75 protein-coding genes (1 of these 75 running past the window's edge) are annotated in these 115343 nt (G+C 70.5%); 48 read left to right on the forward strand and 27 right to left on the reverse strand.

Translation table 11 applies throughout. The annotated features are described in order from the left end of the window. Positions 1-121: 121 nt before the first annotated feature. Positions 122-1273, forward strand: coding sequence for a polysaccharide deacetylase family protein (locus tag G6O54_RS10920; protein ID WP_165224653.1), 1152 nt, complete (start codon positions 122-124; stop codon positions 1271-1273). A 274-nt stretch (positions 1274-1547) separates the two neighbouring features. Here G6O54_RS10920 and G6O54_RS10925 read toward each other — a convergent pair whose 3' ends face one another. Then, complete coding sequence (locus G6O54_RS10925) at positions 1548-2375, reverse strand: metallophosphoesterase (protein ID WP_165224656.1); 828 nt, start codon at positions 2373-2375, stop codon at positions 1548-1550. A gap of 890 nt (positions 2376-3265) precedes the next feature. Here G6O54_RS10925 and G6O54_RS10930 point away from each other — a divergent pair. From G6O54_RS10930 to G6O54_RS10975, 10 genes are all read left to right on the forward strand, one after another. After that, a complete protein-coding gene (locus tag G6O54_RS10930) occupies positions 3266-11917 on the forward strand; it encodes a transglutaminase domain-containing protein (RefSeq protein WP_165224659.1) in 8652 nt (2883 codons plus the stop codon). A 162-nt stretch (positions 11918-12079) separates the two neighbouring features. Then, positions 12080-13513 carry a radical SAM protein gene (locus G6O54_RS10935; protein ID WP_165224662.1) on the forward strand — a complete coding sequence of 478 codons (1434 nt, stop codon included), beginning with the start codon at positions 12080-12082 and terminating at the stop codon, positions 13511-13513. Beyond that, on the forward strand, positions 13510-14010 hold the full coding sequence (locus tag G6O54_RS10940) for a hypothetical protein (RefSeq protein ID WP_165224665.1): 501 nt from the start codon (positions 13510-13512) through the stop codon (positions 14008-14010). The genes G6O54_RS10935 and G6O54_RS10940 overlap by 4 nt, the downstream gene beginning before the upstream one ends. A gap of 12 nt (positions 14011-14022) precedes the next feature. Continuing rightward, complete coding sequence (locus G6O54_RS10945) at positions 14023-14751, forward strand: prolipoprotein diacylglyceryl transferase (protein WP_165224668.1); 729 nt, start codon at positions 14023-14025, stop codon at positions 14749-14751. 60 nt (positions 14752-14811) lie between these two features. Next, the gene (gene dinD, locus G6O54_RS10950) at positions 14812-15666 is read left to right on the forward strand and encodes a DNA damage-inducible protein D (protein WP_165224671.1); all 855 of its coding nucleotides are present in this window, start codon (positions 14812-14814) and stop codon (positions 15664-15666) included. A 115-nt stretch (positions 15667-15781) separates the two neighbouring features. Beyond that, a complete protein-coding gene (locus G6O54_RS10955) occupies positions 15782-19177 on the forward strand; it encodes a helicase-related protein (protein WP_165224673.1) in 3396 nt (1131 codons plus the stop codon). Further along, positions 19168-22653, forward strand: a complete 3486-nt coding sequence (locus tag G6O54_RS10960; protein ID WP_165224676.1) for an Eco57I restriction-modification methylase domain-containing protein — start codon at positions 19168-19170, stop codon at positions 22651-22653. The genes G6O54_RS10955 and G6O54_RS10960 overlap by 10 nt, the downstream gene beginning before the upstream one ends. Continuing rightward, positions 22650-23792 carry an AAA family ATPase gene (locus tag G6O54_RS10965; protein WP_165224678.1) on the forward strand — a complete coding sequence of 381 codons (1143 nt, stop codon included), beginning with the start codon at positions 22650-22652 and terminating at the stop codon, positions 23790-23792. The genes G6O54_RS10960 and G6O54_RS10965 overlap by 4 nt, the downstream gene beginning before the upstream one ends. Continuing rightward, the gene (locus tag G6O54_RS10970; RefSeq protein ID WP_165224681.1) at positions 23789-24475 is read left to right on the forward strand and encodes a DUF4276 family protein; all 687 of its coding nucleotides are present in this window, start codon (positions 23789-23791) and stop codon (positions 24473-24475) included. The genes G6O54_RS10965 and G6O54_RS10970 overlap by 4 nt, the downstream gene beginning before the upstream one ends. After that, complete coding sequence (locus G6O54_RS10975) at positions 24472-25164, forward strand: hypothetical protein (RefSeq protein ID WP_165224684.1); 693 nt, start codon at positions 24472-24474, stop codon at positions 25162-25164. Before G6O54_RS10970 ends, G6O54_RS10975 begins: the two co-directional genes overlap by 4 nt. A gap of 66 nt (positions 25165-25230) precedes the next feature. Here G6O54_RS10975 and G6O54_RS10980 read toward each other — a convergent pair whose 3' ends face one another. Next, complete coding sequence (locus G6O54_RS10980; RefSeq protein ID WP_165224687.1) at positions 25231-26226, reverse strand: helix-turn-helix transcriptional regulator; 996 nt, start codon at positions 26224-26226, stop codon at positions 25231-25233. Between the two features lie 242 nt (positions 26227-26468). Between G6O54_RS10980 and G6O54_RS10985 the strand changes: the two genes are divergently transcribed. From G6O54_RS10985 to G6O54_RS10995, 3 genes are all read left to right on the forward strand, one after another. After that, positions 26469-28055, forward strand: a complete 1587-nt coding sequence (locus G6O54_RS10985) for an arylsulfatase (protein ID WP_165224690.1) — start codon at positions 26469-26471, stop codon at positions 28053-28055. Between the two features lie 23 nt (positions 28056-28078). Continuing rightward, positions 28079-29119: an HAD family hydrolase gene (locus G6O54_RS10990; protein ID WP_165224693.1), complete on the forward strand. Its 1041-nt coding sequence runs from the start codon at positions 28079-28081 to the stop codon at positions 29117-29119. Between the two features lie 383 nt (positions 29120-29502). After that, positions 29503-30369, forward strand: coding sequence for a leucine-rich repeat domain-containing protein (locus tag G6O54_RS10995; RefSeq protein WP_165224696.1), 867 nt, complete (start codon positions 29503-29505; stop codon positions 30367-30369). Between the two features lie 516 nt (positions 30370-30885). On the opposite strand, the gene G6O54_RS11000 is transcribed toward G6O54_RS10995, so the two are convergent. Next, positions 30886-33282: a carboxypeptidase-like regulatory domain-containing protein gene (locus G6O54_RS11000; RefSeq protein WP_165224699.1), complete on the reverse strand. Its 2397-nt coding sequence runs from the start codon at positions 33280-33282 to the stop codon at positions 30886-30888. Between the two features lie 151 nt (positions 33283-33433). Between G6O54_RS11000 and G6O54_RS11005 the strand changes: the two genes are divergently transcribed. After that, positions 33434-35308: a M2 family metallopeptidase gene (locus G6O54_RS11005; RefSeq protein WP_165224702.1), complete on the forward strand. Its 1875-nt coding sequence runs from the start codon at positions 33434-33436 to the stop codon at positions 35306-35308. Between the two features lie 48 nt (positions 35309-35356). Beyond that, positions 35357-36235, forward strand: a complete 879-nt coding sequence (gene budA / locus G6O54_RS11010; protein WP_165224705.1) for an acetolactate decarboxylase — start codon at positions 35357-35359, stop codon at positions 36233-36235. Positions 36236-36501: 266 nt separating this feature from the next. Here budA and G6O54_RS11015 read toward each other — a convergent pair whose 3' ends face one another. Then, on the reverse strand, positions 36502-36906 hold the full coding sequence (locus G6O54_RS11015; RefSeq protein WP_165224708.1) for a hypothetical protein: 405 nt from the start codon (positions 36904-36906) through the stop codon (positions 36502-36504). Positions 36907-37119: 213 nt separating this feature from the next. Here G6O54_RS11015 and G6O54_RS11020 point away from each other — a divergent pair, with 213 nt between their 5' ends. Together G6O54_RS11020 and alsS are read left to right on the forward strand one after the other, a co-directional pair. Continuing rightward, on the forward strand, positions 37120-37746 hold the full coding sequence (locus G6O54_RS11020; RefSeq protein WP_165224711.1) for a Uma2 family endonuclease: 627 nt from the start codon (positions 37120-37122) through the stop codon (positions 37744-37746). Next, a complete protein-coding gene (gene alsS, locus G6O54_RS11025) occupies positions 37743-39422 on the forward strand; it encodes an acetolactate synthase AlsS (RefSeq protein ID WP_165224714.1) in 1680 nt (559 codons plus the stop codon). Before G6O54_RS11020 ends, alsS begins: the two co-directional genes overlap by 4 nt. 76 nt (positions 39423-39498) lie before the next feature. On the opposite strand, the gene G6O54_RS38785 is transcribed toward alsS, so the two are convergent. After that, the gene (locus tag G6O54_RS38785; RefSeq protein WP_369432135.1) at positions 39499-39666 is read right to left on the reverse strand and encodes an HTH domain-containing protein; all 168 of its coding nucleotides are present in this window, start codon (positions 39664-39666) and stop codon (positions 39499-39501) included. A gap of 524 nt (positions 39667-40190) precedes the next feature. Between G6O54_RS38785 and G6O54_RS11035 the strand changes: the two genes are divergently transcribed. Beyond that, positions 40191-41654: a TolC family protein gene (locus tag G6O54_RS11035; RefSeq protein ID WP_165224720.1), complete on the forward strand. Its 1464-nt coding sequence runs from the start codon at positions 40191-40193 to the stop codon at positions 41652-41654. A gap of 291 nt (positions 41655-41945) precedes the next feature. Then, the gene (locus G6O54_RS11040) at positions 41946-43448 is read left to right on the forward strand and encodes a glycoside hydrolase family 32 protein (protein ID WP_165224723.1); all 1503 of its coding nucleotides are present in this window, start codon (positions 41946-41948) and stop codon (positions 43446-43448) included. 245 nt (positions 43449-43693) lie between these two features. Here G6O54_RS11040 and G6O54_RS11045 read toward each other — a convergent pair whose 3' ends face one another. Together G6O54_RS11045 and G6O54_RS11050 are read right to left on the reverse strand one after the other, a co-directional pair. After that, positions 43694-45277: a DHA2 family efflux MFS transporter permease subunit gene (locus G6O54_RS11045; RefSeq protein WP_165224726.1), complete on the reverse strand. Its 1584-nt coding sequence runs from the start codon at positions 45275-45277 to the stop codon at positions 43694-43696. Continuing rightward, positions 45274-46818, reverse strand: a complete 1545-nt coding sequence (locus tag G6O54_RS11050; RefSeq protein WP_165224729.1) for an HlyD family secretion protein — start codon at positions 46816-46818, stop codon at positions 45274-45276. Before G6O54_RS11050 ends, G6O54_RS11045 begins: the two co-directional genes overlap by 4 nt. Before the next feature lie 293 nt (positions 46819-47111). Here G6O54_RS11050 and G6O54_RS11055 point away from each other — a divergent pair, with 293 nt between their 5' ends. Further along, a complete protein-coding gene (locus G6O54_RS11055; RefSeq protein ID WP_165224732.1) occupies positions 47112-47762 on the forward strand; it encodes an HdeD family acid-resistance protein in 651 nt (216 codons plus the stop codon). A 194-nt stretch (positions 47763-47956) separates the two neighbouring features. Here G6O54_RS11055 and G6O54_RS11060 read toward each other — a convergent pair whose 3' ends face one another. Together G6O54_RS11060 and G6O54_RS11065 are read right to left on the reverse strand one after the other, a co-directional pair. Next, a complete protein-coding gene (locus G6O54_RS11060; RefSeq protein WP_165224735.1) occupies positions 47957-48793 on the reverse strand; it encodes a hypothetical protein in 837 nt (278 codons plus the stop codon). Between the two features lie 132 nt (positions 48794-48925). Further along, the gene (locus tag G6O54_RS11065) at positions 48926-50068 is read right to left on the reverse strand and encodes an alpha/beta hydrolase (RefSeq protein WP_165224738.1); all 1143 of its coding nucleotides are present in this window, start codon (positions 50066-50068) and stop codon (positions 48926-48928) included. A gap of 166 nt (positions 50069-50234) precedes the next feature. On the opposite strand from G6O54_RS11065, the gene G6O54_RS11070 reads away from it, so the two are divergent. The 7 genes from G6O54_RS11070 to G6O54_RS11100 all read left to right on the forward strand — a co-directional run bounded on the left by G6O54_RS11070 (position 50235) and on the right by G6O54_RS11100 (position 55237). Beyond that, positions 50235-51011, forward strand: coding sequence for an ADP-ribosylglycohydrolase family protein (locus tag G6O54_RS11070; protein WP_165224741.1), 777 nt, complete (start codon positions 50235-50237; stop codon positions 51009-51011). Between the two features lie 63 nt (positions 51012-51074). After that, positions 51075-52235 (forward strand): AAA family ATPase, encoded by a 1161-nt coding sequence (locus tag G6O54_RS11075; RefSeq protein ID WP_165224744.1) that lies wholly within the window; start codon positions 51075-51077, stop codon positions 52233-52235. Next, the gene (locus G6O54_RS11080) at positions 52232-52498 is read left to right on the forward strand and encodes a DUF3226 domain-containing protein (RefSeq protein WP_165224747.1); all 267 of its coding nucleotides are present in this window, start codon (positions 52232-52234) and stop codon (positions 52496-52498) included. The genes G6O54_RS11075 and G6O54_RS11080 overlap by 4 nt, the downstream gene beginning before the upstream one ends. Continuing rightward, complete coding sequence (locus G6O54_RS11085) at positions 52495-52929, forward strand: DUF3226 domain-containing protein (protein WP_165224750.1); 435 nt, start codon at positions 52495-52497, stop codon at positions 52927-52929. Before G6O54_RS11080 ends, G6O54_RS11085 begins: the two co-directional genes overlap by 4 nt. After that, a complete protein-coding gene (locus tag G6O54_RS11090; protein WP_165224753.1) occupies positions 52904-53377 on the forward strand; it encodes a hypothetical protein in 474 nt (157 codons plus the stop codon). Before G6O54_RS11085 ends, G6O54_RS11090 begins: the two co-directional genes overlap by 26 nt. Positions 53378-53486: 109 nt before the next feature. Then, positions 53487-54413, forward strand: coding sequence for an ABC transporter ATP-binding protein (locus G6O54_RS11095; RefSeq protein WP_165224756.1), 927 nt, complete (start codon positions 53487-53489; stop codon positions 54411-54413). After that, on the forward strand, positions 54410-55237 hold the full coding sequence (locus tag G6O54_RS11100; protein WP_165224759.1) for an ABC transporter permease subunit: 828 nt from the start codon (positions 54410-54412) through the stop codon (positions 55235-55237). Before G6O54_RS11095 ends, G6O54_RS11100 begins: the two co-directional genes overlap by 4 nt. Before the next feature lie 189 nt (positions 55238-55426). On the opposite strand, the gene G6O54_RS11105 is transcribed toward G6O54_RS11100, so the two are convergent. Then, positions 55427-56752 carry a hypothetical protein gene (locus G6O54_RS11105; protein ID WP_165224763.1) on the reverse strand — a complete coding sequence of 442 codons (1326 nt, stop codon included), beginning with the start codon at positions 56750-56752 and terminating at the stop codon, positions 55427-55429. Positions 56753-56847: 95 nt separating this feature from the next. Between G6O54_RS11105 and G6O54_RS38790 the strand changes: the two genes are divergently transcribed. Beyond that, on the forward strand, positions 56848-57297 hold the full coding sequence (locus G6O54_RS38790) for a transposase (RefSeq protein ID WP_205678737.1): 450 nt from the start codon (positions 56848-56850) through the stop codon (positions 57295-57297). A gap of 9 nt (positions 57298-57306) precedes the next feature. Then, a complete protein-coding gene (locus tag G6O54_RS11110; RefSeq protein ID WP_205678738.1) occupies positions 57307-58188 on the forward strand; it encodes a transposase in 882 nt (293 codons plus the stop codon). A gap of 273 nt (positions 58189-58461) precedes the next feature. On the opposite strand, the gene G6O54_RS38795 is transcribed toward G6O54_RS11110, so the two are convergent. Both G6O54_RS38795 and G6O54_RS11120 read right to left on the reverse strand, forming a co-directional pair. Beyond that, complete coding sequence (locus G6O54_RS38795; RefSeq protein ID WP_369432136.1) at positions 58462-58992, reverse strand: HNH endonuclease; 531 nt, start codon at positions 58990-58992, stop codon at positions 58462-58464. Further along, positions 58886-59260, reverse strand: coding sequence for a hypothetical protein (locus G6O54_RS11120; protein WP_165224772.1), 375 nt, complete (start codon positions 59258-59260; stop codon positions 58886-58888). Before G6O54_RS11120 ends, G6O54_RS38795 begins: the two co-directional genes overlap by 107 nt. A 183-nt stretch (positions 59261-59443) precedes the next feature. Between G6O54_RS11120 and G6O54_RS11125 the strand changes: the two genes are divergently transcribed. Next, positions 59444-60826: a dihydrolipoyl dehydrogenase family protein gene (locus G6O54_RS11125; protein WP_165224774.1), complete on the forward strand. Its 1383-nt coding sequence runs from the start codon at positions 59444-59446 to the stop codon at positions 60824-60826. Positions 60827-61421: 595 nt separating this feature from the next. On the opposite strand, the gene G6O54_RS11130 is transcribed toward G6O54_RS11125, so the two are convergent. From G6O54_RS11130 to surE, 4 genes are all read right to left on the reverse strand, one after another. Next, positions 61422-62900 carry an alpha-amylase family glycosyl hydrolase gene (locus G6O54_RS11130; protein ID WP_165224776.1) on the reverse strand — a complete coding sequence of 493 codons (1479 nt, stop codon included), beginning with the start codon at positions 62898-62900 and terminating at the stop codon, positions 61422-61424. Positions 62901-63107: 207 nt separating this feature from the next. Continuing rightward, complete coding sequence (locus G6O54_RS11135) at positions 63108-65657, reverse strand: alpha-L-arabinofuranosidase family protein (RefSeq protein ID WP_165224778.1); 2550 nt, start codon at positions 65655-65657, stop codon at positions 63108-63110. Positions 65658-66678: 1021 nt separating this feature from the next. Further along, the gene (locus G6O54_RS11140) at positions 66679-67212 is read right to left on the reverse strand and encodes a hypothetical protein (RefSeq protein WP_250846829.1); all 534 of its coding nucleotides are present in this window, start codon (positions 67210-67212) and stop codon (positions 66679-66681) included. Positions 67213-67424: 212 nt separating this feature from the next. Continuing rightward, on the reverse strand, positions 67425-68186 hold the full coding sequence (surE, locus tag G6O54_RS11145; RefSeq protein ID WP_165224780.1) for a 5'/3'-nucleotidase SurE: 762 nt from the start codon (positions 68184-68186) through the stop codon (positions 67425-67427). 288 nt (positions 68187-68474) lie between these two features. Between surE and G6O54_RS11150 the strand changes: the two genes are divergently transcribed. From G6O54_RS11150 to G6O54_RS11160, 3 genes are all read left to right on the forward strand, one after another. Further along, the gene (locus G6O54_RS11150; RefSeq protein WP_165224783.1) at positions 68475-68945 is read left to right on the forward strand and encodes a DUF4365 domain-containing protein; all 471 of its coding nucleotides are present in this window, start codon (positions 68475-68477) and stop codon (positions 68943-68945) included. 9 nt (positions 68946-68954) lie between these two features. Continuing rightward, positions 68955-69428: a DUF4365 domain-containing protein gene (locus G6O54_RS11155; protein ID WP_165224785.1), complete on the forward strand. Its 474-nt coding sequence runs from the start codon at positions 68955-68957 to the stop codon at positions 69426-69428. A gap of 167 nt (positions 69429-69595) precedes the next feature. Continuing rightward, positions 69596-73294 (forward strand): sigma-70 family RNA polymerase sigma factor, encoded by a 3699-nt coding sequence (locus G6O54_RS11160; RefSeq protein ID WP_165224788.1) that lies wholly within the window; start codon positions 69596-69598, stop codon positions 73292-73294. Between the two features lie 151 nt (positions 73295-73445). On the opposite strand, the gene G6O54_RS11165 is transcribed toward G6O54_RS11160, so the two are convergent. After that, positions 73446-74066 carry an RloB family protein gene (locus G6O54_RS11165; RefSeq protein ID WP_165224791.1) on the reverse strand — a complete coding sequence of 207 codons (621 nt, stop codon included), beginning with the start codon at positions 74064-74066 and terminating at the stop codon, positions 73446-73448. On the opposite strand from G6O54_RS11165, the gene G6O54_RS11170 reads away from it, so the two are divergent. Next, entirely contained in the window at positions 74065-75219 is a 1155-nt protein-coding gene (locus G6O54_RS11170; RefSeq protein ID WP_165224794.1) for an ISAs1 family transposase, read from the forward strand. The two genes, G6O54_RS11165 and G6O54_RS11170, sit on opposite strands and share 2 nt — an antisense overlap. Here the strand turns inward: G6O54_RS11170 and G6O54_RS11175 are convergent. Then, positions 75214-75456 (reverse strand): RloB domain-containing protein, encoded by a 243-nt coding sequence (locus tag G6O54_RS11175; RefSeq protein WP_165224797.1) that lies wholly within the window; start codon positions 75454-75456, stop codon positions 75214-75216. The genes G6O54_RS11170 and G6O54_RS11175 overlap by 6 nt on opposite strands. Then, on the reverse strand, positions 75453-76751 hold the full coding sequence (locus G6O54_RS11180) for an AAA family ATPase (protein ID WP_165224801.1): 1299 nt from the start codon (positions 76749-76751) through the stop codon (positions 75453-75455). Before G6O54_RS11180 ends, G6O54_RS11175 begins: the two co-directional genes overlap by 4 nt. Here G6O54_RS11180 and G6O54_RS11185 point away from each other — a divergent pair. Beyond that, the gene (locus G6O54_RS11185) at positions 76632-76922 is read left to right on the forward strand and encodes a hypothetical protein (protein WP_165224650.1); all 291 of its coding nucleotides are present in this window, start codon (positions 76632-76634) and stop codon (positions 76920-76922) included. The two genes, G6O54_RS11180 and G6O54_RS11185, sit on opposite strands and share 120 nt — an antisense overlap. A 68-nt stretch (positions 76923-76990) precedes the next feature. On the opposite strand, the gene G6O54_RS11190 is transcribed toward G6O54_RS11185, so the two are convergent. Together G6O54_RS11190 and G6O54_RS11195 are read right to left on the reverse strand one after the other, a co-directional pair. Next, positions 76991-79051 carry a glycoside hydrolase family protein gene (locus G6O54_RS11190; protein WP_165224805.1) on the reverse strand — a complete coding sequence of 687 codons (2061 nt, stop codon included), beginning with the start codon at positions 79049-79051 and terminating at the stop codon, positions 76991-76993. A gap of 168 nt (positions 79052-79219) precedes the next feature. Beyond that, positions 79220-80008, reverse strand: coding sequence for a GNAT family N-acetyltransferase (locus G6O54_RS11195; RefSeq protein WP_165224808.1), 789 nt, complete (start codon positions 80006-80008; stop codon positions 79220-79222). 180 nt (positions 80009-80188) lie between these two features. Between G6O54_RS11195 and G6O54_RS11200 the strand changes: the two genes are divergently transcribed. The 3 genes from G6O54_RS11200 to G6O54_RS11210 all read left to right on the forward strand — a co-directional run bounded on the left by G6O54_RS11200 (position 80189) and on the right by G6O54_RS11210 (position 87061). Beyond that, positions 80189-80833 (forward strand): sigma-70 family RNA polymerase sigma factor, encoded by a 645-nt coding sequence (locus tag G6O54_RS11200; protein WP_250846830.1) that lies wholly within the window; start codon positions 80189-80191, stop codon positions 80831-80833. A 3-nt stretch (positions 80834-80836) separates the two neighbouring features. Continuing rightward, positions 80837-85825: a serine/threonine-protein kinase gene (locus tag G6O54_RS11205; protein WP_165224811.1), complete on the forward strand. Its 4989-nt coding sequence runs from the start codon at positions 80837-80839 to the stop codon at positions 85823-85825. Positions 85826-86077: 252 nt separating this feature from the next. Then, positions 86078-87061, forward strand: coding sequence for a sialate O-acetylesterase (locus G6O54_RS11210; RefSeq protein ID WP_205678740.1), 984 nt, complete (start codon positions 86078-86080; stop codon positions 87059-87061). On the opposite strand, the gene G6O54_RS11215 is transcribed toward G6O54_RS11210, so the two are convergent. Continuing rightward, positions 87030-87740 (reverse strand): acetylxylan esterase, encoded by a 711-nt coding sequence (locus tag G6O54_RS11215; protein ID WP_165224814.1) that lies wholly within the window; start codon positions 87738-87740, stop codon positions 87030-87032. The two genes, G6O54_RS11210 and G6O54_RS11215, sit on opposite strands and share 32 nt — an antisense overlap. Positions 87741-87818: 78 nt before the next feature. After that, on the reverse strand, positions 87819-89324 hold the full coding sequence (locus G6O54_RS11220) for a family 43 glycosylhydrolase (RefSeq protein ID WP_165224817.1): 1506 nt from the start codon (positions 89322-89324) through the stop codon (positions 87819-87821). Positions 89325-89921: 597 nt separating this feature from the next. Here G6O54_RS11220 and G6O54_RS11225 point away from each other — a divergent pair. The 5 genes from G6O54_RS11225 to G6O54_RS11245 all read left to right on the forward strand — a co-directional run bounded on the left by G6O54_RS11225 (position 89922) and on the right by G6O54_RS11245 (position 93829). Next, positions 89922-90287 carry an ArsR/SmtB family transcription factor gene (locus G6O54_RS11225; RefSeq protein WP_165224820.1) on the forward strand — a complete coding sequence of 122 codons (366 nt, stop codon included), beginning with the start codon at positions 89922-89924 and terminating at the stop codon, positions 90285-90287. 2 nt (positions 90288-90289) lie between these two features. After that, complete coding sequence (locus G6O54_RS11230; RefSeq protein WP_165224823.1) at positions 90290-90760, forward strand: SRPBCC family protein; 471 nt, start codon at positions 90290-90292, stop codon at positions 90758-90760. Next, the gene (locus G6O54_RS11235) at positions 90757-91071 is read left to right on the forward strand and encodes a hypothetical protein (RefSeq protein WP_165224826.1); all 315 of its coding nucleotides are present in this window, start codon (positions 90757-90759) and stop codon (positions 91069-91071) included. The genes G6O54_RS11230 and G6O54_RS11235 overlap by 4 nt, the downstream gene beginning before the upstream one ends. Beyond that, complete coding sequence (locus tag G6O54_RS11240; RefSeq protein WP_205678741.1) at positions 91052-91858, forward strand: DUF899 domain-containing protein; 807 nt, start codon at positions 91052-91054, stop codon at positions 91856-91858. The genes G6O54_RS11235 and G6O54_RS11240 overlap by 20 nt, the downstream gene beginning before the upstream one ends. Positions 91859-92593: 735 nt before the next feature. Then, entirely contained in the window at positions 92594-93829 is a 1236-nt protein-coding gene (locus tag G6O54_RS11245; protein ID WP_250846831.1) for an acetyltransferase domain-containing protein, read from the forward strand. A 313-nt stretch (positions 93830-94142) separates the two neighbouring features. Here G6O54_RS11245 and G6O54_RS38340 read toward each other — a convergent pair whose 3' ends face one another. Together G6O54_RS38340 and G6O54_RS11255 are read right to left on the reverse strand one after the other, a co-directional pair. After that, positions 94143-98414: a protein kinase domain-containing protein gene (locus G6O54_RS38340; protein WP_165224829.1), complete on the reverse strand. Its 4272-nt coding sequence runs from the start codon at positions 98412-98414 to the stop codon at positions 94143-94145. Further along, on the reverse strand, positions 98411-99055 hold the full coding sequence (locus G6O54_RS11255; RefSeq protein ID WP_165224832.1) for a sigma-70 family RNA polymerase sigma factor: 645 nt from the start codon (positions 99053-99055) through the stop codon (positions 98411-98413). The genes G6O54_RS38340 and G6O54_RS11255 overlap by 4 nt, the downstream gene beginning before the upstream one ends. 327 nt (positions 99056-99382) lie before the next feature. Between G6O54_RS11255 and G6O54_RS11260 the strand changes: the two genes are divergently transcribed. The 4 genes from G6O54_RS11260 to G6O54_RS11275 all read left to right on the forward strand — a co-directional run bounded on the left by G6O54_RS11260 (position 99383) and on the right by G6O54_RS11275 (position 112240). Next, positions 99383-99655 (forward strand): hypothetical protein, encoded by a 273-nt coding sequence (locus G6O54_RS11260; RefSeq protein WP_165224835.1) that lies wholly within the window; start codon positions 99383-99385, stop codon positions 99653-99655. 1070 nt (positions 99656-100725) lie between these two features. After that, positions 100726-101874, forward strand: coding sequence for a TIGR03032 family protein (locus G6O54_RS11265; protein ID WP_165224838.1), 1149 nt, complete (start codon positions 100726-100728; stop codon positions 101872-101874). A gap of 63 nt (positions 101875-101937) precedes the next feature. Continuing rightward, positions 101938-110727: a choice-of-anchor Q domain-containing protein gene (locus tag G6O54_RS11270; RefSeq protein ID WP_165224841.1), complete on the forward strand. Its 8790-nt coding sequence runs from the start codon at positions 101938-101940 to the stop codon at positions 110725-110727. 394 nt (positions 110728-111121) lie between these two features. Beyond that, on the forward strand, positions 111122-112240 hold the full coding sequence (locus G6O54_RS11275) for a transporter (protein ID WP_165224844.1): 1119 nt from the start codon (positions 111122-111124) through the stop codon (positions 112238-112240). Positions 112241-112337: 97 nt separating this feature from the next. Here the strand turns inward: G6O54_RS11275 and G6O54_RS11280 are convergent, their stop codons facing one another. Further along, complete coding sequence (locus G6O54_RS11280) at positions 112338-114440, reverse strand: PPC domain-containing protein (RefSeq protein ID WP_165224847.1); 2103 nt, start codon at positions 114438-114440, stop codon at positions 112338-112340. A 259-nt stretch (positions 114441-114699) separates the two neighbouring features. Beyond that, positions 114700-115343, reverse strand: partial view of a DUF1549 and DUF1553 domain-containing protein gene (locus tag G6O54_RS11285; protein ID WP_165224849.1) — the 3' portion only. It continues 1537 nt past the right edge of the window; 644 of the gene's 2181 nt are visible here — the last part of the coding sequence; its start codon lies off the right edge, out of view — the gene reads right to left on this strand; it ends in the stop codon at positions 114700-114702.

Here is a 115343-nt window from a genome sequence, read left to right on the forward strand (position 1 = left end):
TTTCGCGAGGGGAGGAGACGGGCCGGGCACGGCGGCCGCGAGCTACGCCGGAGGCCCGGCTTCTGGCAGAATGGACGGAGATGGGCACGAGAACATGCCCGAACGTCGGAGGTCGCCCGCCTTGGCTCGCCGCCTGATCGATCGCATCCCCAACAAGCGCGCGGCGCTCGCCCGGGTCATGGGAGGGGCCGGACTGCTCGCGCTGCTCGAGCGGATCGGGATCGAGCGCGGGCGCGGGCGCGGGCGCGGGCGCGGCCGGCGAGGCGGCCGGACGCTGGCGGTCTTCACCTATCACCGGATCGCGGTGCCGGGGGTCGAGGCCGATCCCTATTACGACCCGGTGATCTCCGCCACGCCGGACGCCTTCCGCGACCAGGTGCAGGCCCTGGCGCGGCGGTTCCGGCTGGTCGGGCTCGACGAGGTCGAGCTCGACGAGCACGGGCATGCGGGCGCCCCATCCGGATCCGGATCGGCTCGCGACCGGAGGCCGCTCGGGCTGATCACGTTCGACGACGGCTATCGCGACAATGCGGAGGTGGCCTGGCCGATCCTGAGGGCGGCCGGCGTCCCCGCCGCGTTCTTCCTGCCGACCGGGATCCTCGACGCGCCCGTGCTCCCGTGGTGGGACCAGGTGGCGATGGCCCTGAAGCGGACGAGGCGGCCGGCGCTCTCGCTGGAGCGCTTCCCGGACGACCCGGAGCCGATCGCGATCGAGCTCGGCTCGAGGCCGGCACCCGCCGGCCGGACGGCGGCGATCATGCGGGTCATCGGCGCCTTCCTGGCGCACGAGGTCCCGGACGAGGCGTGGTTCCTGGGCCGGCTGATCCGGGCCGCGGAGGTTTCCCTCGACCCGGAGGCGCTCGGCCGGGGGCACTTCATGACGTGGGACGACGCGCGGCGGCTCGCCGATTCGGGGATGGCGATCGGCTCGCACGGGCGGAGCCACCGGGCGCTCGGGACGCTGGCGGCCGAGGACCAGCGTGCCGAGCTCGTGGAGTCGGGGCGGACGATCCTCGAGCGGATCGGCCGGCCCGCGGCGGCGATCGCCTATCCGTATGGCTGGCCCGGCAGCTTCACGGCGACGACCCTGGAGCTGGCCGGGGCCGCCGGCTACCGGCTCGGGTTCACGTCGCTCGAGGGGGTGAACCGGCCCGGCTCGCGAGGCTTCGCCCCGCTCGGCCTGCGGCGGCTGAACGTCGGCACGGGGGACACGCCCCAGTTGCTCCGCGCCCGGGCGGCGATGCACGCGGCGCTCGGGCGGTCGGTGCTCTGATCCGATCCGATCCGATCCGGTCCGTCCGGTCGGCGACGTCTTCGTAGGACCCATGGGCCGGCCGTGCCCGGGTTGTCGATCCGCAGAGGGCCGGGGCGACGGATCCGCCGCGCTCGGGATCGAGGGCGTCGAGATGAAGACCGCTCGGCAGCCACGCCGGGCCGGTTGGCAGGCGTGGTAGCCCCCTCTCCCCGACCCTCCCCCACTGGATAGGCCGGAGGGGCTCCCGTCGGGCGAGGGCCCGATCGGGAGTCGGGGGCGGTCGATCCCCGGCTCAGGCGAGCGTGAGGATCACGATCTCGGGCCGGCTGGCGAGGCGGAGGGGGGGGCCGGTGGTGCCGATGCCCCGGGAGACGTAGACGCGGCAGGCCGGGCCCTCGACGAGGCCGCCGAGGTACTTCTGGCCGAACTTCGAGGGGACCACGGGCGCGCCATAGCCGGGGAGGTAGACCTGGCCGCCGTGGGTGTGGCCGCTGAGCATCAGGCCGACGCGGCGGTCGGCCAGGATTTCCGCGTAGTCGGGATTATGCGAGAGCATGATCACGGCATCATCCGAAGTCGCGTCGGCGAGCGCCGGGCCGGGATGCTGGCGGTCGGTCCAGAGGTCGCCGACGCCGCAGATCCGCAGGCGATCGTCGCCGCGGAGGAGCCAGGCGCCGGAGTTGTCCACCCGGGCGATCCCCGCGCGGTCGAGCTCGCGGCGGGTGAGCCAGCCGTTCTCCCAGTGGTCGTGATTGCCGAGCACGGCGAACCGGCCGAGCGGGGCCCGGAGCGGAGCCAGGGCGGCCATCACCGGGGCGATGAAACACTCGCTCTCCGAGACGTAGTCCCCGGCCAGGAGGACCAGGTCCGGGCGCATCGCGTTGGTCGTCTCGACCACGCGCTGGACGAACGGCATCGGCGTGAACGGCCCGTGGTGGATGTCCGCCAGCAGCGCGACGGTGGTGCCGCGGAACGACGCCGGCAGGTTCGGCAGCGCGACCGTCCGCCGGACGACGTGGCAGCACTTCGCCTCCACGAGCGGATAGATGCCCCCCGCCGTGAACGCGCCCATCCCGATCGTGCCCGCCTGCTTCAGGAACCGCCGCCGGTCGATCGCCATGCGTTGAGCTCTCCCCGCCCCAGGGTCCGCGCGCAGCCCGATCGGCGCGGCTCCGCGCCATCCTGTTCGATCCCCGCGAAGGGCACAAGGTCAATCGCGGCCTGATGCGTGGAGGCGACATCCGCCCCGGCTCGCCGCCGGGCCGGGGAGTCGGGGGGTGCCGCGAAACCACGCCGGGGGGCGGGCGGGACGGGCCCTCCGCCCGGCCCGGTCCTCCCGGGAGAAATCCGGGCCGGGCCACCAAGATCTTCCTTCGGGCGTTGTGAATCCCCGAGCAGGAAGGCCGGATCGACGACTCGCCCCCGACGCGGTTCAGCCTCCTGGCCCGTCTCCGATCGCCTCGGGACGAGCGGGCCCGGGAGGAGTTCGCCGCGATCGACGGCCCGCTGATCGTCCGCCTGGCCCGGCGAGGCGGCCGACGCCGGCTGCCGTCCGGTCGAGCCGCCGCCGCCGCGCCTTTCCAGCGCGTGCCCGCCCCGCGCCGGCCGGCGACCGCGCCGAGGCCGTGTCCCCGACCCCATCGCCGCGAGCCGCCGCAGGCGCAACAGAAACGTCGGGGCCATGTCCCGGTTGCGCCCGGTCAAGGGCGAGCTCTCATCGCGCCATGTCACGCCGCGCCCGCCGCCCCCAGGTCCCCTTTTTTGCTTTTTTCGAGGAATTGCTGTCCGGTCGGATGCCTCTGGCGCATTCTTCATGAAACGAGCTGTATCCATGCGTGTCTCATGCTATGTATCATGGGACACATCGTGCTTGACTGGTTTCATCGCCTCCGCTTCATCTCGGTCGAAACTGTCCGACAATCCCGGCCAGGACGACTCGAGTCGGCCAGGTTTCGTGCAAAATCCAGCCGCAGATGCCCATGACGCATCGCGGGTCCAGAGGTCCTCGCCATGAAACGCCCCGCGTCGAGCCCGCGCCCACGCCGACGGACCCGGACCCTGGACCCGTTTTTCGAGGGCCTGGAGCAACGCCAGTTGCTCAATGGCGACACGATCACCGTCGGGCGGGTCCTGTCGTCGTGGACCGCGGCCGATCTCCAGGGCGGCCCCCTGCGGATCACCTACAGCGTGTACAACGAGCGGGACGTCGCGATGAGCGGCGTCCTGTTGACGACGTCGCTCCAGCCCGGCGTCTCGATCGTCGCCGCCTCGCAGGCGCCCGACCGGAACGGGCAGGAGCTGGCCTGGAGCCTGGGGACGCTGGCGCCGTTCGGGAGCGCGAGCGTCGAGGTGACGGTCTCGCTGCCGGTGGCGGGCCCGCAGCAGGTCGACGCCGGCGCGTCGGCCTACGGCACCGTTGACGCCCTCATGGCGTCGGACGCGGCCCCCGCGGCCGTGCTGGCCGCCGGCCCCGTTTCGGCCGCGCTGCTCGCGCCCACCGTGGACGCGGACGCCCGCGACCCCTTCATCGAGCGGAAGGCCGCGGAGCTGGACTACGCCCCCCAGCGCATCCTCGACGCGCTGCGGGCCGAGGTGGGGTACGAGGCGTACACCGGCTCGCTGCGGGGCGCCCGCGGCACGCTCTGGAGCGGGGCGGGCAACGCGCTCGACGAGGCGAGCCTGGGGGTCGCGCTGCTGCGAGCCTCCGGCATCCCTGCGCGCTATGCCCACGGGACGCTCACCGATGACCAGGCCAGGCCGCTGATCCTGTCGATGTTCCCGCGGAGCATCCAGCTCGCGGGGGCGGTCCCCGCCGGCGCCACCGTCGCCGCGCCGCAGGACGACCCGGCCCTGCTCGCCGAGGCCCGCGATCACTACTGGATCCAGCTCGACACGGGCACCGGCTTCCGCGACGCCGACACGGTCCTCGGCCCGGGCATCGGCCAGCCCGTCACCGCCACCCTCGGGACGTTCGCCGAGGTCCCCGACGCCCTCCGCCACAAGGTGACCATCTCGCTTGACGCCGAGATTACCAACACGGCGACCGCCCTCTTCGGGCTGCCCGGCCAGTCGGTCAAGACGGTCCTGGAGCAGGCGTTCAGCACGGCGGAGCTGGTCGGCCGCTCGCTCGTGGTCGGCCAGTTCGTGTCCTCGCAGGTGCTGCCGGGCCTGGTCTTCTCCGCGGTCACGCACACCTTCTCGCCCTACCTGGCGGTCCGCGACGTGGCCACGGGCCGCGACCGCGACGTCACCTACCGCGGGACCGACTTCCAGCAGTTCCTGACGAGCTTCCCGTTCGGCAGCACGATCCTCACCGGCCTGACCCTGAACATGACGCTGGGCGGGCCGGGCGCCGCCGCGGAGACAGAGAGCCGCACGCTCCTGGACCGGATCGGCCTGGACATCCGCCGCAACGGCGGCGTCCCCTCGATCTCGGCCGGGCTCAACGACCCTCCCCCGCTGGACGACTTCGACCTGACGGTGGTCCAGGTCAACTCGGGCCGGATCGCCCCGGCCGCCGACGCGCTGCTGGCCTCGCGGTTCACCCAGGTCCTGGAGGCGAATCAGGGCCTGGCCGGGCAGCTCGCCGGCGTCGACCTGACGAGCCAGGCCCCGGAGGTCCAGGCCCTCCTCCAGCGCGCCGTGACGGCCACCCGCGAGACGCTCACGGCCCTCCTGGAGCGGAAGGCGACCAGCTTCTCGCTCTGGTCCCAGTCCGAGACCGGCAACCAGGCCGCCTACTTCGGCGTCCGGGCCTACCGCAGCAGCCCGACCATCGTCCTGGCGACGAGCCACCTGGACGAGCCGACGGCGGGCTCGCAGCAGCTCCGCCTGGCGCTCGACCTGCGGCGCAACGCCATGCGGGTCCTGGCGGCGCCCGGCCAGCCGGACGACGCGGTGCTCGGCTTCCAGGTGGCCCGGGGCATCCTCGACACGATCATCGAGGGCCTCGTGATGACGCCGCCGGCGGGCACGCCGCCCGGCGCGGTGCTCACCCCCATCAACACGATGGAGATCTTCCGCATCGCGGCCGACCAGGGCATCGCCTCGACCCTCATCGGCCGGGAGAACCTCGCGCGGCTCGACGGGCTGGCGATCTCGGGCGAGGCCAGGGCGAGGATCGCCGACGCGGCCCAGGCCGGCAAGATCGTCCTCGTGCCGGTGAAAGCCGTCACGGTCGGCACGGTCAACACGATCGCGTGGTTCGAGTACGACCCCCGGACCGGCGAGACCATCGGCGTCTCCGAGGACGGCGGCCACGCGGGCGGCGTCATCGGCAACGTCTTCCTCACCTTGTTCTCGCTCCTGAACATCTCCAACGTGGCCTCCGCCGGCAGTTTCGTGGTGGGGTACATGTTCGGCGGCCTGCTCTTCAATCTCAACCTGCTCGCGTACCCGGACCCTTACGACCACATCACCATCACCGCGGGCCCGACCATCCGTGGCCAGGTCAACCTGATCAAACCGTACGTCAACCCGCAGGACTACAAGGATTACAAGGACCAGCTCGTCAAGGCCCTGAACGCCTTGGGCATCGAGTACGGGGTCGCGCTGGCGGCGGGAGGCATCACGGCGGCGATCGGCGGCGCGTTCATCGCCGGCTGGCTCCTGGGAGTCGGCGTGGCTCGATCGGAAGCGGCCGATCCCCCGGTCCTGCCGATCCAGGTCGCGCTCGACGCGCTGCCGCTGCGTCCCTATCAGCACGGCGCGGGGGTCGAGACGGTCGCGGCCTCGCTCGCGCCCGGGGCGGTGCAGGGGCAGGTCCAGCCCTCGTCGGTCCGCGTGTCCGGGCAGGTCGCCGCGTCCTGGCGGTCGCCGGGCGGGGACACCTTCCGGTCCCGCTCCCTGTCCGCCGGGCAGGCGGTCGTCCGGGACGCCAACGGCGTGATCGTGGGCTCGGGGGCGGTCGCGACGTCGGCCGGCACGCCCGTTGACCTCACGGTCGACGGCGACCACGCGGTGGGCCTGGCGGGCCTCGGCAGCCTGGCCGCGTACGCCGCGGCGACCGCCGGCCTCGGCATCGCCGGCGAGTGGACCCGCTACGACGCCCAGCTCACCGGCAACCTGACGCTCCGGCTCACGACCGGCGCCCTCACGCTCAACGGCGTCGCGCTCCCCGCCGGCACGTACACCGTGACGACCGCGCTCGCGGACCTCTCCGGCGACGGGACGATGGCCTCGCCGACGTTCTCCGGCTCGATGTCGATCCGGGCCGACGGGGCCGAGGTCGAGATCGGCGAGGGGGCCGGCCAGCTCGCCCTCCCCGGGGGCGTGATCGACGCCGCGAACGGGCTGACGCTCAAGGGATACGCCGGCACCCTGGAGCTGGCCGCCGCGGGGAGCCAGGCCGACTCCCTGACCGTCCGGGGCACCGCGGCCCAGGTGCTCGCGATCGGCGCCGGCCCGACCGGCCTGACCGCCGACCAGAACACGCCGGTGAGCTTCCCGTTCGGCCTGCGGACCAGCCTCGCCGGCTCGTACGACCTGCAGGCCGACGCACCCGCCGGCTGGCTGGTCGTGGTGAAGCCCGGCGGCGTCGTCACGGTCACCCCCGCGCCGGGGCTCCAGGGCGGCGCCTACACGATCCGCCTGAAGGCGACCTCCCAGGACGACCCGAGCCTGGTGGTGCAGGGCGAGGTGACGGTCACCGTCACCCCCACCCAGCCCGGGGTCAGCGTCGTCGTCAATCCCGACCCGGTGTTCACCGTCCCCTTCAACGGGGCGGAGCTCCCCACCTCGTTCCTCGCGACGATCCGCAACCTCGGGCCGGACGCCGAGACGTTCACCCTGAGCGTGCCCAACCCGCCGGCCGGGTTCACCGTCACCATGAGCGCCTCATCCCTGCTCATCCCGGCGGGGGAGACGGCCGTCGTCGGGATCTACCTGACACCGAGCGGGACGCTCCCCGCGCCGGGGACGCACGCCGACTTCACGGTCCGCGCGGCCGGCGGGGCGGGCCAGGCCATCGCGGCGGAGGAGACGGAGCCCTTCGTCGTGCCCGAGATCCACGGGGTGACCCTGACGGGCGCCCAGGCCGTCCTGGCCACGATCCCGGGGACGCCGACGACGGCGGTGCTGACGCTCAGGGCGGTCGGGAACGTGGGCGAGGTGGTGACGCTCTCGTCGGCCCTGGCCGCCGGCCTCACCCTCGACGGACTCGGCGGGCCGATCACCCTGGCGGCCGGCGAGTCGAGGACGATCACCGTCACCCTGACCCCGGGCGCGGCGGTCCCGCTGAACAGCACGCTCACGGCGACGATCACCGCCACCACCGCGAACCAGCAGGTGCAGACCCTGGTCGTCGGCCTCCGCGTGGCCGTCCCCGGCGCCGACGCGATCGCCGCCGCGTCGTCGGCCGTGCGCGGCCTCGGCAACGACGCGCTGGCGGACCGGCTGGACGACCTGAGCCTCGCCCTGACGGACCTCGTCCGCGACCCCGCGAGCGCCGTGTCCAAGGGCCAGGCCCTGGCGGCCCTGGACAGCGTGGCCCGGCAGCTCGGCGCCGACCCGGCCACCGCGGGCTACGCGTCGGCGCTGACGGCGTCGCGCCAGGCGCTCGCCGACGCCGCGACGCCCGCCGCGGTGGGCGCGGCGGTCTCCGCGCTGGGGGCCGCGCTCGACGGCCTGGGCGCCGCGCTCACGGACCTGGCGGCGCACCGCTTCGACCTGACCCTGGTCGACAACAGCCAGTCCGCCCAGCCGCAGACGCCCATCGACTTCCACGTCGCGATCCGCAACCGCGGGACCGCATCGTCCACGTACACCTTCCTCGTGACCGGGCTGCCGGCGGGCGTGTCGGCCTCGTTCAACGTCCCCTCGATCACGCTCGCCCCCGGCGCGGCCAGCGGCGGGCAGGACGTGGTGCTCACGCTCACCTCGACCTCGGCCAGCGAGCTGCGTGCCTTCAGCTTCCAGGTCGTGGCGACGGTGGAGGGGACGGCCGGGGTCAGCCAGGCGACGACCGGCGCCCTCACGGCCCGCCGGGAGGTCGTGTCGGTCGTCTCCGTGGCCACCGATCCGCCGTTCGTCGACCCGGGCGGCGTCGTCACCGTGTCGGCCCGGGTGCTCAACGCGGTCAATCGCGAGCAGCAGGCGACCGCGACGTTCGTCGTCACCAACGGCTCGGGGCAGGCCGTCTTCACCTCGACCCCCACCCCCGTGGCCCTCGGCGTCGTCACGTCGCTGGTCACGGCCACCCTCGGGACGTTCGACACAACCGGCCTGGCGCTCGGCGCGTACACGGTCCTCGTGCGGCTCGTCGACGCGGGCGGCCAGCCCATATCGGGCGGGACCGGCCAGGCGACGCTCCTGGTCGGCTCGCCGGTGGGCGCCAGCCTGACGGCCGCTCCGGCGGTCGTGCCCCCCGGCACGAGCACGGTCACCAGCACGCTCACCATCGACAGCCTTCAGCCGCCGGCGCCCGCGATCGGCCTGGCGGGCCAGGCCGCGGTCGCCGGCGCCTCGGGCGTGGCCCGCAACGGGGATTACGTCTACGTCGCGGGGACGTCGGGGATCAGCGTCTTCAACATCGCCGGCGCGAACCTCCAGGCCCCGCAGTTGGTGCGCGTGGTGGGCTCGGCGACGAACGTCCTGGAGATCCGCGGCAACCTGCTGATCGCGGTCCGCCAGGGGCTGCCCAATACCAAGCTCGACACCTACTCGCTGACCGACCCGTCCAACCCCCAGTTCCTGGGGACCACGGGCAACATCCCGTATTCCTCGGCGACCGACATCGTCGTGACCGACACCCACGTCTTCGTCGCGATCGTGAACCTCGTGTTCGACTCCTTCAGCAACGGGGTCCTCTCCCAGCCCGGCGGCCTGTTCGCGGTGAACATCAGCAACCCCGCGGCCCCCTTCTTCGACGGCGACGCCGTGGCGCTCAAGGGGACGCCGGCCGGCCGCGACGGCGTGGACGACGGCGTCCTGTTCAACGACAACGGCACCAGCGACGACGGCGTCGGCGTCTTCGCCCCCATCGACACCAGCGGCGGCAACCAGATGACCTGGGACCTGGCCCAGGTCTCGCCCACGATCCTCCTGCTCATGGGGAGCTCGGCGACCGGCGGCAACACGCAGGCCGGCGTGGGCCTGGTGCGCGTGGTGGACGTCAGCGACCCGCGGAACATGCGCCTCCTGCGGGACATCCAGGTCCCCGGCACCGTCCACGCGTTCGGCATCGCGGTCGACGGGGACAGGGCGTTCGTCACCGCGACCGAGGGGGGCGTCGCCAACTTCACCGCGGGCCACCCGTTCACGGGCAGCGTCGTCCTGGCCACGCTCGACCTGAGCGACCCCGCGGACCCGAAGGTCATCGACACGGAGAAGCAGCCCGACCTGGCGAGCGGCGTGACCTTCGACGCCAGGGTCGGGACCGACCTGTACGCGTACGGCACCAGGGGCGCGACCGGCACCCAGACGAGGCTCTACCTCGTGGACGCCGGCGACCCCACGAACCTGGTCTCCGCCGGGATCGACGTCCCGGCGGCGATCCAGGACATCGCCGGGGGCGACGGCCTGGTCCTCACCACCGACGGCGCCAGCCTGATCATCTATCAGATCCTGGCCCCGCCCGGCGTGCCCGCGACGGCCCAGGTCTTCGTGCCCAAGCAGGCCGGCGTGACGATCGACGTCGGCTCGTTCAGCATCCCCCCCTCCCAGGTCATCGCGGGGACCGATTTCGACACCTACGTCTTCGAGACCTCGCTCACCGCGGCGGCCCCCTCGCGGACGATCACCTGGCGGACGACCGTCACCGGGATGCAGCCGGGAGAGGCTCGCGACCTGAGCCTCGCCTCGACGGTCTCGTTCACGAGCCAGGGCACCGCCGGGCAGCTCGGGCTGCCGGCCGTCTCGGTCGCGGCCGCCCAGGTCCTGGGGCTCACGCCCGCGTCGCGGGCCGTGCGCCCGGGGGCGCCGGGGGCGTTCACCCTCGCCGTGTCCAACCCGACGGCCGCCCCCGCCACGTACGCCCTCGCGATCCGGGGCGTGCCGGCGGCCTGGTCGAGCCTGCCGCCCTCCGTGACCGTCGCCGCGGGGGCCACCGTCGCGGTCCCCTTCACGCTCACGTCCGAGGCCCTCGCCGCGCCGGGCGACCGCGAATTCGTCGTCGTTGCCACCGCGGGGGGCACGACCGGCGAGGTGGGCGGCACGCTCACGCTCGCCGGGGATCCCGTGCTGCCCGACGCGGCCGCCCACGGGGTGGTCGTCCTGCTGACCTCCACGCAGGCGACCGCCGGCCAGGGGACCCCGGCCTTCTACACGGTCCGGGTCGTCAACACGGGGAGCCAGGCCGAGACCTACACGCTCGCGCTGACGCCCCCGCCGGGCGTCGACGGCACCCTCGGGCAGGCGACCGTCGCGGTCCCCCCGGGCGCGGGGAATTACCGGGAAGTCCGCCTGACCCTGACACCTCGCCCCGGCACGGCCGCCGGGCCTCATGGCTTCACGATCACGGCCACCTCGGGGTCGGCCTCGGGCGCGGCCTCGGGGACCCTCGCGGTGACCGCCGCCGGGGTGAGCGTCGGCCTGGCCCCCTCGTCGGACCTGACCGGCCGGCCGTTCCAGGTCACCGTGACGAACACCGGCACCACGGCGGACACGTTCGACCTGGCCCTGGCGGGCCCGGCCGCGCTCGCGGCCGAGCTCGCCCTGACGCGGGTCACGCTCGGGCCGGGGCAGTCGCAGGTCGTCCCGGTGACGGCCCGCGCGATCGGCTTCGCCTTCCCCGACGACCTCGACCTGGTCGCGACCGCGACGTCGCACGTCGACCCGGCCGTCCGTGGCGCCGCCGCCGCGCAGGTGACGATCCCGGCGACCACCGGCCTGGCGGCCCGGTTCGACACCGCTTCGAAGAAGCTCGACGCGCCCGGCTCGACCTCGCTCCTCCTGCGGGTCACCAACACGGGCAACCTCGAGGGCCGCTTCCGCCTGGTGATCTCCGGCACGGACGGCCCGATCACCGCCCGCCTCATCGGCGGCGACGGCCTGCCCGCGCCGGAGCTCACGATCGCCCTCCCGGGCCTCTCGCAGGCGACCGTCCTCGTCCAGGTCGACGCGTCCGCCCTCGGCACGGGCACGATCCGGGTGGACGTGCAGTCGCTCGACTCCCCCGCGCTGATCGCGCAGGCCACGGCCCAGGTCCTGGTCGGCACCGATGTCCCGGACGAGCCCCCCGTGACGCCCGCGGACACGACGGGGCCGACCGTCACGTCGCTGGCCCGCCTCGGCTTCCACCATCAGCCCACCCTCCTGGTCCTCAGGTTCAGCGAGCCGCTGGACGCGGCCCGGGCCACGAATCCGGCCAACTACGTCCTGACCATCGCCGTCCCCGGCCGCCACGGCCGCCAGGCGACCCGCCAGATCCGGATCCGCAGCGTCGAGTACGACCCGACCACGAACTCGGTGACCCTCCGGCCCCGGCAACACCTGTCGCTCTACAAGACCTTCCGGCTGACCGTGTCGGGGATCACCGACGCCTCGGGGAACCCGCTCGACGGCGACCGCGACGGGACTCCCGGCGGCGCCTACCGGGCGCCCGTGAATCGCCACATCTACGCCGGCCGGTCGGTCAAGCGGGTCGTCAAGACCAAGGCCGCTCCGAAGCCCGCCGGCCATGCCCACCAGGTCGCAAGGCCGCACAAGGTCGGCGGGAAACGATGACGACGCGGCCCGATCGACCGGGCGGCACCCCGCCCCTGGACGATTGACCCCTCCGGGCCCGGCTCGTAGGATCAGGGCGATTTGCCCGTCCCGCGGCGAGCATCCCCGCTCGGCCCGCGGTCCGATCCTTGCGAGCGTGGCCCGGGAGAATGGGGCGAGACGATGGCCGACCGTCCGTACATCTTCTTCGAGCTCACCAACGCCCTCTGCTCGAGGTGCCTGCGCAAGGTCGAGGCCAAGGTCGTGATCCGGGACGGGCGCGTTTACATGCACAAGTTCTGCCCCGAGCACGGGGCGGAGCGGGTGCTCGTCTCGACGGATGCGGACTACTACCAGTTCAGCCGGCGGACGCTCAAGCCGGGGCAGATGCCCCTCAGGTTCCACACCGAGATCGCCCGCGGCTGCCCGTTCGACTGCGGGCTCTGCCCGGACCACGAGCAGCACAGTTGCGTCGCCCTGGTGGAGGTCACGGACCACTGCAACCTGACCTGCCCCGTCTGCTACGCCGACAGCTCGCCGCGGCGCGAGGCCCATCGGCCGCTGGAGCAGGTGGAGGCCATGCTCGACGCCGTTGTCAGGAGCGAGGGGAACCCGGACGTGGTCCAGATCTCCGGCGGCGAGCCGACGATCCACCCGGACTTCTTCGCGATCCTGGACGCGGCGAAGGCCCGGCCGATCAAGCACCTGATGCTCAACACCAACGGCATCCGGATCGCCCGCGAGCCGGGGTTCGCCCGCCGGCTGGCGGACTATCGCCGCGGCTTCGAGGTCTACCTCCAGTTCGACTCGCTCGACGCGGGCCCCCAGAAGGCCCTCCGCGGCGCGGACCTGACCGAGGTCCACGCCGGGGCGCTCGACGCGCTGGACGAGCACGGGATCTCCACCACCCTGGTCGTGACCCTGAAGAAGGGGCTCAACGACGACCAGGTCGGCGCGATCCTCGACTTCGCGCTGACGCGGCCGAGCGTCCGCGGGGTCACCTTCCAGCCGATCCAGGACGCGGGCCGCGTCGAGGATTACGACCCCGCCCGCGATCGCCTGACGCTCTCCGAGGTGCGGTCGAGGATCATCGAGCAGTCGCCGATCTTCGGGCCCGGGGACGTGGTCCCGGTGCCGTGCCACCCGGACTGCCTGGCCATGGCCTACGCGCTGAAGCTCGGCGGCGAGGTCGTCCCGCTGACGCGGCTCTTGGACCCGACGACGCTGCTGGAGCTGCAGGGCAACACCGTGCTCAACGAGCAGGATCCGCGGCTGAGGAAGCTCGCGATCGAGCTCTTCTCCACGTCGCACTCGCCGGACAGCTCGGCCTGGACGCTCCGCCAGCTCCTCTGCTGCCTGCCGGAGTTCGCGGCGCCGCCGGAATTGACGTATGATAGGGTATTCCGCATTCTGATCGTCCAGTTCATGGATGCCTATAGCATGGACATCCGCTCGGTGAAGAAGTCGTGCCTCCACATCGTCCACCCGGACGGCCGCCTGATCCCGTTCGACACCTACAACCTCTTCTACCGCGATCGCGCGGCGGGGGCGGGCTTCGCGGACACCCCGGCGGCCCCGCCGCTCGTCCAGATCGGGGCGGGGGGAGGCCGGCCATGAGCGAGCCCGAATCGGGCGCATCCGAGGGGCCCAAGCCGCAGCCGAAGCCGCAGCCGCCCCCGGGCGGCGAGCTGTTCTGCCTGCGATGCGGGGCACGCAACGACCCCGGCTCGGCCGAGTGCTGGCTCTGCGGCGAGCGCGCGCTGTCGACGGCCCGGCCGGTGGGCCCGTCGCCGGGGCGGCCGTCGGGGGGGAACCCGTTCGTCTTCACGATCGCGGGCGGGATGCTGGTGATCGCCGTCGTCGCCGTCTGCCTGGCCCTCTACGCCAACGCGCCGGGGCTGCTCGTCCTGCTGGCGGCGACGGTCGCCCCCGCGCTCGCGATCGTCCAGGTCCAGGCCCGTCGGCGACGGCGGCGGGGCGATCCCATGTCCGGGGCGGAGCGGTTCGGCTGCTTCATGGTCTATCTGATCCTCGCCCCCGTGCTCCTGATCGGGGCGGCCATCATCGCGCTCCTGATCTACTGCTCGGTGGTGGGCGGCCCGAACTTCCATTAGCGGGCATCTCGCATGACGAATCTCCCCCAAGCCCCGCGGCCCGGATTGGCCTACGCGGCGATCATGCTGGCGGCGATCTTGACGGCGATCTTGCTCCGCCGCGGGCCGGGGCGGCTGCTGCCGCTGCCCCTGGGCCAGCGGCTGGGGATCGCGCTGGGGGCCTTCTGCGGGATGATGATCGGGGCCAAGCTGCCGTTCGCGCTGGCGGACTGGGAGGGGCTGAAGTCGGGCGCCGCCTGGCTGGACAACGGCAAGACGATCCTCGCCGGGCTGGTCGGCGGGTATCTCGGCGTGGAGACGGCCAAGGCGCTGCTGGGCGTGACGATCAAGACGGGCGACAGCTTCGCCGTCCCGGTGGCCGCCGCGGTGGCCGTCGGCCGGCTCGCCTGCTTCGTCGGCGGCTGCTGCTACGGCAAGCCGACGGGCCTCCCCTGGGGCGTGACCTTCCACGACGGCATCCCCCGCCATCCGACGCAGCTCTATGAGTCCGCCTTCCACGCCGCCATGGCCGTCTTCCTGGCGTGGACGGAACGGCGGGGGCTGTTCGTCCATCAACGAATCAAGCTTTACCTGATTGCCTACCTGGCCTACCGGTTCGCCACCGAGTTCCTCCGCCCCGAGCCCGTGATCCTGCTGGGCCTGACCGCGTACCAGCTCGCGGCGATCGGCCTGATCCCGGCCTTCGCGTACCTCTGGCACCGCGACGCGGCCACGGCGACAATGCCCACGAGCGCGGGATGACTCCTCGGTTCACGATGCGGTGGACGAGCACGCGGGATCGGTCAAGGGAGACGCCAGTCCATGAGCGACGCATTGCAACCCATCGGCGGCAAGTCCTTCGAGGACCTGAAGCAGGCCAACGAGCACGGCGCCGAGTACTGGAGCGCCCGGGACATCCAGCCCCTCTTCGGCTACGGCCAGTGGCGGCGGTTCGAGAACGCCATCAAGAAGGCGCAAACCTCTTGCGAGCAATCGGGTAACGACCGCGACCACCATTTTGCCGGCGCCGGCAAAATGGTCGAGCTCGGATCGGGGAGCGAACGCCAGGTCCCCGACTACCACCTCTCCCGATTCGCCTGCTACCTGATCGCCCAGAACGGCGACCCGCGGAAGCCGGAGATCGCCCTGGCCCAGCGGTACTTCGCGATCCAGGCCCGCCGTCAGGAGATCTCCGACGCCCACGCCGCGGACGCGGAGCGGCTGGAGCTGAGGCGGCAGGCGGGCGAGGAGTTCAAGAACCTCTCCGGCGCGGCCCGGCAGGCGGGCGTGAGCAACCCGCTGTTCGGCATCTTCCACGACGCCGGTTACAGGGGGATGTACGGGGGCCTCGGCCGGGACGCCATCAAGCGGAAGAAGCAGATCCCCGAGAAGGACAACCTGATGGACCGGATGGACACCACCGAGCTGGCCGCCAACCAGTTCCGCATGACCCAGGCTCGCGAGAAGCTGGCGCGGGACGGGATCAGGTCCGGCGATCGCGCGATCCGCGCCCACGAGCAGGTGGGCAAGGAGGTCCGCGAGGCCATCCGCCGGATCGGCGGCACTCTCCCCGAGAACATCCCCCCCGCCGAGCCGATCAAGGACGTCGAGAAGCGGCTCAAGCAGGCCCGCCCCCGATTGGTCCTCGACGACCAGGACGCGGGGCTTGCGGGGTGATGGGCCGGGAGAGGAGCCTGGGCCGATGGTTGAGGAGAAGTGCTAGAATGGAATCACACGATGAGAACTCCCTGGCAACCGACGCCAACATCTCCGCAGGACGACCAATCCTCTCATGCCTCGCATCTTCGACAACATCGATCAATCGCTACTCCCGGCAATCCGGGAAACGCTTGCGCTGTCGGATCGGGCGGATTTCTGCGTCGGCTACTTCAATTTGCGCGGATGGAGGCAGATCGACGAACGGATTGACCGCTGGTCGGGAGGGCCAGGACATTGCTGCCGCCTCCTCGTCGGGATGCAGAAATTGCCGAAGGAGGAGCTGCAAGACGCCCTCAGTGTTCTTGGCTCGGATCACGCGATCGACAACCAGACCGCCATCCACAAGAAGCGTCAACTCGCCGATGAATTCCGCAAGCAGTTGATGGTCGGCGTCCCGAACAACCAGGACGAGGCCGGCCTGCGGCGGCTCGCCGGCCAGCTCCGCGCCGGCAAGGTCGTGGTCAAGCTCTACCTCAGACACCGTCTCCACGCGAAGCTCTACCTCCTCTTCAGGCCCGATCCCATTACCCCGAGGATCGGATACCTGGGCAGCAGCAACTTGACGTTCGCGGGGCTCTCGCAGCAGGGTGAGCTCAACGTCGATGTCGTTGACCAGGATGCCAGCGCCAAGCTGGCGAAGTGGTTCGACGATCGGTGGGAGGATCGGTGGTGCCTCGACATCTCGAAGGAGTTGCTCGAGATCATCGACCAGAGCTGGGCCAGGGCAGAAGTCCTGTCCCCCTATCACATCTACCTCAAGATCGCCTACCACCTCTCGCAGGAGGCTCGGGCGGGCCTCAACGAGTTTCGGCTGCCGCGGGACTTCGCGGACAGGCTCTTCGAATTCCAGGTCGCGGCGGTGAAGATCGCCGCCCACCACCTCAACAAGCGCGGGGGCGTGCTCATCGGAGATGTCGTCGGCCTGGGCAAGACGCTCATGGCGACGGCCGTGGCCCGCATCTTCGAGGACGACCACGGGCTGGAGACCCTCATCCTCTCCCCCAAGAACCTGGTCCCCATGTGGGAAGACTACCGAGAGCGATTCGGGCTCAGGGGCCGCGTCCTCTCGATCAGCCGAGCGATCAAGGAGCTGCCCGAGAAGATGAGGCGCTATCGCCTGGTCCTCATCGACGAGAGCCATAACCTTCGCAACCGGGACGGCCGGCGTTATCGGGTCATACGCGACTACATCCAGCGCAACGAGAGCAAGGTCATCCTGCTCTCGGCGACCCCCTACAACAAGTCGTACCTCGACCTCGCCAGCCAGCTCCGGCTCTTCCTCGCCGAGGATGCCGACCTCGGCATCCGGCCCGAGACGCGAATCCGGGAGCTCGGCGAGACCGAGTTCATCCGCCGCCACCAGTGCGCGCCTCGGACCCTCGCGGCCTTCGAGAAGAGCGAGCATGCCGACGACTGGCGCGAGCTCATGCGCCTCTACCTGGTGCGGCGGACCCGCAGCTTCATCCAGGACAACTACGCCCAGACCGATCCCGAGACACAGCGGAAATACCTGACCTTCCGCGACGGACGCCGCTCCTACTTCCCGATCCGGCGGCCGCGCACGATCAAGTTCAAGTACGACGACCACGACCCGGACGACCAGTATGCCCGGCTCTATTCCACCCCCGTCGTCGACGCCATCAACCGGCTGACCCTGCCGCGATACGGGCTGGGTAACTACCTGCACGAACGCCCGCACGACCCGCCAACAGCCGCGGAGGCGAAGGTCATCCAGGACCTCTCCCGCGCCGGCAAGCGGCTCATGGGCTTCTGCCGCACCAACCTCTTCAAGCGGCTCGAGAGCAGCGGCCGGGCCTTCCTCCAGTCGGTGGAACGCCACCTCCTCCGCAACTTCGTCTATCTCCACGCGATCGACGCGGGGCTCCCCTTGCCCATCGGGACCCAGGATGCCACCCTCCTGGACTCCCGCTTCAACGACGCGGACTGGGAAATCCCCGACGACGAGGCCGACGAGGAGACCTCGCCGGATCTGGCCGACGGCCCGGGCTGCCTTTGCACCGAGGAGCAGTTCCGCGCCCGGGCGGCCCAGGTCTACTCGGAATACGCCGGCCGATGGCCCAGGCGCTTCCGCTGGCTGCCGGCCGCGCGGTTCCTCCCGGCGCTCGCCCGAGACCTCCGTGGCGACGCGACCGAGCTCCTCGACGTGCTGGCCCGTTGCGGCGACTGGGACCCCGGCCGCGACGCCAAGCTCGATCGGCTCGCGGCGCTCCTCCTCAAGAAGCACCCGGGTCGCAAGGCCCTCGTCTTCACCCAGTTCGCCGATACCGTCGCCTACCTCGTCGCGGAGCTCCGCAGGCGCGGCGTCGAGGACATCGCCGCCGTCACCGGCGACTCCGCGGACCCCACCGAGCTGGCGCACCGCTTCAGCCCGGAGAGCAACGGCAAGCGGGCCTCGGTCCCGCCGGCCCGCGAGCTCGACGTCCTGGTCGCCACCGACGTCCTCAGCGAGGGGCAGAACCTCCAGGACGCATCGATCGTCATCAACTATGACCTCCCCTGGGCCATCATCCGCCTGATCCAGCGCGCCGGCCGCGTCGACCGCATCGGCCAGAACTCGGCGGAGATCCTCTGCTACTCGTTCCTCCCCGCCTCGGGCGTCGAGCGGATCATCCACCTCCGCGCCCGCGTCCGGCAACGGTTGCGGGAGAACGCCGAGGTCGTCGGCTCCGACGAGTCGTTCTTCGAGGACGACCGCAACGACGACGTCATCCGCGACCTCTTCACGGAGAAGGCCGGCATCCTCGACGGCGATTCGGACACCGAGGTCGACCTCGGCTCCTTCGCCTACCAGATCTGGAAGAACGCCATCGACCGCGATCCGCCCCTGGAGAAGACCATCCCGGACCTCCCCGACGTCGTCTATTCCACCAGGCCCTGCACCCCGGGCCCGGACCGCCCCGAGGGGGTGCTCGCCTATGTCAGGACGGCCGAGGGCAACGACGCCCTCGCCTGGCTGGACACGGCGGGCCGCGTCGTGACCGAGTCCCAGTTCGCCATCCTCAGGGCCGCCGAGTGCACCCCCGAGACCCCCGCCATCGCCCGACACGACAATCACCACTCGCTGGTCCGCCGCGCCGTCGAGCTCATCGCCGACGAGGAGAAGGTCGCCGGCGGCCAGCTCGGCCGGCCCTCGGGCGCCCGCTTCCGTACCTACGAACGCCTCAAGAACTACGCCGACGCCGTCAAGGGGACGCTCTTCGACACCCAGCAGCTCCGCCGCGCGATCGAGAACATCTACAACTATCCTCTCAGGCAACTCGCCGTGGACATCCTCAACCGGCAGCTTCGCCACGGCATCAGTGACGAGGACCTCGCCCGCCGCGTGGTCGAGCTCCAGGAAGAGGGCCGGCTCTGCATCATCCTCGACGAGGAGGAATCGCAGGAACCCCGGATCATCTGCTCCATGGGCCTGAAAGCGACGAAGGAGCCTGTCCCGCCATGTCCCTGAACGTCGAGCGTGCCCGGGACTGCCTGCGGTCCTTCGACTTCTCCCGACTCTTCATCGAGGAGCTCGGCTGGTCCCGCCCCGCCCGCCGGGCCGACGTCGCCATCGAGGCGAAGGACGCCCGCGCCACGGGCCGCCACGCGGCCGAGCTCTCGGGCGCCGTCGTCATCGAGGTCACGGCCCACGACGGCGCCATCCCCGACGCGAAGGCCCGCGCGGCCATCCACAAGGAGATCGCCAAACAGCACCACGAGAACCTCCTGATCTTCGTCGACCGGGAACGCACCCAGAGCCTCTGGTACTGGGTCAAGCGGCAGGACGGCAAGTCACTGGTACGCGATCATCTCTACCTGAAGGGGCAGCCGGGCGACCTCTTCCTCGGCAAGCTCAACCAGATGGTCTTCGACCTCGCCGACTTCGACGCCGAGGGGAACGTCAGCATCGTCGATGTCGCCCGCCGGCTCCAGTCCGCGCTCGACGTCGAGAAGGTCACCAAGAAGTTCTTCCGCGACTTCCAGGAGCAGCACGTCGCCTTCCTGGAGCTGATCCGCGGCATCGACGACGAGCGGAACCGGCGCTGGTACGCGTCGGTCCTGCTCAACCGCCTGATGTTCATCACGTTCCTCCAGAAGAAGACGCCCGGGTTCCTCGACGGCGGCAATCGGTCCTACCTCAGGGACAAGCTCGTCGAATCGAAGGCGCGAGGCGCGGACCGCTACTATTCCGAGTTCCTCCAGGCCCTCTTCTTCGAGGGCTTCGCCAGGCCCGAGGCGAAGCGGTCGGCCGCGGCCCGGAAGCTGCTCGGCGACATCCGCTACCTCAACGGCGGCCTCTTCCTCCGCCACCGGATCGAGATCGAGCACCCCGGGATCGCCGTGCCCGACTCGGCCTTCGAGAACCTCTTCGACCTCTTCGACGGCTACACCTGGCATCTCGACGACACGCCCGGCGGCAAGGACGACGAGATCAACCCCGACGTCCTCGGCTACATCTTCGAGAAGTACATCAACCAGAAGGCCTTCGGCGCCTACTACACCCGCCCGCAGATCACCGAGTACCTCTGCGAGCAGACCATCCACCGCCTGATCCTGGACGCCGTCAACACGCCCGACGAGCTCCGCGCCCACCCCACGCGCGGGGCCAAGATCCGGGCCTATGACTCGCTCGGCGACCTCCTCCTGGACCTGGACGCCCCGCTCTGCCGACGGCTCCTCAACGAGGTCCTGCCCAGGCTCAGCCTCCTGGATCCCGCCTGCGGCAGCGGCGCCTTCCTCGTGGCCGCGATGAAGACCCTGATCAACGTCTACGCCGCGGTCATCGGCCGGATCAAGTTCCTCAAGGACAAGGAGCTGACAGCCTGGCTGGCCGGCATCGAGGCGAAGCATCCCAGCCTCAGCTATTACATCAAGAAGCGGATCATCACCGACAACCTCTTCGGCGTCGACGTCATGGAGGAGGCCACGGAGATCGCCCGCCTCCGGCTGTTCCTCGCCCTGGTGGCCTCGGCGCGGACGGTGGACGATCTGGAGCCGCTGCCTAACATCGACTTCAACATCCTCGCCGGCAACTCCCTCATCGGCCTCCTCCGGGTCGACGAGACCGCCTTCGAGTCCCGCCTCTACCAGGGCAACCTGTTCCGGCCGAAGTATCGCCAGGTCCTTGACGAGAAGAACCGCCTGATCGATAGCTTCCGCCACGCCACCGAGTACGCCGAGGACCTTACCTCCCTCCGCGACACCATCGCCGAAAAGAAGCGCGAGGCCTACGACTCGCTCAACGAGATGCTCCTAGACGAGTTCCAGGAGTTGGGCATCAAGTACGAGGAAGCCACCTGGGACACGGGGAGAAACAAGGAAGGAAAGTCGATCAAGCGTGCGCTTGCACCGGCGGACATCGAGGCACTTCATCCCTTCCACTGGGGCTTCGAATTCGACGACGTCCTCAACCGCCGCGGCGGGTTCGACGCGATCATCACGAACCCTCCCTGGGAAGTCTTCCAGACCGACGAGAAGGAGTTCTGCCAGCAGTACGAGGATTCGATTCGGAAGAAGAAGATTCGAATTGAGGAATGGACCGAGAAATTCGGCGGTTTCATGAAGGAGCCTGAATTCAGGAAGGCCTGGCTTGCTTATGCTTCGCGATTCGCCCACCTGAGTTCATACTTCAAGAACGCCGAGCAGTATCGGAGCCAGGTTTCGACGCAGAATGGCAGGACTCATGCCACCAAGATCAACCTGTACAAGCTCTTCGTCGAGCAGTGCTTCAACTTGCTGCGAGAGGGCGGTCGGTGCGGGATGATCACTCCCGCCAGCATTTACAGGGATCTTGGGGCGAAGCAACTCCGATCGCTTCTGTTCGACCGATCCGACCTGAACCCCGTCTTCGGACTATCGAATGAACGCTTCCTCTTCGAAGGAGTTCATCACTCGTTTGGAATCTGCATTCTCGCGTTTCGGAAAGGGGGTAACACCGACAGCATCTCCGCCTCGTTTCGGATCAATCCCCGTGAGGCAGTTGCCGCCGAGGAACTGGGCGACTTTCTCCATGATCCCTCCGTCCGGATACAGATTCCCACATCGCTCGTCCGTCGCCTGTCTCCCGACTCGCTCTCGATCATGGAATTCAAATGCGACCTCGACGTGCAGATCGCCGAAAAGTTGACGCGTTTCCCCTTGCTCGGCCAGCCATCCACGGAGACCTGGAACGTTCGGTTCGCGCAAGAGTTCAACATGACCAGCGACCACAACCTCTTCAAAACCTCGTCCGGCAAGGGTCGGCTACCGCTCTATGAAGGCAAGATGATCCAGCAGTTCCAGCACCGCATCGTCGAACCAAAATACTGGCTGGACGAACGCGAGGCTCGCGCGTCGTTGCTGGGCCGCAACCCCGATGAGGGCCAAGTTCTCCCCTACCAGGGTTTTCGACTCGCCTTCCGTGATGTCGCGCGTAACACGGACGCCCGAACGGCCATCATGACCATGTTGCCGCCGAGAGTCTTCTGCAGCCATCCGCTCCCCTATGTCATCGTGACATCCATGGACCCTCATGTTTCTCCCCACGTGATCGCGCTGCTCTTCTGCTCCCTCGTTAATAGTCTTGTGGTTGATTTTTGCTTACGCCAGCGTGTGACGACTCATCTCACTTTCTTCCTGATGAACCAACTTCCTATACCTCGGATCACGAATCGGGAGCCATTGTTCCGCCCGATCGTCGACCGGGCGGCTCGTCTCTTATGCACAACGTCAGAATTTGACGATCTAGCTCGAGATGCGGGCCTCAAGAGTCACCGGAGCGGCGAAACCGATCCGGATCACCGCCAACGGCTACGCTCTGAACTCGATGGTCTGGTCGCAAGACTCTATGGCCTGACCTGGGACGAGTTCGCCCACGTACTCGACTCCTTCCCTCTTGTTTCTGAGTCGGCAAAGCTCGCCGCCAAGAACGCCTACCGTGACGTGGAGCGGGGGCTCATTCGATGACCGAGCGGTTCGCCCTCAACAAGGTCTCGATCCGCCACTTCAAGGCCATCCGCGAGAGCGGAACGGTCCCGCTCACGCCGCTAACAGTGTTCATCGGCAACAACGGCTCGGGGAAGAGTAGCCTCGTGGAAGCCCTGGAGGCTTACAGCGACCTGGTCGTGTGGGGGCTCGATTTAGCGTTCCAGCGCTGGGGCGGACTCGATTTCGCCTGGAACAGGGCGGTCCCGCACCTGCGGAAGTCCACGTTGACTCTCGCCAATCCCATCACCATGAATCTTCGCGGCACCTGGGGCCGAGGGGCCTTTCATTCCCTGATCGAGCTCGGCTCGGAGGTCGCGGTCTCCCCGCCCCACATCGAGAAGGAACTCCTCAAGCTTCCCTCGGGACGCCTCTATCGTCGCGATCGCATGGGCCGGGTGGAATCCTTCAACGACGACACCCTCGACCGCGTGCGAAAGGCCGCCCCAACGGAATCCGCCAGCCCGCAGGACTGGTCGAACCTCTGCCGACGATGGCAGTTCCTCCGGCTCGATCCCGCCGCGATCGGCCAGCCCACGCGGGTCTCTGCCATGGGCTCGTTCCCCATGCTGGAGCGCGACGGGTCGAATCTCGGGCAATACCTGCTCTCGCTCCGCGACGCGAGCCTGGATGCCTTCGAGGAGTATCTTGACGCCCTGCGGTACGTGGTGCCCTATCTCGGCGACCTTCAGACCAGGATCGTCGACCTGATCGGCCGGCAGGCCCACCTGGAGATGACCGAGGAGGATTTCAAGGTCCCCGGCTGGCTCCTCTCCACGGGCACGCTCCGCATCGCCGCGCTGCTGGCGTGCCTGCGGCATCCCACGCCCCCCCCGCTGCTCGTCGTCGAGGAGATCGAGAACGGCCTGGACCCGCGGACGCTGCACCTCGTCGTCGAGGAGATCCGCGCGGCCATCACGGCGAGGACGACGCAGGTCATCCTCACGACCCATTCGCCCTACCTCCTGGACCTGCTCGACCTCTCCCACATCGTGGTCGTCGAACGCCACGAGGGCCAGCCCGTCTTCCACCGCCCGGACGCGGCCGAGCTCGCGGAATGGTCGCGCGATTTCTCCCCCGGGCGACTCTACACCATGGGTAAACTGTCGAAGGGCCGATGATGGCCAGGATCAAGACGCAAACATTACGGGTCGGCCTCCTCGTCGAATGCGGCCGCGACGGCCTGGAGGACGTGCTCTGCCGCCGCATCTTCGAGCTCTTGTGCGTGCTCCCGGGCATCACGTTCGAGGCCGACGTCGTCCCCATGGACAACAAGCGCCGGCTGATCCAGGAGTGCGGGACCGTGGCCGCCCGCCTGCTGGGCGACGGCTGCGACCGCGTCGTCATCCTCTGGGACGAGCGGCCCGCATGGCCTCAGCAGGATGAGCGGCTCTGCTGGCACCGAGACCGGCAGGACGTCCTCCGCAACCTGGTACAGGCGCGAGTGACGGAGGGCCGGGCCCACCTGGTCTGCATCGAGCGCGAGTTCGAATCGTGGCTCCTGCACGATCACCGGATGCTCTCGGCCGTCCTCTCGACCCCAGCCCACCGGGTGCGCGTCCCCGCCCAGAGCAACCCGCATCAGATGCCGAATCCGAAAGGGACGATGACCAGCCTCTTCCGCCAGCATCGCGGCCGGCGCTACGTGGACGTCCAGCACGCCCGGGACTTCGCCCGCTGCCTTCAGGACCTCAACAGCCTTCGCCGCTGCGAGTCTTTCCGGCGGTTCGTCCACTGCCTGCTCGGCCGATCGCCCGAGGGCTGGACGCCGTACGTCTCCCGCGATCGGAGGGGGGACGAATGACCGCACCGGATCGGACTCGTGCCATCCTGGAAGACCTGGAAGCCGTGCGAGAGAACCTGCTCGCGCTCTCCGACGACATGTGGGACGGCATCGACCGCCAGGACCTCGCGTCGTTCGACGAGGGGGTCCGCTTCATGCGATCCTACCTCGAGAAGACGACGGAGTTCGATCGCCTGGCCGCCGACCTCTCCGCGCTCATCCAGCAATACACCAGGGTCTCGCTCGACGAGGGCGAGGAGACCGGCCACGAGGACCGCGAGCGGAACGAGCGGATCATCCGCGAACTGAACCGCGACGAGCCACACACGCTCGACGAGGACCTGACGTACAAGCGCCCGCACGGCTTCATCCTGGCGGGCCAGGCGACCAGCGGCATCACCACCTGGCAGCGGCTCTATGAGCTCGTCTGCCAGCAGCTCGGCCGCCGCGACGGGTCGCGATTCCTGTCCCTCCTGGACGACCCCGAATTCATCAGCAACCGCGGCCACCACAAGGTGACGCGCGACCCGGACACCTTGTTGCGCGCGCTCGAGCTGGGGCGCGGACTCTTCATCGAATGCAACCTGTCGGCGAACGGGATACGGGACATGATCCGCCGCCTCCTGATCGCCTTCCGACTCGACCCCGCCGAGTTCCGGCTCTTCCTCCGCCAGGACCGCGACGCGGGCCGCGACGAGCGGCGGGACTGATCTCGCGGGCCGGGTTGACCTGCATCAGGATTCGGAGGTTCTTCAGGGCATCTTCCACGATCAGCTTCACCCCCGCGCGACCTCCACCGCTCCGGCGCCGGAGGGCAGCGTGCCGAACTGGCGGCGGTAGTCGGCGGCGAACTGGCCGGGGCGGCGGAATCCATGGCGGAGGGCGATCTCGCCGATCCGGCCGCGGCCGGGGTCGGACTCGAGCAGCTCGCGGCGGGCCGCGTTGAGGCGGAGGGCCTTGAGGAAGGCCTTGGGGCTCATGCCGGTCACCTCGAGGAACGCGTAATGCAGGCTCCGCTCGCTCACGCCGGCCCGCTCGCAGAGGACCAGGATCGAGACCCGATCCGGGGGATGGGCGCGGGCGTACTCCTCGGCCTGGCGGACGACCCGGGCCCGCTGCGAATGGGCCAGGCGTACCGGATCCGCGACCCGGCCGACGGCCAGCGCGCGGACGAGCCCCGAGGCCAGTTCCAGCCCCAGCTCCGTGGCGTCGAACTCGGGCCGATCCGCACCGGGGCGCGCCAGTCGCGAGAGGGCCCGCCGCCATCGCAGGGCCAGGGCGTCCGCCAGGCCCGGCGCGAGCTCCGGGGCGCGGGCGTCGTGGCCCAGGCCCGGGGCCAGGCGGGATTCGAAATCGACGCCGATCAGGCCGACGGCGGCCCGCTCCAGCAGGTCGCCGCGGACGACCAGCGTGGTGTTCCGATAGGGCCGGCTCGTGAGGTGGTCCATGTCCAGGCGGGGCCCGAGCACGTTGATCATGCCGGGGCGGAGGCTGCGGCCTCGCCAGCGGGAATCGGCGTTGGCGGCGAGGACCGGCGACAGCGTGTAGCAGCCCGACGGCCGGCCGCCCCGGCAGAGGATCGCCCGGTTGACCTCGCAGTCGAGGAGCTGCACCGCGTCCAGGTCCGCGAACGCGATCCGGCCGCGGAACGCCCCCCGGCCGAGCTGCTCGAACCGATGGTCCCACCGCGCGAAGGCCATCGCCATCCGGTCGAAATCGTCCGTCTCCAGCGAGGTCGCGACGGCCTGGCTCGGTCGGGGTGTGCTTTCCATCAGGTCGAGGGCTCGCGATCGGTGGACCTGCGGACCTGCCGCTTTGCAGTTTTTGGTCTTGGACGCGAGGGGTCGGCGCCCGATACCATGGTTGCCTCATTTTCGCCGACACGCGCCCCGAAGTCACCAGCAAGCCGTTCGACGGGTCAAGACAGCCGGATGGGATGGCCTTCCGGCCCGCGGCTTCGGCGCCCGATCCGCCTCGATCCTCTTCCACTTTCCGCACCTGGGAGCGACGTCTCATGAGAAGATTCACGATCCGGCTCGGCCTCACCCTGGGCCTGGGCCTGACCCTCGTCGCGGCCGGGGGCCGCGCGCACGCCCAGCCGGGCGGCAAGAAGCCCAACATCCTGATCATCTGGGGCGACGACATCGGCACCTGGAACATCAGCCACAACAACCGGGGGATGATGGGCTATCACACGCCCGGCATCGACCGGCTGGCGAAGGAGGGGATCTCCTTCACCGACTACTACGGCCAGCAGAGCTGCACCGCCGGCCGCGCGGCGTTCATCGGCGGCAACGTCCCGGTCCGGACCGGCATGACCAAGGTCGGGCTCCCCGGGGCGAAGGAGGGCTGGCAGAAGACCGACGTGACCATGGCGACCGTCCTGAAGAGCCTGGGCTACGCCACCGGCCAGTTCGGCAAGAACCACCAGGGGGACCGCGACGAGCACCTCCCCACGATGCACGGGTTCGACGAGTTCTTCGGCAACCTCTACCACCTCAACGCCGAGGAGGAGCCGGAGAACCGCGACTACCCCCGCGACCTGAAGCTCGCCAACGGCAAGACCTTCCTGGAGACCTACGGCCCGCGCGGGGTGCTCAAGTGCAAGGCCGACGGCAAGGGGGGCCAGACGATCGAGAACACCGGCCCCCTGACGAAGAAGCGGATGGAGACGATCGACGAGGAGACCCTCGCCGCGGCCAAGGAGTTCATCACCCGCCAGAACACCGCCGGCCAGCCCTTCTTCTGCTGGTGGAACGCCACGCGGATGCACTTCCGCACCCACGTCAAGGCAGACCACCTCGGCAAGTCCGGGCAGGACGAGTACAGCGACGGCATGGTCGAGCACGACGCCCACGTCGGCGAGCTGCTCAAGCTGATCGACGACCTCGGCCTGGCGAACGACACGATCGTCCTCTACTCGACCGACAACGGCCCGCACTACAACACCTGGCCGGACGCCGGCACCACCCCCTTCCGCAGCGAGAAGAACTCCAACTGGGAGGGCGCCTACCGCGTCCCGGCCTTCGTCCGCTGGCCGGGCAAGTTCCCCGCCGGCGTGACGCTCAACGGCATCGTCGCGCACGAGGACTGGCTGCCCACCTTCGCCGCGGTCGCCGGCGAACCGGACATCGCCGCCAAGCTGAAGGCCGGCGTCGAGCTGAACGGGCGTAAGTACCACAACTACATCGACGGCTACAATCAGCTCGACTACCTCAGCGGCAAGGCCGAGAAGTCGCCGCGTCGGGAGTTCATCTACGTCAACGACGACGGCCAGGTCGTGGCCATGCGGGTGGGCGACTGGAAGGCCGTCTTCCTGGAGAACCGCGGCATGGCCTTCGAGGTCTGGCGCGAGCCGTTCACCGAGCTCCGCGTGCCGCTCCTGTTCAACCTCCGCCGCGACCCGTTCGAGAAGGCGCAGCACAACGCGAACACGTACAACGACTGGTTCCTCGATCATCCGTTCATCGTCATCCCGATGCAGCAGATCGCCGCGAAGTTCCTGATGACGATGAAGGAATTCCCGCCCAGTCAGACCCCCGGCTCGTTCAACCTGGAGAAGATCCAGAAGGCGATCTCGGGGGGCGCGGGCGCCCAGTGACACCAGGACCGAGGACTCTTCGCATGTTCAAGAGTCGACGCGAATTCCTCCGATCCGCCGCCGTCGCGGCACCCGCCGCCGCGCTCCTCCCGGGCGCGGCGGCGGCCCGCGGCGCGGCCGCGGATTCGAGGCCCGATCAACCCCCGGCCGGCCCGCTCCCCTCCTGGAACGACGGCCCGACGAGGCGGGCCCTGCTCGACTTCGTCGCCCGCACCACGACGCCGGGCGGCCCGGACTTCATCCCCCCGGCCGGCCGGATCGCCGCGTTCGACAACGACGGCACCCTCTGGTGCGAGCAGCCGATGTACGTCCAGGCCGCCTTCGCGCTCGACCGGCTCCGGGAACTGGCCCCCGCGCACCCGGAATGGAAGGACCGCGAGCCGTACAGGTCCGCGCTCGCCGGCGACCTCGCCGGCCTGCTGAAGACGGGGCTGAAGGGCGTGGCGGAGGTCGTCATGGCCACCCACGCCGGGACGACCGCCGACGAGTTCGCCGCCATCGCGAAGGCCTGGCTCGCCGCCGCCCGGCACCCGCGGTTCGGCCGCGCGTACACCGAGTGCGTCTACGCGCCGATGCTCGAGCTGCTGGCCTTCCTGCGGTCGGCCGGCTACGCGACCTACATCGTCTCCGGCGGCGGGGTCGAGATGATCCGGGCCTTCGCGGAGGAGACCTACGGCATCCCGCCGGGGCAGGTCGTCGGCAGCACGATCAAGGCGAAGTACGAGCTCCGCGACGGCAAGCCCGCGATCGTCCGCCTGCCGGAGCTCGACTTCATCGACGACGGGCCGGGCAAGCCGGTGGCCATCCACAAGTTCATCGGCCGCCGGCCGGTCCTCGCCGTGGGCAACTCCGACGGCGACTTCGAGATGCTCGAGTGGACGACCGCCGGCCCCGGCCCGAGGCTCGGCCTCCTGCTCCACCACACCGACGCCGACCGCGAGTATGCCTACGACCGCACGTCCTCCTTCGGCCGCCTCAGCCGCGCCCTGGACGAGGCCCCGAGGCGCGGCTGGCTGGTCGCCGACATGAAGGCGGACTTCAGGAGGGTTTTCGCCTTCGAGTAGCAGCCGGCTCGGCCCGACCACCGGGCGGGCCCCGGCCGGCGGCGAGGCACCGTCCCAAAGTGCTGAGAGCGAGGGCCCGGGGCGTTTGACAGTTGGCACAGTGCTGCGGCGGGGTGGCCGTGGTGAACGCGCAGCGACACCACGGTGAGGCAAGCCGTCGCGCCGGACGGGCTTTGCTGCCAGGCTACGGCGGTCCCGTGGTGTTCCACCACGGCCACCCGCCGTGGCCGGCGACCGCGCCGGACGTTGCGTATCCCACGGCCCCCGGGTAACTTGGGTGGCGCCTCCCGGGCGTGGCCGGGAAGGCCCCTCGAACCAGGCCGCGGACGCGACGACGACGACGCGGGGCGCGGTCCGACACCGGACGCGGAGACCCTCCCACCATGACGCCGACCTCAGCGACATCCCGCCGACTCGCCCTGCCCCTGATCCTCCTCGCCGCCGCCGGCCTGCTGATCCCCGCCGCCGGCCCCGGCCCCGCCCTCGCCCAGGACAAGAAGCCCGAGGCCAAGAAGGACGACAAGAAGCCCGAGGCCAAGAAGGACGACAAGAAGCCCGAGGCCAAGAAGGACGACAAGAAGCCCGAGGCCAAGAAGGACGACAAGAAGCCCGAGGCCAAGCCGGCCCCGGCTCCCGCGCCGGCTCCGGCTCCGGCGGAGGATCCGGCCAAGCTGAAGGCCCAGATCACCGCCCTGCAAACGGAGGTCGCGCAGCTCAAGTTGAAGGTGGCGAGCCTGGAGCTGGAGAAGCTGGGCGCGAGCGTCAACGTGGACAAGGGGAAGGACGGCAAGGACATCGCCACGGTGAACATCCTCAAGAAGTGGAGCGGCGACAAGGACGCCTTGCAGCTCCTGAAGAACGTCCCGAACCTGCAGGTCGTCTACATCGACAACGGCCAGGTCAACGACGCGGCCCTCGCCCCCCTGAAGGAGGTGCCCACGCTGAGCGCCCTCACGATCATGAGCCCGCAGGTCACCGACGCCGGCCTCGACTCGGTGAAGGCCCTCAACGGCCTGACGATGCTCTTCCTCACGAGCTCCAAGGTCGGCGACAAGGGCCTGGCCCAGCTCAAGGGCCTGAAGAACCTCCAGGTCCTGGCCCTCAGCCGGACCGAGGTCACCGACGCCGGCCTCGACACGCTCAAGGACATTAAATCGCTAAAGTCCGTTTACCTGATCGGCACCAAGGTCACGCCCCCGGCCATCGAGAAGCTCAAGCAGGCCGTGCCGGGCGTGGCGGTGTACAAGTGAGGGGGAGGCCATCGGACAGGCGCCCCCCGGGGCTCGATTCATCCCGGCGGGGGCTCTCTCGTCATCGCCTGTGCGCGGACTTAGGCGATCGACCTCGACGCGAGTGAGCATCGTGCAGGCGAAGGCCGAGTCGCGAGGATCTTGACCGTGGGAATCGAGGACAGGGAGGGATCGCGTTTCTGTTGCGCCACGCCCCGGGACTCCCCGCCTCTCGGGGCTGCCGAAGGGCCCGGGTGGCCGGGGTGGAGCGCAGCGACCCCCCGGGATCGCGACGGCGACGGGCGAGCGCGGGCCTGTGGGTACGCCGAGTGGGGAGTGGAGAGTGTGGTGACGGGCGGGCGCGGACCGGGGCGCACGCCCCCGATGGCCTCGAGTCCACGGCGATCCCGGGGGGTCGCTGCGCTCCACCCCGGCCACCCGGACATGGTTCGATCCAAGAGCCGGTGAGCCGGCGCAACCACTCCGGGATCAACCATCCCCCATGTCGAGGTCGACTTTTCGCCGCGCCGCCGCCCCTCACGGCTCCGCCTTGCCCCTCGCGACGAGGTCGACCTCGTGCGACCCCGTCCCCTTGACCTCCACCTCGGCCGTCGCGATGCCCCCGCGGCCGGCCCGGGCAGAGATTGTCCAGCGGCCCGGCCAGAGGCCGGGGAACTCCGAGAGATCGCGAGCCGAGCCGCCCCCGAACCGTGCTTGCACCGAGCCCCCCAGCGGGCCGGTCGCCTCCACCCAGGGGTAGGGCGAGGGCCGCTCGAACCGAATCGAGGCGCGGATCGTCGCCCCTGGCTCCAGCGGCCGCTCGCCGATGTCCACCGGGGAGTCCTTCACCGCCACGCCGTCTACCCGGGCGAAGCGGCCCGAGCGCGGGTCGTGAACGAACAACGTATACGTGCCGGGCGACAGGTAGCGGACGCAGAAGTTGCCGTCGTCGTCGCATCGGGCATGCCGGGGCAAGCCGCGGTCACCCCGGGCCACCGCGGTCACCTCGACAGGATTGAAACGGCTCTCCTTCGTCCGCGGAATCCTGCCGGTGATGCAGCCCGCCCCCAGCGGGATCCGCAGCTCCCCGCGGCCGCCGCGAGGGATCACCACGGTCTCCTCGAAGAACGGCGGCTCCTCCATGAGCTCCAGGCCCTGCCAGTCGCTGATCCGCATCCGATACGTGCCGGCGCCGATGTCGGACAGGACCATCCGCCCCTCCGAATCGAGGGCCTTCCATTCGGGATCGGCGAACGAGACCGGCTCCTTCGACACGGGCGACAGATCCACACGGAATCTTGGCCTCGCGGGTTGCGCCACGGGCTTGCCCCCCGGCACGTCCGAACGCCATTCGACCGTGACGCGTTCCACCCGCCTCGCCGCGCTCACGCCCGAGCCGGAATCGAACTGGGCCGCCGAGCCGTCGCCGATGGCGAAGGCCAGCGTGTACGACCCGCTTCCTTCGGGATCGAACGCCAGGACCTCCGTCGTCCGCCCCGGGACGACCAGCACCCGCCATCGGAATTCGTCGAGGACGCAGCCGATGTCATGCGGAAAGCCGACGGTGGTCAGGCCCACCGGCACGCGATCAACGCGGAAGCGGCCGTCCTCGCCGGTCAGGAACTCGATGCCCGGCCGATCCTCGTGCGGGAGCGGACGATTCCCGACGAATCCGTCGTCGAAGACCCTCGGCCCGCCCCCATCCTCGGGTCGCTGCCAGGCGCGGCCCTCGATGCGGCCCGTCGCGACGGTGGTATCGACCCGCACGGTCCCGAAGTCCACGTCCTCCGCGGGGACGTCGAACGTCAGGGCCCGAAGCGGGATTCCTTCGCCCTGGAGCCACAGCCACCAGCGATCGGGGCGGACGTGCTCGAAGCGGATCCGGCCATCCGCGCCGATCGGCGCCGTGCGGGCGGCGACGTCCGGATCGTTATCGTGAAGACGAAGTTGTGCCTTGATGCGACTTCGGAATTCCGGCGGCAGATCGAGCCGGCCCGTCACCGAGACCCCCGGCGCGAGCCTGACCTCGATCGGCGGGCCGCCGCGGCGGTGCTCGACGCGGCCGTCCCAGAACGCGAAACCCGCGGCGGCGATGCCGACCCAGGTCGTGCCTTCCTGCGGGAACCCGATCCGGAATCGGCCCGAGCCGTCGCGGACCTCGCGTCGGACGCAGCGCTCCGGCTCGGGCGACTCGCCCGCCCCGACGACGACGGTGAACGCCTCGACCGGCCGGCCGTCGGGCCCGATCACCCGGCCGGCCAGCTCGATCGTCGGCTGCGGGACGGGGACCGCGGGAGTGGCCGGGGGTGTCGGCCTCGACATGGGCTTCAGCCAGACGTCAAGATTCGGCCCGACCGCCATGCCCCGGATCGAATCGCCGTCGGGGGCATGATCGGGGTGAGAGATGTAGAGCCCGAAGTCCGGGCCCACGCCGTGGACCTCGTACCGGCCGTCGGCGCCGGTGGTGACCGCCTTGTCCTCGTCGGTTCTGAGGCCGGGCATCGCGGGGATCAGGGGCGTGACGCGGGCGCCCGCGATGGGGGCCTTCGTCTCCTCGTCGCGGACGGTCCCTCGGACGGTGATCCCGGGATGGAGGCCGACGACGATCCGCCGCGCCCGATCGTCGGACCGGACGGGGAAATGCTCCCAGTGCGGATAGCCCCCGACGTAGTCCGCCGCCTTGATGGAGATCGTCAGCCGGCACGACCGCGGCGTGTCGATCCGGAAGGTTCCGTCGGGCGATTCCGCCCGCGTCCATTCCTCGACGTTCCGCGGCCCCCTGCGGTCGGGGGCGTCGTACCAGGCCTGATATCGGAACGACCGGACCGGCTCGTGGGTCTCGCGGTTGACGACGGCCACCGTGACGGGGACCAGGTCGTCCTCCGTCGCCGGGAGGATCGCGACCATCGCGAGCGAGAGGAAAGGCGCAACCATGAGGGGAACCTCCTGGATCTCGCCCCAGCAAAACATGTTCCCGCGACGGACGCAACGGCCAACAAATACGGAATGGCATTCTTCCCGGCCTGACCGCCCGGCTACGATAGAGCGGTCGCTCGATCTACGAATCGGAGGGGGATGCCTTGCCATGAAGGACCAGGAATCGCGCGGGGTCGATCGTCGGGAGTTCCTCCGCACCGGGATCACCGCCGCGGCGGCCGTCGCGGGCGCGGGCACGGGCGCGGGCCTGTCGACCTCCGCGGCCATGGCCGCGGCCGCGCGGCCGCCCATCGAGGAGGTGGCGGAGACGTTCCTGGAGGAGTACGTCCGCGACGTCCTGCCGCTGATGGTCGCGTCCAACGAGGCCTCGTGGACGGCCTCCACGGACGTCTCCGAGGCGCACTCCGCCGCCCAGGCCTCCGCGATGGAGAAGGTCTACGAGAAGGCGGGCGCTCGCCGCGTGATCGAGGAGACCTCGCGGCTGCTCGGCCAGAAGGACCAACTCGACGACCTCACCATCCGCCAGCTCGAGAAGGTCCGCCTCGCCGCCGCCGAGGCACCCGGCACCCTGCCCGACGTCGTCAGGGCCCGCACCCAGGCCGAGGCGAAGCAGGCCGCCACCCAGGACGGCTTCACCTACACGCTGAAGCGCGAGGGGAAGCCGGACGAGCACCCTTCGGCCAACGCCATCGACCGGGCCCTCATCAATAGCCGCGACCTGGACGAACGGCTCGCGTACTGGCAGGTCGCCAAGACCATCGGCGAGCCGCTCCGGCCCGGGATCCTGCGGCTCCGCGACCTCCGCAACCAGCTCGCCCGCGCCATGGGCTTCGACGACTTCTTCGCCCTCCAGGTCGCCGACTACGGCATGACCACCGCGGAGATGATCGCCCTCTGCGACAGGCTCGCGGCCGAGGTGAAGCCGCTCTACGCCCAGCTCCACGCCTGGGCCAAGCACGCGCTCGCGAAGCGGTACAAGGCCGAGCCCCCGGCCGGCAAGATCCCGGCGCACTGGCTGCCCAACCGCTGGGGCCAGAACTGGCCCGGCCTGGTGGAGGGCGTGGACATGGACGCCCCCTTCAAGGGCAAGACGAAGGAGTACATCGCGGAGCAGGCCGAGCGGTTCTACGTGTCGCTCGGCTTCCCCAAGCTCCCCCCCTCGTTCTGGCGGAAGTCCGACCTCTACCCGGCCGACCCGAAGTCCGGCCGCAAGAAGAACAGCCACGCCAGCGCCTGGCACATCGACCTCCGCGAGGACGTACGCAGCCTGATGTCGATCGAGCCGAACAACGAGTGGTTCGGCACGGCGCACCACGAGCTCGGGCACATCTACTACTACATCAGCTATTCCCGCCCCGAGGTGCCCTATCTCCTCCGCGCGGGGGCCAACCGGGCCTTCCACGAGGGCGTCGGCGACCTGATCGGCCTGGCCTCCGGCCAGCGGCCCTACCTCAAGTCGGTGGGCCTGCTGACGCCCGAGGCCGAGGCCGCCCCGGCGGTGAACTTCCTCCTGGACACGGCGCTCGACGGCTCGTCCGTGGTCTTCCTGCCGTTCGCCGCCGGCACCATGACCCACTTCGAACGCGACTTCTACGCCGGCACGATCGCCGACGCGAAGCTGAACGAGGGCTGGTGGGATCACGTCGGGGCCTTCCAGGGGATCGCCCCGCCGGGCGACCGGCCGGAGACGCTCTGCGACCCGGCCACCAAGACCCACATCAACGACGACCCCGCACAATACTATGATTACGCGATCGGCACCGTGATCAAGTTCCAGCTCCACGACCACATCGCCCGCGAGATCCTCAAGCAGGACCCGCGCGACTGCAACTACTTCGGCGACGCCCGGGTCGGCGAGTTCCTCCGCGGCATCCTCCGCCTGGGCGCCACCCGGGACTGGAACGCCGTCCTCCGCGAGGCCACCGGCGAGAGCCTGACCGCGCGGCCCATGGTCGCCTACTTCGAGCCGCTGATGGAGTGGCTGAAGGGGCAGAACGCCGGACGCCCCGTCGGATGGCAGTGACGCTCGCGTGATTGAATCGCCCTCGTGATCTCCACTCGGAGGACCGCCATGTCCGAACCGTCGCCCGCGGATGGCCCGCTCGTGCCGATCTCGTGCCGGGTGGATCGCGCGGTCTGGGAGGCGCTCGAGGCCCGCCGCGCGGAGTCGAAGGAGTCGCTCGACGAGGTCATCAACGCGGCGCTGGCGGACTATCTCCAGGTCTGGAAGAGCACCCTCTACCAGCTCTCTACGGCCGGAGCGCTCGTGGAGGGGATCTACCGGGGCGAGACCACGGTGGCCCGGCTCCGGCAGCACGGCGACCTCGGGCTCGGGACGTTCGAGGGGCTCGACGGCGAGATGGTCGTCGTCGACGGGCATTTCTTCCAGGTCCGCTCCGACGGCACCGTCTCCGAGGTCGGGGACACGGCCAGCAGCCCCTACGCCGTGCTCACGAAGTTCGACCCGGGCCCCCCCACGCCGATCTCCAACTGCTCCAGCCTGGGTGAGCTCGAGGAGGAGCTCGACCGCCTGCGGACCTCGGACAACCTCTTCTACGCGTTCCGCGTCGACGGCCTCTTCTCGCGGGTCCGCACCCGCGCCGTGCCGCGGACGCCCGACGGCGTCCCGCTGGTGGCGGCCGCGGCCCATCAGCCGGAATTCCACCTGGCGGACGTCCGCGGCACGATCGTCGGCTTCTGGTCGCCGGCCTACTTCAAGACGCTCACCGTGCCCGGGTATCACCTCCACTTCCTCAACGAGGATCGCAACGCCGGCGGCCACCTGCTGGACTGCGCCGGCCGCGAGCTGATCGCGCGGGTCGAGCGCGAGTCCAACCTGCGGCTCAGCCTCCCCCGGAGCACGGCGTTCCTGGACGCCGATTTCCACCGCGATTCCAGCGACGACCTCCGCCGCGCCGAGACCGCGGCCGGGGGGCTGGCCGATGCGTGAGGTCCCAACCTGAGCCGGTAGTCCTGCCCGCCCTCCCCGGCCCCGATCATCGCCGGCCGCGACAATTACCCGACGAATGAGCCCCGCCCGGCGGGCGAGGGGCGGCGTGAGGACCGCACGCCTCCGCTCGCATCGCCCTGGTGGCCGCGGTGGAGCGGAACGCGAGATCAGGGACTCGGCACTTTGCCGGCCTCGCATCCCCCATGATGTCGCACGGCCGGGGTCCGCCGAAGCGCGAGGCCCGGCGGCCCGGTCGGCCTCGCAGGCTACAGCACGTGCAAGTCGAGCAGGACGACGGCCAGGCCGCCTGGTCGTCGCAGAAACTCGAATTGAGCGGTCAACTCGCTCCAAGATCCATTGAGCGGCACGTCATGATCCACGCGGTAACCTCTCCCGTCGCGGATCGCCCACACGTCCGCCCCCGGCTCACCGGCCGCGACATCCGGGTCGCTGGGCTGCGGGCCTTCGGGATGTGAGGCTCGGAAACGGCAACCCGGCCCGTAGGCCAGTTCGAAGGCGTGGCGGATCTCGGCCGGCGTCCAGCGGATCCCGTACCCGTTCGGCTCGTCCAGCATGTCACCGGCCTCGGCCCATCGCCCGGCCGCGAGGAGTCGGAACCAGTCGCGGACGACGGCAAATAGATCATCGGGGTCGCTCGGCTCATCGATCATGCCACTTCCTCGCCGCCCGGCGCCTGCGCTCGGCGGCCCCCCACCTCCGAACTCGACCTACATGATACCAGGAGCGACGCGGCGCTCCACCGCGGAGGGGCGAAGGGCCCGATCGGCCGTTGAGCGTTCAGCTTCCTGAGGCGTACAATCCGGTGGAGGACCGGACCGGAAGGCGATCCCGAATCCCCTCGACCAGCGTGGAACGGAGGCACGATGACGACGACCATCAGCCAGGCCGCGACCGCCCGGACCCCGGCGCCGCCGCGACGCATGAGCGTGGCGGAATACGAGGAGCTCATCGAGTCCGGCGTGATCGACGAGGACGCGCCGGTCGAGCTGATCGAGGGACGGATCGTCGGCAAGGTGACCAAGGGACCATTCCTTAACACGACGGCGCAGGTGATGCAGGAGATCCTGACCGCGGCGCTGGGGTCCAACTCGGGTTGGCTCATCTGGGTCGAAAAGACGATCGCGTTGCCGGGCCAGAAGAGCTTGCCTGAGCCGGACGTCGCGCTGGTGAAGGGCGGGCGCTGGGATTTCGTGTCCTCCCGGCCGCAGCCGGATCACGTCGGCCTGGTCGTCGAGGTCGCGGACAGCTCGCTGGCCAAGGACCGTCGGCGGAAGGAGATGTATCTCGCCGCCGGTGTCCCCGCCTACTGGATCCTGAATCTCGCCGACGGCTGCCTCGAGGTGTACCGCCCCGGGGCGAGGCGGAAGACGCTCCGCGCCGGCGACTCGGTCGAGCTCGTCCTGGACGGGAAGGCCGTCGCCCGGATCTCCGTCGCCGACATGCTCCCGCCCGACGATCCGAACCGCCGGCCCAAGGGGAAGCGATCATGAGCGAGCCGGAGAAGCAGGACGACCGCGCCCGCATCGGCGCCCAGCTCCTGGCGGACCACCTCGAGGCCCAGGGCGTCGAGCACATCCTCACGATCCCGGGGGCGAAGATCGACCGGCTGCTCGACGTCCTGCACGGGGCGAAGCCGCGGCTGATCGTCTGCCGGCACGAGCAGAACGCCGGCCTGATCGCCTCGGGGATCGGCCGGATGACGGGCCGCGCGGGGGTCTGCCTGGTGACGTCCGGGCCGGGCTGCTCCAACCTGGTGACGGCCCTGGCGACCGCGACGTACGAGGGGGATCCCGTCGTCGCGCTCGGCGGCGCGGTGCCGCTGGCCTCGCGGCACAAGCTGACGCACCAGACGATGGACACCGTCAATTTGTTCCGCCCCGTGACCAAGCTGAGCACCGAGATCGACTCCGGTCAGACCGTCTCCGAAGTCCTCTCCGGCGCCTTCCGCGCCGCCGAGTCCGGCCGCCCGGGCGCCGCGTTCGTGAGCCTGCCGGCCGACGTGATGGAAGGGCCGACCTCGGCCGCGCTGCTCGCCCCGTCCCGGCCGCCCCGGCTCGGGCCCGGCGACGCCGAGACCCTCGCCGAGGCCGCCCGCCTGATCGACGGGGCGAGCCGGCCCGTGCTGCTGCTGGGGATGCTCGCCAGCGACCCGCGGAACGCCGAGGCCGTCCGCCGGCTCCTGAAGGCCGTCCCCCTGCCGGTCGCCTGCACGTTCCAGGGGGCGGGCGTCGTCGCCCGCGACCTCCTGAGCTGCTTCGCCGGCCGCGTCGGCCTGTTCCACAACACGCCCGCCGACGGGGTCCTGGACGCGGCCGACGTCGTCGTCACCGTCGGCTTCAACCCGATCGAGTACGACCCCTCCGCCTGGAACCACGGCGCCAGGCGGCCGATCGTCCACCTCGACGTCATCCCCGCGGAGATCGACGCCGATTATCGTCCCGCCGTCGAGGTCATCGGCGACATCGCCGACTCGCTCGACGCCCTGGCCCCCCTGCTCCGCTCGGCCCCTCGACCGCACGATCACTCCGGCCTCGACGCCGTGGCCCGCCTCGTGGCCGCCACCCGGGCGCGGGCCGCGACCCTGGACGGCACGCCGATCCACCCCCTCCGCCTGATCCACGAGCTGCAGGAGATCCTCACCGACGACATGACCGTGATCTGCGACGTGGGTTCCATCTACATCTGGATGTGTCGCTATTTCTACGCATATGAGCCGCGGCGGTTCCTCGCCAGCAACGGCCAGCAGACGATGGGCGTGGCGCTGCCGTGGGCGATCGCCGCCTGCCTCGTGCGCCCCGGGGAGAAGGTCGTCTCCATGTCGGGCGACGGCGCCTTCCTGATGAGCTCCATGGAGATGGAGACCGCCGTCCGGCTGGGGTGCAACCTCGTGCACCTGGTCTGGCGCGACGGATTCCTCGACATGGTGAAGATCCAGCAGCTCGCCAAGTACGGCCGCGCGACCGCCGTCGAGCTCGGCCCCGTGGACGTCGTCCGGTACGCCGAGTCCTTCGGCGCCACCGGCCTGTCCATCAAGACCCCGGCCGACATCGCCCCGACCCTCCGCCGCGCCCTGGAGATCCCCGGCCCGGTCCTCATCGACGTCCCGGTGGACTACCGCGACAACCCCGAGCTGGTCCGGGCCATGCGGAGCGATGTGGTCGTATGATCCCGCGATCAGGCTGATTCGGTCCGGTTCGATTCTCTGGCCCCCTGCCGACCGCGTTCCGGCCGTCCGGCGAAGCTCATTCGGTCACTCCCCAGTGTCCGCCCCTTGCCGGCCCGATCCGTGCGATGACTCCGTCGGCCTTCAGCTTGTTGATTTGCAACTCGATCGCTCGTTCCGACCGTCCGAGCTCTTCGGCGAGTTCGGGGATCGTCACTCCCGGCTTCTCCTTCATCAGGTCGACCACCGTCCGGGCCGTCTTGCCGAGCCGTTTCCCCGAAGGTTTCCCCGAAGGTTTCCCCGCAGGTTCTCCGGTAGCTGTGGTCCGATCATGGGGGTCGATACCGCCGAGCCGATCAACGATCCACTGTGCAAAGGCGAATTCGATGCGGAAGCCACCCGCTTCCTGCTCGATCTGGCAAGCTCGATAGATGCGCTCGATGCCTCGATGAGACCGATGCGTCGTCTTGCCTCACGAATGCCAATCGGCGATCTGAGGGATTTGACTGCCAAACAGACGTATTGGAGGCTTCGCCTCAGAACACAGGACAGACCACCGAAGGGATGCATGACAACACATCCCAGAATTCGCATGATACCCCGGCGGCCAGACGCCGCAAGTTCCCCGATAATCGGCACAACCGCCCCAGGCTGGACTCGACATCGATCCCTCGCCGCCTCCGCCCTGATCCCCCGTCCCCTAACGATCCGATCGAAGGGGATGAGGCCCGAGGAAGATGCGGGCCCTCTCGACCCAGGAGGGGGGAGATCGTGGCGCGATCGAGACGACGTGGGGCCGGGCAGGCCGCGTGCCTGGCGATGATGGCGACACTGGCCATCGCGATGGGGTTGCCCCGGACGCTCATCGCCGACGAGACCCTGCAGGACGCCTGGGCCATCGCCCTGGGATCCAACCAGGGCCTGCAGGCGTCGCAGGCCGGGACGGCCGCCGCACGCCAGGGGCTGGCCGCGGCCCGGGCCGAGCGGATGCCGATGGTCAACAGCACGAACGCCTACACCTGGCTGAACACCGCGCCGACATTCAAGACGAGCCTCGCCCTGCCGGGTACCTCCGCGCCACTGAGCTTCTCGTTCCCGTTCGCGAATCAGGACTTCTTCGTCTCGTCCACCCTGATGAACATCCCGCTCTACACCGGCGGCCGGGTCCGCTCCGGGATCGACGCCGCGAGCGCCCAGGCCGGCGCCGCGCACGCGGAGGAGACGACCGCGGCCCAGGACCTGAAGCTGGACGTCGCCCAGGCCTACCTCAACGTCCTCCGCGTCGAGAAGCTCCTCCTCCTGGCGCGGACCAGCACCACCAGCCTGGAATCGCATCAACGCGACGTGAACAACCTCTTCCGCGAGGGGATCGCCAAGCGGACCGACCTGCTGGCCTCTCAGGTCTCGCTCGCCCGCGCCCGCCAGCGGGTGATCCAGGCGACGAACGAACGCGACGTGGCCCGCGCCGCGTACAACCGGCTCCTCGGCCGGGCCCTCACCGAGCCGACCGCCCTCCAGGAGATGGCCATCCACACCGGCCCCGAGATCACGCGGACCTCGTTCGACGACCACGGCAACGGCCCCGATCCCACGGCCGCCGGCCTTCCCAGCCCCCTGCCCGACGCGCCGGGCCCGGGCGAGGACACGCCCGCGACGGGCCCGGAGCAGGACGCGGAGATCGAGCGGCTCACGGCCATCGCCCTGTCCGGCCGGTCGGAGCTCGCGGCGCTCGCCGGCCAGGCGCGGGCGTATTCCGCCCAGGCCCGGGTGGCGGAGTCGGTCAAGAAGCCCCAGGTCGGCCTCATCGGCGGGTTCACGTACCTGCAGAACGACCAGATGACCCGCAACGACTTCTGGTCCGGGTCGTTCGCCGCGACCTGGCTCCTCTGCGACGCCGGCCGGTCGAGCCGCCGTGCCGAGTCGCTCCGCTTCAAGGAGGCCCAGTCGCTCAAGCAGCGGAACGAAGCCGCGTCGAAGATCGCCCTCTCCGTCCGCTCCACCTGGCTGTCGCTCCAGAGCGCCCGCGCCGCGCTCGCCGTGGCCAGGTCGGCGATGCACCAGGCCGACGAGAACCTCCGCGAGACCCGCGACCGCTACCGCGAACAGGTCGTCACCAACACCGAGGTCCTCGACGCCGAGACCCTCCGCCTCCAGACGTACACCGACTACTACAACGCGTTCTACGCCGTCCTCATGGAGCAGTTCCGCCTTCGTCGGGCCATATGTGCATTATAAAGAACAAGAGAACGAACCACAGAGACGCAGAGGACGCAGAGAAGAAGGGGAAGAGAAGACGGGAGCGGAAGGGAACGCGAGGGATGAGAGGGAGCCGGGAATCGGATCGGAAGGAGCCTGGTTCAGCCCTCTTGCCGGGGGGCTTCAGGCGCCTTACAGTGCGACCATTGCGAGGTGAGCCCACCCGACCGGACGCATCGAAGCGTGCGCGTCTCTGAATCACACCAGGAGAGGCAGGAATTTATGAGAAGCGTCGTCGCACGGGGATGCGCCCTTGCCGTGATGGCGGTCATGTCTACGTTTGCGTGGGCCGCGGAGCCCCCCGCGGCCGAGAAGATCCAGCCGGCGGACGATCTCGTCCTGAACTATCACCTGATGCATCCGGGCGGGCCGAGCCTGCCGGGCGACCCGAACGCGGCGTTCTACCTCGACGGCACCTATCACCTGCACTACATCCTGGCCCACCCGTGGAAGGACAAGGGGTCGTTCGCGTTCGTCCACGTCACGAGCCCGGACATGCTGCACTGGACCTGGCAGCCGACCAAGCTCCAGGTGTCGTTCACCGGGCACGGCATGTTCAGCGGCACCGGGTTCCTGACGAAGGAAGGGAAGCCGGCCGCGATCTACCACGGGCAGGGATCGGGCCGGAACCAGATCGCCGTCGCCGCGGACAACAAGCTCTCGGCCTGGGAGAAGCCCTATCCCGTGGACGTCCGCAACGCCGACGGCTCCGAGGCGAAGATCAACCACTGGGATCCCGACTGCTTCCTGATCGGCGACACGTACTACGCGATCTCCGGCGGCGTCAACCCGCCGCTGATGAAGTCGAAGGACCTGAAGACGTGGACGCATGTTGGCCCCTTCCTGCGTCATGACCTGCCGGACGTGGCCGTCGGCGAGGACATCTCGTGCCCGAACGTCTTCAAGCTGGGCGACAAGTGGATGCTCCTCTGCATCAGCCACAACCTGGGATGCCGGTACTACCTGGGCGACTGGGACGCGAAGGCGGAGCAGTTCGTGCCCCAGACGCAGGGCCGGATGAACTTCCGCCGCGAGGACCAGAACATCTACGGCCCCCCCTGGCGGGTGGATTACTTCGCCCCCGAGAGCGTGCTGACGCCGGACGGCCGGCGGGTGATGTGGGCCTGGCTGGCCTGCCTGGGCAAGGACGACGGCACGATGGACGACCGGACGATCGAGTCCCTGCCCCGCGAGCTGAGCCTCCCCGCCGACGGGGTCCTCCGGATCCGGCCGCTCCGCGAGCTCGAGGCCCTGCGGCGGGATCACGCCACCCTCGGCAACCTCGCCATCGAGCCCCCCATCGGCGACGTCCGGGCGAAGGTCGCCCCCGCCGGCAAGGTGCTCGCCACGCTCCCGGGCGACTCGGCGGAGATCCGGATCACGGTGGCCCGCGACCAGGCCGAGCGGAAGCTCTTCGGCTTCGTCCTCTTCGGCTCGCCGCAGGGGGGCGGGCTCCCGATCATGCTCCGGCCGGAGAACGGCACCCTCCGCGTGGGCACCGCCGAGGCCCCCTTCTCCGTCTCGAGCCTCCCCCCGGGCGAGGACCTCACGCTCCGCATCTACGTGGACAAGTACCTGGTCGAGGTCTTCGCCAACGATCGCCAGGCCATGATCGCCTCGTTCGCCGACTACCGCGGCAAGCCCACACTCTCGGGCTTCAGCGTGGGCGCGCCCACCGCCGTCAAGTCGCTGGAAACCTGGAAGATCGAGCCGACCAACCAGGGCTTCCTGGAGGCTCGCAAGAATCACGTATGGGAACCGAAGACGAACTAACCACAGAGGCACAGAGACACGGAGAAGACCGGGGGGAGAGAAAGAAGGGCGGAGAAGAGAGAGAGAGAGAGAGAGAGAGAGAGAAGGGAACGGAATGGAAGGAGAGAGGGCGTCGAAGGATCGATCACCGGAGACGAACCTCGACTCGGAATTGAAGTCAAGGACGGCATCGACGTCGCGACATTGTTCTTGCTCTCTTCTCCGTGCCTCCGTGCCTCTGTGGTTAGTTTCCTCCTTTCTTCTCTTCATTCTCCAAGGTGGACATCGCCCTCGGCGACGGATCGCTTCATGAGCCAGGCCAGGGGGACGGTGGCGAGGGCGATGAGGGTGAAGACCCAGAAGCAGTCGAGGAAGGCCATGGCGTAGGCCTGCTGGTCGCGGACCAGGCGGATGGCGCGGAGGCCCATCAGGTCGCCGCGGGCGGGGTCGCCGGTGACGGCGGTGAAGAACCGGCCGGTGGCCTGGAGCGCGGCGCCCGTGGCGTCGCTGAGGGGCTGGAGGGCCTCGGTCAGGCGGAACGTGTGGAACTGGAGCCTCCGCTGGAAGACCGCGGTGGACAGGCCGATGCCCACGCTCGAGCCCTCGTTGCGGAGCATGTTGAACAGGCCGCTCGCGTTGTTCATCTCGGTCTTCGGCAGGTAGAGGACGGCCGCCGCGGCGAGCGGCGCGAACATCAGCCCGGCGCCGGCCATCTGCACGACGCGGGGCCAGACGAGCTGCATCGGGCCGGCCTGGAGGTTCAGGGTCACCAGCCAGTACGAGCCGAGGGCCATCACGGCCCCGCCCAGCGAGATCAGCCAGCGCGCGTCGGCCCCCTTGCGCAGGACCAGGGCGCTGAGGATCATCGTGACCATCGAGAAGAACCCGGCCGGCGAGAGCACGAGCCCGGCATTCGTGGCGTCGTAGCCCATCAGGCCCTGCATCATCTGCGGCAGCAGCAGGATGCTGCCATAGAGCACGGCATACGTCGAGGCCACGATGGCGCAGCCGAAGAAGAAGCTGCGGTCGCGGAGCAGCCGCAGGTTGATGAACGGCGCGGGATGCCGCCATTCCCAGAAGAAGCCGCCGGCCAGGCCGATGGCCGTGAGGATCACCATGATCCGGATGGCCGGCGAGCCGAGCCAGTCCCACTCCTGCCCCTTGTCCAGGACGACCTCCAGGCAGCCCAGGCCCAGCGCGATCAGGCCGATGCCGACGTGATCGATCCGCAGGCCCTTCTCCCGCATGGCCGCGCGCTCGGCCTTCAGGTAGGCCGGGTCCTCCACGAGCAGCTCGTTGAGGATCAGCGAGAGGATGCCGGCGGGGATGTTGATGTAGAAGATCCACCGCCATGAGTAATTGTCGGTGATCCAGCCGCCGAGCGTCGGGCCGAGCACCGGGGCGGTGAGCGCGGCGACGCCGTAGACGGCCATGCCCGCGGCCCGCCGGCTCGCGGGGAAGGTGTCCAGCAGGATCGCCTGCGAGACCGGCTGGAGGCCGCCGCCGGCGATCCCCTGCAGGACCCGCCAGAGGATCAGGATCGGCAGGGTGTGGGCCAGCCCGCAGAGGGCCGACGTGACCGTGAACATCGCCACGCAGGCCATGTAATAGGCCTTCCGGCCCATCGCCGCGGAGAGCCAGCTCGACAGCGGGATGATCATCGCGTTGGCGACGAGGTAGCCGGTCAGCACCCAGTTGGCGTCGTCGGTGGAGGCCCCGAGGTCCCCCGCGATGTGCGGCAACGCCACGTTGGCGATGCTCGTGTCGAGCACCTCCATGAACGTGGCGATCGTCACCGTGAGGGCCACCAGCCACGGATTGGTCGCGCGATCCGCCGCGGCGGCCGTCATCGCGACGGCTCCGGGGCCGTCGCCCGGGCTTCCTCCGCGACGGGCCGGCGGAGCTTCCGGCCGGCGAACGGGCCGGTCGGCGTCGCGCGGATCAGGACCCGCGGCTCGACCGACAGGCCGACGAACAGCGGGGCCTCCGCGGGGTTGCCGTCCACCAGGTCGATCCGGACGGGGAGCCGCTGGACGACCTTCACGAAGTTCCCCGTCGCGTTCTCCGGCGGCAGGAGCGCGGTCGCGGCGCCGGTCCCCGGGGCGAAGCCGGAGACCCGGCCGCGATAGGTCCGGCCGGGGTAGGCGTCGGCCGCAATCTCGACCGGCTGGCCGATCGCGATCTCGGCGATCTGGGTCTCCTTGAAGTTGGCGTCGATCCAGATCTCGTCGAGCGACCGGAGCATCATCAGCCCCTGGCCCGCCTGCACGCGGTTGCCCGGGTTGGCGACCCGGCGGCCGATGATGCCGTCGAACTCGGCGTGGATCCTGGTGTCGCGGAGGTCGATCCGCGCCTGGTCGAGCGCCCGGCTCGCCTGCTCGATGCCGGCCTTCGCCAGCCGGACCGGGGGGGAGTCCTCGGCCAGTTGATTCAGGTAGGCGTCCTGGTCGCCGCCGGGGGCCTTCTTGCGGAAGTTCTCGATGACGGTCTTCGGATCCTCCTCGATGGGGGGCACCTCGATGCCGAGCTTGACGGCCACGTTGATCAGCTCCGCGAGCGACGCGCGGACGGCCGGGGCGCGGCCGATCCAGTCGGCGGGGACGTCGCCCGGGGCCTGGCCGGCCGGCGGGATCGAGGGCAATCCGAGGGCGGCCCGCGCCAGGTGGACCTGCTCCTGGGCCTCCAGCTCGGTGGCCGCGGCGACCTGGTAGGACGCCTCGCGCTGGTCGACGACCTGCTGCGTCCCGCTGTTGGACTGGAGCAGGTTCCGCGCCCGGCGGAGCTCGGCCTCGGCGAGCGACCGCTGGGCGGCGGCCTTGGCCTGGGTCGCCAGGCTGGCCTTGAGCTTGGCGATCCCCTCGACGACCCCGTCGGTGGTGAGGATCAGGTTGTTGAACGCGGCGCGGAGGCCCGCCACGACGGCCTTCGCCTGGGACCGCGCCTGCACGAGCTGGGCCTCCGCCACCGCCACCGCGGCGGCCGCGCGGCCCTCCGCCACGCGGTAGAGCTCCGGGTCGAGCTCGACGAGGAGGTCCCCCTTCTTGACGAAGTCGTTGTCGTCGACGCGGATCTCCAGGATCGTGCCCGCCACGCGCGGGGCGACGTACGTGACGTGCCCGGCGACGTACGCGTCGTCGGTGTGCTCCGAGTTCCACAGGACGACGAGCCGCGGCCAGGACCAGGCGACCGCGGTCGCGATCGCCGCCACCAGCACCAGGCCGATCAGCAGCCGCCTGCCGCCCGGGTGCGACGGCCTCGACGGGGGGGCATGCTCCGTCGGGGGCGACGCCTCGGGGGCGTCGCCGGGGGCGTCCTTGCGCGTCGCGGATGGGGGAATGCCCGCCGCGCCCGAGGCCGGCGTGGAGACCTCGCGGTCCTGTTCCGTGTTCAAGGGGGGGATCTTCCTGTCGGTGGCGCGGGCGGCCGGCGGCGCGTCGAGGCTGTTTGCGAGGGCCGCGGGCCCGCTCCCTCTTCCTGGACTCTATATCCGGCGGACCGGCCCGGCAAGCCCTCGCCGCGCGGGCGGGTGGCTCGCGACGGCCTCGCCGATCCGGTAGGATCCGCGGGATGGCCTCGTCGTCGCGACCCCCGCCGCGCGGGCGGCGCGGGTTTCGCACGGGCGATCCGTCCTGAGCGATCGTTCAGGAATGACCGCACCGGAATCTCGGCCCTGGGAGGGACGTCATGAGTCTCGGCAATGCAACCCCCGATGCCGTCGTCATGCGGCGGGTGCTCCGCCACGAGCTGGAGGCGATCCGCGGCAACTGGCCGTGGCTGCTGGCCCTGGGGATCATCCTGGTGATCTCCGGCACGCTGGCCATGGGCCTGCCCCTGGTGGCCACGCTGGCCACGTCGCTGACCATCGGCGTGCTGCTCCTGATCGGCGGCGGGGCGCAGCTCGTGGGCGCCTTCTGGACGCGGGACTGGAGCGGATTCTTCCTGGTCCTGCTGATGGGCGTCCTCTACGCGGTCCTCGGCATTCTCTTCATCCGCCAGCCCGTCCAGGCGGCCGCCGCGCTCACCCTGCTGCTCGCCTGCGCCCTGATGGTGGGGGGCCTCTTCCGGATCATCGTCGCGCTGGCGTACCGGTTCCCGCAGTGGGGCTGGGTCCTGCTGGGCGGGCTCCTGAATCTCTTCCTGGGCATCCTCATCTGGATGGAGTGGCCGGGCTCGTCGCTCTGGGTGATCGGCCTGTTCGTGGGCATCGACATGCTCTTCAGCGGCTGGACCTGGATCATGCTGGCCCTCCGGCTGAGGGGCATCGCGGCCCGCCACCCGGGCCACCACCACCATTCGGGCACGCCCGCGACCGCCCCGCCGCCGGATGCGTCGTGAGCCACCCAGCCGTCGCTTTCGCCGCGACTCGTTCGCTTCCCCCCTTACGAAGGGGGGATTCAGGGGGGTGATTTCGATCGCGATGGCTCGCGCCATTCACCCCCTCCAACTGCCCCTTGGTCAGAGGGGGAGAGCCGGACATGCGCCCCCTGCTTCCGGGGGGGATTCGGGCGTCGGGCCGTTCGTCCCGCGCCCTAATCGACGACCGCTTCCCTCCGGGATCGCTTCTCCTTCGGGGGATCGCCGGCGCTTTCCCCGGGCCGCGAGGGGTGATGCTCTCCCCCCTCATTCGCGTCGGAGACGCCCGCGCGGGGGCCGCCGGGCCGTCGGTTGTGCGGGGGCCGCCGGGCGGGGTCTGGGGCCCCCTCCGGCGGCGGGCGGAACGGCCCGGACCAGACCCGCCCGGGCCCGGGCCTCCCTCGCAGCCCGATGTCGGGGATGGCCGGCATGGGGGTCTGGATCGCGCCGTCGGGCACCACCACGGGCGTGATCCGGTTCACCTGCCAGACCCCCGGCGCGGTCTCCTGGAATCCCAGGGACCACGTCGTGTTGACCGTCCCCACGTTGTACGAGCCCCCCAGCGACGTCTTCAGCGTCCCCCGCGCGTAGACGCGGAACTCCGCCTTGCCCCGGCGGGTCCGCCGCCCCGCGCTGGCCTGGAGGTCGCGCAGGTGGACGAAATCGAAGGTCGCGTTCCTCAGATTCGCGCGGATCAGCTCGCGCGTCGCCTCGCCGGAGATCGCCATCTCGTTCTGGACGTACTCCACGTCCGGCGTCAGGTTCGCCAGCACCCGGTCGGCGTCGCTCGCCAGGACCGCCCCCCTCAGGTCGTAGACCACCCGCTCGATCCGCTCGTTGTCCGTCACCCACAGGTAGTCCACCAGCACCAGCAGGCCCGCCACCCCGAGCGCCCCCATCGCCCACATCAGGAACTTCCCCTGCTGCGTGACCCGCACCGCCACGAAGCAGGCCGCCGCCGCCAGGACCAACCCGACCGCCAGGTACGTCGGATCTTCCGCCAGGACCGTCATCGGGCTCCTCCCCTCTCCAGGACCGGAACTGGGCTCCGCCGAGCCGCCCCTCTATGACATGTGTCAGACGATGGTCATTCTATCGGCCTTCCGGCGCGTGGGAAGGGGCCAGCCGAGGGAATTCCGCTCGGGTCAGGGCCGGTCCTTCTTCTCGGCGTCGTCCTTCTTCTCGGCGTCGTCCTTCTTCTCGGCGTCGTCCTTCTTCTCGGCGGCCTTCTTTTCGGCCTCAGGCTTCTTTTCCGGCTCCTTGTGGCGGACGGTGACGATCTCGGAGACGGTGACGGGGATGAGGTTGTAGCGGGGCTCCCACTCGGTGGGGCGGAGCTTGACGCTGTTCTCCAGGAAGCGGGTGATGGCCTCGCTGACCTTGGGCTCCAGGCGGAGGAGCTTGTAGCCGTGGAGCGAGGAGGGGAAGAGCTCGATCCGGTTGAGCCGGACGCGCTCGACGACGCCGCGGACGGCCTCGACGGTGTCCTTGGAGGGGGCGTCCTTGGCGCCGGCGAGGAGGGCCAGGGGGACGCGCGGGGCCAGCGAGGGGACCAGGGATTTCAGCGCGTATCCGTAGCCCGCGGGCATGGGGGAGATCAGGATCAGGCCGTTGAGGTCGCTGGCGCGGCCGTCGGTGGAGACCGCGGCGCCGGGCTGGTAGGCCCAGGCGGCGGCGAGGTTCGCCCCCTCTCCCACGCCCAGGACGCCGAGCTTGGCGATGTTCAGGTCCCCGCGGTTGTGGCGGTCCAGGAGGAAGATGTAGGCGGCCTGGAGGTCCTCGGCGAGCTGCTGGCGGTCCCCCTGGGTGAGCTCGCGGCGGGCGTTCTGGCCCTGGCCGCGGAGGTCCAGGGAGAGCACCGCGTAGCCTTCCTGCTGGAGGTGCTCGGCCAGCCCCTTGCCCTTCAGGTCGGAGACCGGATCCTCGAAGTCCTTGCGCGCCCGGCCGCCCTCGTGCACGAGCATGACGACCGCCGCGCCGGTGGCGAGCTTGGACGGGTAGTACGAGGCGGCCAGCGGGGTGCCGTCGAACGAGCGGAGGCGGAAGGTGAAATGGTACGTCCCGGCCGCCGACTTCTCCGCGGCCTTCTCGACGGCCCTGGCGTTGGCCGGGTTGAGCGGGTCGGCGGCCTCGGGCCGGGCCTTCTTCAGCGGCGCCCCGCCCTGGTTCCTCACCCGGGCGCGACCGGGCGGCTTCGGCTGCTGCGCCACCGCCATCCCGACGATGACCAGGCCGGCCAGGACCGCCGCCAGCCCCCTGCCGCCCCACCCGCGTATCCCGTCGCGCATCGTCGTGTATCCCGCAAGGATTGTTTTCGAACCCTCGACCCGGCTCGTCGCCCGCCGGCCGCTCCTGGCCGTCGCCGCCCCGTTCATCGTAAGATCATGGGAGAGGAGCGACAAGGGACGTAAGAACGGTTCGCCGTCCCTGTCGCCGTCGGGGAGGTACACCGCCATGCTCGGCGCGATCGCCGGCGACGTCATCGGCTCGGTCTTCGAGGCCAACCCGATCAAGGCGACGTTCTTCCCCCTCTTCCACGACCGCTGCCGGTTCACCGACGACACGGTGCTGACGGTGGCCCTGGCGGAGAGCATCCTGGAGGGGACGCCGTACGTCTCGCTGCTGAAGTCGTACTACCGGCGCTATCCGAAGGCCGGCTTCGGGGGTTCCTTCCACCACTGGGCGCTCGCGCCGGGGGCCGAGCCGTACAACAGCTTCGGCAACGGCTCCGCGATGCGGGTCTCGCCGGTCGGCTTCGCGTATGACTCGCTCGACGAGGTCCTCGACCGGGCCCGCGAGAGCGCCGAGGTCACCCACAACCACCCGGAGGGGATCAAGGGGGCCCAGGCCGTCGCCGCGTCGATCTTCCTGGCCCGCACCGGCAGCACCAAGGACGAGATCCGCGACTACGTGGCGAAAACGTTCGACTACGACCTGGACCGGACGCTCGACGAGATCCGCCCGCGGTATGCCTTCGACGTGACCTGCCAGGGCTCGGTCCCGGAGGCGATCCTGGCGTTCCTGGAGTCCACCGATTTCGAGCACGCCGTCCGCCTGGCCATCTCGCTGGGGGGCGACGCCGACACCCAGGCCTGCATCGCCGGCGGCATCGCGCACGCCTTCCACCGCGGCGTCCCCGCGGAGATCTCCGAGCCGGTCCTCGAGATCCTCGACGAGCCCCTGGCCGAGGTCGTCCGGCGGTTCCAGGAGCGGTACGAGGCGGCGCGGTGAGGGAGGATTGATGGGCGGACTGCCGCCGCGGCGGGGTCTGTGCTAACCTTCAGGGGATGATTCGTGTCCCGCGACAGGGGTGCCTGCGCGATGCTCAAGAGTCTCCAGCTCGAGAATTACCGAGGGTTCCGGCGATACCGCCTGGACGGCCTGGCCCGGGTCAACCTGCTCGTCGGCAAGAACAACTGCGGGAAGACGTCGATCCTGGAGGCGGTGCGGATCCTGGCCGCGCAGGGGGATCCGAGGGTCCTGGCCGAGATCGCGACCCGGCGCGGCGAGAGGATTGCCGCCGGCGACGCAAGCGAGAACTCTTATGCGGACGTATCGCCCTTCTTTCATGGATATGAATTCGGCTCGGGCAAGTCCCTCTCGCTGCACGGGGAGATTGGCTGCGGCCACCTCGAACTGAAGGTCGCCCGGCTCTCGGAGATCGAAAAGACGAGGCAACTGCAATTCGCTCACCCGAGCGGGGTCACCCTTCGACGCGGAGCCTCGGTGGAGGAGGTCGCGGTGCAGCTCGGGAATCACCTCTTCGTCGAGATCACGGGAGGCGAGCACCGGCCACTCTGGCCGCTCATCCCCGCTTCCGACAGCGGGGCCCTCCTCCTGGAGCCCAGTTTCTTCGGCGTCGGCGAGCCGGCGGATGCCGTCAACATCCAGCTCATCACGACGGAGTCCCTCCCCCCCCGTGCGATGGCCTCGATGTGGGACGCGGTCCTCACCGAGGGCCGCGAGGCCGACGTCATCCGGGCGCTCAAGATCCTGGAGCCGGAGATTTCCAACGTCTTCTTCCTGAGCGGCGAACGGGCCTCCCGGAACGGCCGCGGCGGGATCCTCGTCGCCTTCGAGGATCCGAAGCGGAAGCGCGTGCCGCTGGGCAACTTCGGCGAGGGGATCCGGAGAATGCTGGCCCTGGCCCTCTCGCTGGACCAGGCCCGGGGCGGGATCCTGCTCGTCGATGAGATCGACACGGGGCTGCACTATTCGATCCTCGGGGACATGTGGCTGATGCTGGTCAACGCGGCGAAGGCGTACGACGTCCAGGTCTTCGCCACCACCCACAGCCAGGACTGCATCCGCGGCCTGGCCTGGCTCTGCGAGCGGCATCCGGACCTGGGGGTTGACGTCTCGGTGCAGAAGATCGACCCGGACCTCGACGAATCCATCGACCTCGACTCCGAGAAGCTTCAGATCGCCGTTGAGCAGGCCATCGAGGTGCGATGATGCCCGCGATTTCCGCCCGGTCGAGGCTCTACGTGGAAGGCACCGACGATCTCCACGCGATCGCCAACCTGGTCGAGGCCCATGGCATCGACTACAGGACGAACGCTTCAGCACCGGAGATCGAGAAGGTCATCGGCGTGGAGAAGCTCCTGAAGACGATAGAAACCGCCGTGGAGTTGGCCGGCGGCAGGGCGGTCGGCTTCGCCTCGACGCCGACTCGCCGATCGCCGCCCGCTGGGCCTCGGTCCGCCAGCACCTCGTGAACGCGAGAGTTGAGGACGTCCCCGAGCAGATCCCCGCCGGCGGCTTCATCGGCGTCTCGGCCTACCATTCCCGCGTCGGCGTCTGGCTCATGCCGGACAACGTCCGCGATGGGACGCTCGAGGAGTTCCTCCGGGACCTCGTCGCCGATCAGGACCCGATCATCGGCCATGCGGAGTCGGCCACGGATCGGGCGAAAGACCTCGGCGCGGGCTTCCCGCCCCAGGACCGCCTGAAGGCCCTGATCCACGCGTGGCTCGCCTGGCAGGACGTCCCGGGCCGGCCCTACGGGCTGGCGGTCAAGGCGCGGTCCTTCCGCCACGACGGCCCGATCGCGGGGCGGTTCGTCGACTGGTTCCGGGCGCTCTACGAAGTGACCCTCACCCCAGGCTCGGGAGGAGGCGGCCATGGGGAAGACGTCCCGGATCGGTAACCTCATCGTCCTTGGCGTCGTCGCCGTCGTCCTCGGCGTCCCGCTCCTGGTCATCCTCAATGTGTTCTACGGGGTCCACGCCTACCCCGGGGTCTTCGCGCGCAACATCGAGAAGGGCCGGCCCCTCGTGCAGGCCGTCTACGCCTATCGGAGCGACGTGGGGCTCTACCCCGAGAGGCTGGAGGACCTGGTCCCCGATTACCTCGCCGCCGTGCCGGAGGGGTGGCAATACAGGGCGCCGGCCGAGGGGGTGCCGGCGCGGCTCCAGCTCCACGGCGCCTTTCACAGCTTCCTCAGCTACTACTTCGCCCGCCCGGTCGACTCGCGGTGGCCGGCGGACTTCTGGCCGGAGGGCTGGGAGTACAACCAGGAAGGGACGCTCCACTTCCAGGGCAGGGACGTGGTCCCCGTCCCGCCCTTGCGGACGTCGACGGAGGGGCGGAAATGAGCGGAACGGGCTCGACGGCGCCGAGAATCCCGAGACCCTCGCCCGCGAAATCGGGTAACATCTCGGGCCGGATGGCCGCGGTCCACGACGAGACGAGCGAGGAGCATTGATGGCCGAGCCGGTGATCGCCACCCTGGGGCTGACGAAGCACTACGGCCGCTTCGCGGCCCTGTCCGACATGAGCCTGGAGGTCCGCAAGGGGGAGGTCCTGGGCCTGCTCGGGCCCAACGGGGCGGGCAAGACGACCCTGATCCGGCTGCTGCTGGGGATGCTCCGGCCGACGGCCGGCACCGCCAGCGTGGCCGGCCTCGACCCGTGGCGCGACGGCCGGGAGATGCGCCGGCGGGTCTCTTACCTGCCCGGCGAGATCCGCCTGTTCGGCCACCTGACCGGCTTCAAGATGCTCTGCTACATGAGCGACCTCCGCGGCGGCGAGGCCCTGGAGCGGGCCGTCGCCATCGCCGAGCGGGTGCTCAAGCTCGACCTCAACCGCAGGGTCCGGGCGTACTCCACGGGCATGAAGCAGAAGCTCGCCCTGGCGCAGGCGTTCGCCGATCCGGTCGACATCCTGATCCTCGACGAGCCCACGTCCGCGCTCGATCCGACGGTGCGGAACGACGTCGTCAACCTGGTCCACCAGGCGCGCGACGCCGGCCAGACGGTGGTCTTCTCCGGGCACGTCCTCTCCGAGGTGGAGGCCGTGGCCGATCGGGTCGCGATCATGCGAAGGGGCCGGCTGATGCACATCGAGGACATGCGTGACCGCCGCGGCCTGCGGCTGGTCCTGGCCCGCTACGAGGGAGAACTCCCGGACCGGTTCCCGGAGGAGCTCGGCCTGGTCGTCCGCGAGCGGAAGGGGCAGACGATCCTCTGGGAGCACCGCGGGCCGGTCTCTCCGCTGGCGACCTGGATCGGCGCGGAGCCGATCGTGGATCTCGCCGTCGGCACCGAGGACCTGCGGAGCCTCTACGACCGCTTCCACGGCACCGAGGCGAGGGACGACCGGGAGCAAGAGGACGAGGAGGAGCTGTCATGACCGCGTTCGGCACGATGCTCCGCCGCCAGCTCGGCGAATCGCGATGGTTCCTGGGCCTGGCGGCGTCCGCCCTCTTCGGCCTGGGCTGGCTCTCCGCGTTCATCGCCTGCCGGGTCGAGCGGAGGTTCCGCGAGGTGACCGGCGAGGACGCCGAGCGGTTCACCCAGTTCACCCGGGGGATGGGGGGGAAGGCGATGGATTTCTCCTCGCTCGCCTTCCAGGTCATGTTCTGGAGCCATCCGTTCGTCTTCCTGATCGTCTGCACCTGGGCGATCTCGCGCGGGTCCGCGGCGGTGGCCGGGGAGATCGAGCGCGGCACGCTCGACGTGACCCTGTCCCGCCCGGTCTCGCGCTGGGAGTACCTGGCCACGCAGGTCCTGGTCGCGGTCCTCGGCTTCCTGGTCCTGGCCGCGGCGCTGGTGATCGGCAACCGGATCGGCGGGCTCTACAACAAGGTCTCGGACCCGCCCTCGGCGATGGCCCTGATCATGCCGGCGGCGAACCTGGCGATGGTCGGCCTGGCCGTCTATGGCTACTCGCTGCTGCTCGGCTCGTGGGACGTCGTCCGCTGGCGGCCCAACCTGTTCGCCGCCACCCTCACGATCGCCGGCTTCGTCGCCGGCGTGGCCTCCACGTTCCCGACCCTGTCCGACTGGGAATGGATCGGCCGGTTCTCCGTCTTCAAGGCCTTCGACCCGGTGGAGGTCGCCGTCACCGGCGAGACCTTCGCCCCCCACGCGACCGGCCTCGGCATCGTGGCCGCGACGGGCGTCATCCTGGCCTTCGCCGTCTTCCACCGCCGGGACCTGCCGTCGAATAGCTGAGGGGTCGCCGTCCACGGGTGGAGGGCAACAAGGGTGGAGAAGGCCATCGAGCCGCCAATCGACTTCCCCTGCTTCGGGCGACCAGGACGAAGCAGGTTCTGATGAGCTGGCCAGCCAACCAGGACCGCGCCCGTCGGGCAGAGTAAGCCCTCACCCCCCCCTTTAAGGTTGGAATATTCTGCATTATCGTCACACTGTACCGAGCACCCAGCCCTCCTCGCAGATGCAGCGCTCGACAGCAGACCACGATAGGTCGGCCGGGGCCGAGAAGAAGGGGGCGAGAGTCCCAGCCCCATCGTGCCCGTCCGCCCAGAGGCACATGGCCCGCACCTGCGCCTGGTCCTTGATGAGCAGTGGGTCTGCGGCGATGAACTGCTCGGCCATCTGCTTCACGACGCCCGGCCAGATCTCGGTGTGCAGGACGAACGGCCGTCGGCCAGGAGCGAGTTCCGCCGTGAAGCCTGTCTCGAACGGCCACACCAGACTGACGCCAGCAAGGAGCGGATGGCGGCGCAGGTAGTGGACGACGGGGATGCCCGTCAGCGCCTGGCTCCCCACGCTGCCGGGGGTGAAGAGCTTGAACGCCGACTGCGGCTGCATGCCGGCCTGCCGGAGGCGCTCCTCGGTGGCCCGCCACGCGGAGAGAGTCACTCCGTTGCGGGCAACGAAGGGGAAGGCGGGGGACGTGGCAGCCAGGACTGCGCCGGGCGTCGGCGTGTTCCAGAACGGGCCCGGCGCCGCGCCCGCCGTGGTCATCATCGCGTTAAGGGCGGAAGCGACGTCGAAGCGGTTCGATCGGTTCTCCTCGTCGCGCAGCAGGGCAGAGAGCGCGGCCCACACCGCTAGCCACTTGCCGGATGGAGTCGGCAAGCCCGCTGCGTCGGCGAACCCGCGGGGGTAGCCGTAGGCGAAGTCGAACCCGACGAGGACGCGACGGCCGGCGGCAACGTGCCGCAGGAGGCGGGCCTCGACGTGGGCGGCACACTCCCGCCTTCCGGGGAACCACTGTTCGGCTGGTGACGCTCCGGCTGCCATTTCGCACAACCAGACTTGGTCTGCAGACGGCGCAGTGGCGCGGCCATTGGTGGCGCTCCAGTCGATGAACAGGTAGGTGTCGAATAGTCGGCCGGGTCGCTCGTCCGCCTCACCTTGGGGTGCCGATTGAAGGCTTCGGACCGGGGACGCCGTTGGCGGAGCCTGTGGCTCCTCGGTGGCCGCCCCTTGCCCGACGAGGGGCGCGGGAGCGGCGTCGGCCAACACCAGCGACACCGCCACCCATGTCCCAGGGGCAATCGCATCCCACGCTTGACGTGTGGCGGCGTCGGCAGCGCGGAGGGCAAACTGGCCGCCGGCGAAACGCGCCCACCGCGTCTGCACGCCGCCGAGCAGCAGCGAGATTTCCTGGCCGGCCGTCAGGGCCCTCAGAACGTTGAGCAGCCCTTCACCAGGTGACTCCCGGGAATTGGCTTGGTTGAACCACAGGCTGTGGTCTGCTGTGCGATGCGCCTGTGCCATGTTCTTATATCGCCTTGTTAATTTCTTGATCCCGCCTCGGACGGTAGGATGAGGGTTGCAACGACTTCCCCATCACTCCGGCCGAGGACGGACTCATGGCCATTCTACCCGAGACACCGCGTGGCTTCTGGGACGATTTCATCCTGATCTTCACCCGGCCCACCTTCCGCCGAATCCTGGCCCTCGTGGGTTCAGCGATCCTGACTGTCGGGCGTCGCACGGTGGTGAATCTGCCGCGGACGGCCGGATCACTCGTCGCCGGCGCATCCCCCAGCTACCGCCGCGTCTTCTCGCAGGCGCGATGGTCGCCGTTGCGGTTGGCCGAGGTCCTGGCCCGGCGCGTCGTCGCCCTCTTGCCGGCCGACGCCGAGGTCGTCGTGGTCGCCGACGATACGGTCTTCTCCCACCCGGGCAAGCACGTCTTCGGCAAGGCCCGGCATCGCGACCCGGTCCGCTCGTCGCACGCCTTCACCGCCTGGCGGTACGGCCACAACTGGGTCGTGCTCGCCGTCTTGGTCCGCTTCCCGTTCGCCATTCGCCCGTGAGCCCTGCCGGTGCTGGTCGCCCTCTACCGCGACGCGGCCGATGACCGCCGCGAGGCGCGTCGTCATCGCACGCCGGCCCAGCAGGCGATCCGGCTGCTGTGGCTGATGATCCGCTGGTCCCCCGGCCGCCACTTCGTCTTCGTCGGCGATTCGGCCTACGGGATGCACGAGATGGACCGCTTCTGCCATCGCCATCGCAGGCCGCTGGTGCTGGTGAGCAAGATCCACCCGGAGGCCAACCTCTTCGAGACCCCGCCCCCCTATCGAGGACCGGGCCGCCCGCGGATCAAGGGGGCGAGGCTGCCGAAGCCTCGCCAGGCCGTCGCCGAAGGGGGCCGACGCCGGCGGATGACGGTCGCCTGGTACGGCGGCGGGACTCGACGCGTCGAGACGAGGACCGGGGCCGGTTCCTGGTACAAGAAGGGCGAGGGCCTGGTCCCGATCCGCTGGGCCTTCGTCCATGACCGCGATGGCACGCACCGCGACGAGTACTTCTACGCGACGGATCCGGCGTTCGCCGCGCGGCGGATCGTCGAGACCTACACCGGCCGCTGGAGCATCGAGACCACCTTCCAGGAGGCGCGTTCCGAGCTCCATATCCAGACGACGCGGGGCTGGAGCAAGCCGACGGTCCTGCGGACCGTCCCGTGCCTGTTCGGGCTGTACTCGGTCGTGGCGATGCTCTACGCCTCCCTGCCGCGCGGGCGCAGTGTCGGGGCCGTCGGCTGGCCGGGCAAGACGGTCGTTACCTTCTCGGACACCATGTCGGCCGTCCGCCGCTGGATCTGGGCCGAAGGGGTTTTCGCACACGCCCCCGACGGCCCGTCCATCCAGAAACTCCCGGCCCCCATCCGCGAAATCCTCTACGCCGCACTCGCCCCGGCTGCGTAGGGGGCGTAGAAACTGCACAAGTCGAGCTCAGCGCATGCCGAGCGAGAGGACCGGCCCCCATCCATCGGGAACTCTCCCTCTCCCCGACAAATCGAGCCTCGTAGCGTGCGTCGGTCCGTCCTGCCGACTCACGCTACAGGGCCCCATCTGGCCCTATGGCGGCTGGATCGGCCTTGATGCGACCGTGGCGAGTTCGCGCCCGAACGATCGTCGCCCTCAGCCCATGAATGCGTACGTTGAGGGTCTGGCGATGCGGCGCCATCGCCGCGGGACTCAAACGTCAACCGGCGGGTGCCATCCGGCGAGGATCCAGTAGGAGCGGACCAGGATCGCGTCAGGGTCGCTGTCCAGGTGGAGTGCAGCGACGGTCGCCCGTCCGGTCGGCGTCAGTCCGAGAATCCGCAGGCCATCCTCGGACCAGCGGAAATGGTCGGCCCATCGTTGTCGGCGCGGATGGAACAGGGATTCCTCATCTCCAGTCTTCGGATCGGGCGCCGAGATCCGATCGGACTTCGACCGATTGCACAGGGGACAGCTCAGCCATAGGTTCGATTCCTCATCCGTGCCGCCGCGAGACCTGGGGATGACATGCTCCACTTCGAGCCGGGCCATGACGAGCCGTTGTGGGCTCAAGCAGTAGCCACACCGATTCCCGGCCGCTTCGCGGACCCGGCGAACAAGATCGACGGGGAGATAATCACGCGGCATCGTCGGCCAGGGGCGGGCGAAGCCCGCGGGCCACGGCCTCCTTGAGGGCACGAGCCTTGAGGACCAGGCCACGGCGGTAATCCGCCATGAGGGCATCAAGCCGGGCCGACTCCCCCTCGGTGAGCCTCCCCTCGCGATGGATGGCCAGCAAGGCACCGAGAGCGTCCTGATCCGCCGGGTTCATGGTCGCCTCGGCGAGCGAGAGCAGGGAGACATCGGACATGGCCTCCACATCCGGTTCCTCGACAGCCCGTCGCAGCCCGTCCAGGACGACGTCCTCGAACCGGCGATGCGTCGCCGAGGCGACCTCGCGGGCACGCCTGGCCAGCTCGTCGGGAATCACCAGCATCACGGTCTCGCTCATGGTCGCGGTGCCTCCACTCCTGTCCTTCCATGGTAGGACGGGGACGTCCCGAGCGGAAGAGCTCGAGCGATCGCTCCCGCTTCCCGGGATCCGTATCATGGTTCGCCGGGATCGACATCGTCCGGGCCGTCCGCTCCCAATGACCGGCGCCGCGGTCCTCGACACGACGACAGGAGCACATCCATGGTCGAAGAACATTATGAGAACGCGGTGATCGGCAGCGGCGAGGCGGGGAAGTTCCTGGCCTGGACCCTGGCGACGAAGGGGCAGAGGACGGCCGTCGTCGAGCGGTGGAAGGTCGGCGGGGCGTGCCCGAACGTGGCCTGCCTGCCGACCAAGAACGTGATCCACGGGGCGAAGGTCGCCGCCTTCGTCCGCGAGGCGGGGAGCTACGGCATCCGCGTCGGGCCGGCGACGGTGGACATGGCCGCGGTGACGGCCCGCAAGCGGGCGATGGTCCAGGGCCTCCAGGCCCTGCACGCGGAGAAGTTCGCCGCCAGCGGCGCGGAGATCATCATGGGCGAGGGCTCGTTCGTCGGCCCCCGGACGATCCGCGTCGCCCTGAGCGGCGGGGGCGAGCGGGTCCTCAAGGCCGACCGCGTCTTCCTCGACGTCGGCTCGCGGGCGAGCCTGCCGGACGTCCCCGGCCTGGCCGAGGCGCGGCCGCTCACCCACGTGGAGGCCCTGGAGCTGGAGAGCCTCCCCGACCATCTGGTCGTCCTCGGCGGCGGCTACGTCGGGCTCGAGTTCGCCCAGGCAATCCGGCGGTTCGGCAGCCGGGTGACGATCCTCCAGCGATCGCGGCTCCTCGACCGCGAGGACCCGGACGTCTCCGAGGCCCTCACGCAGCTCATGACCGACGAGGGGATCGCCGTGGGCACCGGCGCGGCCGTGGCGTCCGTCTCCGGCACCTCCGGCGAGGGGGTGGCGATCACGCTCCGGGGGGGCGGCGTCATCGAGGCCTCGCACCTCCTGGTCGCCGCCGGGCGGGTGCCCAACACGGACTCGCTCGACGCGGCGGCGGGGGGAGTCGAGCTGGTCGAACATGGATATGTTCGCGTAAACGAACGCCTGGAGACGACCGCGGAGGCGGTCTGGGCGATGGGCGACTGCGCCGGCAGCCCGAAGTTCACCCACGCCTCGTTCGACGACTTCCGCGTCGTGCTCGCCAACCTCGAGGGAGGCTCGCGGACGACCGCCGGCCGGCTGATCCCCTACTGCCTCTTCACCGACCCGGAGCTCGCCCACGTGGGCCTCTCCGAGGCCGAGGCGAAGGCGAGGGACATCCCCTACCGGCTGGCGAAGCTGCCGATGGCGGCCATCCTCCGGACGCGGACCATCTCCGCACCCCGCGGCTTCCTCAAGGCCGTGGTCGCCGCGGCGCCCGACGACCGGATCCTCGGCTTCACCGCCTTCGGCGCCGAGGCGAGCGAGCTCCTCACCGCGGTCCAGACCGCCATGCTCGGCGGCCTCCCGTGCACCGTCTTCCGCGACGCGATCATCGCCCACCCGACGATGTCCGAGGGGCTGCACTCGCTCTTCTCGGGGCCCCTCGTCCCGGCCTAGGGCCAATGCCGTTCAACGAAGGCTTGTCTCGTCTCGCATCGCGAAGGCGGAACGTGAACATCCCGGCAGGCAAGGAGTGTCTCCGGGTGGCCGTGGTGGAACACCACGGGACCGCCGTGGCCTCCAGGCGAAGCCCGTTGGGCGCGACAGCTTGCCGCACCGTGGTGTTCCACCACGGCCACCCAGGCTCAGCTCGGAGCCGACGTGACGTCGACCTCGGTCTCGTACCATCGCGGTTTGAGACCCTGCCGAAGCCCGTGTGCCCCTACCCTTCGTTGAACGGTATTGGGACTAGGGCTTCGTCACGGCTTGATTTTCGGGCTGGAAGCAGGACAGGCAGGAATGCCTGTCCTCCGGAATCTCCGTCCCTCCTGGTGCTTCGTCACGGCTTGATTCTCGGGCTGGCAGCGGGACAGGCAGGAATGCCTGTCCTCCGGAATCCCCAACACACCTGGCTGTAAACCCGGGGGACAGACATTCCTGTCTGTCCTGCTGCCCGAATTCGGAGCGTTGACAGAGCACCAGGGCGCCCCCCGGATGCGAGACGGCTGCGTCGTCCCGCGGGGCCGGGCGGAGTCGGCTCCCATGGGAATGATCACGCTTCCTTCATGTCAAAGACATGATAACCATACGGCCCGAGGTCCACGAACAGGCCCCGGTCCCGCAGCTCGTCCCCCTTGCGGGTGTAGGAAGGGCCGCCCATCCGGTCCTTCAGCCGCCAGGTCCGGCCGCCGAGGTCCTCGAAGGGGAGGTGGACGTGGCACTGGCCCTGGTTGTCGGCGTAATTGACGACGGCCAGCAGGCGGCCGCCGTCGGGGCCCTGCCAGGCGAACGCGAGGAAGCCGTCGGCGGTCCAGTTCCCCTCCCAGGCGGGCGAGCACTCCAGCAACCGCCACCGGCCTTCCCGCAGGGTCGACGTCCGCAGGAGGGTCAGGAGCTTCTCGTAGAACCGCTCCAGTTGCTCGTCGGCCGGCTCGTCCGGCTCGCGGCCGAGGTGTGGCGGGATGTGCACCCGGCGGCCCTGAAGCTGGCCCTCCTGGAGGAAGCGGAGGCCCGGGGAGAGATACGTGATCAGGGCGGCGGCCTCGTGGACGCCGGGCGGGAAGGTCGCGGCGGCCCGCGGCTCGTCGTGGTTCTCCAGGAAGCGGGCGAGCCGATCCTGGTAGTCGATCTCCGCACGCAGGTGCTCGCGGACCGGCCGCGCGTGGCGTTCGCGGAGCCGGTCGTAGAGTCGCTTGTCGTACGCGTAATCGAAGCCCTGCTGCTGCAAGGCCCACTCGTAATCCCAGTAGACCTCGGCCAGGAAGCAGAAGCCCTGGGTTTGCTCCCGGACGCGGCGGATCGCGTCGGGCCAGAAGGGTTGGGACGGGATGCCCCAGGTCCGCTCGAAGACCTCCGGCAGGACGAGCATCGCCATGTCGCAGCGGACGCCGTCGCACCGGCCGGCGATCTCGAGGAGCTCGCCGGCCATGGCCTCCTGCACCGCCGGGTTGCCGTAGTCGAGCTGGAGCACGTCCGGCCAGCCGTCGAAGTACGGGTCGCGCCCCAGGGCGAACACGCCGTCGCCGTCGCGGCGACGGACCTTGATGTAGTTCCGCGGGGCGCGGGCGAGGTCCTCCTCCGTGCCGCCGATGTAATACTCGGGATGCTCCTCGACCCACGGGTGATCGAGCGCCGTGTGGTTGGGCACGAAGTCGAGCATCAATTTCAGGCCGCGGGCGTGCAATCGCGAGCGCAGCCGCGCGAGGGCCTCGTCGCCGCCGAGGGCCTCGTGAGCCTCGTAGGCGGTGATGGCGAATCCGGAGCCCGGGATGTCGTCGTCGGTCAGGCCGGGCAGCGCGGCCTCGAACGCGCGCCGCCATTCGGGGCGCGTCCGCGAGACCTGCCGGCTGGCCGGCCCGGTCTGCCAGACGCTCAGGAACCAGGCCCAGTCGAAGCCGAGCCCGGCGATCCGGTCGAGCTCGGCGTCGGGGATGTCGTCCAGGGTCGCGCCCCGGCCGAGCTTGCGAGATCGCCGCGCCAGCCAGGGACGCGTGTTGATCTGATAGAGCGAGGGATAGCGAGGTGAGGTCATCGGTCGATCCTTCTCCGGGACGATCCTCAGGCCGGCTGAGGGACGGGCCAGAATGCCCGTCCCCCCAATTCTCACACCCCCGCCTGGGCATTGCACCGGGGCGCTGAGATTCCGCCTGCTCGTCACGCCGAATTCACGATGGAATCGCTCTCGGCCGAAGGCCTCCTTCGCGTCCTCTTCTCCGTGCCTCCGTGGTCAGTTAGTCCCTCATGGGGCCGTCGCCTTCAGCCGCAGGATCGTGAACGAGTGGGGCGGGAAGACCCGGCGGAACGACTCGGCGACGTCGGTGATGGCCTCCTGCCTGGGCGCGACCTTCCTCGGCTCCTCGATCGTGTTGACCGCGCCGGGCTCGCCCGAGAGGACGATCGCCGTGCCGCTCGGCTCGACCCGGCCGGCGCCGCGGAGGTTGATCTTCGCGTCGATCGCCTCCGCCCCGGTGTTCACGACCTTGACGATCACGGTCCGATCGGCCTGGGCGTAGGTCGCCGTGGCGACGGCCGGGATATGAGCCGCGGGGGCCTCGTCGGCGGTCTCGGTCACGAGCTTGCCGTCGATGTAGCCCTTGACGCGTCGGCCGGCGACCTCGAGCTTCAGGTCGTACCAGCGGCCCGACTCGACGGTGATCGGGGTGCTCGGCCCGTAGGGGTTGCGGCCGCCGGACTCCGCGGCCTCGCACTGGACGACGGTGTTGCCCCAGCCGCCGACGTTCCACCAGCGGTAGTTGTCGCCGTCGGCCGCGTGCCAGATCACCACGAACCCCTCGCGGCCCCCCCGCTTGCGGGCCTTCACGTGGATCGTGTAATCCGTCCAGCCCGGGTCGCCGACGATCGCCCAGGTCTCGCCGTCGCGCTCCGCCGGGGCGATCGCGTCGCCCCGGACCTGCCACGAGCCGCCGGTGAACTGCCAGCCCTTCAGGTCCTTCGCCTGATCGGCGGAGAGGAGCACGCGGCCGTCCGGGGCGGTCACGGTGAAGTCCGCGTACTCGACCGGCGTGTGCCACGAGCCGAGGCCGACCTTGCCCTTCGGCGTCTCGGCCTTCGGGGCCACGGGCGCGGCGTCGAGCCGCGCCGGCAGGACGACGTCCCCCTTGTTCTGGGCGAGCATCACCTGGGCGTGATAGCTCGGCGAGCCGAAGCTATGGAGCGCGTCGTAGCCGATCAGGTTCGTCCCCCACTGCCAGGCCCGGGGGTAGCCCTTCGCCGCGTCGGCCGGGTTCACGTTCACGAACAGCGGGGCGTAGCACTGCATGACCACCGCGTCGGAGTTCCGCTCCAGGCCCATCACGAAGGCGGCGTCGGCGAGCCCCGCGTTGAGCGTCGGCGTCGGCCGGCCCTCCTGCGTCGCCCACTCGCCGACGAACGTCTTGATCCCGCCGGGCTGCCGCCCGTTGAAGCCGCCGCCGTTGAAGCGGAGCGGCTTCGGCGTGCCCTTGGGCTCGTCGTACATCGTGCTCATCCGGGTCAGCTCGCGGGCGCTCCGGTAGAAGTGGTCGTCGTAGAGGTCCGGCGTGGAGCTCGTCACCGGGGCGCTCGCGATGATCTTCAGGTGCGGATACCTCGCGCGGATGGCCGCGGCCATCTGGGTGAACCGGCCGTCGTAGCTGCCGGAGCGGTCGAACCAGTCCTCGTTGCCGATCTCGACGTAGCGGAGCGGGAACGGCTCGGGGAAGCCGTCGGCCGCCCGCTTGCTCCCCCAGACGCTGTCGGCCGGGCCGCTGACGTACTCGATCTCGTCGAGCGCCTCCTGCGTGTAGAGGGCCATCTCCGGGGTGCCGGCCTTGAAGTAGTCGCCGTTGAGCACGTACCCGGCGAAGACGCCCAGCACCGGCTCGGCGCCGAGCTGCTTGCACCAGAGCAGGAACTCGGGCAGGCCGAAGCCGTCCGACGACCGATAGCCCCAGCAGCCCGCGTGGCCGGGCCGGGTGTCGGCCGGGCCGATCATCTCCTTCCAGTTGAAGCGGTCGGAGAACCGGTTCCCCTCCAGGTAGTTCCCCCCCGGCAGGCGGATGAACTTCGGCCGCAGCTCGGCGAGGAGCTCCATCAGGTCCACCCGCAATCCGTTCGGCTTATTCTGATACGTCGGCGGGAAGAGCGAGACCATGCTGAACGCGACGCCGCCGGTGCCCTTGGCGGCGAGCACGAATTTCGCCTTCGACGTGGTCGGGGCGTCCGCGCCGGTCTTCAGCGTCACGGTGTACTTCATCCAGCCCCCGGTGATCGGCGGCGTGTCGGCCCCGGCGACGACCTTGCCGCCGTCGTCGAGCCGGATCGACGCCGCGATCGGCCCGGCAAAGCCGCCGGATGCCTTGGCGTAGAAGGCCGCGGTGTAGGTGGTGTTGGGCCTCACCGGGATGCCCCAGTAGCCGTCATTGGCGACGCCCGATTCGCCGCCGTCCAGGTCCAGCTTCAGGCTGACCGGCAGCGCCGGGTTCACCGGGTCGGCGTGGTCCGCCGCCGCCTTGCCCGCGCCGATCACCGACCAGTGGACCGGCAGGCCGCCCCGCGCGCCCTGGTCCTGGAAGGTGCGGTTCTGGATCAGCTCGGCGAAGAGGCCGCCGTCGTACGCGTGGTTGATCTCCTCGGTCATCAGCCCGAAGGAGTCCGCCGGGATGGCCACGCCGGGCCTGTTGACCTCCACCTCGAGCGTGGCCGGCGCGTCGGCTCGGGCCGGCGCTACGGCCGTGAAGACGCCCGCGCAGGCCGCCGCGATCGCGAGCCAAGGGGTCCAGCTCCAATGGGGTCGGATCGTTCCTCTCATCGATTTCTCTCCGTGTCGCGGCCGCCGCCCGGCTGCCGCCGGGGCCGAGGTCGCCTGTTCGCACGATCGTTTCCGGACGCCACGATGGGTCGCACCGGGCAACGATAGGCGGCGAGCCGAGACGCTCGCAAGGGCCGAGATCACGCAGAAAAATACCAGGATTGCGCAAGAAGACGGGGCGAGCCCAGAGCCTGCCCCCCAGGTCACCGCCCTCGGATTCGAGACGCATCCAGGGCAGCAGGGAGGCCGATCATCGCTTCCCCCCTTACAAAGGGGGGATTCAGGGGGGTGAATTCGATCGCCTCGGCCAGCACAACCCCCCCCCTCCAACTCACCCTTGGTATGCTTAGCATGACCCACAAGTGCGAGAAGCCCGAGACCAAGCGAGGGTGCATGTTGAGCGAGGCGGACCCTCTGGTCCCCTCCCCCCTTCGTGGGGGAGGGTTAGGGAGAGGGGGTGGATCGGGCAGGCCGTTGAGCTCGCGAGAGACCGAGAATCGAGACTATCTCGTGCGATCAGTGCCTGGTTCGTAAGTCATCGGCGGTTGCCCCCTCTCCCTAACCCTGGGGTGTTGGAAAGTTGGTCTTCACGACGGCCGAGGCCTATCCCGGATCTGTTGCGCGGGATCGAGGCTTCCTTGAACATCCGGAGCCTGCCCGGGGCTCGGCAGGAGCCTCGCCCTCCCGAAGGGAGGCGGCCCCGGCCCGGGAGGGCGAGGCTCCTGCCGAGCCCGGCGCGAGCTGCCGTCCGCGCCCGGGCCGTGTTCCCAGCCGCATCACGGGCCTCGGAAGGCGCAACAGAAACGGTCGAGTCCCGACCCCGCCTCCGGGCCGCCAGGACCCACTTTCCAACATCCCACCCTAACCCTCCCCCACACAGGGGGGAGGGGACCGGAATGGCTCGCCCTGCTCGACGTGCGACCTCTCTCGACTTCCACTCGTGGGTAAAGCAGAGCTTGGTAAGGGGGAGAGCAAGATTTCAGCTCTCGATGCCTTGCCAGAAGGCTAACGGCACAGGCCCTCACCGCCGGTCGGGGTATTCCAGGATGATCAGCTTGTGTTCCTTCTCGTCGTAGCCGTAGTCCTGGTAGACCGGCAGCTTGGGCAGGGCGATGTTGTTGGCCTTGATGATCACGTCCATGAACTCCTGGTAATCCTTGGGATACTTGTCGTTCTCGGCGTGATAGAGGTCCATCGCGTGCTGGATGTTGAGGATCGACGTCCTGCCGATGGCCGTGACGTAGGCGTTGCCCTGGAGGGTGATCGGGTCCTTGGCCGTGATCTTGGTGGTGGCCTCCTTGGCCCCCTTCTCGAGCTCGACGCCGGCGTTCTTGATGACCTGGGTCCGCTTGCCCACGATGAACTCGGGCTCGGGCTTCTTCGCCGGCGCCGGGGCGGCCGCGCCCGCCTTCGGGGCGGGGGCCTTCTGCTCGACGTTCCCATCCTCCTGGCAGCCGGCGGCGGCGATCAGGGCGACGGCCAGCGCGGAGGCCGTCGCCGCGGAGGCCCGGCGGAGGTCGAAGAGGAAACCGGTCGCTGGCGGTCGCGGATGCATCGGAGCTCCTCCGGGCTGGAGACGCACGGCCTATTGATCGAAGGGAGTCGGCGAGTGCTCGGTCGGATTTCGGTGCTGGGATCGGTGAATCACGATCGCTCGCAACCGATCGGGAGGGCGAGGCTCCTGCCGAGCCGCGTGGGGGCTCGGCAGGAGCCTCGCCCTCCCGGCTCAAGGAACAACATCAGGGGCCCTGCCCTCGCCTCACCCGGTCACTCGCCCCACTTCCAATCGCGGAGCTGGCCGAGGAGGTCGTGGCGGGTGAGGTCGAAGTGGAGCGGGGTGACCGTGATGTAGCCCTCGGAGAGGCTGGTGACGTCGGTCTCCGGGCCCTGGATGTTGTACGGGGGGTTGTACGTCATCCAGTAGTAGGTGCGCCCGCGCGGGTCCTGCCGCCGCTCGAAGCCCTCGCCGTAGCGGCCCAGGCCCATGGGGACGACCTTCACGCCCTTGGCCTCGCCCCGCGAGTGCGCCGGGATGTTCACGTTGAAGAGCGAGCCGTTGGCGGGCTTGCTGGCCAGGATCTTCTCGATGATCTTGACCGCGTGCTTGGCGGCGTAGGGGTAGTCGAAGTGCTCGGCCAGCTCGAGCGAGACGGCGACGCTGGTGATCTTGAAGAAGGCCCCCTCGACGGCCGCCGCCACGGTGCCCGAATAGAGCACGTTGATGCCGGCATTGGATCCGGAGTTGATCCCGGAGACGATCAGGTCCGGGGGCCTGGACAGCAGCTCGCAGATGGCGAGCTTGACGCAGTCGGCGGGCGAGCCCTCGACCGACCAGCCGAGGTTCGTGCCGTCCTCCGCGTCCACCTGCTTGACGACCAGGGGGTTGAGCAGCGTGATGGTGTGGGCCACCCCGCTCTGCTCCAGGGCCGGCGCCACCACCGTGACCTCGCCGAGCTTGAGGAGCTCCTTGCGGAGTGCCCGCAGCCCCGGGGCGAAGACGCCGTCATCGTTCGTCAGGAGTATGTGCATCGTTGCCGAGCCGATCATCTCATCGCGGGGCCATGGCCCCGATCCGGGGCCGTTATCAGCCTGGATCGTAACGGCCCGGGACGAGCAGCGTCAACCGGCGGGCGCGGGGACGGGATGAGGCGATGCCGCGTCTCAGGCAATCTCCCGGGGGAGAAGACCGGTCGGGTGGTGATCGGGATGCAAGGGAGGGGTGGGTGTAACTTCTGGGGCGGCCGCCTCTCTTAACTCCGGGACGAGCAAGAGCTACACTGGATTGGGATACTTCCAGGCTCGGGATCAGGTGCATCCGTGGCCAGAGAGGACATCGGAGAGCGTGGGCAATGGCTTTTCAGCCTTCTCATGACCGAGTTCTGTGGCCGCGACACTCCGTTCTTCAGGCCTCGGTTCCTGGGCGACAAGTATCCGACGTTCGATTACATCGTGGAGGTGGTAGACCGGCCGTCTTACTTCTTCTTCGTGCAAGTCAAGGGAACACGGCTGGGCTACACCACGGAGGGGAACCGTCTCCGAGTGCAGGTGATCCAGGACGACGTCGATCGGATGGTGGCCTGTCCGGTGCCGGCATACGTGGTCGGCATCGACGTCAACGAGATCGGCGTCGGGTTCCTGCTGTCCGTGAACGAACCACGCGGTGGCGTGGCGAGCCTCACCACGAGGTTTCGGATCGACTGTGGCGTCCTCGAACGGCTTAGGGACGAGGTCATCGAATTCTGGTCGAGCCGGGACATGACCCTCGCGGGTTCGCACTTCCGGGAGTAGCAACCGAGCATGGCGACCGAAACCGAGCCCTGGTTCGTGACGGAGCGGAGCGAGGCCCTGGCCGCGGCCTTGCTGACAACGAGCGAGGACGTCCGGGTCCGTGAGGAACGAGGTCGCGACGGCTCGCTGGACCTCGTGGCCGAGATCCGCGGCGAGGCCCCCCTTTCCCTGCAGCTCTTCGTGGTGCGCGTCAAGGGGACGACGTCCTCGGATCCCGGGGACTGGAGGCCCGGCGTCGAGGCCCTCTTCCACGGCCATGCCAGTCCGCCCCATGTCCCGGTGTGCGTCTTCGTGGTGGACGTCCGGGAGAACAGGGCCTTCTACGCCTGGGCGGCCGAGCCCATGGTCGAGCCGAAGGGGGCCACGCTCCGGTCCCACGAGGTCGGGACCTTCCGCTCCCTCACTCCCGCCACGGTCGGCGAGATCATCGATCGCGTCCGGACCTGGTACGATGCCCTGGCCAGGCAGCTTACGCCCGCTTGAGCCCGCCCGCTCGCCTCGCCCGGGAAAAGCGGCCGGGACGGGTGGAATCGGCTCCCGGACGGTCCATAAGCCCCCCTCCCCGAAAAATCGGTGCGCGCCGGCCGGTCCTCCCCTCTTACACTCCAGGGAGGCAAGGCAACCGAACGCTCCTCGGAGGGAGGCGGGTCATGGCCGGCGGGACAGTGGGGGTCAGTCCGATGCCGCTCCGCGACCTGTTCGGGGGCGGGACGGCCATCGGGATCAACGACGCGGAGCTGCTCCGGCGGTACGCCGGGTCGCGGGACGAAGCGGCGTTCGCGGCGCTGGTGGCGCGGCACGGGCCGATGGTCGCGGCGACCTGCCGGGCGGTCCTCCGCGACCACCACGACGCCGAGGACGCCTTCCAGGCCGCGTTCCTGGTCCTCGCCCGCAAGGCCGGCTCCGTCCGCGCCGGGGAGGCCCTAGGCGGCTGGCTGCATCGGGTGGCGTACCGGGCGGCCGTGGAGCGGCGGATCGAGGTCGAGCGGCGGCGGCGGACCGAGGCGGAGGTGCCCGCGATGGAGATCCCCGACCGCTCCGCCACGATCCCGGACGTCGAGGCGTGCTCGATCCTCCACCAGGAGCTCGACCGCCTGCCGGATGCCCTGCGGCTGCCGGTCGTCCTCTGCGACCTGGAGGGCCTGACCTACGAGCAGGCCGCCGCGCGCCTGCGATGCACCGCGCCGGCCCTCTATCATCGACTCGCGAAGGGCCGGACGCGGCTCCGCAATCATCTCATCCGCCGCGGCTTGACGGCCGCCGCGGCGGGCGTCGCGATGGAATCCGCGCGGGCCTCGGCGACGGCCGCCGTGCCCGCGTCGTGGACGTCCGCCGTCCTCGCCGCCGCGGCCGGCGGCGCGGCCTCTCCGGCGGCGGCCGCCCTGGCCCATTCCCTGATCGGGAGCCTGTTCCTGTCGCGGATCAGGATGATGGTGGTCGCGGGGCTGGCGGCCTGCTCGGTGATTTCCGCGGGGGTCGTGGTCGCGGGCAAGGAGCGGCCGCCGGGCCCGGTCGAGGCGCCGCCTCCGCCGCCCCGGGCCGCGGGCCATACGGCCGCACCGGAGGGCGGTCGTCCGACCCATTTCATCGTGGAGGCCCGCGACCTGGCCACCGACGCGCCCATGCCGGAGGCCCGCATCGAGCTGAAGGCGGAGGACGGCTCGGGATCGAATCTGGATTTCACGACCGAGGCCGCGGCCCCGGGCGTCACCCGGTACGCGCTCTCGGGCGACGCCCGGTATCTGCGGCTGAACGCCCGGCGTCCCGGCTTCGTCCCCCTGTCCCTCAGTTGGATCCGCGACGCCGCGTCTCCCGCGCCGCCGGACCGCTTCCTCTTCCAGATGGAGAAGGCCACGACCGTGAGCGGCCGGGTCATCGACCAGGATGACCGCCCGGTGGCCGGCGCCGCCGTCATCATCAACGTTTCCAAGAACTATCCTCGGTCCAGGCAGTGGATCGACACCCGCTGGGAAGAGATCCGGACCGGCACGGACGGCCGATGGTCGTTCTCGGGCGTGCCGGCGGAGGCGGGATCGATCCGGCTCGGGACCTACCACCACGGTTATCTCACGGAGTCCAACTTCTTCAACGAGACGGAGGATTTCAGGCCGCTCTCCGCGCTCCGGGACGGCTCGGCAATCCTCCGCCTTCATCGCGGGACGCCCGTCGAGGTCACGGTCCGATCGACGTCGGGCCAGCCCGTCCCGAATGCCGAGGTCTTCTACGGACTCGGCCGCGGCTACGGCAACGCAATCCCGCCGGCGAAGACGGACAGTCGGGGGCGATTGATGCTCGGGATCAAACCCGGAACGACCTCCAGCCTGATCGCCCGGGCTCCCCGCCTCGGCCCGGTGCTGGAGTCGATCCGCGTGGGAGACAGGCCGCTCCGCGTCGACCTGACGCTCCCCCCGCCCCGCGTGCTGACGGGGACGGTCCTCGACACCGCCCGAAGGCCGATCGCCGCCGCCTCGGTCCAGGTCTCGTGGAGCGGCCCGGCGACCCGGCCGGGCGAGGATCGAGGTAGCCAGGCGATCGCCGCGAGCCTGATCACGGACGCCGACGGCCGATTCACCTGGAAGGAAGCCCCGGCCGGGGGCATCCGGGTGAGCGCCGGGGCCCGCGGGTTCGCCGCCGATCCCGGCCGGGTCGTCGAGGCCGGGACCGAGCACGAGCACGAGATCGTCCTCACGCCGCCGACCCTCGTGACGGGCACCGTGGTCGACGCCGAGACCGGCCGGCCGATCCCCCGGTTCACCGTCTCTTGTGGCTCGGTGTCGAACCCCGACGTCCCCCTCATCTGGCAGCGAGGTGATGACATCGATCGGGACGCGAAGAAGTCGCCCGGGGCCTTCGAATACGCCTTCGCCTCGCCGTCGCATCGGCAGGTCCTCCGCGTCTCCGCCGAGGGCTATCTCCCGGAGGAGACGGGGCGGTTCTCGATCGAGGGCACGCCGCACACCTTCACGTTCCGGCTCCATCGCGGCGAGCCGATCCGCGGCGCCGTCACGCGACCGGACGGCTCGCCGGCCACCGAGGGCCTCGTGTACCTCGTGCCGCCGGAGGAAGAGGACACGATCGAATATCTCCGGATCGACAACGGCGCGATCCGCGACCGCGCCCGCACGGCCGAGGAGACCGCGAGGATCGGCCCCGACGGCCGGTTCACGCTGCCGCCGCAGCGGGGGAACTTCGCCCTCGTGGCCCTCTGCGACGCCGGGTCCGCGATCGTGCCTCGCCGCGAGATCCAGGGCGAGCCCACGCTCCGGCTCCGTCCCTGGGCCCGCGTCTCCGGTACGGTGACGCTCGACGGCAAGCCGGCGGCCAACCTCGTCATGCAGTCTCAGGACCTCGACGAGCCCGTGCCGATCCCGGGCGAGCCTCGCATCGAGACCCGGTATTACATCCGGACCGATGCCGAGGGCCGTTTCGATTTCCCGCGCGTCCTGCCGGGCCGGCTCCGCCTCGGGCGGTGGGCGCCCAACGGCCTGGAGCGCCGGATCTGGTTCACCGCCATGACGACGATCGACGTCGAGGCCGGCAAGACCTACGACCTGGCCATCGGCCGGAGCGGCCGGAAGCTCGCCGGCCGGCTCGAGATCCCCGGCGGCGGCCGCGGCGCCTGGATGATCCGCAAGGCGGAGATCGTGGCGAAGGATCATGACGCGAACAAGGATCCGGTCCTCCGCGGCGTCGAGGTCCTGCCCGACGGCCGGATCCGGGCCCAGGACCTGCCGCCCGGCGATTATCGGCTCCGGATCGCGCTCCACGAGCCACCGCCGGGTGACGCCTGCGGCTGGGGGCGATTGATCGCCTCGTATGACCATGGCTTCACGATCGCACGGGATGCGGACGATCATCCGCTCGACCTGGGCACGCTGCGGCCGGTCGAGGTGGCCGGGCGGGCGCTCGCGGTCGGAGACCCCGCGCCGGACTTCGCCTTCCGGACGCTCGACGGCAAGGAGGCGAAGCGATCCGACCTCCGCGGCAAGGTCGTGCTGCTGGACTTCTGGGCGACCTGGTGCGCCCCCTGCGTCGCCGAGATGCCGAACCTGGCGGCGATCCAGCGGGCGTACGGCCCCGATCCCCGCTTCGTCCTGCTCTCGGTGAGCCTCGACGACAGGCCGGCCCAGCCGGCGTACATGGCGAAGGTTGAGAAATGGTCGTGGCGGCAGGCCCACGTCGGCCCCGAGTCGCCGGCCGTCGCCGCGTACGGCGCGACCTCGATCCCCGCCACGTTCCTCATCGCCCCCGACGGCAAGGTCCTGGCCACGGGCCTGCGCGGCGAGGCCCTGCGGGAGGCCGTGAGCGCGGCCGTCGGCCCTCCTTCTGCCCCGGGCCCGCCGCGGTGAGGCCGACAGGCTGGCCGTGGTGGAACACCACACAAGGCGGCCCGTCGCGCCGGACGGACCATGCTCGCGGGCCGAGGCGGTCCTGTGGAGTCCCACCACGGCCACCCGACCGCCCGGCTCAGTCCCAGAAGAGGAAATCGCCTCGCGCAGATCAACCGTCAACTGATTCCGCCGGCGAGTCTCCTGCATCGGGTGCGGGCTGCGTCTCCTCGGTCGGCTCGGGGGTTGACGGCTCCGCTTGCCCTTCACCCCTACCCTTGAGGATCAGTTCTGTCAGCTCGTAGACGTTGGACGTCGGGTTATGCCCGGGCGTGCCGACATCGTTTGCGAGGGCGTCGAGCCGCATGGCCCGTCTCACCGCCAGGGGATATCCTGGCGCGTATCGCGGGAAATCGACGTGCTTCTCGTACCCGGGGACGAGACTCTCCAGGAGGTCTTGCATGGCGTGTCGATGCTGCATGCCCGGGCTTTCTCGCAGGTGCAGGATGAGCCAGAGCTCGAAGCAGGGATTCGAGATCGCCAGGTTGATGTCATGTGCAGCCGCCATGACCTTGGCGTCGCCGAGGCGCGGATGCTCGTCGACGTCGAAGACGCACCACACCGAATCATAAGCGATATTCGGATCCTTCTGGCGCCTGGCTTCCCTGTCGATCGCGCGCTTCCGCAGGGCGATTGCGCCATCATGGGTAATCTGCGAAGATGCTGACGACTGGCCCTTTGGCGGCCGGGCAGGAGCCCGGCGCGGGGGCCGGCGGCCGAGGCTTTCCGCCATGTCGTCGCAGCCGTCTCCCGAGCCCGCTCCCGCACCTCGTTCGGTCCGCCTTCAGGACCACTTCGCCGGCCTGACCGACCCGCGCCGGCGCAAGGTGACCTATCCGCTGGTGAACATCGTCACCATCGCCGTCTGCGCCGTGATCTGCGGGGCCGACGACTTCGTCGCCATCGCCACCTGGGGGCGGGCGAAGCGGGACTGGCTGGCGACGATCCTCGACCTCGAGGCGGGGATCCCGTCGCACGACCGCTTCAACGCGATCTTCCAGGCGTTGGACCCCGCGGCCTTCGAGGAGTGCCTGCTGGGCTGGATCGCCGAGCTCCACGAGGCGACCGCCGGCCAGGTCGTGGCCATCGACGGCAAGACGTTGCGCGGGAGCTTCGACCGGGCCTCGGGCAAGTCGGCGATCCACATGGTCTCGGCCTGGGCGACGGCCAACCGCCTGAGCCTCGGGCAAGTGGTCGTCGATGGGAAGTCGAACGAGATCACGGCGATCCCGGCGCTGCTGAGGCTGCTGGAGCTCGAGGGCTGCCTGGTGACGATCGACGCGATGGGCTGCCAGACGGCGATCGCCGAGGCGATCCTCGCCCGCGAGGCCGACTACGTCCTGGCGGTGAAGGACAACCAGCCGACGCTGCATCGCGGGATCCAGGACTACTTCATAGGCCGGATGGAGGACGACTTCGCGAGCGTCGCGGTGAGCCGGCACGAGACGAAGGAGAAGGGCCACGGCCGCGTCGAGCACCGGGCGTACTACGTCTGCGCCGCGCCGGCCGACCTGCCCGACCGCGGGCGATGGAGGGGCCTGGAGGCGATCGGCGTGGCGATCAACATATCGACCCGCGACGGGAAGGAGAGCGACGCGGTGCGCTACTACATCCTCAGCCGCTCGCTGGGGGCGAAGGAGTTCGCCGATGCGGTCCGGGCCCACTGGACGATCGAGAATTCGCTGCATTGGCAACTCGATGTGACCTTCGGGGAGGACGCATGTCGCGTCCGCCGGGGCCTGGCCGACGCCAACCTGAGCGTCGTCCGCCGCGCCGCGCTGGGCCTGCTCAAGAATGAGACGTCCGAGAAGATCGGCATCAAGAACAAGCGACTCGCCGCCGCTTGCAATGATCGCTATATGGAGAAAGTACTAACTGGATCATAACTTATGGTGCAATCGCCCTGCGCGCTTCCGCCGCTTCGCGAATTCGACCAGGGAGAATGGCACGCCCGCTTGATCCGCGACCTCCACGCGGACTCGTGCGTTCTTGTGATGGAGCGCGAACTTCTCGAAGTACTGCTTCTCCGTCTCCGCCCCCTCGCAGACGATGAGCACGATGGGCCGGGGGTCGCGGAACGGATCCCTCCGCCCCGGCCTCCGATGGCGGTTGCGGCCGCTCATGTGCCCTCTCCGCCGGGGACCCGGAAATCGCCCAGGAACGGGATAGCCCCATATCTCCCCTGGATGTACCCGCGTTCGATGTTCTCGTCCTTGCGCGGTTTGAAGTCCGTCAGCGGGTAGAGGACGGTCGCCGCACGCGGGTCCTTCTCGGTCAGCCATACCTGATCTCGCCGCAGGGCCGGCTCCCCGACCAGCGTCCCGAGCAGGTTCGTGTCGTGGGTGGAGAAGATGAGTTGGGCGTTCCGCCTGTTGATCTCCGGGTCGTTATACTGCCTGACAATCAAGTCCGCGAGCATCGGATGCATGCTCGCTTCAAGCTCGTCCACAAGCAGCGGAGCCCCGGAGCGGATGGACCGGAGGACGGGCAGGGCGAGGCGGAAGAGGGTCCTGGTGCCCCGGGACTCCTCCTCGAGCGGCAGCCATGCGTCATCCGACTCGCACCTGTGCTTCAACTCGAAACGAGCGCCGCGTAGCATCCTCCCCGCACCCGGCGCCTCGTCTCGGCCAAGCCTCAAGTCGACGATGCCGATGTCGGCGGCCTGGAGCATCGCCTTGAAAGGCTCAAGCATCGATTCCGGCCTTTCCTCCTCGAGGAAGCTGGGCTGTCGGATCTCGCCGGGCTCTTCGAGCATGGAGGCGAGTTCTCGTTCGAAGCGGTGCTGGTTCGGATAGAGCCGGCGGGATGAGGAGGGGCTGACGGCCAGGTTGATCGCGTGGATGGAGCCGAACCACGAGAAGAGCGGCGATAGCTGCGGATGTTTGAGCTGCGCGGCAGCCGACAGGTAGAGGGCGTTCGGCCGGGTCAATCCCTCAATGACCTTATTCTCGCCCCGGAGGTTCTCGCCGAACTTGAAGCTCTTGCCCTCGCGTTCGAGCCAGGTCTGCTTCTTGCCGTTGGGCCAGGCGTAGATCCATTCCTCGAGGAACGCATCATCGTTGCACGTGAACCCGTACTGATAACGGATCCCTTCGATGATCATCTCGACTTCGTACAGCGAGGGCTCATCTCGCTTCTCCCCCCAGGCGAACGGATCCCTGGGAACCCCTTCGTCAGGCCCCCACAATCGATGGGAGAGACTTACCGCGTCTTTCACATACGCGAGCGCCGCCAGGACGTTGCTCTTGCCGCTCCCGTTAGCTCCGTAGATCGCGACGACCGGGAGGATCTTCGCTCCGTGGCTCCCAACTTCGCGCGGTCGACCATCGCACTCATCGCCGATCCGGGCCGCTTCCATCGAGAGCACTTGCTCATCGCGGATCGAGCGGTGATTCTCGACGCGAAACTCGATGAGCATGGCGGCCCCTTCTTTCCTCTGAAAAACCGATCCAGGGCAGTCGAGCGAGGAAACTCCGCGCAAAACGCCGATAAAACCGGATTTCTTCCGATTTTACAGGACGGTGACGTCGGTTACCACAAGTCGGAGTTTCCGGCCATGCGCTTTTCCGAGTCCACCCATGGGCCATAGATTTACAGGTCATATGGGGATGAAGTCCTCCTTGCCAACGATTCAACCCGGCCCACACCCCGCGAGCCTCACCGCGTGCCATCCGCCCGGACGCGGACGGTCGGGTGGCCGGGCGGGAAGAATGCGCGGAAGAGCTCGGGGAGGGGGCCGTCGAACTCGGCCACGCGGAGGGCGCTCCAGGTCGACTGGTCGCCGGTGGCGTAGTAGAGGTACGTCTTGCCGTCGCGCTCCAGGATGTCCACGTCGGAGTTGTTCAGGCCCTCGCCGTCGGCGGCCTCCAGGATCGGATTCAGGGGGCTCAGCTCCCATTCGGTCAGGTCCCTCGATCGGGCCAGGTAGGAGATCCAGCCCTTGTGGCCGGGCGTCGCGGCGTGGAGATAGATCACGTAGTAGAACGGGGCGACATACCGGATCACCGGGCAGGCGCTGTACTCGTTGCCCGTCCCCGCGAAGATCAGGCCGGGGACCTTCTCCCAGGCGGACAGGTCCTTCGACCGCGCGAACTTGAAGCAGAAGCCCACGGGCTTGTTCGACTCGTACGCCATCAGGTAGCCCCGGTCGTCGCGGCAGACCGAGACATTCAGCAGGGCCTCGCCGCCGTCGCGCTTCAACGCGGGCTCGCGCTTCCAGGTCTTCAGGTCGGCGGAGGAGAACCGGTAAATATCCCGGAACCAGTCCTTGCCCCCCTCGCTGGCGAAGACGTTCAGCTCCGGCCCGGCGACGATCGCCGAGGCCAACGAGTGGCCCTGGCCGAACCGCGCGACCTCCTTGCCGGTGACGAGGTCCCGGATCAACAGGTGCATGGACCCCGCATAGGCATCGGTGTTCACCTTTGTGTCATCCCGCACGTTGTGGACCAGTAGCGGGCGGCCCTGGAAGACGACGGGGGTGCTCTCCATCGCGTCGGCGATGGCGAACGGGAGCTTGGTCAGCCGGGGCCGCGAGTGCGCCCCCCCTGCCCCGTCGGATCCTCCGCCGGGCCAGCCGCGGCCGTCGGGCGAGGGGGGCGCGATCCGGGCGAAGAGGTCGCCGGGCCAGGCACCCAGGCGCTTCCAGCCGGGCGGGACCGGCTGCTTGAACTGGACGTAGGCGGAGACCTCGCCGCGGAGGGAGGCGGTCGCCGCCGCGCCCTCGGGGCCGGGGGTGAAGAGGCTGTAGCCGGCCAGGGTGGAATTCTCGAGGTCGACGTGGAGCTTCCCCTTGGGGCCGTGGTGCTCGGTGCAGAGGATCCCGGTGCTCTTGCCGCCCATCTCCGGCTGGGTGAAGTTGAGGACGATCAGGCGGCAGTTCACGAATCTGGCCCGGGCACACTTGCTCGCGTACGAGAGGGCGACGGCGTTGTCGGGATGGACCAGGGTGCAGTCCTCGAAGACCGCGTGGGGGGCCTCGGGCATCGCGTCCTCCCAGCCCCCCATCAGGACGGCGGCGGTGTCGCCGACGAAGTCGAGGGCCAGGAAGTAGCAGCGGCGGAAGACGCTGGGCTCGGCGGGCCGGACGGTCGGATAGACCACGCCGCCGCCGAAGGCGCGGCCGGTGCCGACGCAGTCCTCGACGACCACGGTGAAGCCCTCGCCGCTGCGGCTGGTCAGGTCCCAGAAGAGGCCGGCGTCGCCCCCCGCCGTGTAGAGCCGACGGAGCAGCCAGCGGTCCCAGACGATGCTCGAGAACGTCTCGCGGTTGTTGCCGGTCGGCCAGTGGGCGTCCGAGGCGCGGATGGGCCCCCACCAGTCCCAGCTCTTGAAGCCCTTCGCCGGGTCGCCCGAGTCGATCAGGGCCCAGCCCGTGGCGCCGGAGCCGAGCGCACCGTCGAAGTCGCAGACGATCGCGTTGTAGGCGCCGGCCGCCCCCTTCTTCGAGGGCGAGAGATTGGCCTCCACGTACGTCCCGGGCCGGACCAGGATGGTATGGCCGCCGCGGTCGTCGGGGACGGCGTCGAGCGCCGCCTGGATCGTCCGGAAGGCGGTCTTCCAGCTCCGCCCGTCGGTGTTGTCCCCCTCGCGAGAGACGTGGATCGTCACCCCGCGCCGGCCCGCGTAATCAGGGCTCGTCGGATCCCAGGGCGCGGCCGACGCGGCCGACGGAGAGCAGACGACCATCACGGCCAGCATCGCCGCGGACAGGTATTTCATGATCAGGACCCTTCGATGAGGAAAGCGAAATCCGGCTCTCCCCCTTACCAAGGGGGAGTTGGAGGGGGTGGTTGGCGCGGGCCGAGGCGATCGAAGAACCCCCCTGTATCCCCCCTTGGTAAGGGGGGAAGCGGATTCCGGTTCCTGGCGTGATCCGCGGCGCCGCGCTTATGAGACAGCCCCTGTCCCCCGCAGGGTGCCCGTGAGGACCCGGGCGCACGGCAGCATGCCCGCCTTCTGGAGGGTGGCCCGCGAGGCCACGTTGGTCGCGTTGCAGCGAGCCGAGGGGATCCGGCCCATCTCGTAGCAGGCCCGCTTCAGCTCCTGGACCAGGAAGCTGCCGTAGCCGCGGCGGCGGTGGGCGTCGGCCACCGCCATGTAGATGTCGCCATAGGGCACGTTGTAGTGGAAGAGCAGGCCGCCGGCGGCGACGATCTCGCCTTCACCTTCACCTTCGCCGCCGCCGACCTCGACGACCCAGCCCGCGTCGGTGTCCAGGCCGTGGGCGGCCAGCCGGTCGCGGTCGGCCTCGGTCGCCTCGCGGCAGGCGGCGCCCGGGACGGCCAGCCCGGTCGTCGTCGCGTCCTGGAAGAGGATCACGGGGGATTCGATCGCCTCGGCGGCATCGTAGAGCATGAGCGTGAGCAGCAGGTCGTTCGACTGCGCCTCCACGGATTTCGCCCCGCTGACCTCGACGAACCGGCGGAAGAGCGGCAGGGCCCCGGCCCGGTGGTCGGGGAGGACGTAGAACTCGATGACGAGCTCCCGGGGCTGCTCGCGGATGCCCCCGGCGAGGCCGTAGCCCGCGACGCGGCCGTCGAGGCGCAGCAGGTACGGGTCGGCCCAGCCGCGGCCGAGCCAGGAGTCCAGGATGATCTGGCAGTCCATCTCGCGGCGGTGCAGGTCCCGGAGGGCCCGCACCTCGTCGCCCGACACCCGCGTCACGTCGATCTCCATGGCCGGCCCCCCCCCGCGCGACGTCCGTCGCCGCGGCTAGGCCGGCTCGGGCGTCGACCGGCGCAGCATGGCATGGCGGGCCGCCCGACGCAACGGCTCGCCCGGCCGGGATCCCGTTCTCCCGGGGGGTCGCCAGGTTGTCCCGGATTCACCCCGCGGCGCATATTAGGGGTAAGGACCATGGCCATGACGAACGATCCGAGCGATACCGGGCATCTCCTCGAGCGGCTCCGCGGGGGCGACAGGCAGGCGCTCACGGACCTCTTCCAGCGCCACCGGGCCCGGCTGCGGCGGATGGTCGAGCTCCGCCTGGACGCGCGCCTCCAGGGGCGAATCGACGCCAGCGACGTCCTCCAGGATGCGTTCCTCGACGCCGCCAGCCACCTGGACGCCTATCTCCGCGGCACCGACCTGCCGCCGTTCCTCTGGCTGCGATGCGTGGTGAGCCAGCGGCTGGCGATCTGCCACCGGCGGCACCGCGGCACCAAGATGCGCGACGTCTCCCAGGAGATCTCGCTGCATCGCGACGCCACGCCCCAGGCGAGCTCGGCGGCGCTCGCCTCGATGCTGCTGGGCCGGCTCACCTCGCCCTCGAACGCGGCGATCCGGGCCGAGCAGGTGCTCCGGGTCCAGGAGGCCCTCAACGCCCTGGACCCGATCGACCGCGAGGCGATCGCGCTGCGGCAGTTCGAGGAGCTCAGCCGGGCGGAGATGGCGCAGGTGCTGGGGATCACCGAGGAGGCCGGCGCCAAGCGCTACATCCGGGCCCTGCGGAGGTTGAAGGCGGTCCTGGAGTCGCGGCCGGGCGGGGCCGAGGGGCATTGAGCCATGGCCTTCGAGGAATCGGAGCGAGACGACCTGCTCGACCGGCTCGCCGAGGAGTTCGCCGCGCGGCTCCGGCGCGGCGAGCGGCCGGCGCTGAAGGAATACGCCGACCGCTACCCGGAGCTCGCCGACGAGATCCGCGAGGTCTTCCCGGCGATGGCCCAGGTGGAGCGGGCCAAGGAGATCTGCCAGGACTGGGATCGCGAGGGCGCGGCCGACTCCGCGCCCCCGTCGCAGGTGGGGGACTATCGCATCCTCCGCGAGATCGGCCGCGGCGGCATGGGGATCGTCTACGAGGCCGAGCAGGTCTCGCTCGGCCGCCGGGTGGCGCTGAAGGTCCTGCCGTCGCCGTCGGCCCGGGACGCGATGACGCTCGCCCGGTTCCGCCGCGAGGCCCGCGCCTCGGCCCGGCTGCACCACACCAACATCGTCCCGGTCTTCGACGTGGGCCAGGACGGGGACGTCCGCTACTACGCGATGCAGTTCATCCAGGGGCAGAGCCTGGACGCGGTCATCCGCGAGCTGCGCCGGCTGCGGGACGTGTCGCGATCCGGACGCGACCGCGATCGCGATCGCGACGGGACGCCCGCGGCGGGCGGCGAGGACGACCGGCCGAGGGCCGATCGGACCCACCGGATGGCGGCAGAGGCCAGCGTCGCCCTCTCGCTGCTGACGGGCCGGTTCCGCCAGGGCCCCGCGACGGCCCACCCCGGCGAGGGCGACGGCGACGGCGACGGCGCGGCCCCAGCCGCCGCGCCCGGCCGGGGCCCCGCGGCGGCCCCCGATCGATCGGCGGTGATGCCGGGCGGCACGCAGCTCTCGGCCGCGGAATCGCGGCACCGGACGTTCCACCGGGGCGTGGCCCACGTCGGCCGCCAGGTCGCCTCGGCGCTGGCGCACGCCCACGCCCGCGGCATCCTCCACCGCGACATCAAGCCGTCGAACCTCCTGCTCGACACCGAGGGGGTGGTCTGGGTCAGCGACTTCGGCCTGGCCAAGGTCGACGACGACGAGCTGACGCGGACCGGCGACATCCTGGGCACGCTCCGCTACATGGCCCCGGAGCGGTTCCGCGGCCGGGGCGACGCCCGGGCCGACGTCTACTCGCTGGGGTTGACCCTCTATGAGCTGCTGGTCCTGCGGCCCGCGTTCGATTCGCCGGATCGCGTGGCGCTCAGCGAGCAGATCCGGGTCATGGAGCCGGACCGGCCCCGGTCGAAAGACCCGCGGATCCCCCGCGACCTGGAGACGATCGTCCTCAAGGCGATCGAGAAGGACCCGGCGGACCGCTACGCCACCGCCGAGGCCATGGCCGAGGACCTGCAGCGGTTCCTCGACGATCAGCCGATCCGGGCGCGGCGGGTGGGCGTGCCGGAACGGTACGCGCGATGGGCGAGGCGCAACCCCGTGATCGCGATCCTGGGGGGGGTGCTGACGGCGGTGCTGCTGGCGGCAACGGCCTCCTCCGTGCTGGTCGCCCGGCGGATGGCGGCGCTGGCGAAGGTCAACCAGGACACGGCCAGGAGCGAGCGCGAGGCGAAGCTGGACGCGGTGGCGGCGCGCGAGCAGGCCGACCTCCAGCGCGAGCGGGCCGAGCAGCACCTCTACACCGCCCGCATCGGCCAGGCCGAGAGCGCGATCCGCCTGCGGGATCCCGCCACGGCGAGGGGCCTGCTGGATGCGTGCCGCCCCCGGCCCGGCGAGCCGGACCGGCGCGGCTGGGAGTGGTCCTACCTGGACCAGTGGTGCCGGCCCGAATCGGGGACCATCGCCCTGCCCACCGCCGCCCAGGCCCGCTGCCTGGCGATCAGCCCCGACGGCCGCACGCTGGCCGTCGGATGCTGGGACCCCGACGCGGTGAATGCCAGGAAGGCCGGGCCGGTCCCGGCCTACCTGATCGGCCTGCCGGACGGGCGGATCCGGCACGAGCTGGCCGGGCACGAGGTGATCGTCCACGCCGTCGCCTTCCGCCCCGACGGGAGACGCCTGGCGACCCTCGACGGCGGGGAGGACGTGCGGATCTGGGACACCGAAGACGGCCGGCTGCTCAGGACCCTCCGCGTGGACCCGGCCGGCACGATCCGCTCGCCGGAGCTGGCCTGGAGCCCGGACGGGACCCGGATCGCCGTGGTCGCGGAGGGCGCCCCCCTGCGGATCTGGGATCCCGAGACCGGGCGAGAGACGTTCGAGATCACGGGGGAGGCCGGGGCCCTGGCCTGGAGCCCGGACGGGGCCCGGATCGCCGTGGGCTTGCCCGAGGGCCGCGGGCTGGAGGTCCGCCGGTGGGATCCGCGGGCCGAGCGGCCGCAAGGCCCGGCCCTGGCGCAACCCGGCCGGGTCCACACGCTCGCCTGGTCGCCCGACGGCCGCCGGCTGGCCGCGACCTGGACCGCCCCCGAAGCGAGCCTGCTCGGGACGCGGCTGATCGTCCGCGACACCGCGAGCGGCGCGGATCTCTTCCGGGTGGAGGGGGCCGCGGAGCTGAAGCCGATCGTCTTCAGCCCCGACGGCACGTGGCTGGCGACGGGCGGCGACGCCGAGGTCGTCCAGGTGTTCGACGCGTCGAACGGCCGGCTTCGAGCCGCCCTGTTCACCGGGGCCACGCAGGTCAGCGGCCTGGCGTTCAGCCGCGACGGCCGCCGGCTCTATGCGGCCGGCTGGGGGATGGGCGGGGTGAAGGTCCTCGATGCCCTCCGCGAGCCCGGAGGCCGCCGGGTCGCCAGCGGGTCCGCCCATGTCGCGGCCCTCTGGCTCGACCGGGGCGGCATCCGGATCCGGGGGATCGAGTGGTCGGCCGGCATGCTCTTCTCCACCGATCCGCTCGACGGCGGAGGGCGGGTCGATCGGCTCATCCCCGCGACCAATCGCCCGCGGTGGCCCCGCGACGACTTCGCCTTCAGCGACGATGGCCGGCGGCTCGCGGCGCCGCAGCGAGGCGACCGGTCCGTCGTCGGGGTCTGGGACGCCGCGATCGGGCGGCCGGTCGCCACGCTGCGGGGATCGGCCGGGGCGGTCTCGGCGGTCGCGTTGGGCCCCCGCGGGGGGTCGCTGGCATCGGCCGCGGTCGACCCGGCGAAGGGGCGGCCGATCGTGACCCTCTGGGACGTGGCCTCCGGCCGGCGGCTCCGGGACTTCGAGGCGGGGCCGGGCCTGGTCCAGGCCCTCGCCGTCAGCGGCGACGGCCGACGGCTCGTGGCGGGCGGCGGATATCGCCCGGGCGAGCCGTTCTGGGTCATCGCCTGGGACGCGGAGACGGGCGCCGTGCTCGGATCCCTCGATGGCCTGGGGTGGGTCACCTCCCTGGCCTTCCACCCGGACGGGAACCGGATCGCCATCGCCGACTTCACCGAGGTGAAGGTCCACCTCTGGGACCTCGCCGCGGACGCCCGGATCGTGAATCCCGGCCCGAAGGGCGTCAGTTGCGTGCGGTTCCTGCCGGACGGCGAGCGGCTGGCCTCGCTCGGATACGAGGGCGACGTCCACCTGGCCGACGCCCGGACCGGCCAGGAGATCCTGGTGCTCCGCGGCTCCGGCCCGCCCGTCGGCGGCCGGGGCTACACCCCCCGCCTGGCCGTCAGCCCGGACGGCTCCTGCATCGTCGCCAATTCGTCCGGCCTCGACCTCCACCTCTGGGACCTCGGGCCGTCCGCGACCCCGGCGAGCGAGCCGGGTGCCGGCGACGTCGCCGGCTGGCTCCGTCGCGGCCGCGCCCTGGCGGAGCGGGGCGACGCCGCGGGCTTCGAAGCCGCCTCGGCGCGGGCCCGCGACCTAAGGGCCGATGAGCCCTCGCCCTGGATCGAGCACGCCGTTTGGCTCCATCGCCGCGGCGATCCCGCCCGGGCGCGAGAGGCCCTCTCGCGGGCCACGGCGGCCCTCGACGACGACCCAGGGCGGTGGATCGACCTGGGCCGGATGCTCGGGCAGCTCGGCTGGGCGGAGGGCTCGACGACCGTCCTGCAGCAGGCGCGATCCCTCTGCGAGCGGACGCTCTCCCGGGCCCCCGACGACGAGGCCGCCGCCGCGGCCCTGGCCGAGCTGCTCCCGGACGCCGACGCCGTGGCGGGCTGGACCGTCCTAAGGCCCGACGTCATGACCTCGGCGGCCGGCGCCACGTTGACCCTGCTGCCCGACGGCTCGATCCTGGCCGGCGGCCCGAGCCCGCCCGCCGACACCTGCACGATCGAGGCGACGGGGGGCCGGCCCGGGATCACGGCGGTGCAGCTCGAGGCGCTCACCCACCCGGACCTGCCGGGGGGCGGCCCCGGGCGACAGCCGGGGCCGCATGACGGCGGCCTCTTCTCCATCAGGTCGATCCGCATGGACGACCTCGCCTCGCCCTCCGCCCCGGTCCCGATCCGCCTGGCCGACGCCCGCGCCGACCACTGGGGGCCCGGGTTCCCCTCTCCCGTCCGGAGCAAGGCCAACGGGACGGCCATGGAGAGCGTCTGGTCGCAGGAGCCGCTGCCGGGACGGCCCCATCGGGCCGTTTTCCTGGCCGACCCGCCGGCCGGCCCGGGTCGAGGAAAGCGGCTCCGCGTGGAGCTGACCTCCGGGCTCGGGCTGCCTTATCGGGACACGCTGGGGCGGTTCCGCCTGTCGGTCACGGATCGCCCGAACCCCTACTTCCCGGCGAGCCTGCGGACCATCCGGGCCGATGCCGAGCGGGACGGGCGCACCCGGCTGGGCGCGGCCCATCTCCTCCTCGGCGACCGCGAGGCCGCCGCCGCGGTGCTGGCGCGCTCCGCCGCCAGGCCCGGCTCCCCCGCCCTGGACGGCTTCCTCCTGGCCCTCGCGTGCCATCAGCTCGGCCGCCCCGACGAGGCCCGGACCGCCTGCGATCGCGCCCTCGGGCGGCCCGGGATGAACCCGACCGACGAGGCGGCCCGGGATGTGGCCGTCGAGGCCCTGATGACGGTCCGCGGCCTGTCCGTCGATCGGGCGCGGGGCCTCCTCCTCGACCGCGCCTTCCCGGCCGATCCCTTCGCCCGCTGATGACTCCGCGCCGATCGCGCGGCGTGCGCATCCTTCGCGCCGGGAGCCGTGGCGGAAGCCAGATGGCCGTTCAGGAGTCGAGACAGAAGCCGCCTCTCCCGCACGGAGATGGGCAGCACCGAGGCCGCCCATGGTATACGATCACACCCGGGCGATTCGTCGCACGCGGGCGGAAGATCGACGAGGACGTGCGCCTGTGACCGTCCATCGCCACGGTCCCAGGTGCACGACGTCGGGAGGAGTCGCAACCAGATGACGAGCATGACCATGAAGAAAACGACGATCCTTGCGGCCGCCACGCTCCTCCTCTCGGCGAGGGCCTTCGCCCAGGAGAAGAAGCCGGATCCGAAGTTCTACATCTTCCTCTGCTTCGGGCAGTCGAACATGGAGGCCGGGGCCAGGCCCGAAGAGCAAGACAAGGGGCCGGTGGACGAGCGGTTCCGGATGCTGGCGACGGTGGACATGCCGAAGCTCAATCGGCAGATGGGCCGCTGGTATGTCGCCACGCCGCCGCTCAATCGCCCCGAGAATGGCATGGGCCCGGTGGACTTCTTCGGCCGCACGATGGTGGCGAACCTGCCCCGTGAGTACCGCGTGGGCGTGATCAACGTGTCGGTGGCCGGGGCCAGGATCGAGCTCTGGGAGAAGGACTCCTACGCGAGCTACCTCGAGAAGGCCCCGCCGTGGATGAAGAACATCTGCAAGCAGTACGGGGACAATCCCTACAAGCGCCTGGTCGAGATGGCGAAGATCGCCCAGCAGGACGGCGTGATCAAGGGAGTCCTGCTGCACCAGGGCGAGTCGAATCCCAACGACGAGGATTGGTGCAAGAAGGTGAAGGGCATCTACGACAACCTGATGAAGGACCTGGGCCTGAAACCCGAGGACGTGCCCCTGCTCGCCGGCGAGCTCAAGAGTGCGGAGGAGGGCGGCCGCTGCGCGGGGTTCAACAGCGCGGTCCTGGCGAACCTGCCCAGGGTCGTCCCCAACGCGTACATCATTTCTTCCAGGGGGTGTAAGGGAATCCGCGATGGCTTCCACTTCTCGGCGGCCGGCTTCCGCGAGCTTGGCAAGCGGTATGCGATCCGGATGCTGAAATGCCTCGGCCTCGAGGCGAAGGCCCCCGCGGCGGCATCGCTCGGCATGTACCCGGAAACCCTGGAGATCGCGAGCGGGGGGGCGCCCGGCCGGGCGGCGGCCGCTTCTACTGGGCACCATCGCCCAGGCTCACCGTGAATCCTCGGACGGGTGCGCCACTCGGGTCCAGGAACCTCGCGCAGAAGTCGGTCGCACCGGCGCCGTTGACGACCGCGCAGCGCACGACGTTCGGCCCTTTCCTGAGCGTCAGCCGCTTCGAGACGCCGTCATCGATGACGGTCTGGCGATCGCCATAGATGCCGATGACTTCCCGGCCATTGACCCACCACACGGAGGCCGCGTTGGAGCCGATGGCCAGGCGGACGTCCTTCATCTCGGCGGGGCAATGGACGACCGTGACGGCCCAGAACAGGGCGTTGGACGTCCGCCGCTTCAGCGAGCGGGCGAAATGATAGAGGTTGAGGTTGTACTCGGTCGTCTCCTCGGCGTGCCAGGTCAACCGCGATCCCTCCACGTCCACGGAGTCGCCATCCTTCGGGATGACCGTGAGCTGGTTCGGGGAGGATTCGGGCTTGATGGCCGTCCGGACGGCGTCCTGCGTCAGGCCGACGGCCGGGATCGGCTCGAGGACCAGCCAGCGCCGGATGAACCCCTCGGCGTCCGGCGCGGTGGCGGGGGTCGTGGGCCTGTTCAGCGTCGATGCGGGGGGGCCCGCGTCGTCCCCCGCGCGGCCGCCGCGCTCATCGGCCGCGGCGAGCTCCAGCACGGCGGCCAGCGTGGCGAGGGCAATCGCCAGGGAAACGGCATGCTGTCTCATCGAACGTCTCCGAGCGACGTGGTCCCGAACATCCGAGGGGGCGGCTCGATGCCGCGTCTCTCACCCGGATTCCGCGGCTCACGGGGCCTTCAGGTGCCAACGCTGCCGGTCGCTCCCGGGCTCGAACCTGGCGAGGGTGGCGAAGCTGCTGCCGATCGCCGAGAGGGCGAGCGGCTCCCGGGAACCGGGGACGGACTTGGGCATGATCCGATACGTGCCGTCGCCGAGCTGGTCGATGCGCCAGAGCTGTTCCGGCCCGCCGGTGAAGGCCGGCAGGGCGACCAGCTCGGCGTCCTCCGTCGCCGCCAGCGCCCGGCCCGTCCCGGCGACGATGATCTTGAAGAACGGCGAGCCCGGATAGCCCCCCGCGCCGGGGACCGGCGTGATCGTCCACTTCTGCTGCGCCTGGAGCTGGTAGTTGGACATGCGAATGTCGATCTTGCCGGCGGGCCATCGCTGCGAGACCTTCGCCGCATCCTGGTCGGGGATCGCTCCGGGGCCCCCTCCGAAGATCCCGCCGTCGCTCGAGGCGGGCGGGTTGGCCGGTGGCGGGCCCCCGCCCGGTGCCGGGGCGGCGGGAGCCGGACCCCGGGGGCCGCGAGATCGCCGGCCGCCGACCGGCTCGCCCTCGACGGCCAGCTCCACCGCGGTGCCCGTTCGCACCGACTCGATCTCGAAGGTGCCTTCCTTCACGTTGTCGCCGGCCAGCGGCCAGCCGTCTTTCCAGAGCAGCGGGCGGACGTCCAGCACGCTGGCGCCGCCCCGGTCCAGGTCCGCCTCGTAATGGCAGGAGAACTTCTGCACGCCGTCGCCGAGGTCGATCAGGCCGAAATGGCCGGGCCCGACGACCCGCCCCCCCGAGCCGACGAAGAGCTTGCCGCCGCCCTTGATCATGTCGATGCCCATGTGGTCGACGTACGGGCCGGTGACCTTCCGCGAGCGGCCGGCGCGAATGTTGTAGCCGGAGTCGGCGCCGCGACAGCAACTGCCGTGCGTCGCCAGCAGGTAGTACCAGCCATCGTGGTGGATGATGATCGAGGCCTCGCAGTTGATCGCGAGGTTGATGGGCGGGTCGTCGGGTTTCAGGCGCTTTCCCGTCCCGGGATCGAGCTCCACGAGGCGGATGAAGCCGAAGTAGGAGCCATACGTCAGCCAGAACCTGCCGGTGGTGGGGTCGAGGAATGCACCCGGGTCGATGGCGTTGCAGTCCTCCACGCCGTCCGACGAGGCGACGACGCCACCCTCTTCCCATTTGTAGTCCGGAGAACCCGGGTCGAGGGTCCGGTTCGAGATCAGATTGATGGCCGCCCTCGGTTGCGCCCCGACGTTCGCCGCGACATACATGAAGAAGCGGTCCCCGACGTGAATGAGGTCGGGGGCCATGCCGCTCCGAGAGGCCCTGACGCCCCGACGCCAGGTCCAGCCGTCGTCGGAGACCAGGCACCCGCCACCCGTGCCCCAGGTGTAATACTTGCCCTGACACTGGACGACCGTCGAGGGGTCGTGAATGCGGACCTGGCCATCCAGGGCCATCGCCCGGCAGGCCAGCAGGAGGATGGGGGCTGCGAGGAAGGCGACTCTCATGGGGCCTCCGGGGCGGAAACAGGAGTCTCGAACACGAGCGTACCTGCCCACGGATCCGACCACAACCTCACGCCGGAATTGCCGGGTTACAGCCCCCGCCATCGCGGCCCGCTGCCGGCTCGCGTCGCGCCGCATCGGCCCGCGATGCCGAGGTCGATTCGTCGCTGGAGCCCTCGGTCGACGCCACCGAAGCGTGCCGCGACACAGTCGTCGCGGGACGCGTGGGCCGGCCGCTCGCGGGATCGTCGCAAACGGCGGGGGGTTTAGGACGCGGAGAGATTGAGAGATGGCACTGGGTGGCCGTGGTGGAACACCACGGGGGGCAGGCCGAGTGGGTGGACCGGCTCTTCACCAAGGCCGAGGCGGTCCCGTGGTGTTCCACCACGGCCACCCGGAGGGTCTGCGTCGGAGCAAAGGCTGTCAACGTCCGCCATCGCGTATTGCGACAATCCCCCGCTTGCCCTCGGTCGGGGACGCCGTCCCGGCGGAGTGGGACCCAGGGGCCGCGGGCCGCCCCCTCCGCCCTCCCGGCGCGCCGCCCGTCACGTCCGCCCGACGCGCCGCTTGACATATTCCCATTAGGGTATATTATCTGGCATGGCACGAGCGCCCACGACCTCGGATGCGTTCAACGCCGTCGCCGAGCCGCGACGGCGCCAGATCCTCGAGATCCTCGCCCGTGGCGAGCGGCCGGTGAACGACCTCGTCGCCGCGCTCGGCCTCGCCCAGCCGCAGGTCTCCAAGCACCTGCGCGTCCTGAGGGAGGTCGGGCTCGTCACCGTCCGGGGCTCGGGCCAGCAGAGGCTGTATCAACTGCACGCCGAGCGACTCAAGGCGATCCACGACTGGGTCGCGACCTTCGAGCCGTTCTGGGATCGCCAGCTCGATCGCATCAAGGAGCGCGCCGAGCGCAAGGCGAGCGAGCGGCCCGCGGCACCAGACCCGTCCCCCAAGGAGGACTGACCATGTCGATCAGCGAAGTCGAGCAGGAAGTCCAGAGCCTCACCATCTCCAGGGAGGTCGTGATCGCCGCGCCGATCGAGATCGCGTTCGAGGCGATCCTCGAGCAGGTCGGCCCGGGCTGCGAGATGCCGGGCGGCAAGCCGTTCCCGATGGTGCTCGAGGCGAGGCCGGGCGGCCGCTGGTATCGCGACCTCGGCGGCGATGCCGGGCACCTCTGGGGCCACGTGCAGGTCATCAAGCCGCCGACGCTCCTGGAGATCTGCGGCCCGCTGATGATGTCCTACCCGGCGATGAACCACCTGCAATACCGCCTGAAGGCGGAGGCGGGCGTGACCCGCCTCGAGTTCTCGCACCGCGCCATCGGGGCCATCACTCCCGATTTTCGCGCCGGCCTGCACAAGGGGTGGGAGTACTGGCTGGATCGCATCCGGGCGCGGGGGGAAGGAAAGAGCCGGGAGGAATCGCATCGATGAGCGAGTGCTGCGTCGTCGCCGGCGACCGGAAGGCCCCGACGCCGGCGCGGAGGGCCCGAGGGGTGATCGCCTGGGCCGTCCCCGGCGCCATCCTGGTATCGGTCCCGAAGTGCCCCGCCTGCCTGGCGGCGCACGTCGCCCTCTGGACCGGGCTGGGCCTGTCGCTCCCGGCGGCGGCCTTCCTGCGGGGGGGGCTGCTGATCCTCTGCGTCGCCACGTGGCTCTACCTCATCCTGGGACGTCTGCTCCGCATCGGGGCCGACTCCCGTCACCTCAGAGGGGGACCGAATCATGGAGCATCAAGTCGCTAGCCGGGAGGAATGGCTCGCGGCCCGGACCGGGCTGCTCGAGGAGGAGAAGGCGCTGACGCGGAGGAGCGACGAGCTGGCGCGACGACGCCGGGAATTGCCGTGGGTCCGGGTCGAGGAAGAGTACCGATTCGAGACCGATGCGGGCGGCGCCTCGCTGGCGGACCTCTTCGGGGGGCGCTCGCAGCTCCTCGTCTACCACTTCATGTTCGGGCCCGACTACGAGGCGGGGTGCCCGTCCTGCTCGACGATCGCCGACGGCTTCGACGGCGTCGCCGTCCACCTGGCCAACCACGACGTCACGCTCATGGCCGTGTCGCGGGCGCCGCTCGCGAAGCTTCAGGCCTACAAGCGGCGGATGGGGTGGAGGTTCCCCAGGGCGTCGTCGCTCGCCGGCGACTTCAACTTCGACTTCAACGTCGCGTTCACCGAGGAGCAACAACGCGAGGGGGCCGTCGAATACAACTACCGGCGCGGGGGCCATGCGATGGACCGGACGCCGGCCCCGGAGCCCGTCGTCCAGTTGGCGGCAACGTGCGGGACCGACGCCCCCACGTACTCGCGCGACAGGCCGGGGATGAGCGCGTTCGCGATCGAGGACGGCGTCGTCTACCACACCTATTCCGCGTACGCGCGGGGGCTGGACGGCCTCTGGGGCATGTACCAGTGGCTCGACCGTGCCCCCCGGGGGCGCAACGAGACGGGCATCTGGTGGCGGCGTCACGACGAGTACGACGCGACTCCGAACGATGCCGGCTCGTGTTGCCACGCGGCCGACTCGCGCGGATGAGCCCTCGCCCGGCCGGCGGCGGCGCCCCCGCGCCGCCGCGCGGGACGAGGAGGCCATGCAGCCCCGGGGCGCCGCTCGACGCGGCCGGGCCCGCCTGCACCAGGCCGATGGCGGTAATCCGGGGCTCCGTCTCGAACCGTATCATCGGTCGCCGCGGTATTCTGTCGCGTCCAAATGCGCAGGACGACGTCCCCGCCTCCGGCCAGTGAGTCCCATCGGCATCGTCCCGAGATGGGGAGGATTCGGCTCCCGAGGGTTGACAGTCGGCACGGCCCTGCAAGCCTGGGTGACCACGATCGTCAGATCGTGGCTCGGACGGGCGAAGCCTCCAGCCTCGCACGTCAGTGCGATCCGCGGGGCACGCTGTCGCTCGCTCGAAGGCGGTCCGGCTTACGCCGGAGGCTGGTGGGCTGCGCCCCGTCCGAGCCACCCGCTCACGCGGGTGGTCATCTGTCCGAAAAGCTCGCGCAAGACTGTCAAGCTGAGGCTTCTGTATTTGGGACGGTGCCGTCCCATCCGGCGCAGTCGCCGGCGGGAAATCGGGTATCCTCGTCCATGGGCCGGCACGGATGAGGCTCCTGGGCGAAGTCCCGCCGTCGTCCGAGAGGGCGGGCAGGTCGTGACGAGGCCGGATCGCCGGGGTGCCAAGTCGGTCCAGGCCTGGTCGTTGAGCCGAGAGCGGCGCCATCGGACGGAGCCGCTCGACGCCCCGTCCCTCGCGAGAGGAGTCCTTGCATGTCGATCGATCCGACCGCGTCGGCGGACCAGGCCTCGCCCCTCGTGGCGGCGACGGTCGCGGCGTCGCCGCCCGCCCGGCGCGTCGCGTCCGTCGACGTCCTCCGCGGGGCCGTGATGGTGTTGATGGTGCTCGACCACACGCGCGATTACTTCGGGGACGCCTCCCTGAACCCCACGGACCTGTCCCGGGCGGCCCCGGCGCTGTTCCTCACGAGGTGGGTGACCCACTTCTGCGCTCCGGTGTTCGCCTTCCTCGCGGGGACGGGCGCCTACCTGGCGGGCTCCGGGGGACGATCGCGGGGCAACCTCGCGGCGTTCCTCGCCACCCGGGGGCTCTGGCTGATCTTCCTCGAGCTGACCGTCGTCCGGGTCGGCCTCTTCTTCGACTTCGTGTCCGCCCCGGTGTTGCTGACGGTCCTGTGGTCGATCGGCGCCTCGTTCATCGTGCTGGCGGGGCTGGCCTTCGTGCCCAGCCGGGCGGTCGGTGCGATCGGGGTCCTGCTGGTGGCGGCGCACGGCATGATCGGCGGCCCCTCGCCGGGCCCCGGTGGCGCCGGTTCGCAGGCCGTTGCCGAGCGACTGCTCCGACCCGGGTTGTTGCCGCTGCCCGGCGGGGTGAACGTGCTCGTCGCCTACCCGCTCCTGCCGTGGCTGGGGGTGGTCGCCATGGGCTACGGCTTCGGCGAGGTCCAGCGGCTGGAGCCGGGTCGGAGGCGGCGGGTGATGTGGGTCGTGGGCGTCGGCGCGATCCTGACCTTCGTGCTCCTGCGGGCGTGGAACGCCTGGGGCGACCCGCGCCCATGGACGCCGCAGGCGAGCCCGCTCCTGACCGGGCTCTCGTTCCTCAACTGCACCAAGCAACCCCCCTCGCCGCTCTTCGTCCTGATGACGCTCGGCCCGGCGTTAACGGCCCTGGCGGCGATCGATCGCCTGGGGGCCCGGGGCCCGATCGTCGGCGCCCTGGCGACGCTCGGCCGCGTCCCGCTCTTCTATTACCTGCTGTCGTGGTACGTCATCCACGGCCTCGCCGTGCTCACGGGGCTGGCGCGGGGATCGCCGGTCGCCTGGCTGTTCTCGCCGGCGGCCCTGGGCCCACCTCCCGAGGGCTGGCCGCTGGGGCTGCCGGGCGTCTACGTCGCCTGGGCCGCCGTGCTGGGCGTCCTGTACCTGCCGTGCCGCTGGTTCGCCGGGGTCAAGGCGCGCCATCCCGGGGGTTGGCTCTCCTACCTCTGAACCCCCGCCGTCGCGAGCCGCCCGGGTCGCCGCCACGGCAGCCGATGCCGACCGCTTCCTTGCGGCGTCTCGGTGGCGAGGCCGGGGTTCGAGGCCAGCCCGGCGATTCGCTCGGCCCCTCCTCGCGGTCGAAGGCCATCCTTTCGCTCCGGGCGCGGCCTCGACCGGCTCCGCCTGGAAGCGACGCCGGGACCACCACGACCCCTAAGGTGCTTCGGTCCGGGATGCCGGAGCACCTTCGGCCGACCACACCGAAGCGGGTAACCGATCGGTCGAACATGCCGATCCGGCCGGCGCCGGATCCGGGGCCGCCTCAGCGGGCGAAGGGATCGCGCGGGAAGCCCGCGTCGGTCATCATGGCGCGGAAGTCGGTTCGGTCGCGGAGCGGATCGAGGTCGTGGTCGTGGGGTATCATCGGCACGATGCGGGGCTGGCCGGCCTCGATGGTTCGCCGAAGGTAGCCCACGGCCCGCGCCTCGAGCCTCTCGCGGTCCTCCGGCGAGAGCCGGCCATCTAGCGCCGAGACCATGGCGACGACGCGGGCCATGTTGTAGAGGTCGCCCGGGTTCGGGTCGCCGAGCGATTCGTAGGCGGCGAGGGATTCTCGGAAGCGGGCCAGGGCCTCGCCCGGACGCTTCAGGTCGCGCAAGGAGCCCGCCAGGACTCCGAGGCTGGTGCCGTGCAGGCGAGCCAGCAGCGGATCGGCCGGGCGGGACCGTCGCAAGGCCTGGAGTCGCTCGCCGGCCTGTTGGAGATCCACGACGGCGTCCGCGAGACGTCCCTGCTGGTAGGCCACCACGCCGGACTGCACCAGGCCCCGAGCCTTCTCGAATTCGGCCGGACCGACCGCCCCGGGTCGGATGACGGGGATCGGGGGCCGGGTTCGTTCGCCCGCCGGGGCGAGACCCGTCGTCGAGGCGACGGGCGGCACGGCCTGGTCCCAGGCGAGTCCCACGGCGGCCAGCTCGTCGCGGATCAGGCCGAGGTCCCAGAGCCCGACGTCCGAACTGGCCCCGGTGATCGCCAGCCACCGGCCGGTGGAGTCGAAGGCGAGATCCTTGATGATACCGGTCCAGCCGAGCAAGGTCGCCAGCGGCTCGAGCGTGGCCGCATCGCGGAGGATGATCTTGCGATCGACGCCCCCGCCCGTGGCCAGCAGCCGCCCGCCGGGCTGGAGGGCGAGGGACTGGATCCCGCCATCTTCATGCCCCTTCCGGATGTGGCGGACGACGGCGAAGTCGCGGAGCGAAATCCGGCTCAGATTGGCGTCGTCCCCCGTTACGATCAGTTCGTCGCGGGCGCGATCGACCACGAACCGGAACATCCCTCCCGGCACGGCGACCCGTCGGGGCGGATCGGTTCCTTCCAGGTCGAACACGACGAGCGGTCCGGACGTGACCTCGGTGACGAGGCGGCGGCCCCCGTCGACGAAGGCGATGGACCAGATCCACGACGGCCCCACGGTCTCGCGCCGCAGGAGCTGCCCGGTGCCCACGTCCCAGATGAGGAGGACTCCGCTGGTGTCCCCGGTCGCGAGCCGTCGGCCAGTGGGGTCGAAGGCGATGGCCCGCACGGCCGCCCGGTGGCCGGGGAGGACGTGGCGTGGAGCGCCGTTCTCGGCGTCCCAAAGTCGGACATCATCGCCGCCGCAACCGGTGGCCAGGAGCGAGCCATCCGGGCTGAACGCCAGCGTGGTGACGTAGGAGGTGTGGGCCGACCATCGCCTTAACGGACGGGCCGATTCCGCGTCCCAGACGATGACGTCGTGATCATCGGCCCCCGAAGCCAACCGGGCCGAGCGGGGATGGAAGGCCAGGAACTGCGTGCCGTTGCGATGGCCGACCAGCAATCGCCGCTCGCGCCTGCCCTGGATCTGATAAAGGCTCACCACCAGCCTTCCGGTCGCCGCCGACGTCGACACCGCCAGGAAGTGACCGTCCGGGCTGAACGCCACGGAATGGTTAGCCCCGGGGGCCGGAAGGACCGCCAGGGTCTGCCCGTTCCGGACGTCCCAGATCCGCGTGGTGAAGTCCGTGCTCGCGGTCGCGACCCAGTTGCCATCCGGGCTGAAGGCGATATCGACGACCGCTTCCTTGTGCCCGCGGAGGGTGACCTGTTCCTCGCGTCGAGCCACGTCCCAGAGCGTCGCGGTGTGGTCCTGCGACGCAACGCCCAGGGTCGTCCCGTCCGGGCTGAAGGTGAGCGATCGGATGCGCCCACGCTGCCGCCCCAGCGTCATGGGCGGGCCGTCCGCGTCCGTCGGATGGATCCGGACCGCATCGTTCGGTCCGGCGAACGCGATCCACCGGCCGTCGGGGCTCAGTGCGAAGGACCTGGGATTGTCGCGGATGGACCGCCTCAGCGCGCCGGTGGCGGCATCGCGGAGCTCGACCCGCCCGTCGTCCCAGCCCACCGCCAGCCAACGACCCCGGCGATCGACTTCCAGCCCGACCGCCTGCGCCTTCCCGCCGCCGATGGGGGGACGGGCCGAGGGCCGGCCCGAGGAGTCGAGGAACTCGACGCGTCGGTCCCACGCGATCCTGGCCAGCCCGCCGTCGGGCAGGAACCGGGCCTGGATGCTCGGGTCCCCCGCCGCCGGCCATCCGAATTCCCTGATCTTTCCCGCCGGGTCGGGGACCAGCCACGCATGCTGCCGCCGTGCAACGTCCCAGACATGGAGGTCCCCGTTGTGGCTGGCCGTGGCCAGGGCCCGGGAGTCGGGGCTGAAATCGAGCGAGAAGATCGAGCTTCGGTGCCCTTCGAGCCGGGCCACTTCGACGACGTCGGACTCGACGAGGCTGGCCACGGCCTCGTTCCGGAGCTCGACGAGGTCGCGGCCCGGCGTCGGCATCGTGGTCAACTGGGCGAGGCTCCCGAGGGCGTCATCGCGCCAGCCGGGCGGATGTCCGGCCCGCAGGGCCTTCACCTCGCTGAGCACGGCGCGGTAGGTCTCGGCCTGGGCCGCGACGCGTGCCGTTTCCGCCGTCGCGCGGGCCTGGTCCGCCTCCCGTCGCGCCGACCGTTCCGCCGCCGCCGAGTCCCCCTGACGCCGCGCCAGATCGGCGAACTGCACCGCAGTCAGGAATGAGCCTATCGTGAACATCACCAGGACCGCCGTCAGCACTCCGCCCAGGGCCGCGACGACCGGGTTCCGCCTGGCCCACCGCCAGTAGCGCTCCGAGGTGCTGATCTTCCGGGCCTTGATCGGCTCGTCGGCCAGGAACCGCCGCAGGTCCTCGGCCATCGCCTCGGCCGTCGGGTAGCGCCGCTCCGGAAGCTTGTCCAGCGCCTTCAGGACGATCGTCTCCAGGTCGCGCGGGATCCGGCTGTCGAGCGACCGGGGCCGGGTCGGCTCCTCGTTCTTGATCTGTTCGATGAGCTTCAGGCGGTCGGACGAGCTGAACGCCGGGCGAAGCGTCAGCAGCTCGTAGAGGGTCATGCCCAGGGCATAGATGTCGGCGCGGGCGTCCCCCTCGCCGCGAAACCGCTCCGGCGGCATGTAGCGGAGCGTGCCCAGGATGTCGCCCGTGGCCGTCAGGCCGTCCTCCTCCGCCTTGGCCAGCCCGAAGTCGGTGATCCAGACGACCGCGGCGGTGTCCAGCAGCAGGTTCGATGGCTTGATGTCGCGGTGGACGACCCCGCGGGCGTGGGCATAAGCCAGCCCCTGCGCCACCTGGCGGCCGATCTGGGCGACGCTCCGGAAGAACGGCCGGCGGTGGCCGGACGTGTCGACCTCCGAGGCGTGCGTCCCGCCCGGCAAGACCGCCGAGCTCGAGGGATCGGTTGGACGCCAGGCCGGCGGACCGTCGCCGTCCGGCCAGGGCGGCTCAGGACCCAGGGTCGCGTCCGGTCCGAGCCGTTCGGCCGGGGCCGGGTCATCCGCCTCATGCACTTCGCGCACGAGCGATCCCGGCCCCTCGGTGGCCAGGCGGCCGCCGAGGAGCGATTCGGCGATCAGGCTGCGAGCCCGAGCCGCGGCCACCTTCGACGTGGTGGCATGGGCAGGGCCGGGGCCCACCGAGCGGGGCCCTCGATCGGGCTCTCGGAGCCGCTTCAGCTCCTCGATGACCTGGTCGAGCCCCTGGCCGGCGATCAGCTGCATGGCGTAGTAATCCACGTCGCCCTCGCGCCCGACCTCGAAGACCGGCACGATGTTGGTGTGGTGCAGCCGCGCCGCCGCCTTGGCCTCGCGGCGGAAGCGGTCCTCCGCGCTCCGGTCGCCCACGGCGTGGCCGGGGAGGACCTTCAGGGCCACGCGGCGGCCCAGGGAGACCTGCTCGGCCTCGTAGACCGTCCCCATGCCGCCCCGGCCGATCTCGCCCAGGATCCGGTAGTCGCCGAGCTGCCGGCTCGGGCCGGGGGACGCCCGCGGCATGGCCCTCGCGGCGGGTCCCGGCTCGGGGTCGATGGTCAGGTCGTCCTCGACCCGCACCATGGCGGGCAGCAGCCTGCGGATCTGGCCGGCGAGCTCGGGGTGGCGGTCGGCCAGCTCGTCGATGCTCGGCCGCTCGCCGGCCCGATACCGCGCCAGGAACGACTCGGCGACGACCTCGAAGGGGTCCCGGTCGGATGTGAAGTCGTTCATGTCGCGTCTCCGTCGACGCCCCCCGGGAGGTCCCCCAGGATCTGCTGAAGCCGCTCCAGCGCCCGCGTGTACCGCTTGCTCGCCGCCGCCTTCTCCAGCCCGAGCGCCGCGGCGGCGTCGCCGTTGCTCATCTGCTCATAGTGCCGCAGCACCAGGACCTCCCGGTCGATCGGGTCCATGCTGTTGAGGGCCTCCTGGAGCTGCAGCTTGCGCTCGGCCCGCATCGCCGCCTGAAGCGGGCTGGTCAGCTTGCCCAGCAGCCGGGCCGCCAGGGCCCCGGAGCTGACGCCCGGCATGGCGCCGCGGTAGATCGAGACCTCGCGCCCGACGTCGCGGCCGGGCCGGGTAAGGTGGCGGCGGTGGCACTCGGCCACGCGCTGCCCGACGAGGAACCGCAGCCAGATGTAGAACGGCACGGACGGGTCGCGGGTGTACTCGTCGAGCCGCCGGATGGCGTCCAGGTAGCCCTCCTGGATGACGTCCGAGGCATCGACGCGGCCCTGCAGCCTCGGATCGAGCCTCAGCGCCACCATGCGGCGCAGGCGGGAGCGGTAGCGGGCGAGTAGCTCGACGATCGCCTCGCGGTCGCCCGCGGCGATGCGCGCGACGAGTTCGGGCACCTGACCAGGTGGTGGCGACATGTCTGACATCTTATGACGTGTACTGCCCGCCGCAACATCCTCGCGACAGGATCCCACCGATCTCGGAGCATTTTTCCTTGGTAGACCAGGCGCCTCCGCTTTCTGGCGACCTGGAGGTTCTTTCGCGAAACCTGTCTCGACCCACCGCCGGCCGGCTGTACCGGGACTGTGCCTCGAATCGTCCGTGGCCGGCGACGCCTCGACCGTCCGAGGCGACGGAAGCGGAGGAATTGGGGAAGCGAGAGCCGGTTGAGCTCCGACTCGTTCGACCTGGAGTAGGCGCCGCAGTGCGAAGGCCGCGGCTACTTCATCGGCGATTATCAGGGAGTGGCCGCCGTCAACGGCAACAAGTTCCTGGCGGTACCCATCCTGGCGGGTACGGCCGGAGCAGGCACATCGAACGCCGTGGCGATGCGGTTCAGCACCGGCGATAAGGACAACGGCCCCGACAATCGAGGCAACGGCGACCAGGCGAAGAACTCCGCTGCGGGCGACAGAGGGATCTACGCCTTCGACTCCGCCCCGTCCCTCCTGGGCACCACCAAGGTAAAGGGCAACAGGGTTAGCACCGCACGCAACGACCTCTTCAACGGCAAGTGAGGCCTCCGCGGTCGGAGCGATGGCCGGGCCGGCCCGGATGCAACGAGGCGCCGGGGACGGGCCTGGGCGCACCGGGTCGGCACGGACGGGCCCGCGGTCGTCTGTGGCATGGCCGCCACGCCGAACGACGGCGCCAGTTCCGTCGACGAGGACGCGACGTCACGGCCCGCGACGAGGGGTCGCTCGGGCATGTCGCGTCAAGAGGTCGATCTTCCACCAGAGGCGGTGCTGCGGTCACTGCGACGGTCCAGGCCGCCCGGGGGCGATACTGCGCCCTCCTTCCCAGGAGTAACCACGCGGGCGGGAGTGCCTTCCACCACGCCTTGACTGCTTCGGTCCGCCATACCGACGCCACGTTGCGGAGCCCCCTTTGGCCCTGCGACGGCTCGATCGGCCTTGATGCGACCGCGGTGAGCTCGCTCCTGGACGGCTGTCACTCTCGGCCCGTGAACGCCGACGAAGCCGGACGGCTCGCGCGGGGCCGCCGTGTGCCGGTGTCAGGCGACACTAAAACTGACCCCCCTCGGCGACACTAAAACTGCCCCCTGAACACTTGAAGAGGAGGGGATATGGACAAGTCGACCGATGCTCCGCTCCCCCTTGGCTCATCGTCACCCACGAGTGCAAGAAAACCCTGGCTGAGGAGGCGGACATGGCGGGCGGGGCGGGCCTTCCGGTCCCCTCCCCCACCAGGGGGAGGAGACCAGAATGGGCCGCTTCACTTGTGGGTAAAGCAGAGCTTCGTACAGGGGCAGAGCCAGATCGGGCGACGTCGTCGCGTGGGGAATTGTCCGAAGCGGAGGACATGCGCATCCATCGCCGTGAAGGATGGATCGGTCTGGTGCCGTTTCTATTTTGAAGATCCCTGTCCCGGAATGGCCCCTCCGCGCATGTGAGGGGGTATCGGCGATTCGTTGCGTCCGGCGATGGAGACGACGCCCCGAGGCGTCCCGTGCGACGCGAAGCCCCCCCTCCGATTCGATCGACGCCCGGCGCCGTCCGGGCGAGGTGGGGGGAGGTTGCGCGCAGGCCGGGCGTGATGCCGCTCCTCTTCACCAAGGTACCGCACCATGGACCCATCCGGCCCGCCGCCCGAGATCACGGCTCGTGCCGCCGCTCCCGACGTCGCGGAGCCCGAACCGTTCCGCAGCGCGCACACGCCGGGCTTCCCGCAATTGCTCGACGGCCTCGGCGTCTCGCTCCTGGTGACGACCTACCAGGCGGGCAAGCTGGTGATCGTCCGCGCCGAGGGGGATCGCCTGAACACCCATTTCCGGAGCTTCCCGGCCCCCATGGGGCTGGCCCTCGACCCGACGGCCGCGCGGCTGGCCGTGGGCACGACGCTCCAGGTCTGGGAGTTCCACGACGTGCCCGACGTGGCCGCCCGGGTGGAGCCGCGGGGGAGCCACGACGCGTGCTTCCTGCCCCGCTCCGCCCACGTGACCGGCAACGTCCTGGTCCACGAGATGGCCTACGGCCGCGGCGGCGAGCTCTGGTTCGTGAACACCCGCTTCTCCTGCCTGGCGACGATCGACGCCTCGGCCAGCTTCGCCCCGCGATGGCGGCCCCCGTTCGTCTCCCGGCTGGAGCCCTCGGACCGCTGCCACCTCAACGGCCTGGCGATGCACGGGGGCATGCCGCGATACGTCACGGCGCTGGGGACGGCCGACGAGCCGGCCGGCTGGCGGAAGGACAAGGCCCGCGGCGGGGTGCTGCTGGAGGTGGAGTCGGGCGAGGTGGTCGCCTCCGGGCTGTCGATGCCCCATTCCCCCCGGATCCACGGCGGCCGGCTCTGGGTCTGCGAGTCGGGCGCGGGGACGCTCGGCGTGGTCGACCCGGCGACCGGGATCCACGAGCCCGTCGCGGCGGTCCCCGGGTTCACGCGGGGGCTCGACTTCGCCGGCCGGTTCGCCTTCGTGGGGCTCTCCCAGGTCCGCGAGTCCGCCGTCTTCAGCGGCATCCCGATCACCGAGCGGCTGGCCGAGCACGAGCGGACCTGCGGGGTCGCCGTGGTGGACGTCGTCGCCGGCGAGGTCGTCGGCCTGCTCCGGTTCGACGGCGCCGTGCAGGAGATCTTCGCCGTCGCGGTCCTGCCCCGCCGCTTCCCGGACCTGATCAACGACGACGACGCCCTGCTGGCCGACTCGTTCGTCGTCCCGACCGAGGCGCTCGCCGACGTCGCCGAGACCGTCCGCGGCCGGCCGGCCCTCTCGGCCTGAGCCGGACACACGCACGCACACCGGGCCCGATCACGGATTCCCCAGCACCAAGGATCTCGCACGATGAACAGCCGCAAGCGAACGCACCCGTGGACCCTCCGCGCCCGCCGCCGGCTCCGGCCCGGCCTGATGGCCCTGGAGGATCGGACGCTGATGGCGACGTTCAGCGTGACGAACACGAACGACTCCGGCTCGGGCTCGCTCCGCGCCCAGATCGCGCTGGCGGGCAACAACGACACGATCGTCTTCGACCCCGCGGTCTTCAGCACCGCGCGGACCATCACCCTGACGAGCAGCACCCTCAGCGTCACCAGGGACGTCACGATCCAGGGCCCCGGCGCGAACCTGCTGACGATCAGCGGGAACTCGGCCCGGACGGTCTTCAACGTGGCCGCCCCCGGCGTCCGGCCGGCGGGGGCGATCCTCTCCGGCCTGACCGTCTCCAATGCCGTCCTGAACAGCCTCGGCGGGGCGATCATCAATGCCGGCCCGCTGACGATCCGGGACTGCGCCGTCACCGGCAACACGGCCTGGAACGGGGCCGGGATCTCGAACCAGTCGACCGGGGTCCTGACCCTGGTCGGCAGCACCGTCTCGGGCAACACGACGACCCGCTCGGCGGGGGCCGGCCTCATCAATTACGGGTCGATGACGCTCATCGACGCGACCGTCACCGGCAACACGGCCGCCACCGCCGGCGGCGCCGTCTTCAACAGCGCGGGCTCGCTGTCGGTCTTCAACTCGACGATCGTGGGCAACACCGCGCCCTCCACCGGCGGGATCATCGGCAACAACCACCTGACGATCAACAACTCGATCCTGGCGGGCAACGCGGGGGGTGACTACTCGGGCTCGCTCGCGGGGAGCCGCAACATCCTGGGCGGCGACCCGAAGCTCGCCGCGCTGGCGTACAACGGCGGGCCCACCCAGACGATGGCGCCTTTGGCCGGCAGCCCGGCCATCGACGCGGGCGACAACGCGCTGATCCCCGCCGGGCTGGCCGTGGACCAGCGAGGCGCCGCGCGGATCGGCGGGGGGACCGTGGACATCGGGGCCTACGAGAGCGGCCCGGTTGGCGTCGTCGTGACCACGCTCGCCGACGAGGACAACGGGACGGCCGACCCGGCGGTCGGGTCCGGGACGTCGCTCCGCGAGGCCCTCGCCTTCGCGAACGGCGAGCCCAGCGGCGTCGCGACGATCACCTTCGCCGCCGGGCTGACCGGCACGATCGCGCTGGCCTCGAGCGGCCTGCCGGCGATCGCGAAGACGGCCACGATCGTGGGCCCCGGCGCCGGCACGCTGACCGTCGACGCGCGGTCGAAGGGCCGGGTCCTCCAGGTCCTGGCCGGCGCCGTCGCCTCGATCTCCGGCCTGACGCTGACCGGCGGCCTGGCGGACGTGGGCGGCGGCGGGATCCTCAGCAGCGGCACGCTCACCGTGGACGCGTGCGTCATCACGAACAACGTGGCCGCCACCAACGGCGGCGGCATCGACAGCGTCGGGGGCGGGTCGCTCACCCTGAAGAACTCCACCGTCAGCGGCAACCGCGCGCTCCACGGCGGCGGCATCTTCACCAACCGGGACGTGACGATCACGGGGACCACGATCTCCGGCAACACGGCCACCGACGGCGGCGGGATCAAGGTCTACGCCGGGACGGCGTCGCTGACCGGCTGCGTCATCACGGGCAACAGCAGCACGGCCCAGGGGGGCGGCCTCTACCTGCGGAGCTCGGCCCAGCTCGTGAATTGCACGGTCGACACGAACGCGGCGGGCAGCCCCGGCGGAGCCCCGTCGGCAGACGGCGGCGGCATCGCCCTGATGACCGCCGCCGCCAGCCTGACGATGACCGGCGGCAGCATCTCCGGGAACACGAGCCCCGGCCGCGGCGGCGGCCTGTACGGCCTGGGCCCCGTCCAGCTCACGGGCGTCGCGATCCGGGGCAACAGCTCGAACCAGGGCGGCGGCGTCTACGGCAAGGGGACGGCCGCCCTGGACGGCTGCACGGTCTCCGGCAACACCGCGGGGGGGGCGGCCGGCCTCAACGTCCAGGGGAGCCTCTCGCTGATCCGCTCCACGGTCTCGGACAACAAGGCGAACGCGTCCGCCCTCGCCGGCGGGATCTACAGCCCCTCGTCGCTGTCGCTGATGCTGTGCACCGTCTCGGGGAACACCGCCAGCGGCATCTACGCCAGGGGCCAGCTCAGCGTCCGGGACAGCACCATCTCCGGCAACACGGCCGTCTCCGGCGGCGGCATCTTGAACTTCGGGACGGCGACCCTGATCGGCAGCACGATCTCCGGGAACCACGCGGTGGGCGGCCAGGGCGGCGGCGTCAGGAACAACGGCTCGCTGGCCATGACCAACTGCACCGTGTTCGACAACACGTCGTACGACGGCTCGACCCCCGGGATCGGCGGCGGCGTCTGGAACTACGGGACGGCGACCCTGACGAACTGCACGGTGGGCAGCAACCACGCGAGCTTCCTGCCCAACACCGGCGGCCTCGGGGCCAATCTCTTCAACTACGCCGGCAAGAGCCTCACGCTCAACAACAGCATCGTCGCCTACGGCGCCGGCTACGGCGGGAACATCGCCGGGCTCGTCTCCGGCAACAACAACCTCATCGACGACGCCGCGGCCGCCGGCGGGCTCTCGGCCGCCAACGGCAACATCCTGAGCAGCAGCCTCCGCCTCCGCCCGCCCGGGGATTACGGCGGGCCGACCAGGACCGTGGCCCTCTTCGCCGACAGCCCCGCCGTGGGGGCCGGCAATCCCGCGCTCGTCCCCGCGGGGATCATCACCGACCAGCGCGGCTATTCGCGCCTCCGCGGCGGCAGGGTGGACATCGGCGCGTACCAGTCCGGATCGACGATCGTCGTCACCACGCTGGCCGACGAGGACAACGGCTGGACCGACCCGGCGCTCGGGTCCGGCACGTCGCTCCGCGAGGCGATCAACCTCGCCAACGCCGACCCGGCCGGCGGCGACACGATCACCTTCGCCGCCGGGCTGCAAGGGACGCTCGCGCTCTCGCTCGGCATCCTGCCGGCGCTCACCGCCACGGTCTCGATCGCCGGCCCCGGCGCCCGCCTGGTGGCGATCGACGGCCAGGGGGCATCCGGCATCCTCTCCGTCCCGGCCGGCGGGATCGCCACCGTCTCCGGCCTGACGCTCACCCACGGCTCCGCCTCCGAGGGGGGCGCCGTGTTGAACGCCGGGACGTTGACGCTCGCCGACGTCGCCATCGCGGACAATACCGCGAACCGGGGGGCCGGCATCCTGAACCGCGGCAACATGACGCTGATCGGCGTCACGATCTCGGGGAATCGCGTCGGCTTCGGAGCCGGCGGCGGCGCCCTCAATCTCGGGACGATGACGCTCACCAACTCCACCGTCGCCGGCAACGCGGGGGGATCCGGCGGCGGCGGCGGCATCAACAACTCCGGCGGCACGCTGACGCTCACCAACTCCACCGTCGCCGGCAACTCGGCCGTGAACGGCGGCGGCGGCCTCGAGAACACCGGGGCGATCGTCCTCAACAACACCATCGTGGCCGGCAACGGCAACACGGACATGTTCGGCTTCAGCGCCGGCCGGGACATCATGGGCTCCGGCACGGTCACCGGCCGGAACAACCTGATCCAGTTCGCGGCCAACCCCGGCGACCTGGCCAACGGCGTGAACGGCAACATCGTGGGCGTCGACCCGAAGCTTGGCCCGCTCGCGTACAACGGCGGCCAGACCCGGACCATGGCCCTGCTCGCCGGCAGCCCGGCCCTGGACGCCGGCAATGGCGGCCTGATCTCGGCCACGACGGACCAGCGGGGCGCGCTCCGCGTGAAGGACAAGTCCGTGGACATCGGCGCCTTCGAGGCCGGGGCGTCGGTCCTCGTGGTGGACACGCTGTCCGACCTGGATTCGGCCGGCACGACGCTCCGCGAGGCCATCGAATACGTCAACGACATCGACCCGACCGGCGGCGTCACGATCGCCTTCAAGGCCGGGCTCGCCGGCACCATCGCCCTGACGCAGGGGGCGCTGCCAACCATCGCCGGCAACCTCGCGATCGCCGGCCCGGGGGCCAACCTGCTGACGATCGACGCCCGGTCCCTGGGATCGGTCCTCACGATCGGCGCCGGCTCCAGCGTCGTCCTCCTCGGGCTGACGCTCACCGGCGGCCGCTCCAACTGGGGCGGCGGCGTCGCCAACCTGGGCTCGCTGGCGATGACCGGCTGCGTCGTCACCGGCAACAGCGGCCGCTTCGGCGGCGGCATCGGCAATGACAAAGGCAGCACCCTCTGGCTGACCGCCTCGACCATCACCGGCAACACAACCGCCTCGAACGGCGTGGGGGGCGGCCTGCTCAACCTGGGGACGGCGACCCTCATCAACTCCACCGTGGTGAACAACTCCGCCTTCAACGGCGGCGGACTCTACAACGCCTACTCCGGCGTGCTGACGCTCCAGAGCTGCACGGTCGCGGGCAACTCGGTTCAGTTATTAGCCAGCGGCCTCGCAAACCTCGCGGGGGGGACGGCGACGCTGACGAACACGATCATCACCGGATCGCCGGGGAACTCCACCATCGACGTCACGGGCACGGTCACCGGGAGCAACAACCTGATCCAGGACGCGGCGTACGCCGGGGGCCTGATCAACGGCGTGAACGGCAACATCGTGGGCGTCGACCCGAAGCTCGGCCCGCTCGCGAGCAACGGCGGATCGACCCCGTCGATGCGGCCCCTCGCCGGCAGTCCGGCCATCGACGCCGGCTCCGACTCCCTGGTCCCCGCCGGCGTGACCACCGACCAGCGGGGCTCGTGGCGGATCCGCGGGGCCCACGTGGACATCGGCGCGGTGGAAGGCGGCGTGGCCACGATCGTCGTCACGACCCTCGCGGACGAGGACAACGGGACGATCAACCCCTTCTCCGGCGGCGGGACGTCGCTCCGCGAGGCGATCAACTTCGCCAACACCGACCCCGGCGGCGGCGACACGATCGCCTTCTCGCCGCTCCTGAAGGGCTCGATCAACCTCAGCCTGGGTGCCCTGCCGACGATCTCGACGGCGATGACGATCCAGGGGCCGGGGGCCAACGTGCTGGCGATCGACGGGCTGGGGACGAGCCGGATCTTCTGGCTCACGTCCACCGCCAACGTCGCGATCTCCGGCCTGAGCCTGGTGCACGGCCGCGGCGACGTCTACGGCGGCGCCATCCTGAATCGGGGCGGCACGCTCTCGCTGACCGCCTGCACGCTTTCCGGCAACACCGCCAGGATCGGCGGCGGCCTGTACAACTCGGGCACGGCCACGCTGATCGGCTGCACGCTCTCGGGCAACTCGGCCTCGACCGCCGCCGGGGCCCTGTACAGCCTCTCCGGGACGCTCTCCCTGACGAACTGCACGGTGAGCGGGAACACGGCCCCGGTGGTCGCCGGGCTCGCCCTGGTCGGCGGCACCAATTCGATCCTCGCCTCCACGATCAGCGGCAACACGGCGACGAGCTCCGGCTTCGTCGCCGGCGTCTACCTCTCCGGCAGCGCCAACTCGATCGCCAACTCGATCGTCGCGGGCAACGCCGGCCCGCTGGGGGCCAGCGACATCGGCGGGACCGGATCGGCCTCGGGCTCGAACAACGTGATCGGCACCGGATCGGTGGCCGGCTCGAACAACAAGCTCGGCGTGACCGATCCGAAGCTCGCCCCCCTGTCCTGGAACGGCGGGCCCACGCCGACCATGGCGATCCTCCCCGGCAGCCCGGCCCTGGGCCTGCTCGCCGCCGGCGCGACCACGCTCACCACCGACCAGCGCGGCCTCCCGCTGGACGCGCCGAACGCGGACGCCGGGGCCTTCCAGTACCAGGGTGCCCCGCCCTCGGTCACGATCACCGGGCCCTCGACCGCCACCACCCTGGTCGCGACGACCTTCGTCATCCGGGCCGACGACCCGAGCCCCGCCGACCAGGCCGGCACGTTCACCTACACGATCGACTGGAACGGCGACGGCACCGACGTCCAGGTCGTCTCGGGCCCCTACCAGTTGCTGGTGAGCCACGCCTACGCCGCCGCGGGGTCCTACACGCCCAGGGTCTCCGCGCTCGACGCGCACGACCGGGCGAGCGCCCGGGCGGTGCTCCCGGCGCCGGTCGTCGTCTCCAGCCTCAACGCCAATGGCTTCACCACCCTGATCGCGACCGGCGACACGGTCACCATCAATCTTTCCACGCTCGACGATCAGTCGATCGCCGAGCAGCTCATCACCACGGCCCCGGAAGCGACCTGGAAGAGCGCCCTCAACCTCACGGTGTCCAGCGCGGTCCCGCTCGTCCACACCGAGATCAACCCGACCAGCCCGAACGCCGTGGTGAACGTCTCGGGAGGCGTCGGCGGGCCGTTGGAGTCGCTCTTCGACGTGAACAACGTGTTCGGCGGCGAGTCGCAGCAGGGGGTGGCGACCATCGCCACCATCGTGGCCCTGGCGGTGATCGGCGGGTCGGCGCTCGGGGCCTTCGGCGGCGTGGCGGCGACCGATTTCGCGGAGTATGCCACCACCTCCGGCCTGGGAGGCTACCTGCCGAACGCGATCGGACTGGCCGGGATCACCACGGCCAGCATCGGCATCGCCACCGGGGCGGGCGTCGCCACCGGCGTGGTGACCACGGCGGCCTACATCTCGCTGGGGGCGTCCCCGGCGCTGGTCGTCGGCCAGGGCAAGGTCTCCTGGTCCGACTCGCTCATGGGGACCGCGACCGACTCGTCCACCGTCATCGTCAAGGGGGGCTCCCTGAACCTGGACGACAACATCATCACCGGCACGCCGACCGGCAACCAGCCGCTCCTCGACGTGATCGGCGGGACGCTGATCCTGGGCGCCACCACGCCCAACCGCCTGGCGGTGTTTGGCTCGGCCCCGTTCGTGAACGTCGCCGCCACGGGCAAGGTGATCGTCGCGCCGGGCAACACCTTCTACGTGGTCAACGACGACTTCACGAGCCAGGCCGCGACCGGCACCGCGATCGTGCTCGCCTCGTCGGTCCCGGTCGCGACGCCGGGGCAGTCGATCACCTACACGGCCACGGTCACGGCCGGCGGCGTGCCCGCCACCGACGGCCGGGTCGAGTTCTTCGACAACACGACCGGCGTCATCCTCGGCTTCGCGACGGTGACCAACGGGACGGCCTCGATCGGGGCCTCCTTCAGCACGGTCACGGCCGGCGACGCGATCTACGCCACCTACCTGCCGACGACCGGGGCGCTCGCCCCCAGCTCGGACCACCTCACCCAGGTTGTCTCCGATGCCACCACGACGAGCGTCACCGGCCCGGCCGCGACGCCCGTGTACGGCCAGTCGGTCACCTTCACGGCCACCGTCTCCCCGGCCGGCTCGTCGGGCGTCACCCCCGCCGGCACGGTCGAGTTCTACGACGGCGCGATCGACCTCGGCGCGGGGACCGTGCTGACCGGGACGGGCGGCTCCGCCACCTCCACGTTCACGACCTCCTCCCTGTCGGCGACGACCCACGCCATCCGCGCCGTCTTCACGCCGGCCGCCGGCAGCACCCTCCAGGGGAGCTTCGGCACGCTCAGCCAGGCGGTGAGCCGGGCGCACCTCACCGTCTCGGTCGCCCCGGCCAGCAAGGTCTTCGGCCAGGCCTTCAACGCCTCGAGCTACGTCGGCACCATCGGCGGCATCGTTCAGGGCGACGCCATCACCGCCACCTACAGCAGCGCGGGGGATGCCGCCGCGGCCATCGCGGGCAACTACGCCATCGCGGCGACCCTCTCCGACGGCGGCTCCGGCACGCTGGCGGCGAACTACGTCATCGACTCCAACCTGGCCAACGTGGGGACCCTCACGGTCACGGCCGCCGCCACGACGACGAGCCTGGCGTCGTCGGTCAACCCGGCGGCCCGGGGGCAGTCGGTCACGTTCACGGCCGTCGTCGCCTGGACCTCCCCGGGCGTGGGCACGCCGGTCGGGAGCGTGACCTTCCGGAGCGGCTCGACCGTCCTGGGCACCGTCGCGCTGACGGTCGTCGGCGGCGTGGCCCGGGCGAGCCTCACGACCGTGTTCACCTCGAGCGGCTCTCCCGTCATCACGGCGAGCTTCTCCGCCGCCGACGGCAACGGCACGCCCAGCTCGGCCACGCTGACGCAGAGCGTCCAGGACGTGGTCCTGGAGCCCGACCCGACCGACCCGTCCCGGACCGCGCTGGTGGTCGGAGGCACGACGGGCAATGACCTCATCACCTTCAACACCCGGGCGGGCGGCGTCCAGGTCCTCGTGAACCTGGTCTCGAAGGGCACCTTCTACCCGACCGGCCGCCTGATCGCCTACGGCCAGTCGGGGAATGACGTGATCGTGGTGTCCGACTCGGTCAAGCAGCCGGCCCTCCTCTTCGGCGGCGACGGCAACGACACGCTCTGGGCCGGCGGCGGCGACTCCGTGCTCGTCGGCGGGGCGGGCGACGACGACCTCGTCGGCGGCCTCGGCCGGGACCTCCTGATCGGCGGCACCGGCGCCGATCTCCTGGCCGACCGGGGAGATGACGACATCCTGATCGCCGGCACCACCGACTACGACGCCGGCGAGATCGCCCTGGCCGCCCTGGCCGCCGAGTGGGGCCGGGCCGACCTGAAGTACGCGGCGCGGGTCGCCCGCATCGGCGGCGGCTTCACCTCCGGCGGCGTGACCTACCGGCTCGACGCCAGCACGGTCCACACCGACACGGCCATCGACCTGCTCTACGGCGGCTCCGGCACGGACTGGTACTTCGCCCAGGTGAGCGGGGCGAACGCCGACAGGATCGTGAAGAGGAAGTCCTCCGGCGAGGTCGTGACCGGCATCTGATCCCGGTCGGGGCGGGCGGGCGGCCGGGGAATCCGGGCTCATTACCCCGGCAAGGAAGTTGATCAAGCTCACGGATATCGAACGGCCTCCTGAATCCCCCCACGCTCGGGGACGCGAAATCCGGCTCTCCCCCTTACGAAGGGGGAGTTGGAGGGGGTGCTTTGTGCCGGCCAGGGCGATCGAATTCACCCCCCTGAATCCCCCCTTCGTAAGGGGGGAAGTGAGTGCGGGCCGGCTTCCCTGTCGGCGGTAAGAGCCCTATTACGGTGATCTTCTTCCTTGCCGAGGTAATACCTTGCCGATTTTGTCGATTTCATCGGTCGCACGGCCGATACTCCGAGAAGGATCGGGGCGCGACGGCCGGCGCCGCCGCGACTTTCTCGGAGCGGAACCCTTGATCGATCGGGCCTGCAAGATCGGGCGGGGGTTCGCGACGATCGCCTGCGGCATCGCCCTGGTCCTGGGCATGCCCCGGGCCGCCCACGCCCAGGATCCGGCGGCCGCGGGAGACGTCGGCCCGGCCCTCCGCGAGCGGCTCGAGGACACGGCGCTCTCCGGCGAGGCGCCGGCGTTCCGCTATCCGGACGTGCACGACGATCCCGCGGAGATCTACCGCGACCGCTACGGCGCGACCCGCGAGGATCCCGACCGGTTCCTCTTCCCCCGGCTGGTGAACCTGATCTTCGAAGACCGCTGGCTCCTCAACGAGCGCGACCCGGCCACGGCGGTCCGCAACCGGATGAGCCGCCGGCTCAAGGCCGACATCCGCGACCCCGCCCCCGACACGGCCAATTTCCCCAACAGCGCGTACACGATCGCCAAGGGGAGGGTCTACATCGAGAACTCCCCGCTGGGCCTCTACTCGGCCAGCCCCGACGGCCTCCAGGCGCGGATCTACCAGTGGGATTACCTGCTCCGGTACGGCCTGACCGACAACCTGGAGCTGCGGATCTTCTCCAACGGCCTGACCTACCAGGCCCGGGAGCGCGGGAATGCCCCGATCTTCGGCTACTCCCCCCTGACGTTCGACCTCAAGGCGAACTGCTGGGAGGAGAACACCCGCTACCACATCCCGGCGATGGGCTTCGAGGTGTACCTCCAGACCACGCTCGGCTCGCAGTCGCTGGCCGCCGGGACGCAGCCCTCGCTCAACCTGCTGTTCGACCAGAGCCTGCCGCTGGGCTTCGACCTCGAGTACAACTTCGGCATGGCCGGCGTGCAGAACGGCCAGGGGCAGATCACCTACCAGTTCGGCTACCAGTGGTCCTTGCAGCACGAGGTCGTCGAGGGCTTCGACGTCTTCTTCCACGGCTTCTACAACGCCGCCGCGCTGCCGCGGCTCCTCCAGTTCCAGGGGGGGCCCGGCCTGTCCATCCCCCAGGTCACGGTCCTCGGCGGCGGCGGCATCTGGACCGTGACCGACCGCCTGGCCCTCTTCGGCAGCTACAACTTCGGCGTGACCGAAGGCGCCCCGCGGACCATCGCCCTGATGGGCTTCGCCGTGGCGCTCTGAGCGGATGCGGGGGCGGGGGCGGGGGCGGCCCGGCGGCCGGGGCGACGGCCGCGGATCCGGCCTCACCGCGCCTCATCTCATCTCGTCTCGTCTCGTCTCACCGCACCGCCACCGCCGGCGCGGCGATGGTCACCGGGATGGGGGGGCTGGAGTAGGCCCGCTTGGTGACGAAGTCGATCGACACGTAGGCGACGACGGCGATCGTGACCTTCTCCGCGGGCTTCGCGTCGGGGGCCGCCTTCAGGAGGACCCGGCCCTTCGATTCCTCGGGGGCCAGCGAGAGCTTGGCGCCGGCCTCGACCGCGGTCACGCCCGGCGGCAGCGGGTTGCCGAAGACGGAGCCCAGGTGCTGGAGCTCGATGTCCAGCGTGACCCGCCCCTTGAACCCGGGGCGGCGGACGACCTCGACGTCGAGGGCCACCTGCTGGCCGGGCTTGAGCGCGACGGCGTCCGGCGAGACGTGGACGGCGGCGATGTCGTCCTTCTCCACGACCTGGGCGATCTGCGTCTCCACCGGCCAGACGGCGCGGCCGCCGCCGGCGAGGTAGACCTCCTGGAGCGGCTGGGCCGGGTGCTCGAGCTTCCGCGTCTTCCCGTCCAGGTCCTTGACCATGGCGGCGGCGATCACGGTCACCGGGCCCGCCGCGGGCTTGGCGTCGGGGGCGGCCCGGACGACCAGGCAGCCATCTTTCACGCCGGCGGGGATCGTCGCGGGCGCGGCCGAGAGCCCCGGCGGCAGGCCCTCGACGCGGACCTCGATGGGGCCCTCGAAGCCCGCCAGCCGGGTCGCCCGCACGAACCAGGGGGCGGCGCCCCCGGGTCCGACGCCGAGCTTGTCGTCGTCGCAGGTGACCGCGAAGTCGGGCTCGTCCTCGACCGCCTCCACGCCGTAGGCGAAGCCCGGCCCGCCGCGATGGACCAGGTCCGTCACCTCCAGCGTGTAGGCGCCGTCGCGGGGGGGCTTGAACGTCAGGACGGCGTCCTTCGACCCGGGCGAGTCGTCGCCGGAGGCCACCGCCGCCCCCTTGTCGTCGAGCACCCGGAGCCGCGAATCGAGGCTCGATCCGAGCCGCCGCGCGTGGACCTCGAACCGGACGGGGCGTCCCGCCTTGAGGGCGAACGCGAACAGGTCGACGTCGTTGGGCCGGTTCGCCCGCCCGGCCAGGATCATCCCGAGCCGCGGCACCGGCGTCGCATGCCCGCGGTCGTCGTTCGGCTCCGCCTCCGCGAGGATCGGCCGCTCGGTCGCGACGAACGTCGCCGGGTTCGTGGCGTTCCCGTTGGCGAGCAGGGGCCACTGGTGGACGCCGGGCTTCGCCGGGCCGGCCGGGCCGGCGAGCGCGAGCGGGCCGTCGGGGATACCGAAGCCCTCGGCGCAGGCGGACCGCGGGCCGGCCGCCGGGACGACGAGCGGATAGGCCGACGTGACGAACGGGCGATCGGTGATCGTCAGCGCGTAGGTGTAGTGGGCGACGCCGTCGAAGTCGACGTCGCGGACGGTGACAAGGTAATCGCCCTCCTTCTCGAACCGATGGTGGAGCAGCGGGTCGCCGATGTCGTGGTCGTCGTCGGAGGCGATCTCGGTCCCCTTCGCATCCGAGAGGATGATCATGGGATCGAGGTCCCCCGACTGGTGGTAGTGCCGCTTGAAGAGCAGGCGCTGGCCCATCAGGGCGAAGGTGACCTCCTGGCCGGCCCTCGCCCGGAACCGATAGACGTCGACCTCCTCCTTCCTGGAGATTGCCCCGCAGACGACGCGGTTGACCTCCACCGGCTGGGCCGCCTCGGGCGTGCCGTGGGCCTTGGGCAGCTCGGCGACGACCGGGTCGTCGACGACCAGGATCTCGGCCAGGGACGACGTCCCGCTGCCGGTCGCCACCCGGAGCTCGTGCAGGCCGGGCTCGGCGTCGGCCGCGGCGGTCACGCGGATCGTCCCCTGCTGGGCCGGCTGGTTCGCCGCGCGGGGCGGGACCTCCGCGCGGAGGCCGCCGCCGCCGAAGAAGACCTGGCGGGCCGTCTCGAAGCCGCGGCCGGCCTCGCGCGAGTAGACCGTCACGTCGCTCGTCGTGCCGCGCTGGACCGCGCCGGGCAGGACGTGGCTGATCTCCGGGTAGGGCGTCTGGGCGAGGGCCGGCGCGGATGCGGATGCGGCCAGGAGCAGGGACGCCGCGAGGGAGCGGAGGGGCGATGCAGGCGACATGGGGCGGTCCTCGGCGGGGAGGGAGGAGACGGGAGTTGAGAACAGGCCTCGACGCGATCACCAGCCAGCGCCGGGCTCGGCAGGAGCCTCGCCCTCCCGGGCTGAGGGCGGGTCTTCTTCGGAAGGGAGGGCGAGGCTCCTGCCGAGCCCCGGGCGAGCCGTCGGATCGCCAGGAAGGCCCACAATCTCGCGTACCGAATTCGGCATAGGGCATCCGCCCCGGCGATGGCTACTTCTCTTCATCAACCGGCCCCCGGCCTCAGTGATTGAACTGGAATTCCCGCGTGTTCAGGAGCGTCCAGAGCAGGTCCTCGAGCCCCTCCTTCGGGCTGGGGGCGGCGGCGATGTCGGCGACGGCCTCCTTCGACTCCTCGGCGGTCGGCGGGCGGGAGACCGTGCAGAGGAAGACCTCCTCCACGGCCTTATCCGCGGGGGTCTTGGCCGCGGCGAGGGTCGCGGCCCGCCCCTTCGGATCGGCGACCTTGCGGTTGAGGAGGCCGCCGCTGATCATCAGCAGGGCCTGGGTCATGGTGGGGGCCTCGCTCCGCTCGCACTCGCAGGGCACGGCGCGGCGGGGGCGGCCGAAGGTGTCCAGGAAGTCCGACGCGTAGTCCGAATCCGGCAGGTCGATCGCCCGGTAGCCCGACGGCAGGCCCGCGAACTTCTCCCGCGTCCCGCAGGCGGAGTCCACGGCGTCCAGCAGGGCCTCGGCCCCCAGCCGCGTCGGCGCGAAGTGGGTGACGTAGCGATTGTCGACGTCGGCCCGGCTGGCCGGCGGGGCGACGGCATCGAGCTGATAGACGCGCGATCGCATGATCGTCCGCATCAGGTGCTTGATGTCGTAACGATGGGCCACCAGGTCATCCGCGAGCGCATCCAGGAGCTGGGGGTTGGACGCCGGGT

This window comes from Aquisphaera insulae, assembly GCF_011064615.1.
GTDB classification, from domain to species: domain Bacteria; phylum Planctomycetota; class Planctomycetia; order Isosphaerales; family Isosphaeraceae; genus Aquisphaera; species Aquisphaera insulae.

Coding starts and splice junctions, on each gene's coding strand:
- G6O54_RS11105 (WP_165224763.1), bottom strand. CDS start 56,752: ATGGCACAGGCGCATCGCACAGCAGACCACAGCCTGTGGTTCAACCAA.
- G6O54_RS10945 (WP_165224668.1), top strand. CDS start 14,023: ATGACGAATCTCCCCCAAGCCCCGCGGCCCGGATTGGCCTACGCGGCG.
- G6O54_RS11215 (WP_165224814.1), bottom strand. CDS start 87,740: ATGAGACAGCATGCCGTTTCCCTGGCGATTGCCCTCGCCACGCTGGCC.
- G6O54_RS10940 (WP_165224665.1), top strand. CDS start 13,510: ATGAGCGAGCCCGAATCGGGCGCATCCGAGGGGCCCAAGCCGCAGCCG.
- G6O54_RS11045 (WP_165224726.1), bottom strand. CDS start 45,277: ATGACGGCCGCCGCGGCGGATCGCGCGACCAATCCGTGGCTGGTGGCC.
- G6O54_RS11140 (WP_250846829.1), bottom strand. CDS start 67,212: ATGCATCCGCGACCGCCAGCGACCGGTTTCCTCTTCGACCTCCGCCGG.
- G6O54_RS11195 (WP_165224808.1), bottom strand. CDS start 80,008: ATGGAGATCGACGTGACGCGGGTGTCGGGCGACGAGGTGCGGGCCCTC.
- G6O54_RS10955 (WP_165224673.1), top strand. CDS start 15,782: ATGCCTCGCATCTTCGACAACATCGATCAATCGCTACTCCCGGCAATC.
- G6O54_RS11100 (WP_165224759.1), top strand. CDS start 54,410: ATGACCGCGTTCGGCACGATGCTCCGCCGCCAGCTCGGCGAATCGCGA.
- G6O54_RS11065 (WP_165224738.1), bottom strand. CDS start 50,068: ATGCGCGACGGGATACGCGGGTGGGGCGGCAGGGGGCTGGCGGCGGTC.
- G6O54_RS11005 (WP_165224702.1), top strand. CDS start 33,434: ATGAAGGACCAGGAATCGCGCGGGGTCGATCGTCGGGAGTTCCTCCGC.
- G6O54_RS11220 (WP_165224817.1), bottom strand. CDS start 89,324: ATGAGAGTCGCCTTCCTCGCAGCCCCCATCCTCCTGCTGGCCTGCCGG.
- budA (WP_165224705.1), top strand. CDS start 35,357: ATGTCCGAACCGTCGCCCGCGGATGGCCCGCTCGTGCCGATCTCGTGC.
- G6O54_RS11000 (WP_165224699.1), bottom strand. CDS start 33,282: ATGGTTGCGCCTTTCCTCTCGCTCGCGATGGTCGCGATCCTCCCGGCG.
- G6O54_RS11235 (WP_165224826.1), top strand. CDS start 90,757: ATGAGCGAGTGCTGCGTCGTCGCCGGCGACCGGAAGGCCCCGACGCCG.
- G6O54_RS11015 (WP_165224708.1), bottom strand. CDS start 36,906: ATGATCGATGAGCCGAGCGACCCCGATGATCTATTTGCCGTCGTCCGC.
- G6O54_RS10990 (WP_165224693.1), top strand. CDS start 28,079: ATGTTCAAGAGTCGACGCGAATTCCTCCGATCCGCCGCCGTCGCGGCA.
- G6O54_RS11135 (WP_165224778.1), bottom strand. CDS start 65,657: ATGAGAGGAACGATCCGACCCCATTGGAGCTGGACCCCTTGGCTCGCG.
- G6O54_RS10975 (WP_165224684.1), top strand. CDS start 24,472: ATGACCGCACCGGATCGGACTCGTGCCATCCTGGAAGACCTGGAAGCC.
- G6O54_RS11190 (WP_165224805.1), bottom strand. CDS start 79,051: ATGAAATACCTGTCCGCGGCGATGCTGGCCGTGATGGTCGTCTGCTCT.
- G6O54_RS11205 (WP_165224811.1), top strand. CDS start 80,837: ATGGCCTTCGAGGAATCGGAGCGAGACGACCTGCTCGACCGGCTCGCC.
- G6O54_RS10980 (WP_165224687.1), bottom strand. CDS start 26,226: ATGGAAAGCACACCCCGACCGAGCCAGGCCGTCGCGACCTCGCTGGAG.
- G6O54_RS10995 (WP_165224696.1), top strand. CDS start 29,503: ATGACGCCGACCTCAGCGACATCCCGCCGACTCGCCCTGCCCCTGATC.
- G6O54_RS11200 (WP_250846830.1), top strand. CDS start 80,189: ATGGCCATGACGAACGATCCGAGCGATACCGGGCATCTCCTCGAGCGG.
- G6O54_RS11265 (WP_165224838.1), top strand. CDS start 100,726: ATGGACCCATCCGGCCCGCCGCCCGAGATCACGGCTCGTGCCGCCGCT.
- alsS (WP_165224714.1), top strand. CDS start 37,743: ATGAGCGAGCCGGAGAAGCAGGACGACCGCGCCCGCATCGGCGCCCAG.
- G6O54_RS10930 (WP_165224659.1), top strand. CDS start 3,266: ATGAAACGCCCCGCGTCGAGCCCGCGCCCACGCCGACGGACCCGGACC.
- G6O54_RS11090 (WP_165224753.1), top strand. CDS start 52,904: ATGGGGAAGACGTCCCGGATCGGTAACCTCATCGTCCTTGGCGTCGTC.
- G6O54_RS11175 (WP_165224797.1), bottom strand. CDS start 75,456: ATGAGCGGCCGCAACCGCCATCGGAGGCCGGGGCGGAGGGATCCGTTC.
- G6O54_RS11240 (WP_205678741.1), top strand. CDS start 91,052: ATGGAGCATCAAGTCGCTAGCCGGGAGGAATGGCTCGCGGCCCGGACC.
- G6O54_RS11165 (WP_165224791.1), bottom strand. CDS start 74,066: ATGGCGGAAAGCCTCGGCCGCCGGCCCCCGCGCCGGGCTCCTGCCCGG.
- G6O54_RS11160 (WP_165224788.1), top strand. CDS start 69,596: ATGGCCGGCGGGACAGTGGGGGTCAGTCCGATGCCGCTCCGCGACCTG.
- G6O54_RS10925 (WP_165224656.1), bottom strand. CDS start 2,375: ATGGCGATCGACCGGCGGCGGTTCCTGAAGCAGGCGGGCACGATCGGG.
- G6O54_RS11070 (WP_165224741.1), top strand. CDS start 50,235: ATGCTCGGCGCGATCGCCGGCGACGTCATCGGCTCGGTCTTCGAGGCC.
- G6O54_RS11130 (WP_165224776.1), bottom strand. CDS start 62,900: ATGACCTCACCTCGCTATCCCTCGCTCTATCAGATCAACACGCGTCCC.
- G6O54_RS11155 (WP_165224785.1), top strand. CDS start 68,955: ATGGCGACCGAAACCGAGCCCTGGTTCGTGACGGAGCGGAGCGAGGCC.
- G6O54_RS38795 (WP_369432136.1), bottom strand. CDS start 58,992: ATGCCCTCATGGCGGATTACCGCCGTGGCCTGGTCCTCAAGGCTCGTG.
- G6O54_RS11230 (WP_165224823.1), top strand. CDS start 90,290: ATGTCGATCAGCGAAGTCGAGCAGGAAGTCCAGAGCCTCACCATCTCC.
- G6O54_RS38340 (WP_165224829.1), bottom strand. CDS start 98,414: ATGAACGACTTCACATCCGACCGGGACCCCTTCGAGGTCGTCGCCGAG.
- dinD (WP_165224671.1), top strand. CDS start 14,812: ATGAGCGACGCATTGCAACCCATCGGCGGCAAGTCCTTCGAGGACCTG.
- G6O54_RS11170 (WP_165224794.1), top strand. CDS start 74,065: ATGTCGTCGCAGCCGTCTCCCGAGCCCGCTCCCGCACCTCGTTCGGTC.
- G6O54_RS10970 (WP_165224681.1), top strand. CDS start 23,789: ATGATGGCCAGGATCAAGACGCAAACATTACGGGTCGGCCTCCTCGTC.
- G6O54_RS11270 (WP_165224841.1), top strand. CDS start 101,938: ATGAACAGCCGCAAGCGAACGCACCCGTGGACCCTCCGCGCCCGCCGC.
- surE (WP_165224780.1), bottom strand. CDS start 68,186: ATGCACATACTCCTGACGAACGATGACGGCGTCTTCGCCCCGGGGCTG.
- G6O54_RS38790 (WP_205678737.1), top strand. CDS start 56,848: ATGGCCATTCTACCCGAGACACCGCGTGGCTTCTGGGACGATTTCATC.
- G6O54_RS11055 (WP_165224732.1), top strand. CDS start 47,112: ATGAGTCTCGGCAATGCAACCCCCGATGCCGTCGTCATGCGGCGGGTG.
- G6O54_RS11120 (WP_165224772.1), bottom strand. CDS start 59,260: ATGAGCGAGACCGTGATGCTGGTGATTCCCGACGAGCTGGCCAGGCGT.
- G6O54_RS11280 (WP_165224847.1), bottom strand. CDS start 114,440: ATGTCGCCTGCATCGCCCCTCCGCTCCCTCGCGGCGTCCCTGCTCCTG.
- G6O54_RS11210 (WP_205678740.1), top strand. CDS start 86,078: ATGACGAGCATGACCATGAAGAAAACGACGATCCTTGCGGCCGCCACG.
- G6O54_RS11125 (WP_165224774.1), top strand. CDS start 59,444: ATGGTCGAAGAACATTATGAGAACGCGGTGATCGGCAGCGGCGAGGCG.
- G6O54_RS11225 (WP_165224820.1), top strand. CDS start 89,922: ATGGCACGAGCGCCCACGACCTCGGATGCGTTCAACGCCGTCGCCGAG.
- G6O54_RS11060 (WP_165224735.1), bottom strand. CDS start 48,793: ATGACGGTCCTGGCGGAAGATCCGACGTACCTGGCGGTCGGGTTGGTC.
- G6O54_RS10965 (WP_165224678.1), top strand. CDS start 22,650: ATGACCGAGCGGTTCGCCCTCAACAAGGTCTCGATCCGCCACTTCAAG.
- G6O54_RS11040 (WP_165224723.1), top strand. CDS start 41,946: ATGTCTACGTTTGCGTGGGCCGCGGAGCCCCCCGCGGCCGAGAAGATC.
- G6O54_RS11080 (WP_165224747.1), top strand. CDS start 52,232: ATGATGCCCGCGATTTCCGCCCGGTCGAGGCTCTACGTGGAAGGCACC.
- G6O54_RS10935 (WP_165224662.1), top strand. CDS start 12,080: ATGGCCGACCGTCCGTACATCTTCTTCGAGCTCACCAACGCCCTCTGC.
- G6O54_RS11180 (WP_165224801.1), bottom strand. CDS start 76,751: ATGCTCATCGAGTTTCGCGTCGAGAATCACCGCTCGATCCGCGATGAG.
- G6O54_RS10985 (WP_165224690.1), top strand. CDS start 26,469: ATGAGAAGATTCACGATCCGGCTCGGCCTCACCCTGGGCCTGGGCCTG.
- G6O54_RS10960 (WP_165224676.1), top strand. CDS start 19,168: ATGTCCCTGAACGTCGAGCGTGCCCGGGACTGCCTGCGGTCCTTCGAC.
- G6O54_RS11020 (WP_165224711.1), top strand. CDS start 37,120: ATGACGACGACCATCAGCCAGGCCGCGACCGCCCGGACCCCGGCGCCG.
- G6O54_RS11095 (WP_165224756.1), top strand. CDS start 53,487: ATGGCCGAGCCGGTGATCGCCACCCTGGGGCTGACGAAGCACTACGGC.
- G6O54_RS11255 (WP_165224832.1), bottom strand. CDS start 99,055: ATGTCGCCACCACCTGGTCAGGTGCCCGAACTCGTCGCGCGCATCGCC.
- G6O54_RS11245 (WP_250846831.1), top strand. CDS start 92,594: ATGTCGATCGATCCGACCGCGTCGGCGGACCAGGCCTCGCCCCTCGTG.